The following is a 115,343-nucleotide window of genomic DNA, read 5'->3' on the forward strand; positions in this document are numbered from 1 at the left end:
AGAACGCAGATGCACTTATACAAACTAGAGCCAGGAGAGCCAGTGGCAGTTGGACGGGGTTCTGGAATTAGCTCACCGCACTTTTAATCACACCCGTCGAAAGCTGAATCATTGAGATTTCGGTATACCAAGGCTGGTTCTATCGATCATTTCTAACCACTAAGGGATAACGGCATTAAACAATGAGGACACAATGCTAGATGACCCCTTTCCTGCTGGATAAATAAGATCTGAGCGCTCTTTACCGCGATTCGCTTTGATGAACTCTGTCGCAGCATGCTTAGCACTTCGAGTTGCCACAACAAAGTAGTCAGAATCCTGCGCTAAGCCTTTCAGCTTATCTGAACCACCACAGTCACTTGACACCCGCACATCTGCAGAAGGGAACAACTTCTCAATCACAGCTTTCGCACGCGCACCTGCTGATTCAGTCAGCGTATAGATTGCAATAAACTTGCCGGAGAGATCTATACCCGGGGCATCTGGCGTCACCTCCTGTAGGTCAGGACTAATCGCCTGATAATCTGAAGCGAACCCTAGGTCATCCGAAAGCAGACGGAACATCTCCCACTGATCTACACGAACCTTTCGACTATATACTGTAATTCGAGATAAAACAGCACTGTAGAAACTGCTTAATGCTTCAGCATCTAGAACTGAGTGCATCGCAAGCAAATCAAGTGTATCTAGAGCCCAGTCGAGTTTAGAAACACTCCCCTGACTGCTCCAGAGTTCGTCCAGATATTCAAACAGTTCACCATACTGTGCCTTGCTCAAACCCGCCTCTAAGGATGCCGAGAGAAGTGTCTCTACTGTATTCCAATCTTCACAACTAAAAGAATCCCCGAGAACTAGCACTTCTACGAGTGACGAATATATTGGCAGAAACTCACGAGCACCCACACCATCCTTCAGGAAAAAAGAAACCAAATGGGGCAATGACAATTGTAGCACATGCTGAGCCTCTGAACTGCAAGCAGAGAGCGCAGTGGCTAACTCACGGACTACCTCTGGTGAGTTCAAGTATACCGCAGCATCCCACTCGACCGATTCTCGCGCAAGCTTCAGCAAGGAATCATCTCCAAAACTACCTGCATTAAGAGCCTCAAACCATGCCCTCCAATTTGATGGCAGTTCCTCTGCACCTTCGCGAGTTAGTGTTTCAACACGTTCCCATAAATTTCGATAACGCTTAGTCTTAAATACGAGATCTTGAGATTGCGGATCTAATGCTTCGAATCGCTGTTGAACAATCAATGCAGTCTCCGAGCTTTCCAATTCCTCGAAGCATTCAAGCATAAGTCTCAAACTTTCAATTGAAACTTCAACCGACAACAACTGCTGCCACGCGGTATCAAAGTCATTTCTATCAAACGTCTGCGCTGCGCGCTCTACGGGCGACAGTGGAATCTCTTCTTTAGGAGCCTCAGGCAATTTCACCTGCGCGGCCAATTCCTGTGCGAACTCGAAGTATTGACTACCGTCAAGTAGCCCCAACAACTTTGGAATCTGCGCAACACGAGGATGCTCATCCCCAACAGCTGCGAGCAGAAAAGTTATGAGAACCGAGTCGTTCAATGATCTTCCGGGTGTCTTCAATAAGCTGCGATAACGCACGCCGAAATCAGTCCTGTAATAATGTAAGGCGCCGTCAACATCACCAGTATCCGCATAACTCGAAAGTTCATCCTGCCACAACGCTTCCACCAGCAACTCTGTGACATGCCGCGGTCTTTGCATCGACTTCAAGTAAGTCAGCTGTGAGTGCTGAGCAATGGCACCCCACCGACCGAAAGCTGCAAGCATCTCAATTTCGAGAAATACTACATTCTCCGCACTCAAACGACCACTGCCCTTTAATTCATCAAGGATATTCCCTGAGCTTGCCTCACTTCCATTCGCCAAAGACAAGAAGAATTCACGAAGAAGTGCCTCCGTAGTTCGTAAGAGTGTGGACTTCAATTGTGGCTTCAACCTCCAAACTGACCGCAACCGTTCCAATGCTCGGCGAACTTCTTTATTTCGTGATCGATATACCGGCAAGCGATAGGCCCACTGTCCACCAATCCAATTGAGCAAAGCAGAATCCGCGCTATCGGAATCATCCAAGTGAAATCGTTGACCATCAAACTGAGTTCCAACAGAACCAACAAAGGCCATAAGGTCGCCACGTAATTGCTCCGCCTGCGCTTCATTAAAAGCGATCACATACCAGTAAATATGGTTTGATTCTGTAACACGCGGCAGAATCAAAGGGTTATCCCGTGGAGGTAAACTCGACTCAACCCAATCAGCGGCACTTCGAGCAGAAGTCGAAGATCGCCCCTCCATTTCCTGCATCGTCCAAGCACACCCGTCGGCATAGAATCTCTCTAATCCAAGCAAGTCCTCATCATTCCAATTTGCCAATTTCATACTTCGCCCTCCGCAAAATAGTTATGACTCATTTCAAAGAGGAATTTGGCAGCCCGCTTAGGATCAATTTCTAATTCAACTGTCTCCTCTAGCACTTCGATCCCATTATAGGTAAAGTTCATAGATCCCTTCAGTGAAAAGCTATCTCCAGCAAAGCCTTTAGTATGCAGCACCGATCGATTTGAATCGATTTTCAATCGCTCAGAGGTCCCGTCCAATCGCGCTAACTCTCGTAGGCGGTTACAAAATGATTTATTATGCTCATCGGGCCGCGTCACTACTTTCAATCGAGTCTCCGGACTACTCTTCAAACTGTAAGCCAGCAACTCTGAGAGTCTCAGGTAACTCTTAGGCCAAGCAGGTTCGATTCCAGAATATGCGCCCGCACGATTATCAAGTAACGGAAGGTCTGTAACCCATGGTGACACTAGCCAAATATCACGACTAGGAAATAATAACTCCGTGGCAATCAAGCTCTCCAACAAGTCTCGAACCTCATCACGACTCCCCTTCATCGTTTTCACAATTAGACGAGCCGAGGCTTTATCATCTTCATCAGTTCCTAGGTCAGTCGTGACCTCCCCAGGAGCGACTAATTCGAGTGTCACATTGACGTGCTCATTATCGCGTGTAACTGCACGGAAGCGTGGGTATAGAAGAAGCGTGCCTGTATCAACCGGATTACTAAGTAACTCCAGAAGGCTCAACCTGAAGTGCTCAATAGCCTCGACAGGGGCACTAAGCACTGAACGTCCGGCTTCAATTAAGGATGTGACTAAAGCCCGCTCCCATCGTTCAGAACCGTATAAGACTCCAACATCCTCAGTCGCAAGCGCATCGATCACAAGAAAACGCTCAGGACTCAATACCTCCGCATAAGGATTTCTAAGTTCTAGCGAATGATTTCTAGCTTGTGTGCCCCGTGCCCACAGGAGTCCTGCAATCGTCACAAAACGCCACTGTCGACGGTCTTGCCCGGGACCAAGAGGCAAGACACCTCCAAGAGCTTGATCTAATGAATCATCTGCGCTTAGTGCATATGCAAGAGCACGAGGTTCAATTTCGACACCTAGTCGAACCTCCTCATCGCACCATCGCTGCAGGACATCTCGAATCAAAGAATCTGTCGCGATATTACTCCCTGGGCGCAATAAGCGTGCTGACATCGTCGTAATAACTGAGTGAGTCGTCTGGAGACCTTTACGCTTCAAGGAAGAACGCAAATCCTCAAACGCTGCCGTCAAAGCATTCTGGGTCGAAGCACTACGTAACACAGAAACTAACTCCTGCAGTTCGCAATCATCTTCCAACCAAGATAGGAATCGCTTCAACTCGTCATCTACAATTTCAAAATCCGATCTTCCAAGGGATCCCTTTAATAGATCCAGAAATCGACGTGGCTCTTCTGCAAATTTAGGAAGTAACCGCTCAATGACGCCTCCACCACCAGGACTCGTTTCTGAGAGCCAAATCTCAGCAACATCCGAATCAGCATCGGAAATTGCACGACAAGAAATGCCTGAATCAAGATCCACGACTAAATCATCCACATCAACATCAGGGCAAAGCGCCTGAATCGTATCACGAAAGGCAGCACCAAAGGTCGCCAAGTATTTTTGACGAAGCCATGCTTCACTAGAAATCGAATCATCCGACCAAAGTAGCGGCACTAGCTCATTCAAGATCCCTCGAACCGCATCATCTTCTAACAATTCACGTAACTCAGCCTGTCTCGACTGTTCCAGTTGAGTCGCTTCATCATCAGGAGTGCCTTCATCGCAGGTGGAAACACTTTGAAAGATAACTTCCAATACAGAAGACAGCGAGAAGGCAGTTTCTCCTTGAAATGTCCCCCAAGCCTCTTCTAGCGATATCTCCTGTTCAATTGCGATTGAATTAATTGCACTCAATACGATCTCAGCAAACCATTGTCGCTGAAACGTATTAGCCATTCCGTCAAATCGTGGTTCATTCTGGACGCGCCATTTGAAATACGAACTCTTCAAACTCGGCATCTTTTGCTCAGAAATATTTGATCCAAACCAGTCATCAGGGAATTTTAACCGCACACGAATCGCGTCGGCGTCGAAAGCAAAACCTAGAGCTGCCGGACTGAGTTCATCATCCACATTTATCCCGAACTTACAGTTTATATCAAGATCCTCTCCAGATTTAAAACGTAAGTTCGCGGTAGAGCCTAAGGCAAACCGAGTCACCCGAATTGGTTGATGCAATCGGTGTGTAAAGAAACGCACGCCCTCAATAATAGGACTCCATTCTGATCGCGGTGGTAGATCTAATTCCAAACCTGCATCCTCCCCCTCTGGTGCCAAAATCTGGGAGCGCCAATCCAGCATCGCATTTGATGAATCTGAAATGGTATTGTCTGCATCATTACTCACATGCATTGCATAGGGGCGATAAACGGGGATTTCAGCAATCGCACCATGCTCATCTCGATACGGGAATACACCGATCTCAACGCGCTCCTCCGAGGAGCAAAACGAATCAATTGAAATACTCTGCTGTGCGTCACCTGCTGGATCAATGCCGATCCAATGCCGTGACAAACTATGCCAAACGCCATAGCGGTGCGAGATGCGTCCCGGAGCAAATTCCCGCAGTGCTTGAGTCGCGGGCAGATAGTTCACTTCTTCAGGCCCATGCAGTCTCTGGACAGCCCATATGGCTACCTCCGGTAAATTTAGATCACTAAACAAGCTTGCAGGAATAAACTCAGGAAGCGGATGGAAATTTGGATATCCAACATGATATTCCTGACCAACTTGATCTCCACTCATCCAATTCGTTTCAAAACGGCGTAACAACGTCGGAATCACCGATGTCATCAAAGCTCTAGGAGCCTCCCATAATAGCGAATTGATCTGCTCGGAGTCCTCTGATGCGTTTAAGTTTAGTGAATACTTAAGCCAATCACTTAATCGGTCCAACTCAGGACCACCGACAATGACGGATGATAAAATCTCCGCAGCCTTTTGCTGCCTCCTTTTAGGATTTGGATGCTCCGAAGGGCCACTCGCATCATTCCAAAAGTGCCCGGGGCCAGTATGAACCAACTCAGACGACAACCAGTCCATCATTGAATAGACTGCTTGCATCTTCAAGACATGACGATTCCCCAAGGGAAGCTCACGTGGAGTCAGTTCCGGATCGAAGAGCAAATCATACCCCTGATATGCGATACGGTCGCGACCATAATCAGATAGCACTACGACAGTCCAAGGCCTCATTTCACGACGTCTACCAGAACGTCCCTTTCGCTGTAAGAACGCTGCCGAATCTTGCGGAGCCTTATGCTGTAGAACTGCACCCACCTCAGGATCATTAAAACCGACCTCTAGAGACGCGGTAGCCGCAAGGATATCGGCTCCACCATCCACACCTGAGTCTTGCGATGACACACGAGCGACCCGCAAATGCTCATTCGAATCCAACACATGGCCGATACTCTCGCACAGGTCCCAAGACTGTCCATACAGGAAGCGTGCCCCGTGAGCATCTTGACTCGACGCTCTTAAGTTAGCAAGAGATCCCTTTTTATGCCGAATGAAATCTGGTTGCCCCTTGGCATTCAACCCCTCTGCGTCAAGCAAGTTGAAAAACAGACGATTGGTCACGTCCAGATTATCCGTAAACACGAACAGCTTCTTTCCATACACTCCGTTGGACTGGGCACGAATACGCGGGTCCAAGCAGCGTCGCATCAACATCGACGTTTGAATCGTCGTCGAAAGGAGGCTAGCCCCAGAAACAGGGTCGCCTTTAACTGCCACGGAATACTCCATGCCCTCTTCTATCATTTCACCATCTAAAGGTGAGACTTCCTCGACCAAGCGATCATAGATACCAACTAACTTCGCGAAAAACGAAGAGGCCTCTCTCAAGGTCGCCGATAGACCGACATAGTGCGGCTTACAATTAGCCCTATGCCTCCATCGACGAAGAAGATAAGCCACCTGCGCTCCGTGTGTTCCTGAGTAGGTATGCACTTCGTCCAAGAGCACTAGTTCAGGCTTCTGATTCGCCGGGGTTCCAATTCCAAACAGGTGGCATAACCGAGAATCAGTCATTCGCCGGTTCAACATTTCTGTCGTAGTGAAAAGAATATCCGGAGGACTCTGCTTCATTCGATCACGAGTGAGGACGATCTCATCTTCTTCGATCGAAGCACTACAGTTGCTACAACTGCATACTAGACGTTCTGTATTTGAGCTGATATCGGCATTCAACCAAAGCATCTCACCCGAGCACGCTTCATCGGGGCATTGGATAAAAGGACAGGCAAAGCCATCACCAACTCGTTTCCACTTAGGGTCATTACCTTGTAGTTTCTCTCGATTATCAAGAGTCGGACCAAAAAAGGCACCAATCGTAATCGCACGACGTCCAGCGGCCTTGAGAAAGGGGTTGACAGTCCGTGCCATTCGGCAGGTTTCAGTGAACTGATCCTTTAATAGTTCGTTCCTAGGGTAAAGAGCGAGCGCACGTGTCCATTTACTAGAATCTCTTTCGATCATCCCAACCAAATGAGTAAACGCCGGCAGATAGAATGCGAGGGTCTTACCACTACCCGTCCCAGCACAAACAACAGACCCAGTCGAATATTTCCCTTCTTCTGACACCGGGAGAGAGTGCTGAGCAGCTTGAAGAATTCGCATTATTGAACGAACCTGAAAACCAGCGAGCAACCATCCGTCACTCTCATCGGAGATATTAAGCATCCTGTTAAGCGTATCCTCTTGCAACGAGGACAAAGACAATTGTGCACTTCCAGTGCACAACTCAACCACTTCGCGGGCCACACAGTCTCGCTGAGGATACTTCCGAGCTCGTAGTAATAATCTAAAATCAGCCACAAGTGTGGAAGCAGTTTGCCAACCATTCACATCCCGCAAGTGCTTCGGGAATAACTGACGCAAACGAGCCAACAAGCGAAGAGTCTCTGCAAAACGAGTCCTGTAGCAGTAACTACCAGATTCATCCCACCGAAACAACAATCCTTGCGCTAAGAGCGCTTGGACGAGATCAAGTGGTTGACTAAAGAAATCCCACCCACCTTCTTCACAATCAAGAAAGATCTCTGCAAAATCCTCAAGCTCGGCCTCTTCCCAATGCCCATCAACGACACCCCATGATAAAAGTTGAGCTTCTTTACGTTCAAGCTCACCTAGAAATTTAGAGATCAGTTCTTCCATATTATAATCGGCGAGGCTCTTGCTATTTCACTTTAAAGTTTTTGAGCATATCTTTGCTCTTCAGCCATTCGAAGACTTCGACCTCCAGATCTGCCAGAGTAGCACCATTGAAACTTTTCACTCTTTTAATAAAAGATACCACGCCATCCGGGAGTTCACCTAGATCCAGAGCGGCTACCTGATCGCCGATCTCTTGACTCAACTGCTTCACCGTTTGGATACATACATCAATATCGGCATTAGGAAGCGTTTTCCCAAAATTAGTCAGTCGATCTTGCTTGGATTTCACTTCGCGAATCCCACGTGCACCGTCACCTAACTCAAGAAAGGGTTCCAAACTTTGAATGTCATGTGAAATACTCGAAATAAACCCCTGCCATGTCACTTTGAGGCTCTGTTCAAGCTCTCGAACTGTAGCCTGCAGACTGGCATCGCAGTTCGCCCATCGGTTATGCTTCAAGGCATCCTCTGGCTTATTATCTAATGCCTTACGCACAGGTTCAATTTTCTTGCGAACGGATGTGAATGAATAATCAACGACACTAAAATCAATCGCTGACTCCCGACTAAAATGCTTCGCGATTAAGCAAATTACTGTTAAGCGCTCTATCGATTTGTTCAGTCCATCTTCAATCGGTTGTATAGTCCGAATGACTTGCTCACGTGATGCACTTTCTGAAATATTCTCAATCTTACCGACCAATGACTTACTTGCGCTTACTAGATTCATAATTCACCTCCTTCTAATTGATTGAGAAAGCCATCGATCGTCTCAATAGCACTCAAACACTTGGTGGATATCGTATCGATAGATGGCGGTGCCGTCGCCAAGCGTTCGTCAGCTTTGGACGTAGTTTGTGTTAAGAATTCCTCATAAGCATCGAAAACCTTACGCGTTGTCAGTATAGTTTTATCATCGACTTTTGATACTGCGGATAGTTGCTGGCCAAAATCTGAAGATTCCGAAATTTTACGAATCAGCGAGACGCTCTCCTTTGTTTTACATTCAGATAAACTTCTAACTAAAGCTCGCAATTGCTCATATTGATAGTTCTTGCAATTATACACCTGTTGCTGATTCGCCTGCGTTAAAGTATTCAAAAACTCAGACTGCACCTGCTGTGAATCAAACTCTTCTCCGAGCCATTCTATAACGTCATCCATCCATAAGGATAAAAAACCTCCTCGCTCTTCAATGGATTTATCAAGTGTATTTTTAAGTGTGCGAACATGTTCACGCACTTGAGGCAGGTCCCGGAAGAGTGTGGTATCCAGATCATCTGGCAACTTCCACGTTTTTCTTGTCTCGCGAATGACTCCAATCAGAAACGAAGCATCCACTGCAAGCACCTTACTACCATCTCCTTGCCGAGCAGATGTATACTTCTTTAATACATCAATCAACGCAGGGCGAATATGTGAAATAGATGTGCATAGTTCCCCCCATTTCCCACTGACAGTATCAGATAAAGGTTCATTCAGTTTGTAAATTGAAGCGATATTATCGGAGTCAGTGTTCGTGGATGCACCATCCACATTTAGGATCCTTGAACCGATTAAAAGAGAATGGCACACCAGAGTTACCGCACTACGACTAAGGCCATGCGAACGCTTCATCAGTGAGACCTCCGCCTCTCTTGACATGCAGTCGATTAGGTTAAAATACGAACAATAATCATTCTCCGCGCCATCATAATCCCAAGACTTATGCTCATGATATCTTACGACTGCATTAATTGCTGCGAAAAATTGGTCATTTAACTCCGGAACATTTAAATCCTCATCGCGAGCGGCATACGCCAAGACATCATCTACCTTAGGGTTTCCGATAGTTACGTTTGGCAAAAAGATCTTAGTCTTATCGAGCGTTGGCTTTTCTATTAATAACGAATTCCAGTCTACATGCTCTCGGATTGCTTCAACGAGATAGCCACGTATTGCGGATGCATCTCCAGACTTTAAAATCTTATTTTCGCGCCAATTTACGATCTTTTGCGCCCAATCAGATTGTGGTGGCGGTGGTGGTCTTTCACCACATGCACCAAAATGTTTCTTGTTACACTTTGGACAAAGTGGCACTTCACACGGGCCATCGTGGTAACAATTACACTTCTTACAAAATGGTGGCGGTGCCACAGACCAATCTATAGCAGTCAAATTGAAGCAACTAAACAATCTGGGGTCAAGAGATGCTGCCTGCGCCACACCACGAGGATCATCCCCCCAAAAATAAACAAAAGCCTCTACTCGCTTCTTTTCATCAACGACGGCACGGCGACTAATTTCAGATGAAACGGTTAAGTCTAATTTGTTCCGGTTAAACTCTTGGAAGTTCTCAGGAGGAAATTGTCCCTGATCAAAGGCACGACGATGATCCACTAATGTATCCCGCAACACCCGGTTAATAAGCTTTCGAGGGTTAAATTCAAACTTATCACCCTTTTTGAAGTAATTCTGAACTAACTGACGAATGACCCCCTTGTTAAATGGAAATAATGAAACACCCGAATCTGAAGTGCCAAATGCCTGAATCAGGTCTACATCATCTTCAGATAATTCTTCCTTAATTTGCTGATAATAATCAGGCAACCACACGTCTGATTTATCAATGCTAGACAATCCACCATGACGCGTCTCGATCTCAGTCTTCCCCCATCGAGATGCATTCAAATATCCACCAACAAAATTAGAATAAACCTTAACCGCATCACTCTCACTGGAGAAAGGGAAATCTGAAATATGCCACACATATTGCGCACGCGTCATTACAGTTTCTTGACTCAACAAATTGCTGTAGCCTTCTGTCACAGCTAAAGCAGTCCGCATTGTGCATAAAACTTTTTTTCCATCACGAATACCTTCACGAATGATAGCATCTAGTAAGCTAAACTGGATGCCTGCCAAAGCCGCGAAGTCTTCAACCAAAAGCACAAGTTCAATATCATCGACAAGTAATTGCTCTCGTATTCTGACAAAAAGATCTGTTAGCGAACTCCCTCCGAAGTCAAGTAACTCACCAAGCGACTGATCGACTACTTCATTTAAGAAATAAATGGCATCAGAACGGTTCTTCCCATTTTGCTGTTTCAAGACATTCAGATATATCCTAACAGGCCCTGAGACTTCGCTCAGATTAACGTCATCTCCAAATTCAAGATCCTCCTCTCTAAACATATTCTGAGGTCCATCTACATCAGCAGAACCATTAATATACCGTGATGCAATGCGAGCCAGAACGCCTAATTCACCCGACTTATCGTAAGCCGCAAAGTGAGCCTTCAGAGTTGGATCTCCAAGAAGTGACGGAAGGCATTGCGGAGAACAGTGAGTCATCCGTTTCCGATCATTTTCTCGCTCATTACCACTAGCGATTCGCTCACGCGCCGCTCTAAAATTACGTTCAAGCGCAACGATTAGTTTCGACAGCAAACCGTAAGTCGCGTCGTCCAACTCCTTCGGCATACTTGCTGAAGATAATTCTTCATGCAGTTTCCGGTAAGTTCCTGACGTCTCAATTAAATCACAGAGAATCAAGTTGAGGACGGACTTTAAACTAGCACTCTTGGGGATACGAACAACATGACGTTTAACCCCATCTTGACGCCCTCGTAAATGAGCATCTAACCAGCGAATCATATGAGACTTACCCACACCTGAACTACCAACAATTGGTAGAAGCAGTGTCCCGGAAGGTAGATCATCAGACAGAAACGCTTCTAGCAAATCCTTCTCCTTTACATCTTTAGTATTGCTATTCGTAGCGCTAAACGTCGTTCGCGTTAACCGCATCGGTTGATGAACTGCTAAAAAGACGGCGTTAGACGCGGATTCAGCTTCTGTAGTCAGGCACTCCAAGCAATTTGCTGAAGAGGGCCATAAATCTATAAGAGATTTCGGCATAATCTTATATTTTGTTAGAAAGAAGAGTAAGGTGAGAGTAAGTTCCAACAATGGAACCGTTACGCCCAGTTAAAATCATGCGAACTGGAGCGTCTGATTTATTTTCACATTTTAGAATGCCTAAACTTTCGAGTCTCAAAATCGCACGACTTAGACTTGTAGATAGTTGCCCCGATGGTTGAGGATGCCACGCATGCTCACCTGTGGCAGTTTTAAGCCGCTCTTCCAAATCATCTCGATATTCGCCACCATCGACGACTGGTAAGCAATCAGCCAGTCCTGAGAGAAACTGATCCGCTTGAAGTGTTTTAATTTCACCGAAAACTTGAGGCAATGAATCACGAATTGCATTGGTGGGGTCGATAAGAAGTGAACCAGATACAGGAAAACGTCCGTTGGATGCAAAACCTAAATAAGTAACCCAATCCTTAAATCCACTCCAACGTGTATCATTTTGTGCAATCAGATTAGCATCCTCCCCCATTTGATGATGGATTCTTGGTTGTGCTTCGCTCCACGAATTACAATCAAATGTATATACGTCCTGTGCCAACAACCAAGCCGTTGCCCTACAGAAGTCAGATGCCTTAGAGTCTTCGACTTCCCACAATCGTTGGTTGTTTTCTGATCGAAGAACATGCTCACGCGCTTGCTTCGGCAAAAGATGGAGGCTACGATCCGCTTTCTTGATATCTTGATTAATTGAAACGCGGTCAGCATTCTTTGTCAGTAGTCCTAAATCACACCATGTATTTAAAGTCTGCCTAGTTTCTTTAGGATCAACAACCCCGTCAGGAGCACATAAACTGATAATCTTATCATAATCCGTAGGACCTTCTTGCAACAGAAGTTTATAAATTACAGTAAGAACGCTTCTGTTCCCATCACCTGGACGATTTAAAATACTCATAACTCTAATTGATTTCTAAATAAGGACAGCCTAACAACAGCAGGAGGTTGAACATCACCAATAAGTCTCCCAGGATGGCGTGAATCCTGCAGGCCTTCAGGCAGCAAAATAATATGCAATGGACGTTCCACTAAAAACAATTCCTCCGGAAAAATTGAACCTACAAAACTAGCGTCCAAAATAGTTAAACACGCCAAAGGCCAACCTCCCGCACCAATACGATCCTCTTCGCCTAAATCACGAATACATACAAAGCGCTCAGGTTGAGCCTTCTGATGCAACTGAACGAAAGCCTTCGTCCAAAAAACATCAGTCCGAAGTGCGGAAGGAACCACCACTTCACGTATGCCCTGACCGACTAAGCGGATCATCAGATCAACTAGTCTAGATTCTTCAATTCCAGGGGGATAAGTAACAAGCAATAGTTTTGTAGATCTAGTTTCAAAAATAGATTCCAAAGTTTGTGAAACTTTCCAGCCTAATCCCTTAGGAGGATAAACGGGGTATCCATTCTGCCCAACATCAACATCAATACCAACAGTAGCCACCTGATACAACTTACATAGAATCGCAGTGATTTCTTCGGTTCCCTTCAGGACTTGACTCATGCGAGTCCAGTTAATCCGTGCGTAGTCTAAAGTCTTTGTTCTAGAATTAGCGATAACAGTATTCCAAAAGTCAGGATCCAAGGTGTCATTGCGTTTAAGTCGAATTGGACAAGTCGACCAATACGTTTCTAAACCCGCTTCCGTCTTCTGCTTAAAACTTTCATCCGACTCACCGTCGACCTGTAGAAACTCAGGAACTGGACGACTTATAATTTCTAAGGCTCCAGATCTCTCCAGTAATAAAATCGTCTTAAGGTTCCATTCCTTATTCAGTTCAGAATCCCATGATTTCCCCGGACGTAATGAACGTAGATCTGCAAGGAAAACATCATCTTCTATCCATCGCTCAGGCTTACGGTCAAACAGACTTTTCCAGCGCTCTAATGCGAGTTCCTCAGTAATCACAGATGGCGTGGAGATTCCATGTGCCGTCTTACTATCTCTATCTGTCCACAATAACATTGATACAGTCGAATAACCATCACGTCCACCACGTCCGATCTCTTGATAAAAGCGATCAATCGTCTCCGGCACACAAGCGTGTATCACTAGGCGAATGTCCCCCTTGTCCATCCCTAATCCAAAGGCAGAAGTCGCAACCATGATATCAACTTCATTATCACGCCATTGCTGAATTGCTTGTTCACGCAATGGTCCTGTCGTATTTCCATGCACACGCGCAACTCGTTTATACCCTTCATCTTTCAATCGAGTATACCAACGATCGGCTAAGCTTCGTTCAGTCGTATACAAAATCACAGGTCTAGGTCCGTGCTTCAAAGTTTCAAGAACACGCTCAGTCTGCTCATTCAATGACATACAGTGCCTTAAGAAATATTGTGGTTCAGGTCGAAGGTGAACAGATGCAAGCACATCGATGTTTTCTCTTGGACCGTAAAAAGTCGCGATCGATTCAAATGCTTCATCCGTTAATGTCGCCGTCATCAAGACAGTCCTAAAACTCCGTCCTTCAGGGCAGATGCTACGTATCTGCCTCCACAATCCTGCCATGGATTGAAACTCAGGTCGGAAACCATTTCCCCATTGCGAAATCATATGAGCTTCATCTACAATAAATGCTCGTATAAGCCCACTCTGTGCTGCCACTGCAAGTGAGGTCGACAATGTGCCAACTACGCTCTCCGGAGAGGCATATAAGATGCGCTGCTGTCCCGAACGGATACGCTCTTTAATTGCTTTTTTATCCGCGGCACTAAGATTCGAGTGCCATGCATCTACGCACAAGCCATCGCAATGCTTCTTCGCCTCGTGCATTTGATCGTATGCTAAAGCAATCGTAGGAACAACAACAATAGAGACACCAAGATCTGGACCAAACAACGCCGCAGACAAACCAACTAAACTCTTCCCAGAACCAGTCGGCAACACGACGACATTGATCGAATCTTGCTTTGACAATGCAACAGCACGAATAACGTCCCGTTGCGCACAAGAAAGATACTCAGTGATGCCAAAGCGATCTGTCACTGCCGGATCACATGGCACCTTCTTCTCTAGCCTTACTGGCTTACCCTCTTCTACCAAATGAAAAGGGCTGGGATTGGGATGATCTAACCAACTTGGTGACCAATCATCTGCCTCAACAATTTGAAAGCCCATTTTAGGTGATGTCCCAATAGAACAACCATGGCTTTCCCAAATCCCCCGACTCGGCCACGGCAATTCAATAGGAACCCACAGACGAGCAATAACTCCTCGACTAACAGACTCACACCGTAGAACGAAGCGAATAAGCCCAGCCAAATCAACATCTCCGACTAGAGCAGACTCCTCTTGTAGTGCCTTTAATGCTATGCGCAGACGTTCACAGTGATGTCCTTCAAAAGCCTCAGAAGGAACCACTTGATCGGGCCAATTCCTTAAAATTTGACTGATTATTTCAAAACTCATTCCTCATTACCTGGGAAAGGGTATCCAGCGAGGAACACAACGCCTGCTGCATCCAAGCGTAAATTCGGTTGCTTCACACCACTCATCAAAGCACCTCGCATTTGCATCTCTTGCATCAATTCAGCCTCTGCATGAGTCAATTCGGCTTCTGTGTATGCCGATTCTCGAAGTGCATCGATACGACTCTGAAACTGCCCTTGAACAATCGTAGTTTGCTTTTTCAAACGATCAACGGAAGCTTGAATTAATTGCGGCAAATCTAACTCACGGATCATCACATCTTTGGCATGAGAACAGGCCGTCCTACATAATTCAGGCCAGCCTTCGGCATTGAAAAAAGGTTGCTTCTGGACAACATCCCAACGTTTCGGATTTATATTCTTATCAGCTCTCCCACTAGAATAAGCTGGGGCCAATTCTGACAATACCTCAGTCGTTACAACATCAAAGTCCTCGTTCAACCATATCGAGCGAGTAATCGGAGATAAAATCGAATCACCACGCCGCTTTAACTCAACCGCACCAAGTGAACCACTGTCCTTCGACAATTCCCCTCCTGCCTCATTGCCCAATTCGATGAGGAAATCAAAACGGAAATAAGTTTGGACGTCACCGACAGGGACACTCTCTGAATGACGCCAGAATGCAAAAGCGATTCCTCGATCGTCCCAGCGAAGATAGCGATGCAAGCAATCGACCAAACTGTTTCCGATACGTGCTAAACCTACATTCCTACAGCGAGAGGTCTCCCGATTATAAGACATTGGCCATGTTAAAGGCCCATGGAATTTCTCATGCTTAGCTTCTTTCTGAATACACGATTCAAACCAATTAACAAAATCACGCGTAGATACTAAGCTTGGCTTACGAGAATCGCTCGAAACGTAATAATAACGCACAACAGCACTATCGCGAGGTCCATCGTCACCAACTCGAATAAACTGTAGACGATTCACCAACCACGACTCTAATACACGCTGAAAATCATTCTGATCTTCAAAGTCCTCAATTTGTTGAGTCAAGTCAGGCCCATCCTCAAAAGAAAAGACCTCAATCGCATCTAAGGCATCTTGAGCTCGAATCTGACGCAACTCATTCATGAGAGTTCCACTCTCTCCTTTTAATTCTTCCGATGAATCAAGTATGCATTGGACACCTTCATTTAGTAGTAAACCCGACATCTTCGACACTGATTCACCCACCACATACTGCAATGCTGCAATAGACCTAGAAAAGACCTCATAAGCATCGTTAAGGCAACTGAACCATGCTGCATGATAAGGGCACTCTTGAGGGAGTAAAGACAGAGACTCCACAGGAAAACCAACACCAAATCGATCTAATCGTCCAATTCTCTGTTCGATTCGATTAGGTAGCATCGGCAAATCGCCATGAACGATACAGGTCCGACCGCCCTGTAAATTCAATCCTTCTTCTGCCTTATAATCACAAACTAGCACAGCAGGTATTTGATCACCTTTAAAAGCCTCCCAGTCACTCTCACTTGTATGATGACGATAGACAGGCTCTTTATGTAAGTCCTCAAGAAAAGCATATACTTCATCTGCATAACTTGGACTCGTTACAAAAACGACGACACGTTTCCCATCATCCAATTGCTCAGAAACAAGATCATCCAGAGCATCCAAACGCGGTTCATGGATATCATCATATCCGTTTAAGATTTCAAGAATCCCAAGCAACAACTCACGCTCCTCTGGAAAAGTATCAGTTATGCTAAGTAGCTTAAATTCGTCTAATCCGAGAAGAGGCCCCCACTCTCCAGATTGCGCTACCTCCAGCTTTAAACGCATAGAAATAAAACACTTCAGAGCATTTAAGTCACAGAGGACAAGCTCCAACAATACCCCGAACATTTGGTTCAAGCATTTCGACTGCGAAGACTCTTCTTCACCCCAAACATGAGCAGACGCACTCACACGCCAGGACTCAAGATGTCCTTCAACTAAACGATAAACATCGTCCTCATACTCAACTGTCCGAATACCATCTCTTCCGGGAAGAAGGCCTTCAAGTTCCTCAGATCTCCGATTACGAAGCAAACGTCGATGTAACCGATATGTCTCGCTGAGATGGACACGGACAGCACGAATGATAGCTCTTCTTTCCGGAGAGTTATCATCCACGTCAAATCCGAGGTATGGCCTCAACTGAACCAACAATGTTAGCAAACGTGAATCATTGGGAAACATGTCAGATAATTCATCAGCCATGCCCTCCAAAAAAAGTCCCATTTGATCTTCTGTAAATGCATGAAATTTATCAGCAAGATCCTGGCGTTTATCAACCTTCTGCCGAAATGCCTCTTTCTGACCAAGATCATAAACTGCTGGGTCTAAGAGGTGTAGAAGCGCAAGGAAGCCATCCTCATTACGACGAACCGGAGTTGCCGACAGCAATAACAATCGAGGCGTATGAACTGGATTCGAAAACCGGGATAATGCCAAGTAGCGCTCTCTCAATGGATCTCCTGCCTCAAGATCCCAGCCCATTACAGCTTGGTGCGCCTCATCAACAATAAGGAATCCCGCATCAATGCCATCTAACAGTGTCGGATCACCTGCCAAATCTTCCAAAGAGATGAAATCAACTTGATGCCCAAACTCGACACCGATCTGACAGCGATCTCTTAGTTCAACAATCCACTGATCAATCAATGCTTCTGGAACTACAATGACAGAATCATGTTTGTCAGGATGATCTAAGATATACTGCCGCAGTATTAGACCAGCTTCAATGGTCTTCCCCAGACCGACCTCATCAGCCAATAAATAGCGCTGAACAGGATCTTCGAGAACTCGTCGCACAACTTCAACTTGATGACGTTCCAATGAGACCGGGGCAGACAGCAAAGTAGACATCCCTGAACAAGCTGCACGCTGCTTTACAAGCGCAGCGAGTAAGTCAGATCTAGCACCATGAAAGTAAGGTGTTTCTGTCAATCGATAAGCCAGATGCTCACAAGGATCATCAATCGGCATATTCCATCGAGTCAGAACATCTTTCTCTGGCAGCTTAATTTTAACCTGATTCGGTAGAGCAATAAAACAATCTTCATCGATATGCCCATCAATACGTCCAATACGCCAGCAACCAGAGTTCTGGTCAAAAAAGTAAGCACGTGTTTGAGGGTCTAAGTGAACTCTACGCACGTCCGATTTATCCACCCATACTGTTTTACGGTCATCACAAGTTGGTGAGTCAAAATACTCAATTTCAACGAGTTCATCGCTACGAGACAGTAATTTCCCGATGCCAAAATCAGAATGAGTAGTGGAGAGAAGAAAACAGGACATTTGGGGTATAGTCTGATTCGATTTAACACTAACGTGACCAGCGAATCTCAGCGAAAGCGTTGTGATTATGAATACTCTCTTCATTCACAGAACGCACACGGAACCAGACAATTCTCTCGTCAGCCATTAACTCAGTAGCGACTCCTCGAACCAGGTCTTCAACAAAGACTGGTTTATCGTAGGCCTGCTCTGTCACAAATTTCTCGTCCGGGCGTTTGAGCAATGAATATAAAGGAGCCGAGGCAGAATGCTCCGCAACTCGAATCAATTCTTCAATCCAAACAAAATCCCAAGTGCCATCAGGCTTCTTGCGAGTGCGCACCTTAATCGCAACACGACTCCGCTGGTTATGCGCACCGTAACTACTGATCTCTTTACTACAGGGACAAAGACTCGTAACGGGCACAATGACTTCCAAGCTGAAGTCACTTCCGGTGCCGTTCATTTCACCAGAGAAACAACAATCATAGTCCACCAACCCCTCAGACTGAGTCACAGGCGCTTTCTTAATCAAAAAATATGGAAATGACACATCGATGTGCGTCTGCTCCGCTTCCAAACGCTCTTGCAACTCAGCAAGGATCACGGGAATGGTTCGCATTGTCATGTCACCATGATGACGATTGAGAACCTCTACAAAGCGACTCATATGCGTGCCCTTGAAGTGGTGAGGGAGGTCCACCGAAAGCGCAATATTAGCGACGGAGTGTTGCTCCTGATTCTCCTGATCAAGCACTACGATAGGATAACGGAGGTCTGACACGCCAACGCGATCAATTGGAATTCCACGTGTATCCTCTAAATTTTGAACATCTTTCATATATAACTAAAATCCTAACTTCTGATTGCCTCCTAGCGGAACGTTTGAGCGCGAACGAGAATCCAGTAAGTCTGCGTGATACAACTTATGCAGTTGATATCCCGGACGAAACGGAGAACCGTGCGCTTTCGCCCACTCAGTGATTGAACGAAGAATACTAGGGTCATCTCTCTGAGACCATTCGGGGTGAAGCCAGACATGTGTTGTAGTAATAAATTTGTGAATCGCCTGATTCCAACGGTCAATAGAATTATCACTCTCTACAATGATTTTAATCTCATCCGCACGACGAAGATTCTCCTCCAGTGGCATTTTCTGCCACTTCGGACTCACTGTCACCCAATCGAAGTCCCCTTGAAGTGGAAAAGCGCCACTCGTTTCAAGATGCACCTTCAAGCCGCGCTCATGCAAAGCTGTCGTCAGTGAGGTCAGATCATGAATTGCAGGCTCGCCCCCCGTGATCACCACACAGTCTGGATTATGCTTCACAGACATCTCAGCGAGTTCAATGGGTGATTGCCGCTCAATATCCTTCGGGATGTAATCCGGGTGCCACGTTCCAGCGGAATCGCACCACGGACATTTTACTGGGCACCCAAAAGTCCGAATAAAGAAGGCAGAACGTCCCATATGAACGCCCTCCCCTTGCCATGTAAAAAAGCTCTCATGGATGGGCAGTTGTTTCATATATTAGAGTTGAGGAATAAACTTCACTGTATTCTTACGGTCTTCAAAAATCTCAATCCCCGAAATCCAGACTCGTTCCCCTTCGTGCTCTCGAACAAGAGCCGAAAACACTTGATATAAATGCTTAGCCAGACCTTCACCTGAAGCACTCTTCACCCAATATGGCTGATAAACACCTGCAGGCGCGGAGTCAAGAATCTGCTTAGCTAAGGGATCTTCGTCCGAGAAAACGCAGGCATGATCCAGATTATCATCAATATACTTCTTTAAGTATTTCAGTTTGCCAAAATCAACCACAAATCCGTTGGAATCATACTCAGAGCAGGCGAAGTCTAATTTAATATCCCAGTTATGCCCATGAATCTGAGAGCAATGCCCCGAGTGCAGATGCTGTCGATGAGCAAATGGTATATCTGTATAAATTTTAGAACAAGTTATCATAGCTAGAGTTTAAGTATAGTTTACATTAAATTCGCCAGTCATTGGCGATCATTTCGTCAACTGTTGGTGCAGTATCAGCGTATGGAGTCGGGTCAATCACTCCAGCTAAATGAAAAGCTTCGCGACGCTCCACACATGTGCCACAACGACCACAATGAAGATCTAAGCCCTTATAGCAGGACCAAGTCTCGTCAAATGGAACTCCAAGCTCCGCACCGCGTTTTGCGACATCCGCCTTAGTCATGGCGACAAACGGACGATCAAGCTTAACCACCTGCCAATCTGCGAGTTGCATCACATGATCCATCCCTGCTGCAAACTCTTCACGACAATCAGGGTAGATCGCGTGGTCACCACTATGAGCGGCATAGGAGACAGTATCCGACTTGGTCGAAATCGCCCAACCAGTCGCCACAGCGAGCAGAATCATATTTCGATTCGGAACGACAGTGACCTTCATATTCCCCTCCGCATAGTGCCCATCGGGGACTTCTATGTCATCAGAAGTGAGACTGCTACCAGCAAGCAGAGGCGCCAAAGCCGTCAGATCAGCGATACGATGCTCCACTCCGAGTTTCTCGCAGACAGATTTAGCTAAATCCAACTCCTTCTTATGACGCTGACCATAGTCAATCGAGAGCGCTCGAACCTCAACACCAGCGTCAAGTAAATGATATAAAAGAACGGTAGAATCCATTCCACCAGAGTGTACGAGTATAGTCTTCATATTTAAGTAAAATGATTATTAGAATATTCAACTGACATCCAGCAGATATTACAAAAGTTAAGGGCCAATTTACAGCATGCCGTAGGCCATTAACAGTCCGAAAGGTGTTTTAATCGAAATGAGCAATTTCAAGCATCGCCCCCCCCCCAGTTTAAGAGCCTAATTCTAGATGGAGTCAGGGTCCCCATGCAGAGGAATTTATTCCAACTTGGATAAGAACTCTTTCCCTACAGCAATTAAAGCATCCAATTCCAAGATCTCACGCATGTCGACATCAGCCTCGCGATAGGTCTGGCCTTTTTCTTTTTGCGATAACTTGTGCCATGAGATCCAAGTGGTTCAGTATCGAAAGGATACGAGCCAAAAAATAATATTTGGATAATATGGTTCCATTACTATCCGAAAAAACGGTGGGAGTTTCAGCAAATAATCGCCAGTTGAATTAGAGACTTGGAAACATGTATCGTCATTAGGAAAAATCTTAAGGTGTAGGTCATGCTCAAGCAACTCGTGGCAAAGATTTTCATCACCATCAGCCCATTCCATTTTAAGAGTATGACGCTGAATATCAGACAAAGCATATTTCTGGCTCAAGTATTCAATATATTCCTCCTCCCCATCATGAATGTCATAATCAATCGAAGCTTCAAATAATATACGTATGCTAAGGCCAATATTGTATAGCTGCTTAAACATATTCTCGTGTAGCGCACGCAGTATTGTTGGACCATCATCAAAAAGAGTCTTACTTGAATCAATCGGAGCAATTGCTTTCAATAAGCGAACAGACGTCCCAATAGCTAGAGAAATTAGCTTTGCACCTTTCTACAATTCATCTGCCTCCTCGTCAGGGCCTGAAGCCATACGCTTCGTAAAATCTGCTGCTGACGGACAGTCACCGACATCGTCACCATCTGAAGTAAGTAGTTCGAGCAAGTATCCAGAATAATGTCGATAAGCACCAGCAGCGTCAATTTGGGCTATAAGTTCATGAAACGTAAGTTCTTTTATCGGCATGCCCGAAAACTACAACGATGCGATCCTCTACTCAGAATGAGTCTGGACTTCGAATACAGCATCCAACGATCCGCGAAACGGAAGCGCCTGACCATCACCGTCGAGCGCGACCGAACCGTCGTCGTCCATGCGCCCACGAGTGTGAGCGAAACCAAGATCGAAGAGATCCTGCTAGCCAAGCAGCGCTGGATACGGGACAAAATAAATCACACTCAAAAATATACAGCAGCGATCCATCCTCCCGGGAAAGAGATCGTGAATGGAGAGTCGGCCCTCTACCTAGGGCGTCATTATCAGATCGAGCTGATCCCCGAGAAAGAGAAGACCATCCGCTTCGAGCAGAAGTTTCTAATCCCCGCCTGGCTGGCCTCCGGACGGCGCACAGTGCTACGCTCATGGTATAAAGAACGGGCGGAAGAGAAGATCCTCCCCAAAGTCGAGAAATTCGCCCAGCAGCTAGGAGTCAACTATGGCAAGGCCCGTCTAATCGACGACCTCTATCGCTGGGGCTCCTGCACGCCCAACGACAACCTACATTTCAATTGGCGGCTGATTAAGGCCCCGGTCTATGTGATCGACTATGTGATCATCCACGAACTCGCCCACCTACGAGAGTCTAACCACACTCCTCGCTTCTGGAGCATCGTGCATTCCCAATGCCCAAAGATGGACAAGGCCAAACAGTGGCTCAAAGAGCACGGGCAAATTCTGGAGGAAGAAGTTTAAGCGCTACTACGCTGGCTGCGCCATGCGTCGCTCGACTAGTCCGCCATAGCTCGACTAGCGAAGGAGAAAGAGCGAGTCCCCAATCTTAGCCTTTTTGACCAAAATGAAGCCGTAACTTAATTCTAAAGTCGCGCCCCGCTTCGTTCTGCGAACTACGCAGGGCATGCTTCCATCTGTGTCGCTACTTTGGCTGCGCCATGCGTCGCTCGCAGGGCGAAGCATGGTGCGGGTAGACGGAATCGAACCGACGATTCGATTCTGGGGCTTTCAAATAAAGGGCACCGCCCGTTAACCCGCATAAACAATACAACTGTGATTTTAAAAACTTTAATGATTTACATGCAGGTATGTAAGTAGTATGTAAGAAAGTCGAAATGGCTTACTTACGAAAACTCCCAAATTGCAAAAATTGGATTGCTTGCTTTCTCGATAAAGATGGAAAGCTAAGGAACCGCAGCACGAAGATTCCCGACGCGGGAAGTTCAAAAGATCGAGCCGATGCAAAGCGACGCGCTCAAAAGATGGCTGAACTATTCGAGCGAGCTGCACGCGGGGAACTGCAACGGGAAGCCGAGATTAAAGAGACCTTCAATGAATTGCTAGTGCTTGGCGGTTCCGCTCCCGTGGAATCTTTGACCGCAAAAGCCTTTTTCGCTTCATGGATTGAGCGAGCCGAGAAGTCAGGGAAGCCCGAAACGACAATGCAACGCTACCGCCAAGTTTCCCGCGATTTCGTCAACAGCTTAGGCGACCGCTCAGAAGCACCATTTGAGCAAATCACAGCGGGAGACGCTCAGTCATATATCGACGGACTCGCCGCGAAAGGACTCGCCAAGAAAACAATCACCAACAGCTTGAAGATTCTAAGAATCCCATTCGCTGAACAATGCCGACTAGGAAAGCTTTCCTTCAATCCAGCCGCCGCCGCCAAGCCTTCCGAGACAGCACGCGGAAGCATGGAGAAAGCCCCCTTTGAACCCGAGCAAATAGGGGCACTGCTGAAAGCCTGCAAAAGCATAGAGCTGGGGAATGAGTGGATAACTGCTATCCACTTTGCCTATTACTGTGCTATGCGTCTTGCCGATGCTACCCGTATGACGTGGGAAGCAATCGACTTTCAAAAGAATACAATCAGCTTTGTGCCGCAGAAAACGCGCAAGAAAAATCCTGCACCGATCGAACTGCCATTGCACCCCGCGCTTCAAGACCACCTCTTAAAGCTGTCATTGCCAGATGATCCCGCCACTTGCATCACTCCCGAGTTGCACGCATGGAAGCCAGCCGACCGGAGCCGTTTCTTCTCATACAAGCTCATGCCACTTGCAGGAATTGACCAGAAGCGCACAGGGCCAGCATTAGACAAAGACTCTAAGGATAAAGGCCGAGGCGTTTCAAAGCTCAGTTTTCACAGCTTCAGGCACTCACTTGCAAGCCACCTTGCCGCCGCCGGAGTAGCTCCCGAGCTCCGCATGAAGATCACTTCACACAGCGACGAAAAAGTTCACAAAGGCTATTCACACTTAGAGACCGAGACTTTACGCGACGGACTAAGTAAACTGCCCTCAATTGAGTTCTAATGCCGAGAAAAATGACAGACCAAAACTCGGAAGGATGGCTTGAAGAGATTAGACGATTTGAGGAAATCTTCGGGCCTCGGATTTATTTAGATCAAAAAAGTTCCGTTACAGCCGAGAAAGGCACGCGATCCTTTTTCCAGCTTACAAAAGAAGAAAATGGCGTAGGTGTAAAAACAGTAAGCGACACCATACAGGGAGCGACGATGAAACCCTTTTTAATTTATGGCCTAATCCCATTGCTTGCCACTCGGAGCGTTAATTTCCGTAAGCTTTGGGCAGACATACCAAGCGCAATCAAAACGCGCTATCAAGTGCAAGGGCTTCCCTTTACAACACAAGTGAATGACCGCAACTTCTTTAGTGCCGCCCTATGGCCTGAAGAAGCTCTCGATCAGTCGAAATCCTTACTAGGTCATTGCATGGCTATCTCACCCGATTGGACACTTGCTTGCCTATCTGAAATTCGTGCCACCTACTCAAGACGCTTAGACTTTATGCCTGAACTTTTTATGATGGGATTCAGGCGTTCCGAGATGTTTTCTAATGATGAACTTGGGGAATTGCTTGGCAAAATGTATCCGTCTCGCTGGGCTTCTGTGGATGTTAGGGAGCGCAGGAAAGAGCTTCGAGCTAAACTTCAAAGAATAATAAAGGGGAAATAGGCAAAAAAAATCCCCTTTACGTTAGGTATACAAGAAAGAAGCACCATGCTTTATTAAGAGCATGGAAACAATACAAGACACCCAAACACCCACCGCGCCACGGTGGATTCGACTACCGCAGGCCGGTAAGACTTGCGAGCATACAGGGCTTAAGCGCGGGCAGTTGCTGAAGCTATCAAGCAACCGTGAGAACGGGATTCGCGTTTGCCATTTGAGGGAAGCGGGAGCCAAGCGGGGAACTAGATTGATAGAGCTAAACAGCTTATTCGCATTCATTGACGCACGCGCCGGATTCTCTGAATGAACCTGAAATGTCGCAGCTATGTCACGCCCCCCAAAGAAAACGGCCGTGCTGACTAGGCACGACCGTTAAAACTCTACTAATGGACTTACAAAATAATACAGAAAAGCCCGAAGGGGCAAGTAAAAACCGTATTCATAAATCAAATACACAATGGCGTGGAACTTCGCCAAACGCTGAAAGGCCATATTGCTGGGCGTCCGAGGTTGCACTCAGGCGAGTTGTCGAGGTCGCAGAACACCAAGGTTTAGCGGTTTACATTGCTTTATGCAGGTTAGAGACTCGCACACCTACGGATAAAAAGAGAATGTTCTATGCTTCACTGGCAGAAATTGGACAGCTTTCAGGGCTCTCATCAAGGCGAGTATCACGTTACATCGACGCCCTATGTCGAGCGCGGCTAATAGTCCAAATCAAGCCCACTGGAAAAGCTAAGGTTCTGCACCAAGCGTGCATGTATTCAATCCTTTCAAGACAGGACAAGGCGTCCACTTCAGAAGGGACAGTGCGTCCACTTCGGAGAGGACAAAAACCTATACAGAAAACGTCCATTAATAAAGAGTCTCATGCCCTAAAGGGGCATGAGGAATCTATTCCGCACTCCGGGCGGTCAGACTCTATCGAGTCTTCTGCCCAAAGCGGAACAGAGACGGAGGTTTCCACATGGTAACTAACAACCTAATTGACACGCTCTATTTTGATGAGGAAATCACATCACCGAGCACAATACTTTGGAGCAAGGTCGCAGTGATACGGGAGGCTTCCATAATCGACCACGGCGGAGAGGTAACATCGAAAGTCGAGGTTGAAAAAAATGATGGCTCAATGAGCAAGGGAATCCTTCGAGGTGAATTATCAAAAGGAGATCCAATCATAGTTTTGCCTAATGGCTCTGCGATACTTGGAACCGAGTTTTCATGGATAGCCCTCCGAGATGCTTTTGAAATTGCTTGCCCGATTGAAGAAGAGCTCGGTTTTTATGATACCTCTGGCACACCTCCAAGCCCCAAGGCTTACGAGACACTCATGGAGCTAGCTGACACCCTCCACACCCGTATTGAGCACCATACACCGCACCCAGCGGGCGCGTATCTGCACGGAGCGTCTTTCGGAGGCAAGACAACTGCCAAGTGGCATTTCATTTTAAGATGGACGACCAATTACGTTTCAATCGAATTGCTAAACAAAAGACCAATCGACAAGGCCGTAGTGATTTGGGTGGAGGCCGACGAATTCGCAGAAAAAGCGAAAAATAAGGCCAAATTTGGGCAATCAATGGACTGGCTCAATGAGTTGTCAGAGGTGCCAATTCTGGCAATTGACGATCTCGACAAGCTGCAAATTTCAGAGTCCGTAGAGGTCGCATTCTTCGGACTAATCAAGCGACGCATCGAAAGGAGGAAGTTTACAATTATTTCCTCAAATATGGAAGCCGCCCGATTCGTTAACCGATTCTCAATTGATAGGCGTCAACCGATTCTCAACCGGCTGCACAAATTCTATAAGCCGATCAAGTTTACACGGCAGACAAAGCAAGCAGAACCACAGCTCAGCACGGGAAAGCCGCCCCCCGCCCCGCTTTAAGGATTCTTTTTTTTACTCTCAAAATTCAAATCGAGTCGGGCACACCCAACTCCTTGTTCTCGAAAACCAAAATTTCAAAAATCGGCATTCCGCCGATCACTACCAACCAATAAAAGACAGCACATGAAAATACTACGCAGCAAAACCACTGAGCTTGCCGAGCTAGTCACGAAATACAACCAGCTTGCCGAAGTCGCGAACGTCGAACTTCCAAGCGCAGAAGACCATGCTCGCCAGCTCATAAAAGAGGAAGGGCTCAACCCAGCCGAGGCGATTCAGAAAGTCAAAGACCTAGCGGCAGGACACTTGCTTGCCGAGCTCGAATTGGAGCAAGTGCAAGAATCCATATTCGATCTTTGCATTGAATTGGAAACAGCCCTTTTGCCGATGCGGGAAAAACTGCACAAAACCGCCCAGGCCGCAACCGACGCCGCGTTGACTGAGTGGCATAAGCAATCATCGAAGTTGTTTGAGTCGGAACAAACCAGACTAAAGGTGTTCGCAGCTACAACGCTGTTCAGCAAGTCACTTACTGCTTGGAAAGCTTGGGCCAGCATCCCTACAGTTTCAACTAGCCGAGGTGTTATTCGGTGGCACGTGGGCAATGTTGAAAGCGAGGTAAATATCTTCTCTCCCGGGCACTCTGAACAGGTTCGTCCACTCGTTCGACACATGCCGCAATATGAGTTGCCTGCTTTGGTCAACACGCTGAAGGCGCTATGAGCAGCTTAATTGCAGAGATTGCGCTCAGCCTACTTGGCATGATGACCGCCATTCTGATATTACTCGCCCAACTCAGCACCAGCACCGAGTAGCTTTTTCGTCCGTTCGGCGGTCTCTCAGAAATGGGAGGCCGCTTTTTTTTGTTCCGTATGCAGGCCGATAGCAAAAGACCAGCGGGAGCAAGACGGGAACGCCCGCAGGCAAGCAGGCAGGCATAGTCTCAATGACAGCCAAATGCCACCGCAACCCGCACTAAAGCCGATGCAAAACGACTGCACTACTGTTCACATTATTGCCGACATAGGCATTCATAATCTTAATGACTAATAAGGCAGGTATGTAAGCAGTATGTAAGAAACAGCCATTCCAACCACCAATTCAGAGCATAAAAGAGCCTCAAGTGCTTGCACTTAAGGCTCTTATATCGAAATGGTGCGGGTAGACGGAATCGAACCGACGACCTCTGCGTGGAAGGCAGATGTTTTACCTCTAAACTATACCCGCGTGGATTGAAGGTTCGGAAGATGTCGATACTCATGCCTATGGGTCAAGTAGGAATTGATAGAATCTGGAAAAAAGTGCTTTTTTAAGAACGACCGTGACAAACACGATTGAAGACATAGGTTCTATGCTTTCAAATTAAAGTGATTAGGCATGCGCCTACATTGGAATGTGCCCAATCCCTCCCCAGTTATCATACATCTAATGAAAAAAATACGTCTAGGAACGATCGCCCTATTACTCTGCTTGACGCTCAGCTTGACCGCCGAGACCATCCAAATCCTTGGAGTGGGTAACAGCTTCACCGTAAACTCGCAGAAGTATCTGCCGCAAATTATTGCATCCGATCCGGAGGTGGATGCTGTCGTGGCCTGCGCATACATCGGAGGCTGTCCCTTGGATAAGCACATGAGCTTGGCAAAGGCCCATGAAGCGAATTCTGAGGAAGGTGCTAAATATACTTACAAAATCGACGGCAAAGATGCGGCTCGCAATGTCTCACTCAAGCATATGCTGCAGGACCGCGAATGGGACTATATCACCATCCAGCAAGTCAGCACCAAGAGCTATAAGATCGATAGTTATTACCCCCATGCGAAGGACTTGATCGACTATATCAAAAAATACGCACCTCAGGCAGAGATTATCGTGCATGAAACTTGGTCGCATAGTGTCGACAGTTATCGGGCAACTGACTGGGGCCTCGATCCACGTGAAATGTATGCCAAACTTCACGCGGCCTATAATCAAATCGCCGAGGAATATGGCCTACGCATCATCCCGGTGGGCACCGCCTTTGAAAATGCCCGCAAGACTGAAATGTGGCATTACGAGCCGACTAGCATCGATCTCAACAGCCTGAGCTATCCAGAAGACAAGGCGAATCTGCCTGACGAAAGCAAAAGTATGAACCGCATTTTCTATTGGAAAAAAGACAAAGAAGACAATTGGTCCGTCAAAACTGATGGCTTCCACGCGGGGCGTAATGGCGAATACCTGGGAGGCTTGATGTGGTATCAATTTTTCTTCGAAAAGGACCCACGTGAAATTACTTACAAGCCTGAGAAAATGACAGAGGCACAAGCCGCATCACTACGTCAGATTGCCCACGACACAATTCAATAAGGACGGCACCTGCCAGTCGCGGCGCCGGTGAAGTGTCCGTTAAATATGAATATAATCCCGAGCTTTAACGGAACACACTCTTGGAACTTCACCCGCCGCGGCGGCATTTTTCAAGTTCAGATCGATACAGTCGAAGACTTGCGTGCGCTGAGTACTCTTGATCCCAAACTCTGGGTCGCACTTAGCTGCCCTGTCAACGATCTCGAAATTGATCCACGCACATTGTCCTTAATCGACCACGATGCCGACAGTCGTGTCCGTATTGAGGAAATGCTCACTGCCGTGGATTGGACTTTAGCACGTCTGTCACACCCGGAGTCACTCTTCGCTGGTGGTGACTTGCCACTGGCGGCAATCAATTGTGAGGATGCTGAGGGGGAGAAACTACTGGCTTCCGCCAAGCGCATCTTAGCAAATATGGGCGCGCCGGAGGCCACATCGATTTCGGTCGAGCAAGCCGCAAATACCGAACAGATCTATGGCAAGTCTCGCCTGAATGGAGATGGTGTAATCGCCAAAGACGCCAGCGGCGACCCCGAACTACAGACATTGATCGGCGAGATCATGGACTGCTTGGGAGCGGAAATCGACCGCAGCGGCGAGCCCGGTATCACGAAGGCGAAACTCGATGCCTTTTTTGATCAAATGCAGCGCTACGAAAGTTGGTGGCGACAAGGTGAAATCGACACCACTCAGGGCGAAGATGTCTTTCCGCTCGGTGACGCCACGCCTGATGCTTTCAAACATTTCATCGCAGTCGAGCAGAAGATCGATGATTTTTTTGCGCGTTGCCAACTGGCCGCCTTCGACGCCCGCGCCGAGGCACCTCTCAATCCTGGAGTGGCTCTGTATTCTGAAATCGCCGACAGTGATTTTTCACAGCCTCGTAAAGATATCGAAGCTTTACCGCTCGCCAGGATTTCGCCGAGCTCAACCGTGCCCATTCTCGAGGGGATCAACCCAGAATGGCGCGCCCGCATGCTCAGCCTGTGTGAAAAAGTGATTCGCCCGCTCGGCATAGGCCCCGGCGATTCTTTAGAGATCGATGAGTGGCAAGCGGTTAAAGCACGCTTTGAAGCCTATCGGCTTTGGCGACAGTCGAAACCCTCTACCGGCATAGAAAAGCTAAAAATCAAACGAGTGCGCGCCCTACTCGCCTCGGACTTGCGGGACAAAATTAATGCCTTACTAGAGGAAGACGCACGCTTAGCCCCCGAAATGAAAGCAATCGATAGTGTAGAAAAATTGGCCCGCTATCACCGTGATTTAATTGTATTGCTACAAAATTTCGTTAATTTCAAACAGTTCTACGACGAGCAAGTGTCTGCAATTTTTCAAGCGGGCGAGCTTTATCTGGATGGGCGGGAGTGCCAGCTCTGTCTACGCGTTGGCGACCCGACTAAACACGCAGTGTTGGCGACGCTCTCGCGCGCTTTTGTCGCCTACTGTGAGTGTCGGCGTCAGGACTCACCGACCAAATTCTACATTGCCGCCGTCTTTTCTGCCGGTGACTCCTCGAACCTAATCGTAGGTCGCAATGGGGTCTTTCGCGATCGCAAGGGTCTCCTGTGGGACACGACGATAGTACGCCTGATCGAAAACCCGATCAGCATCCACGAAGCCTTCTTGATGCCCTATGTTCGCATCGGCCGCTTCATCGGAGAGAAAATTGAGAAATGGGCCGTAACTCGCGATAAGGCGATGCAGAAACAAATGGAAACCGGAGTGGATTCCGTAGGTGATCCTAAAGCGACTGAAACCAGTGCGAATGGCCCCGCAATCGGGGGACTTGCGGCCATGCTAGCAGCTGGCGGGATCGCGCTCGGCGCTGTTGGAGCCGGCCTGGCCTCCCTCTTTAATACCATGAAAGCGCTGACATGGTGGGAGCTGCCCTTGGTTGTTTTAGGCGTAATTTTAATGATCTCACTACCTTCGATGGTGATTGCGTGGCTAAAATTGCGCAAGCGCACCCTCGCCCCCTTGCTGGACGCATCTGGCTGGGCCGTCAATGGGCGCACCCTAATATCAGCTAAACTCGGACGTGTATTAACCAAACGAGCAAGCTTACCACTGAGTTCACATTGTAAATTTGATGAACGAAGTGGCGTGCGCAACGGTCTTTGGGCAGCTCTGGGGCTAACACTGCTAGCGACAATCGTCGTATGGCTCTACCTAATGTTCTAGGCTTGGCAACCAGATGTTACTTAGGTCTCGGGCAGATCCCATTTGCCCGTCTAAGGTTAAAAAAAATAGAGATTAAGCTAAAATGCGCGGCCTGTGCCTGACCAGTCACCAGATTCAAAGCATTCGCTCTTTAGCTTCGCGTCGTATGGTCTGCGGTGGCCGTCCAAGTAAACGTATGAAAGAACGGCGCATCCTTTCTAGGTCCATAAAACCCGAAACTTGAGCAATTTCCTCTAACGACTGCGAGTAATGATTTTCTATTAAAACTTGAGCCGATCGCACACGTAATAATTCGATCGCCTTAGCAGGCGTTTGACCTGTTTCTGCGCGAAATACACGCGCAAATTGACGGGGACTTAGAGAAGCCACTGTGGCCAAGGCTTCGACACTTAAGTCTTGGTCGAGATGTGCACGCGCGTAATTGATCACTAGGCTCATGCGTTCTGAGCGAGCTTGCGTCTGTAGCAATTCCGAATACTGAGACTGCCCCCCTGGGCGTCGTAGATAGACAACTAAATCTTGAGCGACTAAACGAGCAATGCTTTCGCCAAAGTCATCTTCCACCAGAGCCAGTGCCAAATCGATACCACTGGATATGCCTGCAGAGCTCCAAACCTGTCCGTCTCTCAGATAAATTCGTTCAGGATCGAGGATGACTTTAGGATATTGCTGTCGAAACGCCTCTACGAAGCGCCAATGAGTGGTCACTTTTCGCCCATCTAATAAACCTGCTGAAGCCAACAAGAAGGCACCCGTGCACACGCTCACGATACGATTCGCATCAACCGCTGCACCACGCAGCGCGTTCAAAGTATCTGAACAGTCGCACACGGCTGCCATTTCATCGCTACCGGTAACAATCAAGGTGTCCGTAGGACTTCCATTCATACGCTTGGAATCCAAGGACAGGCCATTGGAACAAGGAATTTGCCCACCTGACAATGAAACTGTTTCCAGTTCATAAGCACGCGCACCATGTTGTTGCGCGATCTCAAATACTGCGAGAGGCCCCGCGAGATCGAGCATTTGTATACCCGGAAAAATGAAAAATCGAACTTTGATAATTGAAGAAGCTCCTAAATGTGACGACTGCTTATCAAGCAGCGTTAGTGATGCCGTCATACTGCGTCAACCACCAAGGCGATCAACGTAGCGAGGCTGTTTCCAACTGCGTAAAACGGATCGCCTCCCCTGTGACGTGTTTTTTGTCCGATGAAAACAGTACGCCGAAATCACTACCGCCCCCGACACTAAAGTCAGGCGTCGAAGAGGAAGAGTAATCTTTGATGACGATCGCTTCAGCCCCCATCAATGCCGCCTGTTTCTTTAACGCAGTCAATGCCGCCTGGCTCGCATGCTCGGCCTTGCGCAAATACCCCTTCGGAGCAGATGCCTCTACGAGTCCTAAAGTCTCATAATGAAGAGGATAACTGGTCAAAAGCTTCACTTGCAGCGGATTTGTCGCCTCATATTGCTGCGTTCCCGTGCGTATGGCGCTGCTGGTCGAGCAAGCGCTCCCGATTAGGAGCCAGCTAATAGTGAGTAGGACTGAGGAGGTGATTATTCTAGATTTCATAGTATGTGTGAATGATGCTACACAGCATAGCAGATCCGCCTATTAACTCCATGTCACAGAAACCTCGAATCCTGCCATGCGCCACTCGATTCAGTCGCGCAGAGAGCAATCTCCGGCCCAGCGCCTCGCTCACGCCAAGGCTTGCTGTACCAAGCGCGTCGCATGCTCGGACAACGGCAACCGAAGCGCGGCGGCATGCCCGCGCTCACTCATTTTCGCCCAAGTTTTTTGTAAGATGCGGATGATTTTGTCTTCTTCCCACTGGCTCAGATACGACTCAAACTGTGTTTCAAGAAAGACCAAGCAGAGCGCATCTTCGATTTGTTGCACGTCCTGGTTCGACTTCAGGCCTTCTTTCAGGTTGATGGTAGTGACAGCCTGGACCGTGGCATCCTCATAGCCGTGAGCTCGTAGCAGTTCGGCGCTCTTTTGTGCATGCCATTTTTTTAAGTCGCTACGCCATCTCAGATAGCCTTTGCGGCCTTCGGGATAGTCACCGCGCGGCATTTCCCAACGACACAAGTGCTGACAGCGCGCCGCCAAATGTACTGCTTCGCTGGCATTTGGGTAAAGAGCGTCCACCCAGCGTGTCATTGCCAATGCATCGTGGAGCTCCTTTGGCATCGGCCCTCCCTCTGATGCGAGCACATCCGGATCCTGACTGTTAAGCGAATCAAATGCTGCGATGGTTTCTATAAAACGCGACTCTTCTTTAAAATGCATACCCCCAATTGACTGCAGCAGAGGCGGCGACAAGTCACACCTAAAAAACATTATCATGCATAGATATGGAACGAAAAATGCGACTCGTCGGTGAATATAACAGTTGAAAGATTCATATATCTGAATAAACGACCCAATCATATTCATGGGCAAACGCCCCTTCAATTCTACCAAACATGTCACCCCCAAGCCAGCAAATCACTCACAAACGCAGTCGTAAGGGCTCCCCGCTACCTTACCTGCTAGTGATCGCCAGCCTAATTATAGTGGCGGCGGTGGCGATCGACCTCTATCTGGAGCGTATCGACCTCGAAATCGCAGTTAATGATCAGCGCGAAGAATGCTTGCTAGAGGCCTCGATTTTAGCTTCTCGCATCCAGGCAGAAGCCATCTCCACCTTTTATTTAGTCGTGGGCCTGGCACGTGTGATCGAAATCAATGGCGGCATCACGGATACGCAATTTCAAGACATTTGCTCGCAACTGGTGCGCTCTCGCCCCGGATTACGTAATATCGCGGCGGCACCGGACATGGTTGTCAAATATGTCTATCCCCTCGAGGGTAATGAAGCGGCTGTGGGGCTTGATTATTCTAAGCACCCAACCCAACGGCATAGTGCCTTCAAAGTCAAAAAAACAGGTCAGCCGCTGATCGCAGGTCCCTTTATACTTGTCCAAGGCGGGGAAGCGGTCATTGGACGCTTCCCGGTCTATGTCCGTTCACCAGAAAGCAATGAACGAAGTTTTTGGGGCATTATCTCCACCCCATTAGACACGGGCATTCTATACAAAGAGGCAGGCTTGTTGGATCCCTCCTTGCCGATCGAAGTCAACATTCGTGGACTCGACGCATCCGGAGCGCGGGGCAAGTTTTTTTACGGTCACGAGAGCATTAGCCAGTCCAATCCAGTCCATTTCCCCATCGAGTTGCTTTCAGGCAGCTGGGAAATGGCTGCAGTGCCCAAAGGCGGTTGGCTGCAGGTAAGTCCCAATGCAACATACATACGTAGTATTACGGGTATTGTCACTATCTTGCTCTTACTCCTGATCACGATCTACTACCTTTTTTTACGGCGCGTTCAGCACAGCCAAAAAATGGAGCGTGAACTTGTAACTATGCGAGAGCGCTTTTATGCCAACATGAGCCATGAGTTGCGCACGCCACTGAATGGGATTTGTGGCATGTCCGAGCTCATAAAAATGTCATCACAAGATGCAGAAATTGTAGACAATGCAACCATCATACTACGATCTGCTCAGACCTTAACACGTTTATTGGACGACGTACTCGTGCTGAGCCAATCGCAAAATATACAAATTGATCATATTCAAGAAATTTCACTTGAAGACTTCCTCGCAGAATTAGTGCCACCACTGCAGCATCAAGCCGAAGCGAAAGGACTGATCCTATCCATCAAGAGCATTCCTTTAGAATGCAAACAGATCGAATGTGAACCTGCGATGCTGCGGCAAATACTTTGGAATCTGCTCTCCAACTCTGTCAAATTCACCCACACTGGGGAAGTCTCACTACAGGTGAGCGCTCAAAACAGAGAGCAAATTTGCTTTCACGTTCGCGACACGGGCATTGGTATTGATGCGAGTCAGCGAGAGCGTATATTTGAAGCCTTCGTGCAAGAAGACGCCAGCGATTCTCGAAAATTTGGAGGCGCGGGTATGGGGCTGGCCATCGTTCATCGATTTGTTCAGCAACTCGGCGGCAGCATTGAGGTCAGCAGCGATAAAGGGCGCGGCAGTGAATTTATCGTTACCCTCAATCGAATAAAAAAGTAAAGCAATCGTCGCCTCTCCCCGCTCCCACCGGGCTGACACAGCTGCTACTCGCCGACGTAAACGCGCACATAATCCACCAGTGCGCGTGACATCTCACGCATCTCTTCAGAATCCGAAACATAGGGCCCCGAGATGCGACCGTCGCCTTGGTTGGGGTCCCATGCGTTGACCTGAAATTCCATCGTCAGTAGCAACATCATATCGACCGGATCGCTGGGAATGTTCTCCGTAAAGCTGTAGTAAAGCTGTCCATCCACATAACACTTCATCGACTCAGTGGTCCACTCCAAGCCATAGACATGATAGTCACTGTCCATCACATTTACCAAAGAAAGCGCTGGAGGGTCGGACAGCGGGTTGAACTGCTTAGACTCGGAACCACCCGATTGTGACCAATGATTGGCGACATTAAAGCTGTGGTCCAAGTAGCTCTTCGCGCCTTTCGCGATTTCAATCACATCCACCTCCGTGCCATCGACAGGATTGTCGTTATAGGCGCGCGTCTGCGAAAAGAGCCAAAAGGCAAACCAAGTAGAATGCCCGACCACTTGATCCGTTCGCACGCGGGCTGAAATATACAGAGCCCCATCCTGCGGACTGAAGAACTTTCCATCCCACTTCACCTGTGTCGGCTCTGTCGAATCCCAGCGCTCGGGATAGCCAGTCATCAAATAGGCAGTTTTTACTTTGGCGCCATTGGCATTGGATTCAGTTTTATCACTGACTGCACGAATGACCAACTGCCCCTCTCCATTGAGCCAATGCTGCCCCTCGCGGACGCTATACATTTGAGCGGTATCCTCCGAGCGACCATTCCAGCGTAGGCCTTTTTCATCATTCTTGTTAAATTCCGTAGGCGTATAGCCTAGCATGGGATACCAATCCTTGAGCTCGCCATCGCCCGAAAACTCATCGGACCAATCCAAGTGCCAATCTCCTGCGGGCAACCACTCATCGTCAGCAATGGTCGAGTGCAAAGGGGCGATCAACATAAGAGCCAGTGACGGCATAGAGAGGTAGTGCGATATTTTCATGAATATTTACGGGTTGAGCCAAGGTGAGAGAAATATCTTCCCCGCAGTTCTACACGAGTCAACTGCTGCACTGATGCAAATAGACCGCCCATAGCGTCGGCAACTTGGACGAAAAATCGTAAAAAGCACAATTCGCAGCACCTAATTAAAATAAGGCAAACACCCTTGACTAACTACGTATTATTACGTATCGATTTTAGTAATATGCAATTTACACTTTTATTACAAGCCATCCCCAATTACACCCGCATGGCGCTGTTCGCAGCTGGAAGCTGCCTCATGATGGCACCAATCAGTCAAGCGAGCACATTGGATCTGCCCGTAGCGGATTTGCTCACAAAGTATAATATGGTGGCACTCGGCGATTATACAACAAACGCACACACTGAAGGCCGCTTTATCGTATACGGCTCCACCTATGGTGATGTTTCCGGTGCGCCTAACACATTGACTGTGACACCCCCCGATGAATCAGTCATCGTCGGCGGTTCCGTAAATGGCAATATGACCATCAACTCCGGCAACGTTCGCATCAGCACAAATGGCGTGAATGCAGGCGTCTTACTCACCAACGGTGGCAGCATGGCGACCTTCAGTAATGGTAAACGAATTCAAGTCAACTCTGGCGGCAAAGTGATCCTAGACCCCACGATGGATATCAACTCCAGCGCACAAGCGATGAAACAATTCGCGGTGAATGTCGGCAACCTGAACAACGACAGTGGCGCCTCGATTTATGTAAATAATCAAGGGGACTTAGTCGGAAACTTGGTGGATTCGAACAGCGATGGCTTAGTAGTCGTTAACATGGCCTTTAGTGAACTGACGGAGATCAGGAATAATAACGACAAGTCATTGTTGAATCAACTCGCAGCAGTCGACGGTGTCGTCATTAATGTGACAGGCACCCCAACTGGTACGTTCAAAAACGATGGTTGGAACGATACATTCGCCTCAAAAATGCTCTTCAATTTCGTCGACGCCACCGCAGCGGACACCATCAAGATTTCTGGCAGTGGTAAATTCTGGGGCAGTATTCTCGCTCCTGAAGCCAATATTAATAGCGTCAGCAATATTATCGAGGGAGTCGTCGTGGCTAACAACGTCGTCACCGGCGGACAAGAACTACACCTCCCCGCTCTAGATACAAACTTCACTGAGAAACTGGTATCTGCAGTGCCAGAACCTAGCACCTATGCACTAATTTTCGGATTGTCGGCATTCGTTTTGGTCGCCAGCAGACGAAGATAAATACCTGCCCTATTTGCATGACAAAAAAATGGTAGACTCGTAAGAATACCAAGGTGCGATCGGATCACGTTCGCATTGCATGAGTCCGTGTTAAAACTTGCACTCCTCACTAGAATGCAGGAATTTTGTATTTTTAACAAGATCGCCGATTCATGCGCCAAGATACAGCTTCAGCTACAGACAGTCATCCGATACCCATAGCAGCGAATCAATCGGTTCGCAAAGATGAGCCATCCACACCCCTAGAATTGCTACAACCTCTGCGGCTGATGGCTAACGCAGTCGAGGTTCCGGACAGCTTGTTCAATGGCTTACGTATTCGACAATCACCGACTCCGGACAACATCATAATCTTTGACCGCAGGGACCGGACCGCCTTTCGACCAGAGGGCGTGAGCCATAATTTCCACCATCGTTTCGAACTCGTTTGCGTGCTAGAAGGCAGCGGCTCGGTGCGTATTGGAGAGCAGAGCTTCCTACTTGAGCCGGGCGATTGTGCACTCATTCACCCAAACCAGTTTCACCATTATATGGATGTCGATGCTAAGCAACTTGACTGGCTCTTCATCACCTTCGAGATGAATGAAGCCGATAGCTTAGCGACTCTCAAAAGCTCGCCCCGACGACTGGACGCGACTGGTATTCTAGGGCTACAGAACACACTGCTGCACTACCATGCAAACGATGGAAAACAACCGAACGCACTGGAGACGGCCTACCACTTATCTCATTTCCTAAAGCACATGCGGCAGCTCCGCAATATCCCCGATCAACGCATCTATCAAAGCGTAGCCGAAGACGATAGTCGGGATGCAATTCTAGAGCAGATTAATAGCTACGTGCGCGACCACCTAAGCGATGCGCCTACAATCTCAGACCTAGCTGAAGGGATCGGCTACTCCGTCAGTCACATACGAGCGGTCTTTCGTGATCGCCTCGGCGTCAGCCTCGGTCGTTACATTCGCGAGTCGCGCTTATCGGAAGCCGCCAAATTATTGCAGGACAGTGACCTTAATGTAACCGAGGTGGCCAAGCGCACAGGGTTTGACTCACTATTCGCATTTTCGCGCGCCTTTAAAAATACCTATGGCATGCCCCCGAAGGCCTACAGCCTGAAAATCCGTAACGGCCCCAGCCAAGAGTAAGTCACCTCGCTAAACGAGAGAATCAATATTGTTGAAATTTATCATTGTCATTTTTGTTAATTAATTAAATTTAACCACAAAAACAATGAAACCATTAAAACCAACACTACTCGTTCTGGCAGCTGGCATGGGCAGCCGCTATGGAGGCTTAAAACAACTGGACGCCGTCGGCCCGAATGGCGAGACGATCCTCGACTACTCCGTGCATGACGCCATGGCAGCAGGCTTTGGCAAAGTGGTCTTTGTCATCCGTCGCGATTTTGAGACACAGTTCAAGCAGGTCGTAGGCGCACGCTATGAAGCGCTCATTCAGGTTGAATACGTCTTTCAAGAATTAACGACTGTCCCCCCAGGCTTCGAGGTGCCCGCAACCCGCAGCAAGCCCTGGGGCACCGGGCACGCCATCCTGATGGCCCAAGATGTCATCAACGAGCCTTTTGGAGTGATCAACGCGGACGACTTTTACGGCAGAGACGCCTATCAGCAGTTGGCACAATTCTTATCGGATTCGCATGGCGCACAAGAGCACGCCATGGTGGCCTACCCGCTGCGCAACACCTTGAGCGAGCACGGCACAGTTTCCCGAGGCGTATGCCGCACAGACGAGGCCAATCAGTTATTGAGTGTCGAAGAAGTCACCGCCATCTCCAAAACTGACACAGGTGCGCAGGCCGGCAAAATTAATTTTACCGGCGAAGAGCTCGTCTCCATGAATTTATGGGGCTTCCAATGCAGCATTTTTGACGCGCTCAATGCGCAATTTCGCGAGTTCTTATCCGCTCACGGCGAGGAGGCGAAATCTGAATTCTTTATCCCTTTTGTAGTGGACGAAGAAATTAAGAATGGCCGCAGTCAAGTCACAGTCCTTCGCACAAATAGCCAGTGGACAGGCGTCACTTACCGCGAAGACAAAGCAGCGGTTGAGGCATTTATCCAACAACTCATCACTGAGGGTGTTTACCCCAACAAGCTCCACGCATAAATCCATATCATGAAATTTGAACGCACACCCGTCTCCCAAGACCAACTGAAAAGTGTCACCCAGGCATTTGCACTTTATGGCGACTTCGTCAGCGGCGCTCCTTACGGATCGGGGCATATCAACGATACTTTTGCCATTCACGTGAATCAAGGTGGCAGCTTGTTGCGCTACATCTTCCAGCGCATCAATCACGGTATCTTTCAGAATCCCGCCGAATTGATGGACAACATTGCCCGCGTGTGCGCGCACAACCTTGCGGTTAGCGAGCGGGCCGAAATTGCCGACAGTTCTCGGCGCGTGATGAGCATCATCCCCGCTCGCAGCGGCGAACCCTATGTCCGCGACGCAGACGGCTACTACTGGCGCTGCTACGTCTTTATCGAACAAGCCAAAACCTACGATCAAATCGAGAGCCCGCAACAAGCCTTCGAGGCCGCCAAGGCCTTCGGCGACTTCCAGCAACTCTTGGCCGATATCGGCGGCGAACGCTTACACGAGACCATTCCCGACTTCCACAACACAGCCGCGCGTTATCAAAATCTAGTGCGTGCCATCGAAGCGGACCCTTGCAATCGAGCGGCGTCCGTGCGCGACGAGATTGCCTTCTTTACCCAACGTGAAAAAGACGCAAGTCGCCTGCTGCGAATGATGGAAGCAGGCCAACTGCCCGAGCGCGTCACACATAACGACTGTAAGCTCAATAACGTAATGATCGACGACGAGACTGGCGCCGGCATCTGCGTCATCGATCTAGACACCACCATGCCTGGCCTCGCACTCTACGACTTTGGCGACTTGGTGCGCACCGCGACCAGTCCAGCGCTAGAAGACGAGCCCGACACCAGTAAAGTTGTCATGCAAATGCCTATGTTTGAAGCCTTGGTTAAAGGCTACCTGCAAGGCACTGGCTCGATGCTAAATTCACACGAACTCGCAGAACTCCCCTTTGCCGGCAAACTAATCACATTAGAAACGGGTATGCGCTTCCTGGCCGACTATCTAGAGGGCGACCAATATTTCAAAATCAAACGCGAAGGCCACAACCTAGATCGCTGCCGCACACAAATTGCGCTTGTGCAATCCATCGAACAACAATTTGAAGCTATGAACGACATGGTCACTCACACCAATAAGGAGAACACACAATAATGCGTATTTTAATCACAGGAGGAGCTGGGTTCATCGGCAGTCACGTCGTCGAGCACTATCAAGGCAAAGCAGAGATCCGTGTTCTCGACAACTTGCGAACCGGTTATCGCAGTAATTTAGACGGTCTCGATTGCGAATTCATCGAAGCTAGTATACTCGACAAGGAGGCTTTGGCCCAAGCCATGGAAGGCGTCGATTACGTCTTCCACCTCGCCGCACTGATCAGTGTGCCCGAATCAATGGAGCGTCCACACGAGTGCGCGGAGCTCAACATCAATGGCCTGCTCAATGTCTTACAAGCCGCCCAAGCCGCCAAAGCAAAGAAACTCGTGCTGGCGAGCTCTGCTGCGATTTACGGGGACAACCCCAGCGTGCCAAAAGTTGAAAGTATGACACCCGAGCCACGCAGCCCCTACGCGATCACCAAGCTCGATGGCGAATACTACTGCGAACTCTGGCAACGCGAGAACTGGCTCCAGACCGCTTGCCTACGTTTCTTTAATGTATTTGGCCCACGTCAAGATCCCAACAGCGCCTATGCGGCCGCCGTGCCCATCTTTATCGACAAAGCTCGTAAGTCCGAGACAATTACGATCTTCGGCGATGGCGAACAAACCCGCGACTTCATTTATGTGAAAGATATTGCAGCCGGTCTCGCCTACGCGGCCGAGACCGAGAGCGTCACAGGTGCCTACAATATCGGCTATGGAGGCAGCATTCGCATTAACGATCTGGCACAACAAATTGTGGCACTAACAGGTTCCAGCTCGGAAATCACTCACGCGCCCACTCGCGCCGGCGATGTTAAACACTCCTCCGCCAGTGCCGACAAACTAGCCGCGACTGGCTGGCGTCCACAATTCGGCTTCGAACAAGGCTTGAACGAAACGCTCGCAGCAACGATTTAAAATAATAGGCACAAACAGTGCACCAAGGCTATGAGCTGCCTATCGCGGCACGCACGTAGCCTTGGTGTTGCTCGAGTTTGTGTTTGGCTGTGGCGAAATCGAGGCCAGTATGCGCCATCACAATGGCGGCCTTGATTTCGCCCTGCGCGCGCTCAAGTAATACGCCGGCTTCGTGCTCGCTGCTCAAGGCGCCGGCTTGATATACGATGCGACGAGCCCGGACCTTAAGCTTTTCGTTGGTCGCTTGCATATCGACCATATGGCCCGCATAGACCTTGCCCATGCGGATCATGACTGTGGTGCTTAGCATGTTGAGCACGATTTTTTGCGCGGTGCCTGCCTTCATACGGGTGGAGCCTGCAATCATCTCGCTGCCGGTCGCGACTTCGATCGGATACTCGGCCCACTGACTTAATGGGGCATCGCGATTGCAAGCGATCGAAACAGTGCGTGCACCCAAAGCACGGGCGGCTTGCAGGGCTCCGATGCAATAAGGAGTGCGCCCACTCGCCGCGATGGCGACCACCACATCATGCTGCGTCAAGGCTCGGTCACGCAAATCTTTGCCCGCTTGCGAGGCATCATCTTCGGCGCCTTCAGCGGGATAAATTAATGCGGACTCGCCACCAGCAATCACCCCTTGCACTTTTTCGTGCGACACACCGAAGGTCGGAGGACATTCCGACGCATCCAACACGCCTAAGCGCCCACTGGTTCCGGCACCCACATAGAAGAGCCGCCCACCAGCCGACAAACTGGCAAAGATGCCTTCCACTGCAGCTGCAATACTCTCAGCGACTGCCGAGACTGCGCTCACGGCTTCTTGATTCGTTTCTGCAATCAAACGCACGATCGCCAGCGAATCCAACATGTCGAGATCCCGCATCGCAGGGTCGCCACCTTCAGTCGCCAACGCGCCGAAATCCTCGCAACGCGTAGCTGTCGACGCGTCGGCTTCGAATGCTTCGCGACTTGTGCTGGCTTCACGCTCAGAGTCGAAACTCTTCGAGCTGATAAAGCGATTGAAGCCCTGCGTGAATTTAGCATCAAAGCTGGCTTCAGTGGCATGCCCCTGCATGCGTAGCAAATAGCGTGCACCACCAAAGACAGGCGGCAAACTGGGTCGTATCAAATTAATGGCTGCGGACAGCCCACAGTCTGAAAGACGCATCTCGAAGTTGTGTCTAAAGATTGCTGCCTCCCACAAGCCCCCAGCCAGCACCACGTCAACAGGCAAGCGGATATCAAAGCTTTGCTCTGCTTTTTTGACCGATTGAGCCAATAGCTCCGCTGCTGAAGATGTCACCTCTGAGATGATTTGCAACGCTACAGCATCTTGTTCACTGGCGGCGGCAATGACCCACGGTGCCAAGGCTGCAATCTGCTTTTTACCATCGCGATAGACTAGCGGAATTAAATCAAGCACGCAATCCACTGCGCAGGCGGCACAAATGCGATCGGTCAAAACTGTAGCTGGCCCCACGCCGTCGTGCGCAGCGGTGATCGCTTGCAAGGCACGCTGCCCTAGGTCGTAGCCTCCTCCGTTATCACCAATTAAGTAGCCCCAGCCCCCGACGCGAAATTCCTGTCCCTGCGCATCGATACCATAGCTCACCGTGCCCGTGCCCGCAATCAACACCAGCCCAGGTAGCTGATGAATGCCACTCCAGAGCGCAGCTACGGCGTCGTGCATCACCTGCACCCTAGCCTGAGCTCCAAAAGCTTGTGCGGTCTGCGCTTGGAAGTGCGCGTTAATCTCGGCATTGGAGCCACCGGCCAGTCCCACAAAAACAGCCTCCAATTCGGACAAAGAAGTCTGCGCACTCAAGCCAGCATAAATCCGTGCCAAGACCTGGGAAGTCTCCACATCAGAACCGTTGGGGTTCAGTGGCAGATCCAGTAAGACATGCGCCCGGACTTCTCCATTCGCCAGAAACGCCACAGCCTCGGTTTTACTGCCACCGCCATCAATGGAAACGTAGACCTCTTTTAGTTTAGCGACTGGCGTGCCCAGGACACTGCCCTCTGGATTCTTTGTATTCATTTTTTAAGGACTTTCGATTGCTCTATAAGATAGCTAGCAAGGACTCTCATTGAGCACCAGCTGTTTATTAGACATAAAAAAAGCTTCACGCACGATACGTGAAGCTCAGGAACATCGCGCGAGCGATGTTTAAAGTTTTGCAGCAATCGAAGGTGAGGCCTTGAAGGAAATCTTCTTTTTAGCTTTCACATTGACTGAAGAACCGTCGAGGGGGTTACGGCCCTTGCGAGGTGCCGATGCACCCAAGTAGAAATTACCAACGCCAGGAAGCGGAGCCACTACAGCAGGCTTTACGGATGCTTCGCCACGCTTCGGTTTCTTCACAGCCTTAGCCGCTTTTTTGAGAGCTTTTAAGTAAACGGCGCCCACAGCATCCAAGGTGCGTGTTGCCTCTGCTTTACTTTCCAGACCGAGCTCCTTTTGGAGCGCTTCAACGAGTTCAATCTTTGACATATATTTATTCTGTTTTGGGTTTAAGGTCACCACAGCGGCGGTAACAGCAGAACTCAAGATAAGCATATCTCATTAAAAAACCAAGCATTTATGACATTTCTGTGTCACTGCAGGTTTTTATCAAATGGTAGCTAGCACCCCACTACTATCCCCGAAGCGCTCCACTGGCTTGCCTGCTTTTTCCAGCATCGTACAATAAAGGTTACACATGGGCTCGTTCTTATAGCTCAAATGCCGACCACCAGGAATGGCGCCCCCCGCTAAAACCACCGGCAAATTGTCATGGTTGTGGCGATTACCATCCCCGATACCGCCGCCATACACCAGCATACAACTGTCAATCAAGTTGCGACCTTGTCCGTCTTGAGTTTTCGATAACTTATCTAAAAAGCGCGCAAAGGCTTGCAGATAAAACTCGTCGATACGTTTCAAGGATTCGATTTTTTGCGGATCTCCCTTGTGGTGCGACAATTGATGATGTCCGGAACGTATGTCCAACTCGGGAAAGGCACGCGCGGAACCGTCGTGCGCTTGCAGGAAAGTAATCACACGCGTGGAATCGGTGCGAAAAGCCAAGAGCATCAAATCATACATGGTGTCTAGGTATTCCCGATAGGACGCAGGAATCCCGCCCGGCAATTCAAAGTCGAGGGGCATCTCATTGGCTTCGAAGTGAGTGTTTTGCAAACGCCGCTCCACCGTGCGCAAGGAAGTGAAATACTCCTCCAATTGCTCACGATCTTCGGAGCTAATTTTACGGTTCAAACGTGCGGTATCCGCACGCAGGGTATCAAGTACGCTTTTCTGGCGCGTCATGCGCTGCTCCATCAATGCGAGTTCACGTGGATCACTCGCGCCATAGAGTTGCTTAAAAATTGCGCGCGGATTCACCTGCGGCGGCAGCGGCGTATGTGCATTTTGCCAGGAGAAGTTATATTGATAGGCGCAACTATAGCCGCTGTCACACACACCGCTGCGGCGATAGTGGCTCGCCGAAAATTCCAATGAGCGAAAACGACTGCCGGGGCTGAGATGGTCCGCGGCCACTTGATCAAACGAGCGACCTAAATAGATATCTGCCCCGCCGGTTTTCTTCGCCTGCGCGCCGGTCAAAAAAGTCGCGGTGGCCCGCGCATGATCCCCAGGACCATCACCGTTGCCATTGGCATTGCGATGCTCCAGGCCGCTAATCACATTTACGTAGCGTCGATAAGGGGACAATGGCTCCAGGGTTCGCGAAAGGGAGCCAGTTAGGCGTCCCACTGCGCCGGGGTTCCAGTTTTCCTGGATCACGCCATTGGGATGATAGATGAATGCCATGCGCGTGGGCGCGTGAGCGCCGGCAGTCGCCGCGGCTTGCAAGCGTGTCGGCACGAGTGATTGCAAAAACGGCAATGCCACTAAGGCACCGGCACCACGTAAAAAAGCACGACGTGAAAGAGAAGCTGGGCGATCGGGCGTATTCATAAAAAGATCAAGGGGCGTGATGACTAATTGAAAGCATATTCCTATTGGGGAGCGGTGCAAATTCTTTTACCACGGCTTGCACCAGTGCAGAAAACCGAAAGTCTTGCGCAGCAGTGGCGTCGGCAATACGTTGCAGAGCGGCGTCGTCTCGCCAATCGAGCCCACGGCCCGCGGCATAGATCGCGAGTTTACCAGCCACATTGCGCACGAAATCGCCGCTACGTTGCTGCTCAAAATACTGCGCCAGCTCGATTGGACTGGCGATGCGCGCACCATCGAAGAGCGTCTCCTCCGTCAGTTCTTTGCGCTCCTTCGGCGAGCGCAAGCGCCCGACTCCATCGAAATGCTCCAAGGCCAAACCGAAGGGGTCCATAATGTCGTGGCAAGAGGCGCAGTTCGGGTTCGCACGGTGCTGAGCTAAGCTGACACGCAGATCACTTGGATCGGGGCGCCCCTCAGTGTTGGGCAGAGAGGGAATGTTGTCTGGCGGTGGAGGAGGCGCAAGTCCGATCAAGTTTTCTAAGATCCACTGACCACGCAAGACTGGGCTGGTATGATTGGGATACGAGCTCACAGTCAACACGCCCCCCTGCGCCCAGACACCTCGCCGTGGCGTATCCGCCAAAGAGACCTTGCGGAAGTCAGCTCCGCGCACGCCAGAGATTCCGTAATGCTCCGCCAGCAATTGATTTGCAAAGGTATAGTCAGCATTGAGAAAATCCAATACGGGGCGGTCGTGTTCTAAGACATACATAAAAAACTGCTCCGTCTCTTCGCGCATGGCCTGCAATAATTTTCGGTTCGCATTTTTATAAATGCTTAGATCTGGCTGATGCACTTCCAAGTCTCGAATACGCCACCACTGCCCAGCAAAGTTCTGCGCGAGTGCAATCGCTTTCGGGTCCGCCAGCATGCGCGTCACTTCGCTCGCTAGGTTTTCGTGTAGCTGACGTCGCAGGGCGAGCTCAAAGAGTCGATCGTCGGGCATCGAACTCCACAGGAAATAAGAGAGCCAACTGGCCAACGCAAAGCTGTCCTCACGCATCGAATCGACCTGCCCTTCAAAGCGAAAGAGAAACGAGGGCGAGCTCAGTACGGCATCGATGACGGCGTAAAGCCCATTGCGCACATCTCTACTTTCGCGGTTGCCACCATCATTGGCTTGAAAGACGCGCCACAATGCGTCGACTTCTTCTAGTAGAGCCGGACGTCGGTAGGCTCGGCTGGCAAAGCGATGTATGCCATCGCGCATTTTTTGCCGACTCAGACGCTCGGGCTGTGAGCCAAAATGACGATCCAAAAAGAGGCTCTGCAAGTCCTCACTCGATTGCTCCGGCCCCAGCAGTCGGACATGGTGAAAAATTAAATTACGGTCCAGCTTCCCCGTGGCATCCTGCTGATAATAATCGTTTAAGAAACGTAATTCCAATAAATGCTCCCCCGCATGCTGGATTGAGATCGACTGCTCAAATACCTCAGGTGCATCGCCCTTAGCCGCACTCACTTCGTATTCAGCCACGGCTTGGCCGTCTAAATAAAATGCTGCTCGCGCCTTTTCCGAACCCGCCTGCTCGGCACTCAATGCAAATTGCAAGTCATAGCGGCCATTTGCAGGGAAGAAGACGCGTTGCTTCACGGCATGCCGCGCGCCATTGGCAACGATCACACGCGAGCTTCCACGGTTATGCCCGCCCGTCCACTCTCCTGCACCCAGTTGCCACTCTTGCTGGGGCCAGCGCTGCGGTACCGCCACCCCGGCCACGCTAGCCGCCACATCAAAATAGCGCTCCATTAAAAGCGGGGAAACCGTCAGCGCCGCCGCAATATTATCAAAGCCATAGCCGGCATCGTCCGCGGGTAAAGCACTCGCCCAGTCGCCCTCAATGAAAAAGAGATCGTTTAAGCTGTTATTGAACTCCACTCGATTTAAACGCCGTAGCGAAGCTGAGGTCGGCTGATAGTCCGCCGCCAGTAGCACCAGCTCACTCTCAATCTTACGCACGAGTTGCTGACGTGCTTCCTGAGGCATCTCTCTGCCATCCGGATGCGGCATATAGTGCGTACGCAACGCATGCGCCACCTCGGCCCAACGCTCCGGTTGCGCCACGAGGTCGGCTCGTGGGTCGATATTAATTAAGTCCAGCCCCGCATCGGTGGAAAAGCCACCGTGGCACTCATAGCAATACAGATTTAACGCTCGGTCGGTGGCCTCCCATGTCAGTAGTGCCTGCTCGGCCTTACAATCAATGGCTAACAGCCAAAGTAAACCGATGAGGAGATAGTTGGGGTGTAACATCTGAAGTAAAATAGCAGAGCTCCCCAACACAACGAAGTACAAAAAATGGTCTTACAGAGTGCAAAACTGAAAATAATAAGCATTTTTCATGCTAGATTCACAAATCCGCTTGCGGAAATTGAATTTTACGCATTTGATGCGCCGAGTGAGTCACATAAAACACATATTCAATGAGCTACACTTTAAACTCGTGCGAATCATCGCCGAGGGGGGCATGGGCATTGTTTATGAAGCAGAGCAAAAAGGCGCAGGCAAGTTTGTAAAGCGTGTGGCCGTTAAATTGATTCGCGAAGAGTATTCCAAGATCGAAGAGTTTCGCAGTAATTTTGTGGGCGAAGCGCGTCTAGTGGCAGACTTAATTCACACAAATATTGTACAGACCTATCATCTAGGCGAAATTAGTGGTCAGTATTTTATGACGATGGAGTATGTCGATGGCATTACGCTGGAAGACTTCATCATGCGCCATCGCGACACCAAGCAACTGGTGCCCACTGATCTGGCTGCATTTATTGTATCACGCATCTGCCGCGGGCTCTCCCATGCTCACCAGCGCTGTGACAAGTCAGGGCGCAACCTCGGCATCGTACACCGCGACGTCAACCCGCGCAACATCATGCTAGCGCGCGAGGGCGACGTCAAACTCACCGATTTCGGAATCGCGAAGGCCTTCGACTTGATGTATAACGAAGAAGGCGAAGTCATCGCGGGCAAAGATGAATACCTCTCGCCCGAACAAGCCCGCCGCGAAGTGACGGATGCACGTGCCGACCTGTTTAGCTGTGCGATCTTACTTTCCGAACTCTTGCTGGGCGAAAACATTTTCGAAGCCAATCGCGAGGAGGCGACTCGCAAGAACATACTGGAACTCAGCATTCCAGACTTCACAGATTTACGACCAGAGATTGACCCGCGCTTGGATGACATTCTCCAGCGCGCCTTCAAACGTAACCGCGACAAGCGCTATCAAAGCGCTCAAGCGATGCTTACCGCTCTAGAAATGTTTTTATATGGCGACGGCTACGGCCCCACAAACGAAAAGCTGGCCGCCTACATGCTGGACCTCTTCGAGGAGGGCGGCGAAAACGCAGCCGAAAGGTGGAACAAAGGTCTTACCCCCGGCCTAGAACAAAACGAATCTGATTAACGCAATCGAACGCTCTCACTATGAGTACACAGGGGTTTCAACAAGTACAGAAGCAGACACAATCACTCGTTTTAGCGCCACAATTGCGCAATTCGCTGAAGATTCTGCAGGCTCCGGCGGTTGAACTGCGCACCTCCATCCTAGAGGAATTGCAGGCCAACCCTTTGTTGGAAGAATTGCCCATCGATAGCATTAGTGTCGAGGAGCACAAAGAGTCGCCCAACGAAAACGAGCCCGAAGCCAACGTCGAACTCGACTTCAATGCGGAGGATTTCAGTGCGCTTGAAAAAATGAGCGATGAAATGCGCGAACATTACGCGCAAGAAAACACGGGGCAATCGCACACTTCAGAAGACGATGAACGTCGTGACTTTTTCTTAAATTCACTGACTGAAAACGTCTCACTCCAGCAGCACTTAATTGAACAAGCCGAACTCACTGATTGCAGTGAACAAGAGCTTGAGGCCCTACTCTACCTGATCGGTAGCTTAGATGACAGCGGCTACTTAACGGAAACCATTTCCAACGTCGCGCTAACTGCACGCATACCTTATGGTGTGGTCACTAGCGCAGCGGCCACACTCAAGACATTCGACCCTCCCGGCATCGGCACCGAGAACTTAGAAGATTGCTTAGCCACGCAACTGGAGCTGCGTGGCCGCGGCGACTCCCTTGCGGCCAAAATCTTGCGCGAACACTTTGACTTATTGGTACGTCGACGCGTGCCCGAACTCAAACGCAAGACAGGCGCCAGCCCTGAAGACATACAAGATGCGATCGAAGAAATTTCCACGCTAGAACCCGCACCGGGCAAACGCTTCAGCCCCGATAGTAATAGCGTGATCCAGCCCGACGTCAGTGTATTTCAGGATGAATATGACGAGTGGCAAGTGGTCCTCAACAGTGATTATATCCCCCGCCTACGCATCAGCAGCACCTACAAGGACATGCTAGCCAAAGGCACACTGAGCAAGCAGGAGAAAGAGTTTATGCTCGAGCGTATGCGCTCTGGCAAGTTCTTGATTAATTCGATCGAGCAACGCCAACAAACCATTGAGCGCATCACGCGTGAGATCCTAAAATTTCAAAATGAGTTCTTCGAAGTCGGTGTTTCCAAACTACGACCGCTCACAATGAATACCATCGCAGAAACCGTCGGCGTGCACGAGACGACAGTTAGTCGTGCGATTGCCAACAAGTACATCCGCACGCCGCATGGGGTCTTTGCTTTCAAGTATTTCTTCACACCAGGCTACAAAGCAGGCAATGGCGAGTCGGTCTCGAATAAAACGATTAAAGACATGATTGCTCAAATCATCGAAGAGGAGCCGCCCGCCAAACCATTGAGTGACCAGAAGATCGTCGAGCAGTTGAAGGCAAAAGATATTAAAATCGCCCGCCGCACGGTGGCAAAATACCGCGAAGAGTTAGGCATTTTACCCACGAATTTGCGTCGTCGCTACGATTAAGCTTCTGTAGTTTTCGCTTTAAGCAGAAGCCTGTTGCCGACACTTCCACCTATACTTCTAACAAGGCGCTCCCGATTGCATCACATACGAGGCGACCACGATGTGTGAGCGCATATTGACTTCCTTGCGACCGTAACAGCCCCTCACGTTCAAAGATTTTCAACTGCCCCTCCAGCTCTGCCCGATTACTGGCAGTTGGAAAGCGTTCGTTGATCGACTGCAGGTCGACACCACGATTCATACGTAGGCCAAATATAATAGAATCTGCCAGCAATAAGTCATGGTCCAAAGTGACACACTCCGTCTTCGGCGGCTGGCCCAATTCCATAGCAGTGCACCACTCATCTAAATTAGCCGGGCGCTGGTAGCGCTCACCAGTAAATTGACTGGCCGCAGAAGGGCCACAACCGATCCATTCCTGCATGCGCCATGTATTCATATTATGACGACATTCCGCATCGGGCTGCGCGAAATTCGAGATTTCGTATTGCGCGTAACCGAGCTCTGCCAGCAGCTCCCAACCACGCTCGTAGAAACGCAGTTCTTTGGCTTCATCAATCGACACCTTGCCCTGCGAGAGTTTGACGTAAAGTGCAGTGTCCTCCTCAAAAGTAAGGCAATACGTGGAAAGGTGCGTCGGCCCCAGTCGTGCCGCTTCACGTATGTCTGCCTCCCACTGCTCGATACTCTGGTTTGGAATCGCAAACATCAGATCAAGATTTGTCTGCGGAAAACCAGCCGCCTGCACCCGCTCCCAGGCGGTATAAATTTGCTTCGGATTGTGCAAGCGCCCGAGCGATTCAAGCAATTTGGGATCAAAACTTTGCACCCCCATGGAAATGCGCGTCACGCCCAGGTCGCGCAACACCGCGAGCTTGTCGGCCTTGACGGTGGACGGCGCCATTTCAATCGTCCACTCCTCAGGGGGCTGCGGTAAGCGCTTTAATAAAGAACGGCCAAGGCGCTCTAAATCCTTTGCCGCCAGCAAGCCTGGCGTGCCCCCACCCCAGAATACCGTGTCCACGACACGATCCTGCGGCAGCTGAGCAAACTCCAGATCCATCGCTGCCAAATAGCGATCCAAGTCCCCACGTCGTGGCTTCTCTTGATAAAAGGCACAAAAGTCGCAGGTCGAAGCGCAAAAAGGCACATGACAATAGATGCCAATGGGAGGGGCTGTGGTCGAAAGGGCCATATAGCAGCCAGTGATAGTTCATTTATCTGTGCGCGCAAGTCGAAGCTCGCGAGTTACAAAGCTTCCTCCCAACAGCACCTGCGAGGCAGTCATCAGCTAAGCCCGCATCCAAAACTTCAATGCCAGCAAAGAAAGCGCCGCTGTGGGAATCCACAAACTGACACCAAGCGCCAGCGGACGCCAGCCGACTTGCTTCAACATTGCAGGCACCATGCCCACGCCGATCAAGAACAAGGCGACCGTCAAAGCGCGCTGACTCCAGTGAAAGAGCTCGGCACCGAGTGGCTGCAATGCGGGCAGCAGCCAAACCAAGCCCGCCATCCCGATAAAGCCGAGAATAAACCATGGCAGAGGGAAACGCGCCTTCGTCTCAACAACCTGCCCTTGTGGTACGTTGCGACGTTCCGCTTGGTGGTAGTAGCTCGCTAAGCAAGCAACCGGAATGATCCAGAGCGAACGTGCTAACTTCACAGTCGTGGCAATCAATAAAGCGTCTGGGCCATAGGCCAAACCTGCGCCCACCACGGAGCTGGTATCATGAATCGCCAACGCAGCCCACCAGCCAAACATGCTTTCGCTCAGGTTTAAATAGTTGCCGACTAGCGGAAAGAGCAGCAAAGCCACCGCATTTAAAGCAAACACCACAGCTAGCGCGGTCGCGGTGTGTTGCGAGCGTGGACGCAACACGCCCGCTACCGCTGCGATCGCACTCCCCCCACAAATCGCCGTTCCGACACAAATCAACAAGCCCGCCTCCTTGGGCACTCGCAGCCAGTGGGCCAACCAGCCGCCAAATACCAAGATCAATGCAATGCTCACAAAAGTAATGCCAAATCCATCCATTCCTGCTTGCGCCACCAGCGGTAGATCAATCCCGGCTCCCAAGCCAATGATCGAGATTTGTAATAAGCGGTGCGCCCAGAGGCTCCAACGCTCCGGTTGAAGGTTCCAGCCCAACTGAGCCACTAAAATACCGAGCCCCAAGGCCACCGCACCGCTCGCGCCCCCAAACAGAATTGCCAACATTCCCAAAGGAATGCCCCAAGCCCCAATGCGCATACCATTTCGCTGATTCATTTGCATGCCGCTAGTATAGCCGAAATCATGCTACAGTGGTAATTGATAGATTCAATTTGCCATCAGCTTTTTCTATATCAAACTACAGGCATGAAAGCTAGTCTACCACGACTCGACCCCGAATGGTTATCCACCTTCCTGGCCATCGTGCAGCATGGTGGTGTATTGGCCGCATCGCGCGCTTTGCATCTATCACAACCAACGCTCTCCGCCCGCATTCAACGTCTGGAAGATGCGGTCGGGCAAAGTCTCTTTGATCGCTCCAGTCAAGGCATGACGCTCAACGACGCAGGCAAACGCCTACTTCCGATCGCACAACGCCTGCCTCACCTGCTTCGTGAGGCCTTCGAAGCGGTCGACCCGTACAGCACCCAGATACAGAGTGCCCCCATCCGTATTTCGGCGAGTTCCACGCTCTCTGATTTTGTATTTCCGAAATTATTAGCCGATTATCTACGAAATCACCACAATACAGGCATCGAGCTGCGCTCCGAAAATACCGACGAAGTGCTCGCCGCGGTGCGCAGCGGACGTGTCTCACTGGGGGCTGTGGAGGGTCTCACGCGTGCATCGGGACTGCACCTAGAGCCTTTCACCGTGGACGAAATTATACCGATCTACGCACCGGGCCAAGTGAGCAAAGCACTCAAGCAGCAGCTCGCACAACCCGTAAGCCTAGAGATGCTGCCACAGTTGCCGATACTATGGCGCGAGTCTGGCTCGGGCACACGACGCGTAATCGAAGAGCACTTTAGTAAACATGGGCTACGGATCCAGTCGCTTAAGCCCAATCTAGTATTTGGCAGCACCATGGCACTCAAGCATGCCACCCTAGCTGGCTTGGGCATCGCCTTCATGCCACGGCGCGTGCTACAACAAGAATTGGCTCTCAAGCGCCTGCGGCAAATTGACTCTCTCAAGCTTTCAATCGAGCGAACCTTCAGCTGGGTGATTCCAGCTGGCGAGCTCCCCCCTGAGCTAAAATCCTTCTACCGCTGGGTGAATGCGCATTTTCGCACATAAAGAAATCAAAAGCCTAGTTTGCATTTTTGATCATTCCCGTAAGAGTATGCGGCCATGAAGACATTCCATATACTAACATTCGCTCTCGCTTCACTTGTTTCAACCGCCTCGCTCAGCGCACACTGCCAGGTGCCCTGTGGCATCTACGGAGACGAAATGAAATTCGGGGAGTTAGAGCAACACATCGAAACGATTGCTAAAGCATCCAAGAGCATTCGCGAAATCGCAGCGAAGGACACGCTGACTGCGCAAGACCAACAACAGCTGATCCGCTGGACCAATAATAAAGAAAGTCACGCCCAAAAGATCATAGATGAAACCGCCAACTACTTCTTAGCCCAACGCATCAAGCCTGACGCGGATCATTATGCTGACAAATTAGAGGTGCTGCATCACATCATCGTCTATTCAATGAAGTCGAAGCAAAGTGTCGAAGACGAGCCCGTCGAAACACTCTCCAAGAAAGTCGCCGCATTTAAAGAGCTCTACCTAGACCACAGTCACGAGCATCACACACACTAAATTTGACTAGATCGGGCGTCGCGAATCAAGGAATCAAGTGTCGCGACGCCCACTCTAATGAGTAGATAAAAGCTGCTTCAACTCGTCGTATAACTTTTGCAGCTCGGGCATCTGCGCACCCAGAGCATGCCCACGACGTAGAGGCTCGCCCCAAATGGACTCGAGCTCCACTGGTTTGCGCGCTAAATAATCGATCAGCGAGGATGGCTTATAGGCCCCCATTTTTTCAGTCACGCTGAATTGGCCAGCAATAAATTTATCGGAAATGCGGTGACCGGCCAGCACTGCTACAGCACGCACTTCCTCCATCAAAACGCGAGCGCGCTGTATCAGATCGGGGTCCGCGAGTATTTTATCCGTGGTGATTCCGCCTGCAGCGATAGACAGGCCGTTAAAAGGCACATTCCAGCAAAGCTTGCGCCAGAGTGCAGCGTCGAGTTGCTCGGCATGGCTCGTCACGACGCCGGCGTGATTAAAGGCATCCACCACTGCTTGCGCAGCCTGAGGCCAGCGATCCCCAAGAGAACCCACTTCAACACGGCCAGGATGATAATTTTCAACGTAGCCCGGTGCGGTGCGGTTCACGCATACGAAACATAATCCGGACAGTATTGGGTTTTCGGGAAAATGCTTCGCAAAAAATTCGGCGTTGCCCATCCCGTTTTGCAGACAGAGCAGCACGGTATGCCCAGGCTCTACAATCGACTTGAGAGATTCGACGAGCGCTTCATTGACCGTCGATTTTGCGGCAATTATAACGCAATCGGTCGGAGCCATCGTATGCGCCTCGCGGGTGACGTATTCCAGAGGTGCTTCGATCGAATCTAAGATCTTAGCATTCTTAGGATTCACCATAGCGATACGGATCCCTTCGTTTGCCAGCGTATCTGCATCCGAGCGCGCTAGGACCGAAAGCTTACGAGTGGGCCCCGCGATACGCCCTCCATAATAAAGGCCAACCGCTCCCGGCCCCACTAAAGTCCAACGTCCTAGATCGTTTTCTTTCATCACTGTTTAACTACTGTAGTATCGACTGAGGTCTCAAGTTTGTTCGGATAATCCAGCGTATAGTGCAGGCCTCGACTCTCTTTACGCAGCAAAGCGCAATCAATGATCAAGCTAGCCACTAAAATCATATTGCGCAACTGTAACAGGCTCTCATCCACCTTAAAATTCCAATAATACTCGTTGATTTCGCGCTCTAAGTTTTGAATACGCGTACGAGCACGCTGCAAGCGTTTGGTGGTGCGCACGATGCCCACATAGTCCCACAGGGTGCGCTTTAATTCATCTAAATTATGTGAGAGTATCACACGCTCATCAGAATCACGTAGATCGCCATCCTTCCATTCGGGTAACTCAAAAGATTCTGACTCGGCCTCAGCCAGATACTGGATCAGCGCATCCGCACCACGCGTGGCCATCACAACCGCTTCGAGCAGAGAGTTACTCGCTAGACGATTGGCACCATGTAAGCCTGTGCAAGCGACTTCGCCACAAGCATAAAGCCCCTTGAGCGAAGTCTCACTGTTGAGATTGGTTTTGACGCCCCCGCATAAATAATGGGCAGCAGGCACCACCGGAATCATGTCTTTTTCCAAATGTATGCCCAGAGCCTCACAGTGCTCATAAATATTGGGAAAACGGTCACGGATGACCTCGGCCGACTCTCCGCGTACATCCAGCCACACGTGAGGGGCACCTGATTTTTTCATTTCGGAGTCGATCGCGCGGGCCACGATATCGCGCGGGGCTAAATCTTTACGCCGGTCATAGCGTTCCATAAAAGCTTCGCCTGCAAAGTTGCGCAAGATGGCACCCTCCCCGCGCACGGCCTCACTAATCAAAAAGCGATCGGAGTCGTTGGCATAGAGTGCTGTCGGATGAAACTGGATAAACTCCATATTACGCACCTCCACTCCCGCGCGATACGCCATCGCAATGCCATCGCCAGTCGCGATGGATGGATTGGTCGAGAATTGATACACTTGCCCGATGCCCCCGGTTGCCAGTAAGACTGCCGACGCGGCATAGGTCTCCACCTCATCGGTCTTGCTGTTGAGCGCATAGACGCCGAGCACCTTATCGCTCAATTTGCCCTCGCCCACTTCACGCACCTTACTGGCGGTGATCAACTCGATCGCAAAATGGTGCTCCAAGACCTCGATATTGTCGGAATTAGTGATGCCGTGGATCAACGCTTGCTCAATCGCTTTGCCAGTCACGTCTTTCACATGTAAAATGCGCCGCTTGGAGTGGCCGCCCTCCTTACCTAAGGACACGCGCCCATCATCAAGCTGGGTAAACGCGACGCCTCGCGCCGCCAGCTCCTCGATGCTGGCGGCGCCATCCTTTAGGATCTCACGCACCGCTTGCTCGTTACAAAGACCATCGCCCGCGTCCAATGTGTCGGCGACATGCATTTCAACATCATCCGTCTGCGAAGTCACCGCGGCGATACCGCCTTGCGCGTAGTTCGTATTGGAATCGGCCGAATTCTTCTTGGTAATGACGGCTACACGGTGCCCTGCTTCAGCGATCTTTAAAGCAAAGCTCAGCCCAGCAATTCCACTACCGATGACAATAGCATCGTAAAATTTAGACATGCGCTTAGAGTTGGATGTTATCAATCAGGCGAGTTTGTTCCGCCCATGCAGCCACACAAAGTAATTGTTTGCCAGGTAGAATCTCACGAGCCGGCTCCATGCTATCGCGATCGACGACCTGCACATAGATAACGCGCAGGCGGCGTGAGCCCATCAAGTGATGCGTGACTTCGGCCACGATACGATCCACACTTTTGGTGCCGCGAGCAACCATCTCTTGCGCCATCATCAGTGCTTTGGAAATGTTGCTCGCCTCTTCACGTTGCTGATCCGTCAAGTAAGAGTTACGTGAACTGGTCGCCATACCATCGGCATCACGTTGAGTCGGGCCAATCACGATCTCCGCGGGGATATTCAGATCCGCCACCATTTTCTTGATTACGGCACACTGCTGCGCGTCCTTCTGCCCAAAGACCGCGATGTCGGGTCGTGTGATATTAAATAGTTTCAGGCAGACCGTAGTGACCCCACGAAAATGGTGCGGACGGGTAATGCCGCAAAGCCCGGAACTAATACGCTCCTCATTGACATAGGTCGAATAGCCCTCCGGATACATTTCATCCACGGACGGATTAAACACGATATCGGCTCCACGTTCACGGCACTTCTCGATATCCGCCTCCAACATGCGAGGATATTTTGCGTAATCTTCGCTAGGTCCAAACTGGGTGGGGTTGACAAAAATGGAAACAATGACCTTATCGGCCTTTTCCTTGGCAATATCAATCAGAGACAGGTGCCCCTCATGTAGGCAGCCCATAGTAGGCACGAGCCCGATCAGGCGTCCGCTAGAGCGCAGGCCGATGGCGTGAGATTGCATTTCATTTACCGATTGAATTGTTTGCATAACAAGATTTTCGTAAAGATTAACTAGCTTGTGCCATTTTTCACAATCATAAATAGAACTTAACAACAACCAATCCAATAAAGAATATTATGAGCGACCCATACATCCAGGAACTCTTCGCCGAGCGCATCGGCGGTAATCAGTACGGCAAATCCACTGCCATCTACAAGTTTGAGAAGATCAAACGTGCCAAAAAGGCAGCCAAAGAGGCCAAGCCGGACGTTGCCCTGATCGACATGGGCGTCGGTGAGCCCGATGAGATGGCCTTCCCCATTGTCATTAAGACCCTACAAGAAGAAGCCGCCAAGCCCGAGAATCGTGGCTACGCCGACAACGGTGGCGACGACTTCAAGAAAGCTGCAGCGCAATACATGGCCGACGTATTCAAGGTGAACGACATCGACGCCAGCACAGAAGTCGTGCACTCGATCGGCTCTAAGACCGCACTATCTCTGATCCCGGCCTGCTTCATTAATCCGGGCGACTATGTGCTCATGACCGTGCCAGGCTATCCTGTGCTCGGCACCCACGCTAAATACCTAGGTGGTCAGGTATACAACATGGAGCTGCGCGAAGAAAACAACTTCCTCCCCGACTTAGACGCCGTGCCCGCAGAAGTCTGCGCCAAGGCAAAGATCATGGTACTCAACTACCCCAACAACCCCACAGGCGCTTCTGCCACATTGGAGTTTTTTGCCAAGGCAGTCGAGTTCGCCAAAGCCAACAATCTCATCATCCTACAAGATGCGGCCTACGCCTCGCTGATTTTCGAAGGTAAGCCCGTATCCATCTTCCAAGTGCCCGGCGCTAAGGATGTAGCCATCGAGCTACACTCCCTCTCCAAGAGCTACAACATGACAGGCTGGCGCATCGGCTTTGTAGTCGGCAACCCACTCATCGTGCAAGCATACGCGGACATGAAGGATAACTCCGATTCCGGTCAGTTCCTCGCCATTCAAAAGGCAGGTGCCGTCGCACTCGCCAACCCACAGATCACCGACGAAATCGCGGCCAAATACTCGCGCCGCATGGATCTATTAGTCGCGGCAATCAATCAAAACGGTTTCAACGCCAAAAAGCCAAAGGGCAGCTTCTTCCTCTATGTAGCAGCCCCCAAGTCGGCTACTGTCGACGGCGAAACCACCGAATTCGACTCAGGCGAAGCCTTTAGCCAATGGCTCATCACCAACGAGCTCATCAGCACCGTGCCTTGGGATGACTGCGGTCGTTTCGTGCGTTTCTCCGTAACCTTCGCCGCACAAGGCGAAGACAAGGAAAAAGAAATCGCTGACGAAATCGCTCAACGTCTCGCGAAATACCAATTCGCATTTTAAATAGTTTCCCGCAACCGACGCACGGCGCAAAGCCGTGCGTCGGTCCAGCGGCCCCCACAGCGAACCGCCTAGCGATTCGCTCAACACCAACGATTCGCTCAACAGCAGCGATTCGCCAAACACCGGCTATCGCCTGCGTTCTACACACAAAGCGAAAAGACGTAGCATGACGGCGGAAGCCGTTGTCCATAGCAGCCTCCTCGGACAAACTATTCAGTACGACTCACATTGACTCGGAGAAAACGTTTCACATTGGCGGCATTCACGGCTTCGGTATCACGATAAGTGACCGTTTCGGTGCCATCGAAATTATTAACCGCTTCACCGACTTGCACGGCGCTACCGAGCCAATCCCCGCTGAGCTCGGATTCGCTCTGGACTGTGTATTCTAGATCGAGCGAAGGCGCACGACGATTGAATGTGATCATTAAATAATCACTGCCCGCGAACTCTTGCACCGCGACTTGCGGCAGCGCATCTGTATCGGCCACTCGCGGGTCCGAACCGAAGGCAAATTCAGCTAAATTCCCATAGGCGTCGTGATCGGGGTTCGCAGTATCGCCGCTGACCATAGGATCCTGCAATTCCGCGAGAGTAAAGTGCTCCTCTTTCCATGCATTGAAGGCGGTCTCGATACTGACGACTGTTTGTTGACGCTCTCCGAGTAGAGCGCCTCCAATTTGGGGCACTCCCAAATTGAGGACAAAGCTCTCGGGCGTATCCGCAATCGCATCGCTATGGATGGGAATATGGATCGTTTGCGGGCTGCTGTCTCCATCGGCCCAAGTGAGGACGCCGTAACTATCCGTATAATCAAGGCCTGGCGTCGCATCGTCAGCAACAGTGGCATAGCCCAATGTAAGCGCTCCCAGGGAGCCTCCGATACGTTTCACGGTAATATTTGCTGTGGTGCCTTCGACCTCCGTGCTGGCATCACGACTCAACTCGATTACGCCTGGCAGCCCCGCTAAGCCTGATATAAATCGCCACAAGGGACGATTTGGCGTCGCTGCTTGAAAAGATGTATACACTCCCCCGAGTAATATATTCCCATCTGGCTGTAGAGCTAATTCATAAACACGCCCAGCATGCCCTCCTGCAGCTGCAAATGCGGCATCGACCGTGCCATCTGAGCTTAGCTTCGCAATACGAGCGACTGCTGTACCACTCACATCTGTAAAATTGCCTCCAATCAATATATTTCCATCCGGCAGTATCCGCAAGGTCTCGACCGAATCATTAGGACTCACAACAAAATCACGATCGACTGAGCCGTCCGAATGAAGACGAGCGACCCCAGCGCGAGCGACATCATTAAAAGCACTAAAACTGCCCGAGATAAGTATTTTTCCATCGATTTGCACAGAAATATCTTCAACCGTGCGCAATGAAGCCATATTCCCCTCAAGATGCGCCCCCTCCATTACGCCGTCGAAGCTAGCATCAAGCGCACCTGTCGCCTCTACGCGACAAAGCCCAGCCTGAAATGGTAGGCTTGATGATAGATAAAACACACCTCCAAGTAAAAATTTACCATCAGCTTGTAGGGCTATAGATTCAATGCGCCAACCGCTGGTGCCTATAAAATCAGGCCCAACGAAGTCCGTATCCAGCGCACCAGTGGAATCGAGTAAAGCCAAATACTCCCGATCTATGTCGCCGACATGAGTAAACATGCCGGCAATAAGCACATTGCCATTAGGCAACGACAACATCGCATAAATGCGGTCATCGACCCCCACACCAGGGTCGAAAGATGTATCCAAACTGCCATCACTCAACAATCGGGCGATGCGGTTACGAGGCACACCATCATACTCCGTGAAGCGCCCCATGATGAGAATCTTCCCATCGGGCAACAGTTGAACTTGATCTATCGAAGCATCTGCGCCTGCACCGGGATCAAAACTGGTATCAATGCTGCCATCCGAGTTTATCCGCGCGATGCGCCCATAACTGTAGATATCATAATTACTATCCTGCAAACTAGAGAAAGCTCCTGCGATCAACATCTGGCCATTCGCTAAGGGCGCGATCGAATAAACGGAATTATTAATATGATTCGCCGCAAAAGTTGTATCACGTGCGCCTGGGTCGGCGATCGTCACAGTAGCATCTGCCGGCGGCACGACCACTCCACCCGTGGCACCAGTGAGGCTGACAGTAAAGTTTTCTGTGCCTTCCACCTGCGCATCGGCGACGATTGGAATCGAAATCGTTTTGGCACTCATGTCCCCATCCGCCCAATTGAGCGTGCCGGAACTACTGGTATAGTCGGCGCCCGCTGTAGCCGTGCCCGCACTGGTGCTATAATTGACCGAGACCGCGCCCACCGACTGGTTACTGCGCGTGACAGTCAATTCAGCGACGGCACCTTGCTCGTTAATAATATAATCGGACTCGCCCCACTGTAAGCGTGGCAAAAAGTCGATACTGACATCAAGCCATTCATTGGCCCCGCTGCCGCCTTGAGCGAGATTGGTAATACGAATGCCTGCGGCACTATCGAAAAAAGTCGAACCGACCGCCAGCGGCGCATCATACGGATTGCTACCGGGCGTTGTAAGATCGAGTAAGTTCCCTTGCTGGAGGGAATTGTAGCCCCAGAGCACATAAGCCCCATTATCGGTCGCGTTGGAATCCAAAGCTCTGCGATAGCCGATCCAGTAATCACGGGTTGAATCACGCACCACTTTGACCGCACGCGTCAGATTCAGATCCGCCCCTGCCTCGTCGAAACGATACAGCCTGACTGTCGCATCACTCAGTATAGTGTCGACCGCCGCGTCGGGAATCCACTGCAATAAGCTCTTATTCCAATGGCTAAAATCGTTTTCCGCATAATCACCATCGCCCATCAGATCAAAGGGGTCCCCATATTCGGTGGAACTGCCTGCGAGGTCGACTGGATCACTACCGCTCACCTGCCAATAATTTGAGTGACGTAAGCCGTAGGTATGCCCGAGCTCATGGCCTACGACGCGAAAATCAAAGTAACCATTGATCCATAGATTACTGCCGATCACGTTGGCACGCCCCCCAAAAGTGAATTTAGACCCACTCAGTCCCGATAAATTACTAAAGACCACCGCGACACGATCATAATCCTCTACATCAAAGCCTGCACTCAGGGCCGCCGCACGTGCATGTGTATGCAGCAAGGTCGTGGCATCGGCCGCCGCATAGCTTTCCGCAGTATTGGGCATGCGCAAGACACCCGTCACATCTGAACTCGAATCGAAGACGAGGTCCGTTTTTCCAAAGCTGCTGTTTTGTAGAAAATTGCGCACCTCCCCACTGTCGTTGATCACTGAATCCAATAAGCTTGGCGTGATCTCAACCGTTCCATTTTTATTGATCGGCACCCCTGTCAAGTCCGAGAAGTCGACCAAGATGACCAGTAAAGACTTGCTGCCATGGGTCCATGATTGACTGGGCCGCCCAGTCACGCCCGACGAGCCACTGCCAGCATCATTAGAGCTCAGAACCGGGTTATACTCCGCAGCCTGAACTGTGTGGGCAAACTCAGCCAAGGACGTATCCTCAGGTAGCACATGCCACTCCCCCAGCGCTTCCACAGTGCGCTCTCCCGTATCTGCCCGAGGCGCTCCCTGCGGGCGCGGTTCCCCCTCCGCGACGACTCGTATCCGCGACTCCGCCACTGCCAGCGATTGATCCAGTGCAAAGCCATGCAGCGAGGTCTCTCGCAAGGAGGCATCGTGCAAGCGAGCCCCATATACATAGACACGGTATTCTTGGTCATTAATCACCGTCGCTCGATAGAGCTCATGGGTATGATCTGGCTCCACCCCATCGGGATGTAGGCAGCTTTGCATGACAGCCAACTCCGCTCGCGCCGACACCGGCTGCTCAAGAAATTGCAGCACCGAAGCCGGCAAATCGACCCGCTCCACACGAGTAACGGCCAAGGCGAGCGCCGACTCAGGATCGTTCTGAATCAAATCCAACATCACTGGGCGACGCAGCTTTGCCAGCTCAATGCCTCTGCTCAAGAGAGCGGCTCGTTGCGCCGGAGCACTCACGAGATAGTCATCGATCCAAGTGGCAAATTCCTCCATTACCGGCGCCACGGAACTTGCTTGTGGCAAGGAGCCAAACAGCCGAGGCGCCTCAATAACATCGGGCTCACGCGCAGGCGGTGGCATCGGTTTCACCCCACGGTGCGCCCCCACCCCTTCCGCTGGTCCCACCGCAACAGCTTGCTGAATCTGCTGTTTTCGAAAAAATCCTCCCGCGCAAAACAAGAAAAAGAGCGCCAGAATGAAAAGACGAGGTAGTTTAGACATAGTCCCAGAGTAGGCAAAACGACCGCCCTGACAAGCTCAACTAATCGCGCGCAGTAGACCTATTTATTCCGCAGCGATATTCTTAATAATTTGCTCGAAGGCGGAGATTGCATTTTCCATCAGCGATAAATCAAAGCTTTCGTCGGGAGCATGCAAGTTATCCACTGGCGTAAAGAGCCCGATCATCAGCGCGTCGAGTCCAGCCCGTTTCTTGAAGTCGGCGATCACAGGAATACTGCCGCCTTCGCGCAGATAGATGGGCGCTTTGCCAAACTGATCCGCAATCGCCGCATCGGCGGCCTTAAACGCACGCGCAAGTGACGCGGGCTGATCTGCCGGTGTATTGGGACGCTCCGGCGGCACCACGTAATAAGCTTCCGCAATCCCACCATCGCGGAAACTAAGCGTCACCCCCTTGGGGCAGCGCTCACGAATCGTTTGTAACAATTGCGCCTGAATCTTAACCGGATCTTGGTTGGCCACTAGCCGGCAAGTGATTTTAGCAAAGGCTTCACTCGGAATCACGGTCTTAGAGCCCTCACCTTGATACCCGCCACCGATACCATTAAACTCAAGTGTTGGCCCAAAACGCACGGCTTCAAGTGGGCTGAGGCCATTGGCGGGATAAAACGCAGGGACATCCAGCATCGCGCGATAGCTCTCCACGGTTTCAGGATAGCGCTTTAACTCTTCTCGCTCCCAATCAAAAACGGGCACGACATCGTCATAAAATCCGGGCACGTTCACACTGCCGTCGGGATTGTGTAAAGTGGCGCAAATTTCCATAAGTGCCTGCAACGGATTATAAACGGCGCCCCCGTGAATGCCGGAGTGCAAGTCACTTTTAGGTCCACGTAATTTGATTTCCATGTCAACTAGACCACGCAACGCGGTAGTGATCACAATCTGCTCGGTATTGGGACTGCCTGTATCAGAAACCAACATAAAGTCAGCCTGCGACAAACGTTCGGCATATTGATCGAAGAATTTAGGCATGCTCGGGCTACCAATCTCCTCTTCGCCCTCGATCACATAAGTAATGTTCAAGGGCAAATCAGGCTTCGCTTGTAATACGCGGGAGAGCGCTGCCATGTGCACAATCGTGGGGCCCTTATTGTCGGCGGTGCCACGACCATACAAGCGACCATTACGTACAGTCGGTTCAAAGGGTTCATCCGTCCATAGTTCAAATGGATCCGCAGGCTGCACATCGTAGTGCCCATAAATGACCACATGCGGCCAATCGGGGTTTCCGATACGCTCGGCCAATAAAATGGGGTGCAAGTCGGTGGGCACCACCTCGACTGTAAAACCGATTTCCTCGAGCAAACGGGTGGCGTATTCACGCGCACCTTGCATGCCTTCAGCATATGCGGGATCAGTCGAGACGGAGGGAAAACGAATATATTCTTTGAGAACCTCTATTGGGTTTTGCATAATCTGTATCTGTTAACGTGTTTTATAAATTTCGTAAGCTTTTGGCATTAACTCATTGAGTTTTTGAATACGAGTCGAACCGGCGGGGTGCGTGGACAAGAACTCAGGTGTGGAGCCCCCACTCTGCGCATCCATTCGTTCCCAAAATCCAATCGCAGCACGCGGATCATAGCCTGCTTTTGCAGCATAAATAAGTCCAATCTCATCCGCTTCGCTCTCATGATAGCGACTATACGGCAAAATAACCCCCAAGGTCGCCCCCGCACCGTAAGCAGCCATAATCATAGTGCGGTCGCTACTATCCATATCTTTGGTGCCGAATTGCAGAGCTAAGGCGCCCCCCGCAGCCAACAATTGTTGCGTCACGCGCTCATTGCCATGTCCCGCCGCAACGTGTGCGACCTCATGCCCCATTACAATTGCCAGGTCATCATCGGTCTGTGCCACTTTAAAAATACCCGTATATACGGCAACCTTGCCGCCCGGCATCGCAAAAGCATTGATTTGCTCTGGATCGTCGAAAACGACAAACTCCCACTGTGCATTGGGCATGTCCGGAGCGGCCACGTATGCGATGCGCTCCCCCACTCGCTGCACCATTGCATTGTAGTTAGGATCCCTGGAGATCGGAGTCTCTTGCTTGAGCTGACCAAACTGAGTCGATGCCATCGAAGCCAATTGATCTGCAGGCACCAGGTGCAAGGCAGAACGCCCCGTTTGAGGAACAGTATGACACCCCGCCCCCAAAAAAATAATGCTAGCGAGTAATGGAAGGATATAAAACTTAAAAGGCATACCACAAAATAGTGCAAATGCGCCTAGCAAAGCAACTTTGTTTGCGACTTAGTTCAATAAACACGATTCTGATCCGATGTATTAGCTACACATTATATTACAAAAAATAACTTAATCTAGATAATACACAAAAGGTTTCCCTTGTCATGCGGCATAAATACAGGTAAAGCTGCGCAGCCTGCATGGCTGATATAAATCAAACAAAAACGCAACTAGCTCACCTAAGTGACGCTTGGAAACCTCCATCGATTAAAAACATTGGGCGCATGGGACTATTCGCGTCCGCATTGTTGAGCACACACTTAAGCGCTCAAACCAAAGCGGAGCTGGCTGAGCAAGTGGTACGCCTCGAACAAGAGCTGGCGAGTGCTCGCATGGCACTGGCTGCTGCAGCTGAGCGAGAAAAACTGGCTCTGGTCCCAGCGAACCAGGCTGAAGCCCAACTGGCCGCAGAGCCGTCGAGTTCTGCGCCCGCCAAAATCCGCATTGGCGACCTGACGATCGGCGGCGCCATACGTGCCAATTACGTGATTGGGGATTATGATAATCCCAATCCAGCCAAGCCGAGCCGTGGTGGAGATGGTGGCAACTTCGAATTAGACGTCTTTCGCATCAACTTAGATTATGCGCACGGCCCCTACTCCGCTAAAGCGGAATACCGTTTTTACGATGGCTACAATTTCCTCCATACTGCTTGGTTCGGCTATACTTTTGATGACCAGAGCCAATTACAAGTCGGCGTGAATCGTGTACCATTTGGACCAGGCGCTTATGGTGTTTCGCAAAGCTGGTTCTTCGATCAGCACTATTATGTCGGTCTTTCTGATGACATGGATCTCGGCATCAAGTACACCCTACAGCCGGGTAATTGGACAATTGACCTCGGCTACTACTTAGCGGACGAGGGCCAATGGCGCGGCGCAAGCCACGATAGCGCTCGCTACTCTTACGACGTAGTCAACGAATCGGGTGACGGCTATGAAGAGCGCCATCAACTCAACCTACGTGCCATTTATCACACGCAATTCGGTGCGATCGATGCCGATTTAGGCAGCTCCTTCCAATATGGACAACTCGCCAGCCAAGGCACGCAATCAGACGGGCATCACTACGCGGCCTCACTACACGCAGTTTTTAAATGGCACGAATGGACGCTCGCACCTCAGCTCAGTTATTATAAATACGATGTGGATTCCCACTTAGTGCAGTCCGGCGTGATGAGCGACGAGTTAATCGATTTCGGGGCCTATGACTACGCTTGGCCCGTCGCCGCTGAAGCATGGATCCCTGCCCTCTCGCTGAGCCGCTACTACGAAACTTCACGCATCGCATGGCTCGACTCGATTACGCCCTACATTGAATACAGCAGTATTCTGAAGACGGCTGACGGCCAAAACGATAGCGAATTATTTATTCTTGGCGCAGCATGGGCTCGTGGCGGTTGGTATATCTATACCGACCTCGCGTTTTCCAATGGCAATTACTTCATCGGTGGAGACAGCTTCACGACCTTTGGAGAGAATCCGGACGACAGCTGGCAGTCGCGCTTCAACGTTAACTTCGGTTATTACTTTTGAAAAATATGACAAAGCATAGCACCCCCAAGCGCACCAAAGAGGCGACGCTCGCAGAAAAGCTAAAAAAGGCAGAAAAGATCGCACGTGAAAAAGCGATCAAAGAACGCGCCAAGTTCCGAGGGCTACAAATACGCCCCACTCCTGGCTTGTTCGACGAATCCGAAAAGCAAGAGCCCGGTGAAAACAACTGGAGTGGCTTTGGCTTCGACATCCATCCACATGTCACGGTCAGCGCAGTCATCATTCTAGCGGTCTTCATCATTGCTACATTAATGTTCCAAGAGCAGGCAGCGGCCCTGTCCTCAGACGTATTAGCCTGGGTCTCGCGTAGCTTCGGTTGGTTTTTCATTTTAGCGGCCAACATTTTTATCGGCTGCGCTTTGTATTTCGCATTCAGCCGTTTTGGACGGATTCGGATTGGCGGGGCCAAGGCCTTACCTGAATTTTCGACACCAGCCTGGTATGCCATGCTACTCAGTGCAGGCATGGGGATCGGCTTGATGTTTTGGAGCGTAGGCGAGCCTATGTTTCACTTCAGCAGTCCTTCACCCATGTTTATCGGTGTCGAAGGCGGCAGCCCGGCGGCCGCCCAAGCAGCGATGGGGCTCACCTATTTTCACTGGGGCTTACATCCATGGGCAATCTATTCCATCGTCGGCTTAGGTTTGGCATTTTTCGCTTACAACCGCGGCCTGCCGCTCACGATTCGTTCGATTTTCTACCCGATCCTTGGGAACCGTATTTATGGCCGCTGGGGGGACTTTATCGACGTGCTCTCAGTGCTCGCCACTCTGATGGGGTTGGCCACTTCGCTCGGCCTTGGCGTCTCGCAAATCAACGCGGGGCTCCATCATTTATTTGACGTGGATGTATCCACTCAAGTTCAAGTGCTCCTCATTGCGATCATTACGGCCATCGCCACTTTTTCAGTCATGTCGGGACTCGATGGTGGCGTGAAACGTTTGAGTGAGCTCAACATGGGGCTTGCCGGCCTCTTACTACTATTTGTTCTCATCGCCGGCCCGACGATATATATTCTAAGTGGCTTCACGCAGAACTTGGGCTTCTACATCGAGAACTTCGCTCAATTGAGCCTATGGACCGAAACCTTTCGCGACTCCAACTGGCAAGGTAGTTGGACGGTATTTTACTGGGCCTGGTGGATCTCCTGGTCACCTTTTGTCGGCATGTTCATCGCCCGTATCTCCAAAGGGCGCACAGTGCGTGAGTTTATATTAGGCGTCATGGTCGTGCCAACCTTACTCTCCTTCCTTTGGATGTCCGTATTTGGCGGTTCAGCTTTGTGGATGGAGTCCACGGGCGTCGCTAAAATTGCAGATGCAGTGAATGCAGACGTGGCTACGGCCATGTTCGCGATGTTTGAGCACTTGCCAATCAGCGGCATACTCTCCTTTGTCGGGATCGTACTTGTATCGGTGTTCTTCATCACATCTTCCGACTCAGGTTCACTGGTGGTCGACCATCTCACTTCGGGGGGCAAACTCGACTCTCCTGTGCCACAGCGCGTATTCTGGGCCATAATGGAAGGCGTAGTCGCGGCAGTGTTACTACTCGGAGGCGGACTGCATACGCTGCAAACCGCATCGATCGTCACAGGCTTACCCTTTACGGTAGTGCTCTTACTGATCTGTTACTCGCTCTATCTGGGCCTGACCCAGGAAGCCTATGTTGAAGATGCAGTCGAAGATAAATTACGCGATGTGCATGCCGATCATCGACTGGACGAAGCGATCAGCTCCGCGCACGAGGTTTTACTAGAGAAGACCAAGGCCGAGCTCAAAGATTGAAACAGCGAACGTGAAACGTCCTTCCCCGGTCTGAAGGGCTTCAAAGATTATAGCTGACGCGCGACAGGCGTTTACAACCTGTCGCGCGAATAGCACAAATAACACACACTTAGTCCACAAAGACTAGCTCAGCGAAATCAAGAACGCCCACTGATAAGCGCCGGGCTGGATGCGGTATTTCTCCAAAGCATCGGGGCCGCAACTTCCGCTACCGAGCCCACGTTGTAAGTGATCGATCGATACATAAGTCTCGGGACGTGCATTGAGTTCATAGGTATGCTTGGCCGCAAACCAATCGGCATCCGTATAGTGGCTGGCTTTAAATTCAAAAGGCTGCCCAAGCGCCTGCACGCGCAGGCTGGCTCCGCTCTCGGAGTTATGAAAAGCACACCAGCGCGTATCTGATCGGTTACCACACTCCTGCGGCATCACATAAGGCACATGCAGCTCATCTACACTGGTTTCGAACACGTCGGCCCATACGCCCGCTGCGCGATCTCGATAGTTTTCATAAGGTCCTAAGCCACAATAGCTGACCTGCTCAAAGCCAGCAGACAGTGCGAACTGATTGCCAACACGCGCCAGATCTGGCAGCTCCGCTAGACAGTTTAGCTCATTCTGAACCCAAAGCCCCCCCTCAGTGAGACGAATGCACTGGGTCCATTCCCCAGCATTAGGGTGTACTGGAGTGCTGAGTTTAAAGACCGATTGAACGCTACCATCTGCTAGAACTTCTTGGCTGATCAATGACTGCGTAGTTTCATGCAAGCCGGCGGCTTTCCAGCGCATCAGCGGCTTACGCTCTTGGCCATCCCACAATTTAATACCGTCGTTATCGGTGCCGGCACGCCACCAAGTAAATTGTAGTGGTTCCGCCAACACGTTCTCACCCGAGCCTTGTAGTGAGTGCAAATGTCCATCGACGCGTGATATCTCGGCGCGCAGCTTGCCCGCAGTGAGTGTAAGCAGGGAATCATGCTCCGCAGGCACCGCGATCGCAGGCACATCTGTCGGCGAAATCAAGGCCGCTTCTTGCAAAATAAAGTGTTCCCATGCCAACTCGTGATCAGCGGCCAAGAGCCCCTCATCAATAATTAACTTAAAAGAGAAGCGAAGACAGAGCATCTCCCCCTGAAAGTCACGCTGATGGGCTGCGACTTCTACCAGATCAAAGTCTTTGGAGGCTCCGGGCTCGATGCCTTCCAGCTGAAGACTGCCCGACGCGATGGGCTGCCCATCGCCCGAAAGTGTCCACTCCGCCGCCAGATAATCGAGGCTGCGAAAATCCTGCTTGGAGCGTATGCTAAAGACAGTCGAATCGGCTGACTGGCGCGTAACGGCGACGGGCTGCGCAAGTTTTTTGAATTCGAACAATGCCGGGTGCGGTTCACGGTCGGGCCAGACCAATCCGTCACAAACAAAATTGGCATCATTAGGCGTATCGCCGTAATCACCTCCATAAGCCCAGTATTCTTCGCCGTCTTCGGTAATTTCTTTAAGACCGTGATCGATCCACTCCCAGATAAAACCGCCTTGTAGGCCCTCATACTTTTCGAAAACTTCGAAGTATTCTTTCAAACTGCCATTACTGTTCCCCATCGCATGCGAATACTCACAAAGGATCACTGGTCGCGGATCTTTGACGGTTTCCACCCATTCAACCAGGCTATGCACATGCGCATACATGGGGTTGATGACATCTGTGGCCAAGTGCCCTTGATCCCATTCGGAGTGACTTTGCCCGCGGGAGATCGCGCCTTCGTAGTGCAACACACGACTGGAATCGTAATGGCGAATCCAGCCCGCCATCGCATCGTGATTCGCACCATAGCCGGACTCATTGCCGAGTGACCACATAATGATGCTAGGGTGATTCTTATCTCGCATCACCATCCGCATGCCACGCTCAACGAATGCATTGAGGTAGCGCTTGTCTCTGCAAATTTGATTATGGAAATCGTGTGTCTCCACATTAGCCTCATCCACGACGTAGAAACCATATTCATCACAAAGGTCATAGAACTTAGGATCATTTGGATAGTGCGCGGTGCGGATGGCATTTACGTTAAATGCTTTCATGACTTCGAGGTCTTTTCGCATCAGTTCCTCTGAGACGACCTTACCCTCGGTATCCGAATGGTCATGGCGGTTCACTCCCTTGATCAGGACTGCCTTGCCATTGATCAAAAGCTCACGATCCTTTATTTCAACTCGACGAAAGCCGATCCAGGTTGCCGTGCTTTCTACAACTTCCCCACTGGGCGACTTTAAGCAGACCACTAAGCGGTAACGATGAGGCTGCTCGGCAGACCAAGGCTGAATCGTAGCGAAACTGGCTTCTACCTTAGCCCCGACTCGTGGCCAGTATTCCAACTTCCCGCGCGCGGTTTCAACTGGCTGTGTCTGCATATCCCCGGAAATGGAAGCACCCTCAGCATCTAGTAACTGCCAATCTATAGTCCAGCCAGCCTCGGGCGTGGCGCCCATCTCCACGCGCACAGTCAAATCCAGATCTCCATCTCCCGTCGCAGGATTGTAATCAGTGCGTGCAAAAATGTCTTCCAAATAAATACGATCGGTTGAATACAGCGCAACTTCGCGGTGAATCCCGCCCAATCGCCATTGATCCTGATCTTCTACAAAGCTGGCATCGCTGTATTGAATGACGACTGCCTTCAGCGTATTGGGCTGGTCCCAAAGCACGTGCTCAGTGATATCATATTCGGAGGGCAAGCGAGAATCCTTATTCATGCCCAGGAACTTGCCATTCAGATAGACCTGTAGGACACCTTCGACACCACCGAAATGCAGCACCACTCGACGCCCCTGCCAGCTAGGCTCGACCTCGAAGCTGCGCGCGTACACGCCAGTGGGATTACGCTCCGGCGTGAAGGGAGGCTCTTCGCTGAAGGGCATCTTCACATTTGTGTAGTGCGGAAAGCTATAGCCATGAAAACTCCACATACCCGGCACCGGAATATCGCCCCAGTCTTCACCCTCAGTCGTGAGCGTTTCCACGGCCTCGGGCAATTGCTCCGGCGATTCGCGGTACAGAAAGCGCCAATCACCATCCAAAGAACGCCACCATGGGGAGGCCTCGCGAGGCTGAGAGAGCGCCTCTGCAGCGCTAGGGAAAGAGACCTGAGTGGCGCGCATCGGCACACGATTGATGCCAGTTAGTTCGGGCTGTTGAAAGGTCTTACCAAGAGTTGAATCAATTGAGGGTAAAGGCATGTTTCTAAAATAGCAATTATTGCGTCCGGCGGGAATAGCTTGCATGACTAAAGGCATGTCATTTTTGATTAGCTACAATGCAGCAATTCGAAAAATGGATGATACACGACACGATGTATCGTGGCAGCTCAGAGCAATCCTTCTCTCAGGGCTTGAGTTGTGGCTTTCTGGATAAGAGCGGCAAAACTGAGGATGTCAGCAATGAGCATTACGACCGGCTAGCCATGGTGTATGTGCTTCGAGGCAGTGGCGGCTACCAGGATAGCCAAGGCTATCAATGTGAGCTCCACGCAGGGGATGTGTTTTTCCGATTCCCGGATCGCTCACATAGCAGCCACATCGAAGCTGATAGCCAATGGCACGAGTGCTTTGTCTCTTTGCGATCTGAGTGGTACCACATCTTCCAAGAACTGGAGCTGATACGTCCCGACCAAGTACGGCTCCCGATGGGCATCGCAGAGGAGATCCCGACTCGCATCCATGGGCTCATGGACCTGATGCGCGCGGCGGACACTCCGACCGAAACCAGCTCGCTGGAATTCGAAATTGCCGCGCTGATACGTCGTGTGCTGGCCAGCGCCCAGGCCAATCGCTATGCCGACACGCCCCACGCCGACTTACTTAAACGCGCGCGTGAAATCATTCGCACGCAAGCCGCCTTAAAGTGCAGTATCGAAACACTGCTGGCCGAACTCGGGCTTAGTTACTCGCGCTTGCGCAGTCTTTTTCGTGCCGCCTACAACATCAGTCCAGGTGAATTCCGCATACAGGTACGAATCGAGAATGCTTGCTCACTACTCGAAACCACCGATCTTCCGATCAAAAAAATCGCAGACCAACTGGGCTATGCGGATGCCTTCAGCTTCTCCAAGCAATTCAAACAGAGGGTCGCACTCTCTCCGCAGCAGTTTCGCTCACGCTAAGGTGCACTCCAACGCTAGCTGTAAGTCGCAAGCCGCAAATCGCAAGCCGCCTCGTTTACTTCTTCATCCAACCGAGCTGAATCGGTTTGCCGGCCTTTTTCTTAGGCTTCTTAGGCAACTGCCCTTCGATCCAATTCATAATCGCACCCCGCCCGCGCTTGGTCTTGGCGCTGCATTTAAAAATTTGGTTAGGCTTGAGCCCATAATCTTCCAGCGCCCGCGTGAGTTGCACCTCGTGACTGATCACCTTGGTATCCGCACTGCGATCAGTCTTGGTAAAGATAATCGAATATGGAATCTCGCATTGCTGCATCCAGTCAATGAAGGCTAAATCGGTGTCCAATGGCTCCAACTGGGAGTCCAACAATGCGAAAACTTGCTTCAAATTCTCACGGCCAGTCAGGTACCCACTGACTTGTTCGTTGAACTTTTCTTGCTGTGTTTTGGAAACCTTCGCGAAGCCATAACCGGGCAAATCGACCAGTGTCCACTGATCGTTCATGCGAAAGAAATTAATCAACTTCGTTTTACCGGGCGTGCCCGAAGTCTTGGCCAGGCCCTTCACCTCTGCCAGCATGTTGACCAGCGAGGACTTGCCCACATTGGAGCGTCCCACAAAGGCAAACTCAGGCAGATTGGTGACGGGGCAGGCTTCGAGGTCGACTGCACATCCGATAAAACGAGCTGATGTAATTTTCATAGAGTGCTTTACTTAATCAAGCAGTGGCCCGTCATGGACTCAGGCTGCGGAAGGTTCATCAGCTTCAGCAATGTCGGGGCGATATCGCCCAGCGCGCCAGACTCCATGAGCTCGGCGTTCTTATATTGCTCGCTGTAAACAACGACTTCGACGGGGTTGAGCGTGTGCGCGGTGTGAGGACCGTTGCTCGCGTGATTCCAAAGTTGGTCGGAATTCCCGTGATCGGCAGTGATCACGGCAGAGCCACCCACTTCATCGATCGCGGCCAGTAGGTCGCCCACGCAACCGTCGACGATCTCGCAGGCTTGGATACAGGCATCCAAGACACCCGTGTGTCCGACCATGTCGGGATTGGCAAAATTGATCACAACCAGGCCGTATTTGCCGGATTTGATCGCTTCGACCGAAGCGTCGCGAATGCCGTAGGCCGACATTTCAGGCTTCTCATCATACGTGGCACAGTCTTTGCGGCTCGGAACCAACTCACGATCTTCCCCGGGGAAGGGCTCTTCGCGGTAGTCATTAAAGAAGAAAGTCACGTGTGGGAATTTTTCCGTCTCCGCGCAGCGGAATTGCCCAATCCCCTTGTCGGCCACATAGCTACCGAGGATGTCTTTCATCTTTTCAGGCTTCTGAAACACGATATTGGGGCAGAGGCCCTTTTGATATTCGCTCAGCGTCGCGAAGAAAACATCAAGCTTCTCGCCACGATCGAAGCCATCAAAGTCGTCTTGAATGAAGGCGCGGGTCAGCTCACGTGGACGGTCACCACGGAAGTTAAAGAAAATCACCGAATCGCCCTCTTGCACCGCGGCAATTGCTTGTCCGTCGGCGCCGACAATCGCAGTAGGTGGGCAGAACTCGTCTCCCTTAGTGCCTTCCGTTTCAGGCGAGTCGTATTGCAGCTGAATCGCCGCGTCTGCACTGGTCGCACTACGCTCGACCGTGCGACCGGTAATGCAATCGTAGGCGCGCTGCACGCGATCCCAGCGATTGTCACGGTCCATCGCCCAGTAACGACCTGCGATGCTCGCGATTTGTCCCACGCCGATCTCAGTCATTTGAGCTTCGACCTCGGCAATGAAGTTCTTACCAGAGAAAGGGCCCGTGTCGCGTCCATCGGTAAAAGCGTGCAAATAAACCCGCTCGATGCCCTCTTCTTTGGCGATCTTTAGTAAGCCGTAAAGGTGATCTAACATGGAGTGCACCCCCGCATCGGAGACCAAGCCCATAAAATGAAGTGCAGAGCCCTTGGCGCGCACATTATCGAAAGCAGCTTTAAGCGCTGGGCTTTCTTTCACCGAACCAGTCTCGATGCCCTTATTGATACGCACTAGCTCCTGGTCCACCACACGGCCCGCACCGATGTTTTGGTGCCCCACTTCGGAGTTCCCCATAATGCCAGCGGGCAAGCCAACTTCGAGACCACAGGCCGCGATCTCGGTGCGCGGATACTCTGCAGTCAAACGGTCAGCCACCGGCGTGTTTGCCAGCTTGACAGCGTTATAAGCATCGTAAGATGCATCATGATTAGCTCCCCAACCATCACGGATGATGAGGACGACAGGCTTTTGTTTTTCAGACATAGTAAATGAGTTGTTCGGTTTTCTGTGCTCGGTTTGCTCGGTTCTTGGCTCTCGGTTCTACGGATCACTAGAGAGCCGAAAACCAGTAAAGCTAAAATAGGTAGCCAAATTGTGAGAGTGCGGAAAGCGAAAGAATCCCGAAGTAAATAAAAAGCAAGGCCACACCTTCACGGCGCGACACGATATGACCACTCTTAAAGAACCATAGTAGTAGCCCTGAAAGCAAAACCAAAGCAGGAAACTCAACTAGCAAGAGCTCATAATGCACATTCATACCAGTGATTGCCGAAACACCACCACCGATCAGCAGTATATTAAACAGATTCGAGCCCACGATATTGCCCGCACACATATCGCCATGCCCCGCACGCACGGCAGCCACAGATGCAGCCAACTCCGGCAGACTCGTGCCAACGGCCACAATGGTGAGGCCGACAAACATCTCACTCGCCCCCATTCGCATGGCAAGCTCCACCGAGGCACCCACCAATACATCTGCGCCCAAGGCCAATAAAGCGGCACCTGCTAAAATAAATAGTAAGGCCGATTGAGTCGTTCGACGTGAATACTCCTCGGCCCCTTCGGTAAATTCCTGAATAGCGCCAGCCGAATCTTTGGACTTCGCACTGCGGACGACATAGATCAAATAAGCTGCCGTTAATGCCAGCAATATGCAGCCTTCCATGCGGTGAAAACCACCGCCCATTGCAAAAAGTCCGAAAATAACTGTAACAGCTATCAATATCGGCACTTCGCGGCGTATCATCCGCAGCTCAATTTTCAGTGGCGCGATGATCGCAGCGATCCCGAGAATCAGGCCGATATTCGCCACATTGCTGCCTAGAATGTTACCGAGCGCGATTTGTGGATTGTCTCGGGCTGCCATAAGCGAGGTCGCCATTTCTGGCATCGACGTAGCGATCGAGACCACGGTCAAGCCGACCACAATGGGATCGATTTTTAGATTCGTCGAAACGGCCGCCGCCCCCGTCGTCAAAATGTCGCCACCAAAAGTAAGCGCCACAAACCCGATAACTAGTAAAAGAAACAACCAGACGAGGTGTAAATCTGGGAAAGGCAGATTGATGAGTGCGAGAGACATAAGTAACGATAGATTGGCAGCAATAATATGGGCCGAAGAGCAAGGCAAGAAAGGCATTTAAAGAATGTGCGGCGAGAAAATTCTGAGTGCTTGACTTGAGGAAGCAAAAAACCACACTGCCGCGCTTTTCAACGGCCTTCGGTCAAATATTATGGCGCACGACCTCAAAGATACGCTCAACCTCCCTCAAACGAATTTCCCCATGCGGGGCAACTTAGTGGAGCGCGAACCTAAGCGAATAGATCACTGGAAGAAAATCGGTCTCTACGACCAGATCCAGGCTAAAAATAGTGGGGGTGAAAGTTTCATTCTGCACGATGGTCCGCCCTTTACCAATGGCGACCTCCACCTGGGGCACGCGCTCAACAAGACCTTGAAGGACACCATCTTACGCTACAAGTGGATGTCTGGCTACAACGCGCCCTACATCCCAGGCTGGGACAGTCATGGCTTGCCCATCGAGCACAAAGTCTCACGTGAGCTACAGGACTCCGGACGCACGGATTACACCGCGCTCGAGGTGCGCAAGGCTTGCGCTAAATTTGCGGACAAGTATCGCGTCATCCAAAGCGAGCAGTTCGAGCGCTTGGGTGTCACAGCCGATTGGGCCAATGAATATTGGACCATTCACCCCGAATATGAGGCGGCCGAATTAGAAACTTTCGCAAATTTTGTGGAACAAGGCCTCGTATATCGCAGCAAAAAACCAGTTTATTGGTCCATCCCCTGCGAGACTGCGCTCGCCGAAGCGGAGATCGAGTACAAGGACCACACCAGCATCTCAATCTTCGTCAAACTTCGCCTGAGTGACGAAGCACGTGCCAAGCTGGCCTTACCCGACGAAGATAGCTCAATATTGATCTGGACCACCACACCTTGGACACTGCCCGCTAACCTTGCAGTGTCAGTGCACCCAAATATCGAGTATTCCGCGATCAAGACCGCCTCCCATGGCACACTCATCGTGGCCACACCTTTGCTGGATTCTGTAATCGCTGAATGCAAGCTGGAAGGCGTCGAAACAATCGCTACCTACCTAGGCTCGCAGCTCGAAAAGCTCGAAGCGCGTCATCCCTTCATCGACCGTCCCTCCCCCATTCTGTTGGCTGAATATGTCACCACAGAGAGTGGCACAGGCTGTGTGCACACCGCTCCCGGACACGGTCTCGACGACTACATCACCGGTATCAACAATGGTATCGAAGTCTATTGCCCACTCGACGACAAGGGCTGTTATGTAGACGATGGCCAAGTGCCTGCCGATCTGGTGGGACTCTCCGTGCTTGAAACTGGCGATGGCAAACCATCCGACGCGAATCTCGGCGTGCTGCGCATCATCGCGACTAACGGCTCGCTGATCGCTAAAAAGAAAATCAAGCACAGCTACCCGCACTGCTGGCGCTCCAAGACGCCGGTCGTCTTCCGCGCCATGGACCAATGGTTCATCGCCTTGGACAAAAATGGCGACCGTGCACGCGCACTGGAGTCGCTCAACGACGTCAATTTCATCCCTAGCTGGGGCAAGAACCGCATCTGCGCGGCCGTCGAAAACCGTCCGGATTGGTGCATCAGCCGTCAACGCACTTGGGGGGTACCGATCCCGGCCTTCTACGACGAAGATGGCGGCGCTTATATCGACGCCAAGGTGATTCGTGCAATTTCACAAAAGGTCGCGCAATCAGGCACAAATATCTGGTTTGAGCAAACGGCCGCTGAAATCCTAGACGGCATTGAACTGCCGACGGACTGGCCCAGCACAGACAAACTCAAGTGTGGCACAGACACACTTGACGTCTGGATTGATTCCGGCTCCAGCCATCGCGCAGTGCTCCAAAAGCGTCCCAACCTGAAATGGCCTGCGGACCTCTATCTGGAAGGCTCCGACCAACACCGCGGCTGGTTCCAAAGCTCGCTGTGGACCTCGGTGATCGCCGACAAGGCGGCACCTTACAAGAATCTCCTCACCCACGGCTTCATCGTAAAGGAAGATGGCACCAAGCTCTCTAAGAGCGACGGCGCCGCGCGTCCGCTCAACGAATGGATTGGCGGCTATGGGGCCGACATCATACGCCTCTGGATCTGCTCACAAGACTATCGTGGCGACGTGCCGGTTTCCGACAAGATCGTCAAGAACGTGGCCAACAATTACCGCAACCTGCGCAACACACTGCGCTTCCAAATCGGTAACTTACACGACTTCGACCTGAGTAAAGATGCGGTGCCGCTCGACCAATTGAATGCCCTGGATAAGTGGGTGCTCAACGAACTCGGCCAGCTGGTACGTAAAGTATCTGAAGCCTACGAAGCCTATGAGTTCCACCGCGCATTCAAAGATTACATCGATCCCTTCGTCGCCAACACCTTGTCGGCCACCTATCACGATGTCATCAAGGATCGCCTCTACACACGTAGCCCCAACGATCCTCTGCGCCGCTCTTCACAAACTGCGATACAGATCATCTTCTCCGTATTCACTCGACTGATCGCACCTTTGGTACCTTTCACCGCAGATGAAGCCTGGAGCTACGCACAAAGCGATAGCGATTTCGGCGATCAGCCCATTGCGCTCGCCGACTGGCCTCAGGTAGATGTCGCATGGGACGATGCAGAAACTGCCTCGGACATTCGTGAGTTACGCAACTTCCTTTCAAATCAGCTCAATGACCGCCTCGAAGCTCTACGTCAGCAGAAAACGATCGGTCAAAGCCTCGACGCCAAGGCAGTCATCACTGGCAGCGCAAGCAATGCCGATTTTGCCCGCCTCAAAAAATATGAAGCCGATCTGCCGGAACTCTTCATTCTTTCGCAGGTCAGCTTGATCGAATCTCCCGAAGCCACCGAACTCCAGATCGAAGTCGCTCACGCAGACGGTGTCCGCTGCCCTCGCAGCTGGCGCTGGGTGCCTGAACTCGTCGAGACAGAAAAATGGGGTGCGGTTTCGCCACGTTGTGCCGAAGCGCTGAAATCAATCTAACCAATTAACCGTTAACATCACTTCAATCTCTTCTAAATATTTAAGCTATCATGCCTACCAATAAAAAGACTCCAGCAAATACTTTAAAAAAAGCGGTTGTTTCACGCGAGGGCGCGGCTGCCAACAAGAAATCGACACCCATCGTCTTTTCACTCGACGATGTCGAAGAATTGATGGCTGCCAAGAAGTCGCAAATTCCCGCACAAGAAGAAGCACCTAAAAAAGTCGCTGCAAAAGTACAACCTAGCAAGAAAGTCATCGTCGACGACAAGCCCGTTGAAAAACGTGTGCTCGGCGCCGCCTCGCTGGCCGACATTCTAGGCTTCAGCCCGACGGAAAAGAAAAAGAGCACCGAACTCGACGAAGACCAGATCCCGCAAAAGTGGAAAAAATACTACGACTTGCTGCTCGATCTACGTGCGCATGTTAGTGACGAAATTAATCTACATACTTCGGATACACTCAAGCACACATCAAACGATAACTCTGGCGACAATCACGCAGCTGAGTCGGGCACCGATGCGTTCGATCACGATTTCGCACTAAGTCTGGTTTCCAATGAACAGGATGCCCTGCACGAAATCGAAGCCGCCATTTTACGTATCAAAGACGGTAGCTACGGCATATGTGAAATCACCGAAAAACCAATTCCAGCAGCACGTTTGACAGCAGTGCCCTTCGCACGCTACTCAGTAGAAGGCCAAGCCGAACACGAAAAGAGCCAAATGCGCAAGAGCAACCGCATCGCCGCGGGCGGCATCTTCGGTGATGTGACCGATGCACCTAAGCTCGAGTCCAGCGACGACGACGAGGAATAATCCTCAGCCTCGAAACTGAGTTCAGATTTATTCAGCGCATTCGAGTATCACTCGAATGCGCTTTTTTAGGCCTGAATCTCTCGCTCATACTGCCTCACTCGCTGGCAATATGAGTGAGAACGAGACCTGACCCTGGCAATAGTCATTCAAAATCAGATCTCCCTCATGCGCACGCGCAATTTCACGCGCGAGACTCAAGCCCAAGCCCGAGCCCGCGGTCGTACGCGATTTCTCCACACGGTGGAAGCGCTTAAATAGCAAAGGGCAATCTTCTTCAGGGATCGGTGGCGCTGTATTCGTCAAGGTGAAACACAATTGAGTGCCTTGGCGTTCTAGACGAAAGCAGACCGCGCCCCCAGACACTGTGTATTTCGCCGCATTCGAAATCATATTACGAACCGCCTGGTTCAATAAGGCCAGATCGCCACACACGAAACTGGGCTCTATCAAAAAAATATCTACTTGAAGTGCGGGCGCCATCACTTCCAAGTCCTCTGCCGCCGAACGAATCAGCTCACTTAACTCGAGTCGCTGGCTATTCAACTTTAACCGCCCCTCATCCGCATGCGCGAGTAAGAGTAATTTTTGCACGACAGATTTCAAATGGCTTAGCTCTTCCATCAGCATGCCATAGCGCTGCTGCTCCTGCGAGCCTGCCTCCGCCGATTGAATCGCATTATCCAATTCGCCCTGAAGTATCGTGAGCGGCGTCTGTAACTCGTGTGCGGCATCGGCACTAAAGCGCACCGCCTGTTGGTAGCCCTTCTCTAAACGGTCCAGCATTTGATTAAATACAGAAACTAAGCGTTGTAGCTCAATATCTCGCCCCACCATAGGAATACGGCGATCCAGGCCCTTGGCCGTAATGCCTTCAGCTGTATCCGCTATAATCGAGACTGGACGCATGGCTCGATCCGCAAGAAACCAGCCAACAAAGGATAATAGGATCAAGCCGATCGGCACCGCTAAGAAGAAAACGGTTCGCAAACTATTCAAGTCGCGATAAAACACCTGCATATTCATTGCTAAGACTACCGTCTGGTGATCTGAAATAAAGAGCCCCACTCTCCAATTGCCCGACTGCGACTTGGAGTAGAGTGTTTTAAAGCCAGCTTCAACAATCACCGGAGGCTCACGTCGCCGCGGCGGCAGCCTCGCCTCAGCCAGTGGTGCCAGTTCCTCCGAATTAAGCCATCCGTCCTGATCCGAGTCTAGCAGCTCAAACTCAACCACGGGCCCATCGAATTCTTGTAGCGATATTACACCATCTTGATCCCGATCTAGTCGGCGTATAATTCCACTCCCGATGGGACGGACCATCTTCTCCTCGGACAACACTAGTGGCTGCTCCAGCACCCCTTCAGCCAATTTAATTAATTCAGCTGGCGCATTGTCCGACTGAAATGACACCTGCTGCGCCCCATTTACCACCAATAACGCCATCCGCCCGTCCGCATCATCTCCGTAGATAAATTGTAACGACTTCTCAAAATTCTGCCAAAAATTGTGCGGACGCGAACCTCGCAGAGACGATTCCGCGAGAGTCCGAATCTCCTGATCCATACCATCAATTCCGGTATGATATGCCGACGCAAAGAAGAGTCCACCAAACGACACCAACAAAGTTCCCGTAACCAGCAACGAGGTCAGCGCGATCTTAAATTTAAACGAGTGCCTCATGCTTCATCCCGCAAACGATAACCCACCCCACGAATGGTCTCTATCATCGAGGCCTCGCCCGCGACATCAATTTTACCACGTACGCGTCGCACATACACGTCTACCACGTTGGTCTGCGGATCGAAATCGTAGCCCCAGACATTCTCGAGCAGTTGCGTGCGCGAATACACCCGCCCTGGCGAACGCATCAAAAGCTCAAGCATGTTAAACTCACGACTGGTCAAATCGATACTTTCCTCTCCGCGATGCACCTCCCGGGTGATTAAGTTCAGGCTTAGCGCCCCTTGCTGGATCACATTTAGCGGCTCTCCGCTGGCACGACGACTGACCGCGAGTATACGCGCAATCAGTTCTTCCATGAAGAAGGGCTTCGCCAGATAATCATCTGCTCCGAGGTTTAAGCCCTCCACACGTTCATCCAAACCGCTTCGCGCCGTAAGTAAAATGACTGGCACTGTATTTTTCTGCTCTCGCAAGCTGCGCAAGATACTCAAACCATCACGGCCAGGCAGCATAATATCCAACAGAATCACGTCATAAGATTCGGATACCGCCAAATCGTAACCGGCATCGCCATCATTACAAACGTCGATCACATAGCCTTGCTCCTTCAGTCCTCTCTGGACAAAAGAAGCAATCTTGGGGTCATCTTCCACTATCAGGATTTTCATACGCGAAGAAGCTAGCACAGTCGTATATATTTCAGCGATAGCTTTCTGATTACAAAACTGTAATTTTTATACGCTGGCCATAGTCAAAAAGCTCTGCTTAATTTCGAGACTCGGAGCGTTATGCATGTTTGGATGCGAGCCGCCGACAACAACTTTTTTAATGTCTGGCACAGACAATAACTACTACACCACACACACACACACACACACACCGCCAATGGCTCCGCCCCCGATGACTGGGCGGGGCTATTGGTGGAACTTGTGCAATTGAAGCCGATCCGCCTTACGGTCCGTCAATAGTTCCAGGACGCGTAGGCCCGGCTCCGATGACTTAGTCAACGCATTCACCAGTTGTGACCAATCATTAACGACTTGATGAGGCACACGATACGCGGCACATAATTGCCCCGGATCTACATTCTGCGGCGTGCTAAAATATTGCTCAAAAGGTGGATCCATCTGGGCCACAGGCAAGTGCTCAAAGATGCCACCACCGTTGTTATTAATCAATACTACGGTTAAACTGCCCCGCAGCTGACTGGATGCTAACAGTCCATTGCTATCGTGCAAAAAAGCCAAATCACCCGTCAATAAAAAGGCAGGTCGTCCCCCGTGAGCCACCCCCAAAGCGGTGCTCAAAGTCCCGTCGATTCCATTCGCACCTCGATTGCAAAAGACCGCACAAGCGCGACTACCAGCCGACCAAAAATACTCGGCGTAACGCACACTCATACTGCTCGCCAAGAAGACACTGCTACCAACTGGCAAATGTCGAGACAGTAACCAAGCGACTTTACCTTCAAACAATGTATCAAGATTTTCCATACACTCATCAATCGCTTGCGACTGGCGAGCTTCCAGCGTCGTCCATTTGGATGCCCAGTCGGAGTCCACACGTTGATGTTGCAAATGCTCCGCAAGACTAAGCACATCGCCATATAGTGGAGTTGCGACACGATGCAAAGGGTCGGTGTTGATCGGAGAGGCACTCAGTAAAAATGAGACCGCATTTAACTGCCCCAACCAAGCGCGTAAGACCTTGCTAGTCGGCAAAGATCCGATCTGTAAGATCGCGGTCGGTTGCAGCGAAGCTTGCTCGCCAGATTCACGCAAAAATGTATCATAGCGGGTAATCACCCTCCTATCTTCGCTAGCATAATTTCGGAGTGGATTCAGCACATCCGCCAGGACCGGCCACCCAAGCTTCTTAGAGATCATTGAAACTGCATTCGCAAAAGCCTCATCGCCACAGCGCGGATTTTCAGTGCCCACGATAATCAGTCCTCGACTGTGACTGCTAAGGCGCTCCAAAGCCACCAGATCCAGACCACCCGCTTGCAACACCGCCTCGCACGGACGGGTCGACACAGTCGCCGCCTCCTCCAGCACTGCCGCCTCCACGACAGGCTGTGATGCGTCCAAGCTCGGCGGCAAGGGATCACGGAATGGGAAATTCAAATGCACAGGCCCCGCATTCGCACTCAAAGACAAGTGCACCGCATGCACCAAGCTTTGCCGCAAATAGGCCAGCATCTCAGGCGAGCACTCGGGTAAAGCCAATTCTTTAAATTGCCGCACACTGTCGCCATAGAGCTTGAGCTGATCGATCGTTTGGCCCGAACTGCAATCACGCAACTCTGCTGGACGGTCCGCAGTCATAATGATCAGCGGCGTGCCACTCATCGAGGCCTCCAACACAGCCGGCCAATAATTCACCGCGGCCGAGCCCGAAGTGCACACTAGTGCGACCGGTCGCCGAGTCCGCTTGGCCAAGCCTAAGGCATAAAACGCAGCCGATCGCTCATCCAAAATCGAGAGTGCCTCCACCCGCGCATTGCGCGCCGCGGCAATCGTCAGCGGCGTCGAACGCGATCCCGGCGAGGTCACCACCGTATTCACGCCCAAACGAGCCAAAACCTCCATAGTCAATGCCCCCCAAGCGGAATTCACATTGGAGCGAGCGATGGCATCAAAAGGTTCAGTTACAGACAGCGACATTCTATCATTTATTCGAGCTATGATTCAGATGTCAACGATCTCACAAAGGCTTGCCGACCGAAAACTGAGGGACAAAATATATTCTCTGGCGTGTTGCCATAATAGCCTCACCCCCATAAAATTGCGCCATCTACTTACAACCTCCCCCCTATCCTATACCACGCCTGGGCTAACTGTCACCACTGAGCAGCTATGAAATCCTCCCCTAGACGCTACCTACTGATTCCGCTCTGCGCGGCTTGGCTGCTCGCGATGTTCTTTATCTACATAGAATTAAGACATTCGGGACTCCGCACGCTCCGCGACCTATGGAGCATATTGATACAAGTTTCGGGCGTCACTTTTCCACTGCTTTTCGTCAGCATCTACCTCTCAAATAAACGCTTACAGAAACGCTTCGACAATCTATCCAGTTCCATCGCTCAAGCAAAAGAGGAAGAACTGTCTCGAAATCGTAGCATTATTGAAGGCACCGAAGTCGGCACTTGGGACTGGAATTTGAAAACAGGCGAACTCGTACTCAATGAACGCTGGGCGGGGATTCTTGGCTACACGCTCGAAGAGCTCAAACCCATCGGTATCAGCACCTGGGAGCGAACCGTCCACCCCGACGACATGCAGTCCGCCGAAATCATGCGCCACCAGCACCTCCGTGGAGAAAAAAAATACTATGATGCTCAATTTCGCCAACGCCACAAAAACGGCGAATGGCGCTGGATCAACGCCCGTGGCAAACTGGTCGAATGGACCCCCACGGGCGAACCACTACGCATGAGTGGCACCCACATGGACATCACGGAGCAAAAAGAAGCTGAGCTCGCACTTAGTGAGTCGAAACGAATGTTGCGCCGCGTGCTCAATACCATTCCAGCCCGTGTTTTTTGGAAAGATACCCACTCCGTGTTTCTAGGCTGTAATCAATTACTCGCACAGGATTTAGGCCAAGAAACCCCCTATGACCTCATCGACAAAACCGACTACGATTTCTTTAGCAAAGAAGAGGCTGAGCGCTTTCGACAAGACGATCAAGAAGTCATGCGCACGGGGAAGGCTAAAATTGCCTACGAAGAAGCCCTCAAACGTCCTGATGGAGGCTTAATTTGGTTGCTCACTTCAAAAGTTCCCCTGCGTGATCAGGACGACAAGATCATCGGCGTATTGGGCACTTATGAAGACATTAGCCTGCGCAAACAAACAGAGTTCGAACTCATCCAAGCCAAAGAAGCCGCCGAAGCTGCCAGCAAGGCGAAAAGCGAATTCCTCGCGGTCATGAGCCATGAAATGCGCACCCCGCTCAACCCGATATTGGGTTTCGCCGACATTTTACTAGAGAGCTGCACGGAAGAGCCCGAAGTCAGCTATATTAACACCATCATCAGCTCTGGCCAACGTCAGCTCGCCCTCATCGACGACATTTTGCACTACATGCGCATCATCAGCGAACGTGTCGAGCCCAACAATCAGCAGTTTAACTTAGTCAAATTTTGCCAAAGCCTAATCGAAGAACTCCAACCGAGCGCAGGCGAGCTCACACTCCACTTTCAGAATGGCAAACTCGGCGCCCCAGTCCCCGTCGACCTATGCGTCGAGACCGATCAGCACATGTTGCGGCGCATCTTGGAAAACCTGCTCAATAATTCGATCAAATACACCCACAGCGGCAGCGTTAACCTGCAACTGTCAATGAAAGCCAGCCCCAGCCCACGCTTTCAATTCACCGTGCAAGACACCGGCATCGGAATCGAAGCATCCCAACAAAAACAACTCTTTGATCCCTTTAGCCAAGTCGACGCATCCTACACCCGCAAGCACGAAGGCATTGGCCTCGGCTTAGCCATTTGTCAAAAGCTCACCCATCTATTAGACGGAAAAATCGGACTCCAAAGCACACTCGGGCAAGGCTCCACTTTTACAGTAGATCTGCCCCTCCAAGTTGTCACTGAAAGCCCAGCAAGTATCACCACAGACAGGCCAACGCCCCGCAAAGAAAAATTCGCACGCCCCTACAAAATACTCATTGTCGATGACAAGCCCGACAATATCCTGATAGCCAAGGCACTCGTCGAATCCCACCAAGGTCAGGCCCACACAGCCAACAACGGTAAAGAAGCGATCGCCAGCTGCCAAAAAGAGACATTTGACCTAATTTTAATGGACTTATCGATGCCGCTCATGAACGGCATTCAAGCCAGTAACTGGATACGCAGCCACTCCAGCGAGAATCAGCATACCCCGATTATCGCCATGACTGCAAACGTCGACAAAGAAGCTCAAAACGCCTGCCACGAAGCCGGCATGGCCGCCTTCATCAGCAAGCCCATCCAATCCCAAGACTTCTTCCAAACGCTCAACGCCCTACTCAAGTAGCCCCCAGCAAGAGAGCTTATTTTGGCCGCAGAACAATCTTTCATACAGCCGAAGCCAGCTGCGTGAATAGATGGCACAGGGACGGGGTCTAAAGAGCCCCGCTACTTTTGATTCTGTAGCCGAGTTCTTTAGACTCGGTTATGGAATGCTAGTGAACGCCTATTATGCGGCAGAACCGTCGCTTATTAGAACTGAGTAGCTAACAATCATAAAAACTCACCCTAATTCCGCAATTCACTACACTATCAACTGACTTGCATTGCTCTCACGACCCAATCCTTTAGACAGTTGACACGACAAAAATCTAACGTTTTATATGAATGGTATGAAATTCTGTTCTGGTTTATCCCTAGGTTGTGTTTTAACCGCCTGCCTTGTCGGCTTACTGGGCGCTAAGTGGAATCAACGCCAAATAGAACAGATCGAATCACAATTATTGGAACTGCAGCAACCAAACCAAAGCTATCAAATATATAGTCATTTAGACCATTCAATCGAGCTAAGAGAGCGTATCTTGGTAACCGAACAATCTTTTATGCAGCAGTTCATACCAGAGGATCAACAGAAATGCTATTTGACCTATTTTACCCGTGGTCTGGATTCGAGCGGGGGTGTCGTGGCAGCAAAGAACCGCTGGGATCCCACACTGGAACTAGCGTATCAACGCGGATTCAAGATGAAGCAGCTCTTTTCAGACGGCTTTCGAGCGGGTCTGTGGAAAAGCCAATCTTTACTAGGGTTCACGCAACAACCCGCAGCCGAAGCTTCGGAATGATCGTCTGACATTCTGTTTAAATTCTCTTTAAACATCCCCTCCCCAACATGAAAACATTTCTAATCATATTCTGCACCCTCTATTGGGTCGCTTGTTCTCAAGAAAAATCCAAGACCTCACACACAGAAAACGAGGTCGAGCATCACCCGATATTTGTATCCGAAAATCGTCAAATCGAAGCTTGGATCTACGAAAAAGGCTACGATGCAGACAAGCCATGGAAGTCTCGCTACGTAACTAAACTTCAAGGCCACGGTGAACTGACGCTGAGCGGCTTTGTGGGGCAGCCCGGCACAGAATATCAGGTTCGAATCATGTCACCGGGACGTGCGCGCTACTCTCTATATTTTAAAGAGAGCGAAACAGAACGTTCCTATAGCCTCTGGGGGCTCCCTCAAAAGGAAGCCCTGCCTCGAGAGATTCCAATGCAAGATGAGAAAATTGCGATTTTAGAAGGCCGTGTGAACACCAAGGGCGAGCCCGATCTGGTCGGGCCCAATACGGAGTATTTTCGATATGCAATCGCCCACGGAGGCATCCCGCAATGGATCGGTGTGGACTACCAAGGTCGTCAAAGCGAACCGGGCACAAATTGGATCATTGGAGACAAACTATATCTCGACTGCTTTCGACGAGCCAAAGACATTGGCATCGTCAAAATTCCCGATGCATCCTTTCACTCCAAACGGATCGACGACGACATGGATTGGAAAAATGTCAGCATCGAATTAAAAGCCGGCGACAGCTACTTTTTTAAGACTCATTTCGGAAAATACATGGGAGTGTTTCGTGTTGTATCGGTTGATTATTTTACCGATGAAAAAATCCAGATCTTCCGCACTCACAAAAGAAACTAGTGAAGAATTAGTCGGTTCGAAGACAAGAGCCGCGTCAAGTTTTCATTGGCTGGCCTTTCTAAGGATACTTTATACTTCTGTTGGCCAAGTGCAGGAGCACTCCATAGACGCACTATATTCAGCCCACGCATCCGTGTGAGTGCCCGCACTGGAACGGGGTCTAAAGAGCCCCGCTACTTTTGATTCTGTAGCCGAGTTCTTTAGGCTCGGTTTTAAGGAATCGACCGTTCCTCTGTTACGCGGCGTCACTTGCCGACGGCCCCGATCTGGAGGATCGAGGATACCTTACCTGGCGGCTTAACGGACTCGCCGGGAGAGCCGTTTTTAGCAGCAAAAGCTTTTAACTCGGACTAAGTTTTATCTAAATGTCGCAACATGAGTGAATATCAAGCCTACTACTTTGCACGCGCGGAACGCCCGCTCTCAGGCAGCGAGCTTGAAGCCGTCGAGGCGCTGTCCTCTCACATCACGGTGAATGCCCATAGTGCCTTTGTCGATTACCACTATGGGGACTTTAAACACAATCCGCAGCAAGTCCTCGAAGAGCGGTTTGATGTGCTGGTCTATTATGCAAACTGGGGCGCACAAATCGTCGCGTTTCGTTTCGATCAAGCTGCTGTCGATCTCGAACGCCTCCAACGCTATGGATTAGATGAAAGCTTGACGGTGTATACGACAGATAAGGATGTCATTTTTTGGGCGGAGTTTAACGATGACTATGGCAACGGCGAAGATTACGACCTAGAATATGAAGGTGACGCAATTGTTAAACTTTATAGAGCCGTAATCCAAGGAGATGATCGTCCACTTTTTCTGCTATGGCTGGCTGCAATGTGCGACAATGGTTACGATGAGGATCGCATGCCCATACCTGCCGGACTCCAGGACCTAAACTCAGAACTCAAGGACTTGGTCGACTTCATTCATATCGATCAAGCACAGATCGCAGTGGCGGCCCAACAGAACAACGCCCCCGCAGCGAAACATGTCTCTGCCCGCAAGATTAATTACGCACAGTATTTGGACCAACTATCACAGGATCAAAAGACCCATTACCTCAAGCAATTACTCACGGGCGATCCACATATCGTGCGAGCAGACCTGATCAAAGAACTGCATCCACATATCCCGAAGCCTAAGACAGCAAGCAAGACGGACTCTGAGCCAGCACTGACTTTCCTTGAATTGGAAAACTTGGCAGAGAAATGGCGTGAATTGAAACGACAAGAACACGAAGCACAGCGCGTTGCAGAGCGTCGCGCCTATTTCGAAAGGCTGGAAGCCGAAGTCCAAAAACTGTGGCAGAAAGCACGTAAACTGATCGAACTCAAACAACCAAAAACTTACGAACAAGCCACGGAAATCCTTTACGCCCTGAAGTGTCTCGCGATTGAAAAAAATGATCTGGCAGCCTACACCACTCGAGTCGAAAAACTGACCACTGCGTATCCTCGTCTAAGCAGTTTGCGTCCGCGTCTAGAAGCCGCGGGTCTATTGACATTCGACGAAAGTGAAAAAGGTGTTCGATTCGGGAACAGTCAAAGCTCCTGGCAAGAAGCCCACCCAGCAGACTGGCTTTTCAACTTCAATTATTAAGAAAGCACGAACGCCTCGGCAACGGCGTCCTTAGCGGTGACACAAATCCCCTGCCTACCTTGCAGAAAGCTCATAGCTCTGTAGGCTGCGGGTATGAGCGAATCCAATAGCTATGAAATCCACTTAAAGTCCCGTCCTGATGGCATGCCCACGCAAGCGAATTTCGAATGCGTGGCGGTTCCAATACCCGAAGCTGGTGAAGGCGAGTTTCTGGTGAAAAACGAATGGATGTCGGTCGATCCCTACATGCGCGGACGCATGAAAGATGCGGATAGCTATGTGCCCCCCTTTGCCCTCGGTGAGGTGATGGAAGGTGGCTGCGTGGGGCGCATCCTTCACTCCAATCACAGTGATTTTTCTGAGGGCGACTATGTGCTGAGCAACCAAGGCTGGCGCGACCACTGGGTCGGCAACGGTCAAGGCGTGCTGAAAGTGGACATCGACCAGGCCCCCGCTAGCAGCTACCTCAGCGTTCTCGGAATGACGGGTATGACCGCCTACGTCGGCCTACTGGAAATCGGCGCGCTCAAAGCCGGCGAGACTGTGTTCGTCTCCGCAGCATCGGGTGCGGTGGGTTCGATCGTGTGCCAGATCGCTAAAATTAAGGGCTGCCGTGTGATCGCAAGTAGTGGCTCCAAGTCCAAAATCGAATGGCTGAAGCAGAAAGCGGGCGTGGACGAGGCAATCAACTATCGCGAAGTCGACGATCTATCTGCCAAGCTGAGAGAGCTCTGCCCCGACGGAATCGATGTCTATTTCGACAATGTAGGTGGCGATCATTTAGAAGCGGCCATTGATCAGATGAACGAGTTTGGTAGGATCGCCTGCTGCGGCGCAATCTCTGGCTACAATGACACCAATCCAAGCCCAGGCCCTAGCAATCTCTTTAAGATAATCGGCAAGCGCCTACGCGTGCAGGGCTTCATTGTCCGTGACCACCAAGCACTACAGCCCCAATTTGCAAAAGACATGAGCGAATGGATACAATCCGGCAAAATCACCTGGGAAGAGACCGTAAGCGAAGGCATCGAAAATGCCCCTCAAGCTTTTATATCGCTCTTCGAAGGTGATAAAATGGGTAAAGCGCTGGTGAAACTGTAGGATGTATCCGTCGTCGCTAATCGAAAATGCGGAGGCATTTACGGGCAAAGCATTCATCATCAGATATTCTCGGTCAATTTCTGTGGGAGTGATCCAAACGTTCCCCTACTCGAATCGAACAGAAATGTTACCGCTAGAGATAGTGGTCATGTAACGACGGTAGATAGGAGCCATCGTCAGCTCAATTTGCTCACCGGGGTGCAGCGAATCAAAATTCGTGGTATTCAGTAGTTGGGCTTACTAAGTCAATACATTGAGTGAATCTAGCATTAATGACTAGACTGTCGGAATTGAGAGAAGCAAGAGGCAGGTGCTTCTGTGGGCAGAGTGGCCACCCAGCTCTGAATTTTATCTGAGAGCAAGTCTACTAGCTCTGGGTGCTCGGCTGCGACGTCATGCGCTTCTGCCCAGTCAGTTTCGATATTGTAGAGTTCCGCTTTGCCTAGTTTCTCGTTGAGTAAGAGCTTCCACTTACCGTAGCGAATACCATGATTCGGCCAAACAATTGGGTGCTCACGAGCAGGTGCCCATTCCCAATAAATGGGCTTCGAACGCTTAAAAGCTTTGCCCTGCAATGCCGTTCGGATATCCACGCCATCACCTTGGTAGCCTGCTGGAGCGTCGACTCCTGCGAGGGCCAAAAAGGTCGGCAATAGATCCACAGCCGTGATCACTGAGTCACGGTCCACTGCTCCGGCGGGGATCACTCCTGGCCAGCGCGCGATAAAGGGTACACGAACCCCACCGGCATAGAGCGAGCGCTTCTGTCCTTTTAAGCCTCCGGTCTCACCAACGGAAAAATAAGTGCCAAGCCCTGGCCCCGTCGAAGCATCGTCCGATTCACGTGTCTTTCCTGTCCACTCAGGACCATTGTCAGAGGAAAAAATCACCAGGGTATTTTCATCCAAGCCGAGCTCCTGTAAAGTATCTAATATTAATCCGACGCCGGCATCGCCCTCAGCGATCACCGCCGCATATACCTGCTGTTGTTCATCTAAGCTTTCAAACTGCTCCAGATACTTGGATAATGGATAATGCGGTGTGTGTGTTTCGTGCAGCCAGAGGTTAATAAAAAAGGGCTGATGCTGGTGGCGACGAATAAAATCCACTGCACGTGGGCATGTCGCAGATGTGGCCATTTGCTCCTCGGCATTACTCGGTAGATTAAAAGCGCCGTATTCATCATAGCCATACGCGAGTGGCAAGGGGGCATCCGGGACCTGATCGTTCGATAAATGCCATTTACCGAAATGAGCCGTCGCATAACCTGCAGCTTGCAACATACGCGGCAACATCGGCGCCTCTGGATTCAACCAATCTGGCATGCCCGCTCGTTGGTGGTGCTCAATTGTTGAAAAGTGTTGATGCACACTGTTGCGGGCGGGGAATTGGCCCGTCATCACCGCCGTGCGACTCGGCGAGCAGACCGAGTGATTCACTGTGAAATTTTGAAAGTCGATCCCCTCGCCTGCCATGGCATCGAGGCGTGGTGTCTCGCAAAACGTGCTGCCGTGAATGCCCAGATCCCCATAGCCCCAGTCGTCCGCAAAGATGAATATGATATTTGGCTGACGCGAGCGCGCAGTCGTGCTTGCACAAATGCTATGCAAAAGCCCAAATAGAAATAAACATATGTAAGTTAAATATGCGTATCGTTGAACCGTCATGGGGCATGGAATTTAAATTAGATGAGCGTATGAGACTTCTCAACCTCCGTCCAGGAAACTACTGTTGCATCAGCATAAACTTGCGCTCCCGAACCCCCTCAGGGAAGACTAAGGATAGGACTGCAGTCCAACTTTGTGTGCTGGGATCGTAGTTGACTTGTGGATCTTTTTCGACGGTGAAACGTGCGCCCAATGCGAGTGCCCCACCTTCAAACTGCTCCGCAATTTGCCAGCTTCCGGGCTGTCCTAATCCGGTGATGCGAACCGTGTCCATCGAAGATAGACTCTCGACGGTGAACGACTGCGAACTCCCAGCGGACTGCACGGCATAGGTGGCTGGAAAGACTTGGGCTTGGCCGTTGATTTTGATTTGTTGTTGCTTGGCCTCATAGGCGGTTAGCTGCCAACTATCGGCGGACGCGCTGAGACGTTCGCGCAAGCCGGCATTGGATCCGTAGTAAGAATCCGCGGTGAGTGGAAAGACGTCGAGTTCGACGGTGAACTCGATGCGGTCGCCGGCCTTGAATTGCATTAGCTCGGGATCGAGTGTGAGCTCCGCATTGAGAAATGTCATAGTGCGCTCGGACTGCAACCACGGCTGCGTGAGTGTTTGCCCGGACAGGCTGGCGTTGAAAGCACGCACCACCATACCGCGATTGCCTCGCCCACGGCGTTTTGTATTGGGATCATTGTCGAAGAGACTCACCCAGGGCTGCGCATCTGATAAGCGCTGGGGCTCCATGACGCGCCCCCATTCAGCGGCAGGCGGGCTGGCGATTTCACTCAGCCCGGATTGGTCCCCCCAAGCGATCTGGCGCGATTCGACTTCGTTGTAGTAATCGCTGCCGAGTTGGAATAACGCGAGTTCACTGAAGGCAACATCTGCGAGCACATCGAGCTTCACCTTAAAATAGGAGCGATTGATTGAGTTGCTGCGTGGCAAATAAGTATCAATCTGCAAGCGCATCCGTTCATCTGCAGAACGTTCACGCACGCGCACATGTGAGAGGTTAGGCCCGATCATTTCAAACTCACGCACGGTTCCTTCCCATGTTATGAGTTTGCCTTCAGAATCTACTATCTTGGCAATATCGCCGCCGCCGACGTTAGTGGTCCAATCGTATTTCAGGTCTTTATTGGACAGCATCTCGAAGGGACGCACATCAGTGATGAATGCGCGTCGCATACTGCGTCCGGGCTGCAGGCACAAAGTTTCTCCCCAAGAGCCGAGCGCCATCTGAGTCCAAAAGCCGTTGTAGCCCCAACCGACAAGACTGAGCTGCGCTGCAGAGGATGCCGGCACGCCCTGCCACAGTGCATGCACGATGGCATATTGTAGCTCGACTTCAGCATACGGCGCTAATGTTAGACGCGCGGTTTGATTGATCCATGTGCCCTCGTAGGGATAGGGCTTGTTAGGCAACGAATGCCAATTCTTACTGTTTTGAATCGGGATGCCAGTTTGTCGTCCATCCGTATCCAAAAGCATCGGCACGTAGCCCGCGATCGGATGATAATCGTGAATGAAGCGCAGCGAGATTTCTTGCGGCTGATCGGTCGGGTTTTCTAATTTAAGATCAAAGCGTGAGATACGGTCCAAATAAGCTTCGTTAAAGGCAGCACCGGTACCATTCTTCCAGTCTTGCTTGGGAATTGTCACTTCCCAAGCATCTGAAAGCTCGGAATAAGCAACAGTCGGGTCGCTGGGCGTATATTCATTGCGAGCGACTACAGCGATCTGCACCGGTGCCGGCGTAGGGATCGGTGCCACTGCCTTATTATCCATTGACAATGCCAATACTGCGTGGGCACCTGACACTTGTATACTTTGATTCACATCCAGAGCGTCCGCACGGAGCTGAATGGATAGCTCTGGCTGCGCGGGGACTTCCGCTTCCACAAACCATTCAAAGGTGCTACGGTCGCCCCAGGCACGAATTTCCAACCAGCTCTTAGCCGGCAGTTTGGATCCGTCGGCCGCGACGAGTTCCAAATCGTAAATCGCAACATGTTGAAACCACGGCCCACTCTCCACTATGTGAACCGGTGAAGTGTTGCCTGTTTTGGCGGACTCAGGTAGCGCGCCTCCGACAGCGCGGTAATGATGCCCATCGACTTCGGCTTCCAGCTTCAGCTCGCTGGTCGACCAGCGCGACGCCATGCCGCTGTAATCCAAGGTATCGGCGATCGGATCGTCGGCATGTGACAGCGTGAATTGCTCGATTGTCAAACCGCGTGGATCCAGCAACATGCCCCACTGTTGACTGCGAAAGGCCAATCGCGTTGAGTCTTCCCGATAGCCCTCAAGATGAATGTCCATCGGGCGAAAAACCTGCATCTGCGGCGGAAGCTCAATCCAAGAAAGATGAACCTCCTCGGCAACGGACGGCATTTGCCAAGCCTGTGCGTCAGAGAGCGCGGAACCCGCCTCGGATTGTGAACTGCACGCCGAAGCGAAAGCTCCTAACGCGATGATTGCCGCGACCACGGCGCCCCGCTTAATGGCACTGAGTCGACTCGAGACTTGCTGAGTGTCTTTGATCATGGGTATCGCTAATTAACTTCAACCTCAACTTCAACCAATTGCCCGCTCTGCATGAGCCAACGATTCGTCTGAGGTTGATTTGCTTTGAGCGTCACATCAACAGAACTATCTGAATTTGGCAAATATAAGCGAACGGTTTGATCGCGATGCGAGCGCAAGCTTGCGACCAATAGAAAAGGCTCTGCTTGCCACTCCAAGTCCACATCGACTGCGGCACGTGTGCGCATGCCAAAGACCTTGCCCGAGGCTAATTGCTCTGGCAAGGCAGGCAGCAATTTAATGAAATCGGGGCCGGACTGAACCAGCATCTCATACACGGCAGCTGTCAGCCCCATATTGGCATCGATTTGAAAAGGCGTCGAGCGACCGAAATACCAATCCACTGAAATGCCTGAACCACGGTAATCATTGTGATAGGTAAATAAGTTCTTACCGACACAAGTCTGGACGATCGTCTCTAAACAGTCGAAAGCACTAGCACCGTCGCCCATGCGTGCGCGGATGTTGGCCATGTGAGCCAACGACCAACCAGTCTGATCCTTCAGGCCTACCGTGCCCCGCATATCCACCGCTTTTTCAAAGGCAGGGAACAACATGGGATGCGATTCCTTAGTGACTTCATAACCGGGAAAGACTGGATAGATCTGCGATAAGTGGCGGTGCTCGTAGTTGTCTGAATAACGATGATCCAACCATTCCCGGATGGCACCATCTTCGTTAATTTCATACTCTGGCAAGCCGTCGAGCATGCACTCCCACTGCTCCCAGTGTTCACTGAACAAATCGCAGGTACGCGCACCTTTGAGCAAGTTACCCAGGAGTTCACGCGCGATGGCGACATCCATTGTAGCATTGACTGTTAAGCGTGGATGAATCGCTGTCGGCGACTCAATGGCACAGGATTCTTTGGGCCAATTTTCCGGCGATGTCGAGGGCGCGATGATCACCTTACCAGCAGCATCGTAGGTAAAGTAGTCTTCATAAAACAGCGCGACTTCACGCATAAACGGCAACAAGCGCTCTTTTAAAAAGTGCGCGTCGTTAGTGAACAAATAGTAGTCGTAAAACAACTGACAGAGCCAGCCAGCCCCCGATATCCAGTTCACGATCCAAGAGCCACCATGAGTCGAAAGGCCCGTCTCCGGAGAAGTCAGCGCGGGAATAAAAATACCGCGACAGCCATACAGCTTACGCGCATTTTCGCGATAATCTTCTAGGTTCGACTCGTAGAAATTAAAGACGCCAAGGGCCTCCTCATTCATGCCGCCGGGCAAGGCCTGCCAATAGTTCATCAGCAAGTTCTCGTTGATCATGAAAAAGCAATCCCAGGGCGGTGCATAATCACCATTCCAAATGCCTTGCAGGTTAGACGGCACGGACGATTCATCGGAGCTATTGATCAACAAATAGCGCCCGTAATCAGTCATCTTCTGTAGTAACTCCACCGGCATCGCGCCACTGTATGCATCCAAGAGCAAGCGCTCATTGGTCGCGTCGGTAGAGCCAGCGTTGAACTCAACGCGGCAAGATTCAAAACGTGGACGATGCAACGCTACGTGCGCCTGTAACAGCGCGTCGTAATCGTCCCCGAGTTCAGTGATTTCCTGCTGCAAACGCGCAATCGCAGGCTCTGCAGCTTCGTAAACGTAGACCTTTGCAAGGATCAAAACACGCTGGGCCGACGAGACCACCAGCCCCTGCCCGGACTCTGCCACCGCGAGTTCGCCATCGGTCTGCACCCGTGCCACCACGCCGTATTCCGCGCCGTCGTAATTTGGATCGGTGTAGCGACCCTGGGCGACGATCCAATCGCCATCTACTGTGACAGTGAAATCAATCTCCGGCGTGAAAGCTTCCCCGTCAAAGCGAATCGCATCCAGCATCTCATGCATCTCCAGCTTCAGCTCCCATGGGTTGAAAGCCAGACCTGAGCCTTGTTGTTCGACAACGATGCAATCATCCGCACGCGACACAAAACTGCGCCGTATCTGCGGCTGCTCAAGCCACTCCCAATATGTCATAGATTCCCCAGCTGCTAAATCTAAATAGCGCTGGTAATTCTTAAAGCGCGCCTGAGAAATACTACTAAAGCAAATATCTGCCGCCGGATGATAGACCGCACAACGCCCCTCTTTCCCCTCTTTCTTTAGCGCATCCCAATACAATTCATTAGCGGCCAAATCTTCACCTGCTGCCATCAAACGACGACATTCCGCCAGCAAGCCTGAAAGGTCCGGCAGCTCAGGAACAATACCGCCATACCAGAGGCGCTCATGATTGATTAAAATGCGCTCTTCGCACAAGCGACCATAAGGCATCGCACCGAGATGCCCATTGCCCAGCGGAAAGGCGTCGCGCCACCAGCCGGCAGGTTGAGCCATAGTTAAGAGCGACTTACGCGCCTGCCATTCGTTGTTAATTTTGTTTAAAGCCATCGCAGAGAGATAATAGTAACATTTTTTTAAATTAGAAAATCAGTGTCAGTGTCAATTCCGGAGGCGTCTAGGTCGATTCTTCTAGGAAGTCGCCCTCGTCCACATCATCTGCGCAGTCATTACGCGCACGAATCACAGTCAACATAATGCAGACCGCGCCCAAGACTAAGAGCCCCAAACCAAGCAGCGGTGATCCCAAGAGTAATTTACCCACGCCCACCAACAATGCGATCACCCCGACCAATGCAATAGCCCAGGAAACAAGCGTGCGTCCAATCGGCTCCTGTTCCACATAAACAACCTCCATTTGGCTGATCACAGGACGCCAGCCAAAGGCAAAGGGGCGTGCCCGCATCGCAAAGCGCTTCAATTGATCCATGTCCTCCGGCTTAGTCATCAAGGAAGCAATCACAGCGGTCAACCCCACCGTAGCGACCATCAAGAACATGCGCGCACCCACCAAATTCGGATCATTACTGAAATGATACAAGGCTTCCCCTGTCGCCGGATCCAAGAGTCCCGTGCCAAAAAGCGAATCGGTCAATGAGTTATCAAAGGCCTTCACAAAGACCAGTAGGATCGTCATCACCCACCCCATAGCCAACGCCGCGAGTTCAGCTTTCCCCGTCGAACGCCACCAGAGCCAACGCAATACGCCCGGCACCACCCCCGCGGAGCCCAACACGTAAGCCAGCGTAAGTAGCTGTTGAATATTCTCCGCCTTGTAAGAGATATAAGCACCCGCGACCGCCATGAACACCGTCGCAAAACGAGCAATCGTAACATAATTTTTCTCAGTCGCATTGGGGTTCAAGAAGCGACGATATATATCGTTCACCAAATAGGACGAGCCCCAGTTAAACAGCGTACTGATGGTCGAGATAAATGCCGCTAGCAATGCCGCCACTAACAACCCACGCAGACCGATCGGAAGAATCATCACAATCATACGCGGGTAAGCTGCACTTTGATCGGCCACATTGAGCTCCGGTAATAGAATAAGTGAGCAGAGTGCGACCAAAATCCATGGCCACGCCATCAACGAAAAATAAACCACCGTATGTAAGAGCTGCGCATAGGTAGCGTGAGCCGAGTTCTTACTGGCAAGCAAACGCTGTGCTTGGTAGCCCCCGCACAGCCCGACTCCAATCCAAAGAAAGCCAAAATAACCGATCGCATTCCAAGTCGACATCTGCCCTGCCCCCTCCCCAATCTGCGGCGCAATACTGAGCTCATTGCCCCCCCAGGTTTCCATGGCTTTCAACTGCTCCACCATCGAATCCAGACCGCCGACTGCTTTCACCGACAAAACAGCCAACAAAATGGTGCCGAGCGTCGCCAAGATAAACTGAATGAAATCGGTATACACCACACCGAACAGGCCAGAAAGTCCGCACATTAAAATTGCCATAGTGACCACCGCAATCGTCACCGCTAATTGTGATTCCGGTGGCAGGCCCACCGCTTCGCGGCCAATGGTTTCCATCGCTTTAATCACCCAAGCCGAAATTAAGGGACAAATAATAATCGCCCCCCACGCGCCGGACCAACCACGCAAAGTCTTAGCCGGCGCTCCCTCGTAGCGAGCCTCCAGAAACTCAATATCCGTAACAAAGGCCATGCGACGCCATTTGCGCCCGAAATAAACCGCCGCTAAAGTACCGCCGATCAAAGGTGCCCAAAACTGCCAAATGTAGTGCACTCCGTGACTCCGCACCAGCGCACTCACCCACAGAGGCGTGTCCGCAGCGAAACTCGTCGCAATCATCGACGTGCCCCCGATATACCAAGGCAAGGAGCGACCGGAAACAAAGAAAGAATCCATGTCCTCGCCCCCCTTCTTAGTGAAATACAAACCGACACCGATCAAAGAAAGCATGATCGCGCCAATTACAAGATAGTCTAGGAATTCAAGGGAATACATAATATTGAGGTATTAATGTTAATACTAAACATAAGGACTATGATCGATACAAATCGCAAGAAATTATTGGCAAACAATAGAGGCAGCGCTCCACATATAAAAAAAAGGCCGCATCCCCCACGATGCGACCTTAACCATGATACTAGAACCCTTCGTATAACATGGAAGCCACACTTTATAGACAAAATGAACTTTACGTCAACCACAAAGTGTTAATACTATCATTTAAGGCAAATTTGCTCCACACTTTTTAATACTGCGCAAGAAATGACACGTCCCAACATAATACACATCTTAGTCGACGACCTAGGTTACGGGGACTTCGGCTGCTTTAACAACGGTCTTAGCGAAACCCCTTTCCTCGACCAGTTTATTCAAGAGAGCACCTGTTTATCGCAGCACTACACTAGCTCTCCCGTCTGCAATCCTTCGCGCGCCTCCTTGCTCACCGGCCGCTATCCACAGCGCACCGGATCCATTGACACCTTGGAATGGCGCGGTTTAGAACGCCTCGACCTCAATGAAGTCACCATCGCGGACATCCTGCAAGGCGCCGGCTATCGCACTGGACTGATCGGCAAGTGGCACCTCGGTGCCTTCGACCCACGCTACAAACCAGAAAACCGTGGCTTCAGCGAGGCGATCTGCTTCCGCGGTGGCATGCACGATTACTACGACTGGCGCCTAGAGTCCAGCGACCGCGTGTATCGCGCCGACGGCCGCTACCTCACTGATTATTGGACCGATGAAGCCATCGATTTCCTAAAGCGCAGCCCTAAAGATCCCTTCTACCTACACCTCACCTACAACGCACCACACACACCCTTACAAGCGCCTGAAGAAGACCTGGCCGTTTTCCGCGACCGCAACGATTTAAGCGCGGCTGTCAAGACGCTCTACGCAATGATTCGGCGACTGGATCGTAATGTCGGGCGACTGCTAGAACAGGTCGAAAAACTGGGTTTACATGAAAACACCCTGATTGTTTTCTCCAGTGACAATGGCCCTCAATTCGGTGGCAAGGGCGACGATTGCCTCGACCGTTTCAACTGCCAACTTCACGGCTCCAAAGGTTCCACCTACGAAGGCGGCATACGCGTGCCCGCGATCGTGCGTTGGCCCGCTGGCCTGCAGCAAAGTAAAGCCGGCGATAGCACCTTTTTTCACATGTGCGACTGGCTGCCCACGCTGCTGAGCATGGCTGGCATCGAAGCTCCCGCCCACCTCAAGTTCGACGGGGTCGACCAAAGCCGTGCCTTACGCGGCGAATTCAGCGACTACACCCCCCAGCGCTGCTGGCAATGGAATCGCTATGATCCGCTGATCGAATACAACGCCGCCATCCGCGACGGCGACTGGAAGCTAGTGCGCCCCTTCGTGCCCGAAGCCTTCGAAGTGCCCGACATCAAATGGCTCGACGTCTCTATGTATAATCCCGAGCACTTTATCGAAAACGGCATCATCACCGATCCCGCTCCCGAAGTGGCCATGCCCCAACCTCCGCCTGTCGAGCTCTACAATCTGAAAGAAGATCCGCTCGAGCAGAACAACCTAGCCTTTTATCGCCCCCAACGCGTAAAGAAAATGGAAAGCGAACTACAAGCCTGGTTCGAAGACGTCTGCGAAGATCTGGCCAAAACCAGGCGCGATTAATCAGTTCACTCCGGGCAGGAAGTGCCTTCGACGAACTTTGGTTTCAATAAGATCGTCTTCGGCTTTGGACGACGCTTCCAAGGACCTTTTTCGATGCGATCGACTAGTAGTTGGGCCGCGTTTTGCCCGACTTTATAGGGCTCTTGATCGAACGACGACAAGGCAACCCGCGGATCTCGCAGATTCAAAGCACCAAATCCGATAACTTTCACCTGTTGCGGAATCTTTAAATTTAGCTGCTGGCAACTGTGCCAAGCGCTAATCGCCAAGCGATCGGCAATACCGAAAACAGCATCGAACTGTCCATTAATCTTAGATAACTCCCGATCGATAAACTCCGCATTGTGCGTAAAATTGGGCGCTATAATTTCTTCTACCAAGTTTACATTAAACGCTTCAAGCCCCTCTCGGAATCCCTTCGAACGCAAACGACTGGTGCTTACAAAACCTCCAGTCGAAATCAATACGGCTTGCTTACAGCCATTATCTGCAAGAATGCGCGCCGCCTCATAACCGCCGGCGTAGTCATCGGTACCAACGAAATCCGCAACGAAGTGCGTAGTATTACGGTCGACCAAAACAATCGGAATCTTGCGATCAATCATCTCCTGGAAAAACATCGGACTCGCTTCTTCATTGACAGGCAACAAGATGACACCGTCGACGCGGCTCTCCAGTAATCGATTAATCACCTTACTTTGCTCGGCAAAAGCACGATCTCCCACATTTCCATGCACGATATCGAGCGCCATGATCATGTCCTTGTCGTGTAAAAAGTCATACGCGCCTTCAAGAATCTGAGGGGCGACCGCATGCCCGGAAGGAACCACCACACTAACGATTCCGCTGCGTCCGCTCTGCATCCCGCGCACCAAACGGTTGGGCTTATAGCCCAAACGATCTGCAATGGCTCGTATACTCGCCTCAGTTGTCGGAGCCACATTACCTTCATTGCGCAGCACTCGAGACACAGTCATCATCGAGACGCCCGCTTCCGCTGCAATTTGCTTCATACTCACTGAGGCTTTTTTCATGTTAGCTAACATGTGAACTTCAAATGTTAATACGCAACAATTAAAAATATAAAATTAGAGCACCATAGAACTCATAAAGCGCTACCAGGCATGCACCTTCCGCAAGCGAATGTCTTGCAGGGAACTACCGACACACAAATGCCATGCATCCGTAGGGAGCACTGCCCCGCCTGCGCTGGAGTCAAAGCTCTTAAAATCATCTAGCTCGATATAGATTCGCGCCTGCTGAGTGTCGCCAACCGCTACAGCAACTTTATCAAAGCCTTTAAGTTGACGTGCAGGTTGCTCCGCAAGTGCCTCGACTGGCTCAAGGTAGAGCTGCACCACTTCAGCGGCATCCATGGAACCGACATTACATACATCGACCGTCACTTCCCAAGTGGACGCATTGATGGGCTGAACTCGCAAGTCACGGTATTCAAATTGCGAATACGACAACCCGTGTCCAAAGCAATATCTAGGCTGAATCTGCTGCTGCGCATACCAGCGATAGCCAACAAAGACGCCCTCCTTATAATGAATCTGATGCGGCCACTCGCCAGTGAAGTGCTCTGGTTTGTCCAATCCGGGGAGTTGCAGGTTATTGCGCTGATCGCTGACATTTAGGCCTTTAGGCACATAGTCCGGATCTGGAGAATCGGCGAAGTGACGCTCGATGCTGTAGGGCAATTTGCCCGAGGGCGATACTGTTCCCCATATCAAGTCCGCCAGCGCGGCGGGGCCACGCTGCCCACAAAAGCCTGCTTGAAAGATAGCCGCCGTCTGATCATGCCAATCCATACGCACAGCCCCTCCAGTGCAAATCACGACGATCACCCGTCGATTGAGCGCAACGAGTTGCTGAATCTGTGCCTCCACTGGCTTTGGCAATTCAAAGGGCCGGTCCTTACCTTCACCCTCATGCTCATAGCCAACGCAAACAATAACCGCATTGGCAGAGCTGACCTCTCCCTCGTTGGGGTGCAAACGGTATTGGACCGTGTGGTCGCCTGCCTTGCGCGCAAATGCATCCACAAAGGACTCTGGATTATAACCTTCGATGCGCCCAGAACCCCAGCCTGCCAAGGGAGTGCGACTGGCGTAGTTGCCAGTGACTAGAATGGTCTCCTCGGAATTTTCTGCCAGCGGCAGGATCGATGCTTCGTTTCTAAGCAAAACAATGCCCTCCAGCGCGGTCTGATAAGCGACTTCTTCATGCTCGCTCAAGCGCTCGACTAACTCAGGCACTATTTGTGGGCGATCATGGAAGCCCATCATGATACAGGTGCGCAACACTCTCAGCGCCATGCGATCAATTGCTTCCGAGCCTAACAGCTGACCTTTGGCTTCAGTCAGCTTTGCGCCACTGGGCATTTCAAGGTCTTGCCCACTGCTCGCAATTTTATTTCCGTCGGTTACGGAATTCCAATCAGTCATCACCAGATGCTCAAACCCAAGTTGCTCACGTAGCAGCTTCTGAATCACATAGTAGCTCTGGCCGCAGTATTCACCGTTGAGTAAATTATAGCCCGTCATCACCGATAAAACGCCGGCCTCAATCCCTGCCTTGAAAGCAGGCAAATAGATCTCGTTCAAAGCACGCTCGCCAATACGGGAGTCCGAGTGCTTGCGACTGAACTCGACGTTGTTACAGGCAAAATGCTTCAAAGTGGCCATCACGCCCTCATTTTGAACCGCCGTCACATAGATGCGAGTGAGCTCTGCAGTCAAATAGGGGTCCTCTCCCATATACTCCCAATTACGGCCACATTGAGACGAACGATAAATATTCACACCAGGCGCCAGTAAGACGTGAATGCCTCCTGCTCGACACTCTTCGGCGATCGCTTTGGCATATTGCCCCGTCAAGCGACGGTTCCACGTTGCCGCAAGCTGTTGGGTGCAGGGAAAAGAAACCGTTTTCTCTAAAACACCATTATCACACCATGGCCGCAAATTCACCCCCTGCCCGCCATCATACATAATAATCTCTGGAATCTGCAAACGCTCACAAGCACGTATCGTAAAACCACCTCCGCAGACGAGATTAAAGCGTTCCTCGGCCGACATCTGCGATAGTAGTTCTTTTGCGCGAAGCTCGGCCTCGCCTTGTGATTGCTCCGACTTGAAAGGCAGCAATGCTGCTTGATCGTAACTAAACTGTGTTTTAAGGCTCACTGGATTCATAAGGATAAGTAGTCAAATCTATTAAATAATGCGAAGCATGCAAGACCCGTCAGCGAGCGACACTGGCATCCACACTGCCAACCACCTACCAGGCCAAGGCAGCAAATTGTGTTTTTAAGTTGCTCTCTCTCGTGACATAGTCAAGGGTTTCATTTTTTTATATCAGTCCACAGCCACTGGCAGATGCCCCACAAAGCTCCTGCGACAAAAACCCGACACCCAAAAATGACAACAGATTGCTTTCCAAAGATTACCAGCCTCCAAGCCGAACAGGTAATCATCTCGAAGTCCGCATGCGAAGAAATCCAGCCTGGGCTGGTGGAACATCAAATCGACATCGAGCTGGCAAGGGTCACCACGCCAAGCCCGGTCGCCATCGAATGGTGCATCCCTCTAATCGATATTTCAGGCAAGTGGCACCCGCTGATCAAAAGTGACCGCTCCCTAACATCGGGCTGGTGTGAATACGTCGACTCCTATGCCACTAAAGGCGCTCCAGTCTTTAGTTTGTTTTCAGAATCTGGAGAAAACCGCCAAACCTTTGCACTCTCCGATGCCATCAATCCGATTCAAATGCGCGTGCAGGTTGAAGAAGATACTGCTAAGGTAAAGTGTGAGGTTATTTTATTTGAAGCTCCCACCGAGCCACTCGAGCACTACAGCTTAACGATCTTAATAGATACGCGCGCAATCCCCCACTACGAAGCGCTAGCCCAGGTCTCGCAATGGTGGGAAGCAATGCCACTCTACAAGCCGGCTCCCGTGCCAGCCCAGGCTTACGCCCCAGTCTACTCGACCTGGTATAGCTTCCACCAAGAACTGACAGAAAACGCGATTGAAACCTGCTGTAAGTGGTCGCAAGCCATGGGCTGCCAAACAGTAATCGTCGACGATGGTTGGCAAACCGATGACAGCAACAAGGGCTATCAATTCTGCGGCGACTGGGAAATTGCCCGCACAAAATTCCCAAACTTCAGCGCTCACGTAAAGCGCGTGCAAGCACTAGATATGCGCTACATGCTCTGGTTTTCAGTGCCCTATGCCGGGCTTGCAAGTCAGGCATGGAAAACCTTTGAGGATCGCACACTGCCCAAGCCTTTCGACAATGCGGCCTGCCTCGATCCCCGCTACCCACAGGTGCGTGCATACTTGATCGAGTTTTACCGCCGCGCGATTCAAGAGTGGCAATTGGATGGACTTAAGCTCGATTTCGTAGACCAGTTCACGGCCGAAGTGTGCACTACAAGCGATCAAGAGATCGCCGACATGCGTTCAGTGCCCGCAGCAGCAGACCGTCTACTGTCGGATATGATGACACAACTACAAGTCCTCAACCCCGAGGTACTGATTGAATTTCGCCAAAATTATATCGGCCCAGCCATGCGCAAGTATGGCAATATTCTGCGCGCCAATGACTGCCCCAATGATGCACTCAGCAATCGTGTACGCACAATAGACTTACGCCTATTGGCAGGCTCCACTGCAGTGCACTCCGACATGATTATGTGGAATCGAAATGAAAGCCCTGAGCGCGCAGCCCTCCAACTCTGGGCCACGCTCTTTTCTGTGCCTCAAATTTCAGTCAAGCCCGAAGACATTAGCAAGCAACAGAATCAAATGCTCCGCTTTTACCTGAAGTTCTGGAACTCGCATCGCGAACTACTGATGCACGGCGATTTCAAGCCCAGTCAGCCGCAATATCTCTACCCTGTCGTAAAGGTCGAGAGCGCCGACGCCACGCTGATCGCGCTGTATCAAAACAACCATATCGTGGACGTCAGCAAGCTACGAACCCGTAAGCTTACAGTAGTCAATGCCACCGAAAGTCGACGCGTCGTGATCGATCTTGGCGAACAAGCGCAAAGCTACCAAGTCAAGGCATACGACTGCATGGGCCAGCCTACCGCGAATACTCAAATAATAAAACAGCAAACGGGCCTATATTCAATCAGCATGCCAGCCTCAGGCGTTGCCGATCTGAGCCCGATTGACACTCACAGCTGATCCAGAAGACGCAGCATACCCAATCCCTGTTCCCAATGTTGATCTCTACATCCAAACGCCCAGCCGCTAATCATGGTTTTGCACTCGTCATCGCGCTCTCGCTGATGGCCTTCGTCTTGCTGCTATTGTTAAGTATTACGACCTTGGTCCAAGTAGAAACGACCAGTGCCACGACCTTGAAATCCCAAACTCTAGCACGTCAAAATGCACGCCTAGGCTTAATCATGGCCATAGGTGAGCTACAAAAGCAAATGGGGCCCGATCAGCGGATCTCGGCACGTGCGGCAATTTTTGAACCTGGCAGCGACGGAACGACAACCGGGATCGAGATTTACTCGCCCCAGTGGGTCGGCGCTTGGAACACACAGACCACTGGATGGCTTGGACTGGATCATGACGAAAGACTCACACGAGGGAACTGGCTCGTCAGCGGCAACACTGGCTTGGCCCCGACCGACCCCAATTACATCACACCTTCGACCAACCTAGACGCATACCCCAGCAATCAAGTCGCGACGGTCCAACGGGACACATCTGTTTCTCCCACAACAGAAATCAAGGTCCTGAAAGAGTCTCTGCCTGACAATGAAAGTCATCATTTCGCGTATTGGATTTCAGATGAAAACACCAAAGCACGTGTCGACCTCATTGATCCCGATGCCGACAGCACCAGCCACGCAAAGCTCACAACGGCCTTGGCCACCACGCGCAGGTCCGGCATCGAACGCTTAGACCAACTCGATGCCTATCCGGCCAATGACTCTTTGGTTTCAAAAATAGTCGATCTCGCCAGCACGGTCTTCATCTCCAAGAGCAGCTCCGCCAGCAGCACCAGCGAAGTCATTGAAGATCACTACTTTAATTCACTCACTCCTTGGTCGCAAGGGCTGCTAGTGGACGTCAAAAACGGCGGCTTGAAGCGAGACCTCACTCAAGCCTTTGAGTATCGTAAAATTTTCGATAAAAATTTTGTCGTGTCGCCTGAAGACGGATCCGATCAAGAAGCCTTACACTTCATCGACGATGATCTTATGATTGCAGATGGCATCGATGGCGTGGATGCCAGCGGGCCCAATTGGAGCATTTTACGCTCATATTACCGTCAGTACATTCCAGGTTCAGGATCCCCACAATATGGTTGGATCCGAGAGGACGCAGACGGCGCAGAGCTCAAATCAGCACTCCGAGTCGACATTGAAGAGTATAGAGAGTTTGAGCTAGAAGTGCCTGACTACGTCGCTCCCTTCTGGTCTTACGCAAGAGACTACGGAAAAGACAACTATCGCATGAACAAGTATTTAGGCTGGCAACACAACCTACCTAATTATTCGTTCTCGCCGCATGCGAGCACTGGACTCCCCTACCAGACGCCTCCTTCATATCAAGGTAAAGAAAATGGCAACGACGACCGCTTATTTTTCCCGATGTCGGACAACTACCAACTACAAAGTTGGGTCACTCCACTGATTGCCCGTTTGCAGTTCAGCTACGCACTTAGAGAAGGTGATGAAGGACTAGAGATGGTCGTGACCCCAGTGATCGGCATCTACAACCCCTACAATACCGAAATTTACCTCAATCGATTGGTTCTTGGCTGGGCCCCCAATCTGGTCACAACTATTACGGTCGACGGCGAAGATCCTGTAAATTTTGGTATTCGAGAGCTCATGCCCGATGCCGCCGATGGACGTGTTTCCCTATTCATACATGATAAGGACACTGGCAAAGAACTCCGCTTCAGACCGGGCGAGACACGCTATTTTGGTATCGATAAAAATTATTCTAAATACGATCCGATTCGCCAGTCTGAAAATGGCATCGCCATGTTCTGGAGAAAGTCCTCCGGCTCCCCTGAAATCGAAATTAGCGAGAACGAGAGTAGGCCCGTTTACCTAACCAACTATGTCGCAGGCGCGGGTGGCATGGTCATCCCACTGAAATTACGCATGGAATTCATGCAGAATAACAGCTATGGAATCAGCGAAGCCAGTCAGGAGGGAGTCACCCCCATTATTCGCTACCAAGATGGCAGCTATAGCCCCAATCGTCCCACCAAACAAAAAACTTGGGGCTTCACTCAATCTGAAATGGATCGCTTGGCAAAGTTGGAGCTACTCGAAACAGACAGCGGACTGTATCCAGGCTTCAACTTCGAAATCAAACTCGAGGAAGATATCGGCTCGGGCATGACACTGGGTTATGGCTACTCGGGCAGCGTGCTCAGTATCGGAAAGATTTTCGCCGACGCGAAGGGCAGCGATGCGATCTCTGTCTCGCGCTATTACAATTCAGTAGCCTCCGCCAATCTACAAGACGAGCTACTTTCAATCGGGTATTGGCTCAAAACCACCGAAGAGTATAATGCCCCTTGGCGTAATTTGATCGACTCCAACGTACGCGCAATCGCCAGCAATGTGGAATGGGACGGCTTTACCGACTCAACAGGTTACAAGGTGCTCAGCACCTACACCACGCAGGATCCTAATGGCAGTCGTGGCGTATTGACCAGTGGCGCATCGGACATCCATCTCGCTGACAAAGATCGAGCCACCGGCTATTGGGGGACGAGCATCGAGCCCGGCGGCTCGTCCGAAGTCATTCTATTTGATCGTCCCCGAACAGCCCTCCTCTCCTTGGGCAATTTACAACATGCCAATCTAGGCCGCTACAATTTCGATCCCAGCTATATGCTGGGTAACTCCTTTGCCAACGTGCGCATCGAGCTCGATCAGACAGAATCGAGCGCACATAGTGCTTGGATTTACTACTCCGACCTCGGCAAAGACCCCGACTACGAAAATTTCAAACTTTTCGACAGCTCATACTTAGTGAATGAAAAAGTCTGGGATCGCTACTACTTCTCAGGCATAACCAGCACCATAACTGAGGATGAAGTGGAGGACTTCCTGAGTGGCGACAGCTCCTTCGCAAATACACGTTACACTTACGATCCAGATACAGCAGTCATCACTCAAGACCTCTTAGATGCCCGAGGCGAGGACGACAGCTTGTTTCACAAAATGGCGGCATCCCTGCGCGTCGAAGGCGCCTTCAACGTCAACTCCACCTCAGTGGATGCGTGGAAAGCTGTCTTAGGTGGCTTGATGCAAGCACGCTTGCCCACATACGATTATAGCTCAGGAGAAGACTCCGAAGACGGCGGCTTACTCATCTCACGCTTCTCATGGCCCTATCATGGCAAGGTGAACTTGGACCTCTCGACTGGCAGCGACAATTTTTGGAAAGGTGTGCGCGAGATTAGCGCCGACGAGTTGAACGATCTAGCACAAGCAATTGTCGATCAGGTCAAATTGCGCGGTCCCTTCTTATCGTTGGCCGACTTCGTGAATCGCTCCCTCAAAAATGATGACACCGGCAAGATGGGCGCGCTACAAGCGGCGCTCGATGATCCCAAACGAGGGCTCAATACAAATGCCAAGCTATCCAGCTATGGAGACACTGGGCCCACAGCGATTGGCACTGGATTCAGTGATCCTTTTAGCGATACGAATTCTCAGGCAGCCGGCATGCCAGGCTACGTGCTGCAAGCCGATCTGCTGCAGCGCATAGGGCCCATCCTAACAGCTCGCGGGGACACTTTCCTGATCCGTGCCTACGGAGAATACACAGATCCCATATCCGGTCAGACTATGAGCGAAGCATGGTGCGAAGCCATCGTGCAACGCACGCCACTCCCCGTAGATGTGAACATCACCGCGTCCCCTGAAGAACTCATTCAACCATCCGGCGAACTGGGACGAGGCTACGAAATCGTCAGCTTCCGCTGGCTCAACGAATCCGAAATTTAAACACCTATGCACCACAGCTTAAAATTCCTACTCCTCGCCAGCCTACTGATAAGCGGCATCACTGCACAGGCTCAAACAGATGCGCCCGTCAAAACGAGCTTCAGTGCACTTAGCTGGAATCAATCGATACGAGGCATCCACTATTTTGTCGGCTCACAACGTATCGATCTATCGATCCCCAATGGAGCCCCTACGCCCGCTTACGAATGCTGGGCTGACAGTAAGCTGACTTTCTATAAAGACGGCCCCGCAGACGCAAGCGGAGAGCCCACCTCCATCCCGATAGCAAGCACGACGATCGCCTCCAATGCTCCCGATCCACTACTGCTCTTCATTGATCAAGGCAATCAAACAGATCAATACAGGATCGCACATATCCAACTTCGGTTAAAAGCCAACGGTCAAGACCTGTATCGCATCTTCAACCTTTCTGAGTTCAACTTGATGACTCAGTTCGACGAAAAGCGACTCGCACTCGATGCGGGCAAGGACCTCACGCTCACACTCCCTGGTATCAACGGTCCTAACTTTGGAGTTATGATCGCATTACAAATGCCAAGTGAAACACCCCAAGAGTGGCAATTGGCCTATAACACATTCTGGCCCTATCGCGCAGGCCGTAGTGGTCTTATTTTCATCAGCGACCGTCCCAATCGCCCTGGAAAAATCGACGTGCGCCGCTATTATATTCCTACCCAAACGGCACCTGAGCCAGACAGCCAGTAAGTGGTCGCCCTTAGCTTACGGATGCAACCGAGCACAAGCCGTCGCACTTGTCCGCCGTAGCTTTGCGAAGGAGGAAGCGACGACGCCACGAAGCAGTGCTACTGCACGTCCGCGCGCACTGTAATCGGAACCGAGAAGCCGTTCTTAAAGCGCACTAGGATGGTCGCCTCGTTATCTTCGCCCGCTTCCAACTGCCCGCTCTGTAAACTAAAGCTGAGTGATTGTGTGCTGTGGGCACTTAAGCTGCCTTTTGCGGGAGTGACTTGAAGCCAATCCACGGTGTGATTCATGCGCACCTCATACTCGAGTGACGTTTCCAGATCACCAGCGCTCAGCACCACCTCAACGGGGCTAGATGCACCGTCCGCACTTCCCTTTAATTTCACGACATACTTGTCTGCGCTCACAGCAATCGGACGAATCGGAAACAAGGAGCTGCTGCCAAATTCAATCGCGCCTTGGTCCGGAGCACTGCCACGAAATTGATCCGCAAAGTTCAATAAAGCGATGCCGTCATCAATGCCCGAGGAGTCACTGGCTAAGCGAAAGTCCCCTGCCTCTGCGTTGATAAAAGTGGGCGCTGCATCCAAAATGCCGTTTGGCTCTTGCCCTGCTGCGTAGTTCACTGTCGCACTCGCCTGCCCCACAGTGGACAGATTATCATAGTCGAAACTATTCCACGCGTTGGCACCCGGATCGGAAATCGTGCGGCTATAGTCGGGGTGGGAATTCGTGGTTTGTATGATGTTATTTCGGCTCTGCGCTAGAAACATCGCGCGATTGCTATCGCGACCATAGCCAACCCCGGTCAGGCCGTTGCCTTTACCGATGATTGTATTATTAAAGAAGTAGCTCTTGCCCTTGGAATAGGTATCGCCGCCGCCCAGCTTCACCATCGAGAAGCAGGCATTACGATCATCTCCCAAATCGAAAATCAGGTTTTGATACACGTAGGACGGCCCCACGACACAGGGGGTTAAACTCAAACCGACAAAGCAGTTCTCAATACGGTTGCCGAAGAAACGGGTGTTCATTTGACCGCCGTCCATCTCGGTGGAGTCATCATTTGCGAAGGCCAGCATGTTGCCATAAATGTCGCTATCTCGGTAAAAGGAGCCGCGCGCATTCTCATTGTTCTCTCCTTCGATCACATCATTCCAGCGAAGGTCATCACTGCCGATTAGATCATTATAACGCACCACGAAGTTACCTTTCATGAGCTTGGTTTGGGTGTCGGCAATATTGCGCACATAGATGGCACTCGGCCCCGCGGGGTGACTGTAGCCGCCCCAATTATTGGCTCCGCTGCGCGGATCGTGCATATAACAGCGCTCCACGGTAACGCGTGAACTCGCATCCAGATAGACGCCCGCATCCTTATTGATCGCGCGGTTCATGCCGCGTTTCATATCCGCCTCAGTCTCATAAGCAAACTTGCCATCAGTAAAGTTGGGCTTGCGCGCCCAACCGGACATTTCGCAATCAACGATGCGGATTTGGTCGGACATTTGCACCTGCACGGCATGGCGTCGTCCGCCCTGAATGCCGATGTTTTCAAAAATCAGATAACTGCTATTTACGATTTTCAGTGCAGCCTCGTCGTCATAGCCACCGTCAATATCCGCAGTGCCGGTTCCAGTGATTTTGATCCAGGCATCCGGCTCACCGTGCATACTCTCAATCAGCAACTGGCCCCCCTCATAGAGACTCGCCACAGTAATCGTCTGCCCAATCGGCGGTGAGTCCTCCCATGTGCTCACCGTCGCGCCCGCTTCGTCGAGCTTGACGCCATCCGCTTCCAGCACCACCTGCACCTCGTAATCGCGGCCCTCATTGAGGCCCACGATACTGCTGCGATACTCGCCACGCTCCGCATCGAACTCAGGGGCAAAGGACTCATACCACTGCGTGCTCCCCGCCTCGCGGTAATACACATGTGCCTGTTCGTTGGCCACCTGACTGGCACGGCTAACATAGACACTGATCGACTCATAAGTGGAGACCAGCCGCACCGGCAGGTTGGACAATTCATAGAGGTGCACTTCGTCGAGCAAGAGTTTCGCGTCGCGGTTCCCCTTAGGAAAGGCCACACCGATGCCGACAAAGGCGGCCTCTTCAGGTGCGAGCTGATACGGACTTGAAAATTCGCGATACGGTGCCGTGCCGCGCAGATCGATCAAGGTGCTGGATTCGCCCAGACGGGTGCTACCGTCGGCGGCATAGAAAGTAAACGAAACCGTCGGACTGATCGAAATATTATCGGCCGCCGCTTGCAGCGACAACTTATAATAAGTCCCGCCCGAAATCGGGATTAACTTGTGCGAATATTTCAGAAAGAAATGCACGCCGTTCAATCTCAGCGCCTGATCCCCTGCTGCCACCAGTTCCGTTTCCGCTTTAACGTTTCCCTTCCAGTCCGAAACGCCCTGCTCCATCCCCGCATCGGGCGTTAAACTGGTGAGCTCCTGAGCAATCAACTGAGGCGAAAGAAATTCTGGAGTGACTGCGACTGCCGTTGTTAGTGCCTCTGCGCGCTGCACAAGCTCAGGAGTCGCGACGTTTTCACGATCTGCGCCCTCTTTGCTGTTTTCTGGGGAGCATGCGACGAAGGAGAGACTCAGACAGCACAGAATAGCACATGTCAGTCGACGGTTCTTTTTATAAATCATAATTACACGGATGGGAGACAATAGGCCACAGAGACCACCTAAGGCACTAGCAAGAAGCTCGACGTGACTATGTCAAGAAGAAGCATTACTCACACGGTATTGATATCCCATGCCACGCATAGGATGTCCCCCATTAACTTAAAAGCCGCGCAGACGTGAATGTCTACGCGGCTTCGTGTCACTCAGATCGCCCCCTCAACTGGGCTACTGAACTTCTGCACGCACCGTAATCGGCACAGAAAATCCGTCATCGAAGCGCACTAAGATCGTGGCCTCTAAACTGTCGCCAGTGCTCAGCCCAGCGGTCTGCAAACTGAAGCTTAAAGTCTGTGTGCTGTTGGCACTCAAGCTGCCGGTTGCCGGCGTCACTTGCAGCCAATCCACCGTATTGTTCATGCGCAGTTCATACCCAAGCGAAGTCTGCAGTGCACCGGTCGACAGCACCACATCCACAGGTGTGGATGCACCTCCAGCGATTCCCGTCAATGTGACTACATATTGGTCAGCACTCACCGCGATCGGACGGATGGGGAACAATGAACTATCGCCATGTTCGATGGCCCCTTGGTCGGGAGCGGCTCCGAGGAACTGGTCCGCAAGGTTTAACAAACCCAGGCCGTCATCAATGCCGGACGAGCCACTAGCGAGGCGGAAGTCCCCGACTGCGGCGTTCACAAAAGTAGGCGCATCATCAAGGATACCGTTGGCCTCTTGCCCCGCGGCATAGTTTACAGTCGCGGTGCTCTGCCCGACTGTCGACAAGTTGTCGTAATCGAAGCTGTTCCAGGCATTGGTTTCCGGATCCGAGATCGTGCGACTATAATCAGGGTGCGAGTTCGTGGTTTGAATAATGTTATTTCGACTCTGCAGCAAGAACATCGAACGATTGCTATCACTACCATAGCCGACTCCGGTCAAACCGTTGCCCTTGCCGATGATCGTATTATTAAAGAAGAAGCTCTTTCCTTTGGAATACGTATCCCCGCCACCGAGTTTCACAATGGAATAACAT

Annotated in this window: 74 protein-coding genes, 1 tRNA gene and 2 pseudogenes (1 of these 77 running past the window's edge); 32 read left to right on the forward strand and 45 right to left on the reverse strand. The window is 50.9% G+C overall.

Going from position 1 to position 115,343, the window contains the following annotated elements; all coding sequences use genetic code 11:
* Positions 1-159: 159 nt before the first annotated feature.
* From dpdD to QEH52_RS04080, 12 genes are all read right to left on the reverse strand, one after another.
* Positions 160-2,415, reverse strand: a complete 2,256-nt coding sequence (gene dpdD, locus QEH52_RS04025; protein ID WP_308948771.1) for a protein DpdD — start codon at positions 2,413-2,415, stop codon at positions 160-162.
* Positions 2,412-7,631: a protein DpdJ gene (dpdJ, locus tag QEH52_RS04030; protein WP_308948772.1), complete on the reverse strand. Its 5,220-nt coding sequence runs from the start codon at positions 7,629-7,631 to the stop codon at positions 2,412-2,414. The genes dpdD and dpdJ overlap by 4 nt, the downstream gene beginning before the upstream one ends.
* 22 nt (positions 7,632-7,653) lie before the next feature.
* Positions 7,654-8,361 carry a hypothetical protein gene (locus QEH52_RS04035; protein ID WP_308948773.1) on the reverse strand — a complete coding sequence of 236 codons (708 nt, stop codon included), beginning with the start codon at positions 8,359-8,361 and terminating at the stop codon, positions 7,654-7,656.
* On the reverse strand, positions 8,358-11,531 hold the full coding sequence (gene dpdH, locus QEH52_RS04040; protein ID WP_308948774.1) for a protein DpdH: 3,174 nt from the start codon (positions 11,529-11,531) through the stop codon (positions 8,358-8,360). Before dpdH ends, QEH52_RS04035 begins: the two co-directional genes overlap by 4 nt.
* Positions 11,532-11,535: 4 nt before the next feature.
* Positions 11,536-12,441 carry a protein DpdG gene (gene dpdG, locus QEH52_RS04045; RefSeq protein ID WP_308948775.1) on the reverse strand — a complete coding sequence of 302 codons (906 nt, stop codon included), beginning with the start codon at positions 12,439-12,441 and terminating at the stop codon, positions 11,536-11,538.
* A complete protein-coding gene (dpdF, locus tag QEH52_RS04050) occupies positions 12,438-14,960 on the reverse strand; it encodes a protein DpdF (RefSeq protein ID WP_308948776.1) in 2,523 nt (840 codons plus the stop codon). Before dpdF ends, dpdG begins: the two co-directional genes overlap by 4 nt.
* Complete coding sequence (gene dpdE, locus QEH52_RS04055; protein ID WP_308948777.1) at positions 14,957-18,277, reverse strand: protein DpdE; 3,321 nt, start codon at positions 18,275-18,277, stop codon at positions 14,957-14,959. Before dpdE ends, dpdF begins: the two co-directional genes overlap by 4 nt.
* Before the next feature lie 28 nt (positions 18,278-18,305).
* Complete coding sequence (folE2, locus tag QEH52_RS04060; protein ID WP_308948778.1) at positions 18,306-19,097, reverse strand: GTP cyclohydrolase FolE2; 792 nt, start codon at positions 19,095-19,097, stop codon at positions 18,306-18,308.
* A 6-nt stretch (positions 19,098-19,103) separates the two neighbouring features.
* On the reverse strand, positions 19,104-19,784 hold the full coding sequence (locus tag QEH52_RS04065; RefSeq protein ID WP_308948779.1) for a 7-carboxy-7-deazaguanine synthase QueE: 681 nt from the start codon (positions 19,782-19,784) through the stop codon (positions 19,104-19,106).
* A gap of 3 nt (positions 19,785-19,787) precedes the next feature.
* Complete coding sequence (locus QEH52_RS04070) at positions 19,788-20,225, reverse strand: 6-pyruvoyl trahydropterin synthase family protein (protein ID WP_308948780.1); 438 nt, start codon at positions 20,223-20,225, stop codon at positions 19,788-19,790.
* A gap of 25 nt (positions 20,226-20,250) precedes the next feature.
* Positions 20,251-20,952 (reverse strand): 7-cyano-7-deazaguanine synthase QueC, encoded by a 702-nt coding sequence (gene queC / locus QEH52_RS04075; protein ID WP_308948781.1) that lies wholly within the window; start codon positions 20,950-20,952, stop codon positions 20,251-20,253.
* Positions 20,953-21,291: 339 nt separating this feature from the next.
* Positions 21,292-21,729 carry a hypothetical protein gene (locus tag QEH52_RS04080; protein WP_308948783.1) on the reverse strand — a complete coding sequence of 146 codons (438 nt, stop codon included), beginning with the start codon at positions 21,727-21,729 and terminating at the stop codon, positions 21,292-21,294.
* 213 nt (positions 21,730-21,942) lie between these two features.
* On the opposite strand from QEH52_RS04080, the gene QEH52_RS04085 reads away from it, so the two are divergent.
* From QEH52_RS04085 to QEH52_RS04105, 5 genes are all read left to right on the forward strand, one after another.
* Positions 21,943-22,695 carry a M48 family metallopeptidase gene (locus QEH52_RS04085; protein ID WP_308948784.1) on the forward strand — a complete coding sequence of 251 codons (753 nt, stop codon included), beginning with the start codon at positions 21,943-21,945 and terminating at the stop codon, positions 22,693-22,695.
* Between the two features lie 521 nt (positions 22,696-23,216).
* Positions 23,217-24,272, forward strand: coding sequence for a tyrosine-type recombinase/integrase (locus tag QEH52_RS04090; protein ID WP_308948785.1), 1,056 nt, complete (start codon positions 23,217-23,219; stop codon positions 24,270-24,272).
* A gap of 11 nt (positions 24,273-24,283) precedes the next feature.
* Positions 24,284-24,934, forward strand: a complete 651-nt coding sequence (locus QEH52_RS04095) for a hypothetical protein (RefSeq protein ID WP_308948786.1) — start codon at positions 24,284-24,286, stop codon at positions 24,932-24,934.
* Between the two features lie 964 nt (positions 24,935-25,898).
* A complete protein-coding gene (locus tag QEH52_RS04100) occupies positions 25,899-26,819 on the forward strand; it encodes a DnaA ATPase domain-containing protein (RefSeq protein WP_308948787.1) in 921 nt (306 codons plus the stop codon).
* 123 nt (positions 26,820-26,942) lie between these two features.
* Positions 26,943-27,542, forward strand: coding sequence for a hypothetical protein (locus tag QEH52_RS04105; protein ID WP_308948788.1), 600 nt, complete (start codon positions 26,943-26,945; stop codon positions 27,540-27,542).
* A 430-nt stretch (positions 27,543-27,972) separates the two neighbouring features.
* Here the strand turns inward: QEH52_RS04105 and QEH52_RS04110 are convergent.
* Positions 27,973-28,046 (reverse strand) — tRNA-Gly (locus tag QEH52_RS04110).
* Between the two features lie 201 nt (positions 28,047-28,247).
* Here QEH52_RS04110 and QEH52_RS04115 point away from each other — a divergent pair.
* On the forward strand, positions 28,248-29,168 hold the full coding sequence (locus QEH52_RS04115; RefSeq protein ID WP_308948789.1) for a DUF4886 domain-containing protein: 921 nt from the start codon (positions 28,248-28,250) through the stop codon (positions 29,166-29,168).
* A gap of 45 nt (positions 29,169-29,213) precedes the next feature.
* Positions 29,214-31,352, forward strand: a complete 2,139-nt coding sequence (locus QEH52_RS04120; protein WP_308948790.1) for a hypothetical protein — start codon at positions 29,214-29,216, stop codon at positions 31,350-31,352.
* A gap of 114 nt (positions 31,353-31,466) precedes the next feature.
* Here QEH52_RS04120 and QEH52_RS04125 read toward each other — a convergent pair whose 3' ends face one another.
* From QEH52_RS04125 to QEH52_RS04135, 3 genes are all read right to left on the reverse strand, one after another.
* Complete coding sequence (locus QEH52_RS04125) at positions 31,467-32,474, reverse strand: GlxA family transcriptional regulator (protein WP_308948791.1); 1,008 nt, start codon at positions 32,472-32,474, stop codon at positions 31,467-31,469.
* Between the two features lie 22 nt (positions 32,475-32,496).
* The gene (locus QEH52_RS04130; RefSeq protein WP_308948792.1) at positions 32,497-32,928 is read right to left on the reverse strand and encodes a hypothetical protein; all 432 of its coding nucleotides are present in this window, start codon (positions 32,926-32,928) and stop codon (positions 32,497-32,499) included.
* Between the two features lie 129 nt (positions 32,929-33,057).
* Entirely contained in the window at positions 33,058-33,651 is a 594-nt protein-coding gene (locus tag QEH52_RS04135) for a DUF4202 domain-containing protein (RefSeq protein WP_308948793.1), read from the reverse strand.
* Between the two features lie 176 nt (positions 33,652-33,827).
* On the opposite strand from QEH52_RS04135, the gene QEH52_RS04140 reads away from it, so the two are divergent.
* The gene (locus QEH52_RS04140) at positions 33,828-35,444 is read left to right on the forward strand and encodes an ATP-binding protein (protein ID WP_308948794.1); all 1,617 of its coding nucleotides are present in this window, start codon (positions 33,828-33,830) and stop codon (positions 35,442-35,444) included.
* A 44-nt stretch (positions 35,445-35,488) separates the two neighbouring features.
* On the opposite strand, the gene QEH52_RS04145 is transcribed toward QEH52_RS04140, so the two are convergent.
* Positions 35,489-36,478 (reverse strand): glycoside hydrolase family 16 protein, encoded by a 990-nt coding sequence (locus tag QEH52_RS04145; protein WP_308948795.1) that lies wholly within the window; start codon positions 36,476-36,478, stop codon positions 35,489-35,491.
* A 204-nt stretch (positions 36,479-36,682) separates the two neighbouring features.
* Between QEH52_RS04145 and QEH52_RS04150 the strand changes: the two genes are divergently transcribed.
* From QEH52_RS04150 to QEH52_RS04170, 5 genes are all read left to right on the forward strand, one after another.
* Positions 36,683-37,729, forward strand: a complete 1,047-nt coding sequence (locus QEH52_RS04150; protein ID WP_308948796.1) for a collagen-binding domain-containing protein — start codon at positions 36,683-36,685, stop codon at positions 37,727-37,729.
* Positions 37,730-37,881: 152 nt separating this feature from the next.
* Positions 37,882-38,874, forward strand: coding sequence for a helix-turn-helix transcriptional regulator (locus QEH52_RS04155; RefSeq protein ID WP_308948797.1), 993 nt, complete (start codon positions 37,882-37,884; stop codon positions 38,872-38,874).
* Between the two features lie 85 nt (positions 38,875-38,959).
* Positions 38,960-39,856 carry a nucleotidyltransferase family protein gene (locus QEH52_RS04160; RefSeq protein ID WP_308948798.1) on the forward strand — a complete coding sequence of 299 codons (897 nt, stop codon included), beginning with the start codon at positions 38,960-38,962 and terminating at the stop codon, positions 39,854-39,856.
* A 9-nt stretch (positions 39,857-39,865) separates the two neighbouring features.
* Positions 39,866-41,005: a phosphotransferase enzyme family protein gene (locus QEH52_RS04165; protein WP_308948799.1), complete on the forward strand. Its 1,140-nt coding sequence runs from the start codon at positions 39,866-39,868 to the stop codon at positions 41,003-41,005.
* Complete coding sequence (locus tag QEH52_RS04170; protein WP_308948801.1) at positions 41,005-41,913, forward strand: NAD-dependent epimerase/dehydratase family protein; 909 nt, start codon at positions 41,005-41,007, stop codon at positions 41,911-41,913. Before QEH52_RS04165 ends, QEH52_RS04170 begins: the two co-directional genes overlap by 1 nt.
* Before the next feature lie 28 nt (positions 41,914-41,941).
* Here QEH52_RS04170 and murQ read toward each other — a convergent pair.
* From murQ to QEH52_RS04190, 5 genes and pseudogenes are all read right to left on the reverse strand, one after another.
* Positions 41,942-42,838 (reverse strand): annotated as a pseudogene (murQ, locus tag QEH52_RS20500) (N-acetylmuramic acid 6-phosphate etherase); the annotation flags it as partial.
* A 204-nt stretch (positions 42,839-43,042) separates the two neighbouring features.
* A pseudogene (locus QEH52_RS20505) lies at positions 43,043-43,957 on the reverse strand (N-acetylglucosamine kinase); the annotation flags it as partial.
* A 129-nt stretch (positions 43,958-44,086) separates the two neighbouring features.
* A complete protein-coding gene (locus QEH52_RS04180; RefSeq protein ID WP_308948803.1) occupies positions 44,087-44,476 on the reverse strand; it encodes an HU family DNA-binding protein in 390 nt (129 codons plus the stop codon).
* A 54-nt stretch (positions 44,477-44,530) separates the two neighbouring features.
* Positions 44,531-45,877, reverse strand: a complete 1,347-nt coding sequence (locus QEH52_RS04185) for a DUF1552 domain-containing protein (protein ID WP_308948804.1) — start codon at positions 45,875-45,877, stop codon at positions 44,531-44,533.
* 7 nt (positions 45,878-45,884) lie between these two features.
* Positions 45,885-48,173, reverse strand: a complete 2,289-nt coding sequence (locus tag QEH52_RS04190; RefSeq protein ID WP_308948805.1) for a DUF1592 domain-containing protein — start codon at positions 48,171-48,173, stop codon at positions 45,885-45,887.
* A gap of 190 nt (positions 48,174-48,363) precedes the next feature.
* Here QEH52_RS04190 and QEH52_RS04195 point away from each other — a divergent pair, with 190 nt between their 5' ends.
* Both QEH52_RS04195 and rpoN read left to right on the forward strand, forming a co-directional pair.
* Positions 48,364-49,320 carry a serine/threonine protein kinase gene (locus QEH52_RS04195; protein ID WP_308948806.1) on the forward strand — a complete coding sequence of 319 codons (957 nt, stop codon included), beginning with the start codon at positions 48,364-48,366 and terminating at the stop codon, positions 49,318-49,320.
* 20 nt (positions 49,321-49,340) lie between these two features.
* Positions 49,341-50,789 carry an RNA polymerase factor sigma-54 gene (gene rpoN / locus QEH52_RS04200; RefSeq protein ID WP_308948807.1) on the forward strand — a complete coding sequence of 483 codons (1,449 nt, stop codon included), beginning with the start codon at positions 49,341-49,343 and terminating at the stop codon, positions 50,787-50,789.
* Positions 50,790-50,838: 49 nt separating this feature from the next.
* Here rpoN and hemW read toward each other — a convergent pair whose 3' ends face one another.
* Positions 50,839-51,984 carry a radical SAM family heme chaperone HemW gene (hemW, locus tag QEH52_RS04205; RefSeq protein ID WP_308948808.1) on the reverse strand — a complete coding sequence of 382 codons (1,146 nt, stop codon included), beginning with the start codon at positions 51,982-51,984 and terminating at the stop codon, positions 50,839-50,841.
* A gap of 96 nt (positions 51,985-52,080) precedes the next feature.
* Complete coding sequence (locus tag QEH52_RS04210) at positions 52,081-53,061, reverse strand: YeiH family protein (protein WP_308948809.1); 981 nt, start codon at positions 53,059-53,061, stop codon at positions 52,081-52,083.
* Positions 53,062-53,151: 90 nt separating this feature from the next.
* Here QEH52_RS04210 and QEH52_RS04215 point away from each other — a divergent pair, with 90 nt between their 5' ends.
* The gene (locus tag QEH52_RS04215) at positions 53,152-54,084 is read left to right on the forward strand and encodes a LysR family transcriptional regulator (protein WP_308948810.1); all 933 of its coding nucleotides are present in this window, start codon (positions 53,152-53,154) and stop codon (positions 54,082-54,084) included.
* A 54-nt stretch (positions 54,085-54,138) separates the two neighbouring features.
* Positions 54,139-54,606 carry a superoxide dismutase [Ni] gene (locus tag QEH52_RS04220; RefSeq protein ID WP_308948811.1) on the forward strand — a complete coding sequence of 156 codons (468 nt, stop codon included), beginning with the start codon at positions 54,139-54,141 and terminating at the stop codon, positions 54,604-54,606.
* A gap of 54 nt (positions 54,607-54,660) precedes the next feature.
* Here the strand turns inward: QEH52_RS04220 and QEH52_RS04225 are convergent, their stop codons facing one another.
* From QEH52_RS04225 to panC, 3 genes are read right to left on the reverse strand one after another with little or no spacing between them, the layout of a single operon-like run.
* Complete coding sequence (locus tag QEH52_RS04225; RefSeq protein WP_308948812.1) at positions 54,661-55,614, reverse strand: ketopantoate reductase family protein; 954 nt, start codon at positions 55,612-55,614, stop codon at positions 54,661-54,663.
* The gene (gene nadB, locus QEH52_RS04230; RefSeq protein ID WP_308948814.1) at positions 55,614-57,212 is read right to left on the reverse strand and encodes an L-aspartate oxidase; all 1,599 of its coding nucleotides are present in this window, start codon (positions 57,210-57,212) and stop codon (positions 55,614-55,616) included. The genes QEH52_RS04225 and nadB overlap by 1 nt, the downstream gene beginning before the upstream one ends.
* 4 nt (positions 57,213-57,216) lie before the next feature.
* Positions 57,217-58,059 carry a pantoate--beta-alanine ligase gene (panC, locus tag QEH52_RS04235; protein WP_308948815.1) on the reverse strand — a complete coding sequence of 281 codons (843 nt, stop codon included), beginning with the start codon at positions 58,057-58,059 and terminating at the stop codon, positions 57,217-57,219.
* A gap of 89 nt (positions 58,060-58,148) precedes the next feature.
* Here panC and QEH52_RS04240 point away from each other — a divergent pair, with 89 nt between their 5' ends.
* Positions 58,149-59,393 carry an LL-diaminopimelate aminotransferase gene (locus QEH52_RS04240; RefSeq protein ID WP_308948816.1) on the forward strand — a complete coding sequence of 415 codons (1,245 nt, stop codon included), beginning with the start codon at positions 58,149-58,151 and terminating at the stop codon, positions 59,391-59,393.
* Positions 59,394-59,602: 209 nt separating this feature from the next.
* Here the strand turns inward: QEH52_RS04240 and QEH52_RS04245 are convergent, their stop codons facing one another.
* The 3 genes from QEH52_RS04245 to QEH52_RS04255 form a co-directional block, all read right to left on the reverse strand.
* A complete protein-coding gene (locus QEH52_RS04245) occupies positions 59,603-63,700 on the reverse strand; it encodes a Calx-beta domain-containing protein (protein ID WP_308948817.1) in 4,098 nt (1,365 codons plus the stop codon).
* Positions 63,701-63,763: 63 nt separating this feature from the next.
* Positions 63,764-65,137 (reverse strand): M20/M25/M40 family metallo-hydrolase, encoded by a 1,374-nt coding sequence (locus tag QEH52_RS04250; RefSeq protein ID WP_308948818.1) that lies wholly within the window; start codon positions 65,135-65,137, stop codon positions 63,764-63,766.
* Between the two features lie 12 nt (positions 65,138-65,149).
* Positions 65,150-65,932 (reverse strand): M48 family metallopeptidase, encoded by a 783-nt coding sequence (locus tag QEH52_RS04255; protein ID WP_308948819.1) that lies wholly within the window; start codon positions 65,930-65,932, stop codon positions 65,150-65,152.
* 266 nt (positions 65,933-66,198) lie between these two features.
* On the opposite strand from QEH52_RS04255, the gene QEH52_RS04260 reads away from it, so the two are divergent.
* Both QEH52_RS04260 and QEH52_RS04265 read left to right on the forward strand, forming a co-directional pair.
* Positions 66,199-67,509: a porin gene (locus tag QEH52_RS04260; protein WP_308948820.1), complete on the forward strand. Its 1,311-nt coding sequence runs from the start codon at positions 66,199-66,201 to the stop codon at positions 67,507-67,509.
* A gap of 5 nt (positions 67,510-67,514) precedes the next feature.
* Positions 67,515-69,317, forward strand: coding sequence for a BCCT family transporter (locus QEH52_RS04265; protein ID WP_308948821.1), 1,803 nt, complete (start codon positions 67,515-67,517; stop codon positions 69,315-69,317).
* 123 nt (positions 69,318-69,440) lie between these two features.
* Here the strand turns inward: QEH52_RS04265 and QEH52_RS04270 are convergent, their stop codons facing one another.
* Positions 69,441-72,551: a glycoside hydrolase family 2 TIM barrel-domain containing protein gene (locus QEH52_RS04270; RefSeq protein ID WP_308948823.1), complete on the reverse strand. Its 3,111-nt coding sequence runs from the start codon at positions 72,549-72,551 to the stop codon at positions 69,441-69,443.
* 77 nt (positions 72,552-72,628) lie between these two features.
* Here QEH52_RS04270 and QEH52_RS04275 point away from each other — a divergent pair, with 77 nt between their 5' ends.
* Positions 72,629-73,474, forward strand: coding sequence for a helix-turn-helix domain-containing protein (locus tag QEH52_RS04275; protein WP_308948824.1), 846 nt, complete (start codon positions 72,629-72,631; stop codon positions 73,472-73,474).
* A 55-nt stretch (positions 73,475-73,529) separates the two neighbouring features.
* Here QEH52_RS04275 and yihA read toward each other — a convergent pair whose 3' ends face one another.
* The 3 genes from yihA to QEH52_RS04290 form a co-directional block, all read right to left on the reverse strand.
* Positions 73,530-74,174 (reverse strand): ribosome biogenesis GTP-binding protein YihA/YsxC, encoded by a 645-nt coding sequence (gene yihA / locus QEH52_RS04280; protein WP_308948825.1) that lies wholly within the window; start codon positions 74,172-74,174, stop codon positions 73,530-73,532.
* Positions 74,175-74,182: 8 nt separating this feature from the next.
* A complete protein-coding gene (gene gpmI / locus QEH52_RS04285) occupies positions 74,183-75,760 on the reverse strand; it encodes a 2,3-bisphosphoglycerate-independent phosphoglycerate mutase (RefSeq protein WP_308948827.1) in 1,578 nt (525 codons plus the stop codon).
* Positions 75,761-75,851: 91 nt separating this feature from the next.
* Positions 75,852-76,862 carry a calcium/sodium antiporter gene (locus tag QEH52_RS04290; RefSeq protein WP_308948828.1) on the reverse strand — a complete coding sequence of 337 codons (1,011 nt, stop codon included), beginning with the start codon at positions 76,860-76,862 and terminating at the stop codon, positions 75,852-75,854.
* Positions 76,863-77,013: 151 nt separating this feature from the next.
* Here QEH52_RS04290 and ileS point away from each other — a divergent pair, with 151 nt between their 5' ends.
* Positions 77,014-79,836, forward strand: a complete 2,823-nt coding sequence (ileS, locus tag QEH52_RS04295; protein WP_308948829.1) for an isoleucine--tRNA ligase — start codon at positions 77,014-77,016, stop codon at positions 79,834-79,836.
* 50 nt (positions 79,837-79,886) lie between these two features.
* Positions 79,887-80,654, forward strand: a complete 768-nt coding sequence (locus QEH52_RS04300; protein ID WP_308948830.1) for a TraR/DksA family transcriptional regulator — start codon at positions 79,887-79,889, stop codon at positions 80,652-80,654.
* Positions 80,655-80,738: 84 nt separating this feature from the next.
* On the opposite strand, the gene QEH52_RS04305 is transcribed toward QEH52_RS04300, so the two are convergent.
* The 3 genes from QEH52_RS04305 to menD all read right to left on the reverse strand — a co-directional run bounded on the left by QEH52_RS04305 (position 80,739) and on the right by menD (position 85,003).
* A complete protein-coding gene (locus QEH52_RS04305; protein ID WP_308948831.1) occupies positions 80,739-82,334 on the reverse strand; it encodes an ATP-binding protein in 1,596 nt (531 codons plus the stop codon).
* A complete protein-coding gene (locus QEH52_RS04310) occupies positions 82,331-83,005 on the reverse strand; it encodes a response regulator transcription factor (RefSeq protein WP_308948832.1) in 675 nt (224 codons plus the stop codon). Before QEH52_RS04310 ends, QEH52_RS04305 begins: the two co-directional genes overlap by 4 nt.
* Before the next feature lie 246 nt (positions 83,006-83,251).
* Positions 83,252-85,003, reverse strand: a complete 1,752-nt coding sequence (menD, locus tag QEH52_RS04315; RefSeq protein WP_308948833.1) for a 2-succinyl-5-enolpyruvyl-6-hydroxy-3-cyclohexene-1-carboxylic-acid synthase — start codon at positions 85,001-85,003, stop codon at positions 83,252-83,254.
* A 192-nt stretch (positions 85,004-85,195) separates the two neighbouring features.
* Between menD and QEH52_RS04320 the strand changes: the two genes are divergently transcribed.
* The 5 genes from QEH52_RS04320 to QEH52_RS04340 all read left to right on the forward strand — a co-directional run bounded on the left by QEH52_RS04320 (position 85,196) and on the right by QEH52_RS04340 (position 91,699).
* A complete protein-coding gene (locus QEH52_RS04320; RefSeq protein WP_308948834.1) occupies positions 85,196-87,370 on the forward strand; it encodes a PAS domain-containing hybrid sensor histidine kinase/response regulator in 2,175 nt (724 codons plus the stop codon).
* A 325-nt stretch (positions 87,371-87,695) separates the two neighbouring features.
* The gene (locus QEH52_RS04325; protein WP_308948835.1) at positions 87,696-88,145 is read left to right on the forward strand and encodes a hypothetical protein; all 450 of its coding nucleotides are present in this window, start codon (positions 87,696-87,698) and stop codon (positions 88,143-88,145) included.
* A 47-nt stretch (positions 88,146-88,192) separates the two neighbouring features.
* Positions 88,193-89,002, forward strand: coding sequence for a hypothetical protein (locus QEH52_RS04330; RefSeq protein ID WP_308948836.1), 810 nt, complete (start codon positions 88,193-88,195; stop codon positions 89,000-89,002).
* A gap of 375 nt (positions 89,003-89,377) precedes the next feature.
* The gene (locus tag QEH52_RS04335) at positions 89,378-90,598 is read left to right on the forward strand and encodes a hypothetical protein (protein WP_308948838.1); all 1,221 of its coding nucleotides are present in this window, start codon (positions 89,378-89,380) and stop codon (positions 90,596-90,598) included.
* A gap of 93 nt (positions 90,599-90,691) precedes the next feature.
* On the forward strand, positions 90,692-91,699 hold the full coding sequence (locus QEH52_RS04340) for an NADP-dependent oxidoreductase (protein ID WP_308948839.1): 1,008 nt from the start codon (positions 90,692-90,694) through the stop codon (positions 91,697-91,699).
* A 269-nt stretch (positions 91,700-91,968) separates the two neighbouring features.
* On the opposite strand, the gene QEH52_RS04345 is transcribed toward QEH52_RS04340, so the two are convergent.
* The 4 genes from QEH52_RS04345 to QEH52_RS04360 form a co-directional block, all read right to left on the reverse strand.
* The gene (locus QEH52_RS04345) at positions 91,969-93,309 is read right to left on the reverse strand and encodes a sulfatase-like hydrolase/transferase (RefSeq protein ID WP_308948840.1); all 1,341 of its coding nucleotides are present in this window, start codon (positions 93,307-93,309) and stop codon (positions 91,969-91,971) included.
* Positions 93,310-93,424: 115 nt separating this feature from the next.
* A complete protein-coding gene (locus tag QEH52_RS04350) occupies positions 93,425-95,911 on the reverse strand; it encodes a hypothetical protein (RefSeq protein ID WP_308948841.1) in 2,487 nt (828 codons plus the stop codon).
* 8 nt (positions 95,912-95,919) lie between these two features.
* Positions 95,920-98,346, reverse strand: a complete 2,427-nt coding sequence (locus QEH52_RS04355; protein WP_308948842.1) for a glycosyl hydrolase family 95 catalytic domain-containing protein — start codon at positions 98,344-98,346, stop codon at positions 95,920-95,922.
* A 67-nt stretch (positions 98,347-98,413) separates the two neighbouring features.
* Positions 98,414-100,270, reverse strand: a complete 1,857-nt coding sequence (locus tag QEH52_RS04360) for a sodium:solute symporter family transporter (RefSeq protein WP_308948843.1) — start codon at positions 100,268-100,270, stop codon at positions 98,414-98,416.
* A 267-nt stretch (positions 100,271-100,537) separates the two neighbouring features.
* Between QEH52_RS04360 and QEH52_RS04365 the strand changes: the two genes are divergently transcribed.
* The gene (locus QEH52_RS04365) at positions 100,538-101,923 is read left to right on the forward strand and encodes a sulfatase-like hydrolase/transferase (RefSeq protein WP_308948844.1); all 1,386 of its coding nucleotides are present in this window, start codon (positions 100,538-100,540) and stop codon (positions 101,921-101,923) included.
* Positions 101,924-101,928: 5 nt separating this feature from the next.
* Here QEH52_RS04365 and QEH52_RS04370 read toward each other — a convergent pair whose 3' ends face one another.
* Together QEH52_RS04370 and QEH52_RS04375 are read right to left on the reverse strand one after the other, a co-directional pair.
* Positions 101,929-102,957 carry a LacI family DNA-binding transcriptional regulator gene (locus QEH52_RS04370; protein ID WP_308948845.1) on the reverse strand — a complete coding sequence of 343 codons (1,029 nt, stop codon included), beginning with the start codon at positions 102,955-102,957 and terminating at the stop codon, positions 101,929-101,931.
* Between the two features lie 81 nt (positions 102,958-103,038).
* The gene (locus tag QEH52_RS04375) at positions 103,039-105,123 is read right to left on the reverse strand and encodes a beta-glucosidase (protein WP_308948846.1); all 2,085 of its coding nucleotides are present in this window, start codon (positions 105,121-105,123) and stop codon (positions 103,039-103,041) included.
* 225 nt (positions 105,124-105,348) lie between these two features.
* On the opposite strand from QEH52_RS04375, the gene QEH52_RS04380 reads away from it, so the two are divergent.
* Genes QEH52_RS04380 through QEH52_RS04390 form a run of 3 tightly spaced genes read left to right on the forward strand, consistent with a single transcriptional unit; the run spans position 105,349 to position 111,662 of the window.
* Positions 105,349-107,127 (forward strand): glycoside hydrolase family 36 protein, encoded by a 1,779-nt coding sequence (locus tag QEH52_RS04380; protein WP_308948847.1) that lies wholly within the window; start codon positions 105,349-105,351, stop codon positions 107,125-107,127.
* Positions 107,128-107,162: 35 nt separating this feature from the next.
* Positions 107,163-110,936, forward strand: coding sequence for a hypothetical protein (locus QEH52_RS04385; RefSeq protein ID WP_308948848.1), 3,774 nt, complete (start codon positions 107,163-107,165; stop codon positions 110,934-110,936).
* Positions 110,937-110,942: 6 nt separating this feature from the next.
* Positions 110,943-111,662: a hypothetical protein gene (locus QEH52_RS04390; protein WP_308948849.1), complete on the forward strand. Its 720-nt coding sequence runs from the start codon at positions 110,943-110,945 to the stop codon at positions 111,660-111,662.
* Positions 111,663-111,760: 98 nt separating this feature from the next.
* Here the strand turns inward: QEH52_RS04390 and QEH52_RS04395 are convergent, their stop codons facing one another.
* Both QEH52_RS04395 and QEH52_RS04400 read right to left on the reverse strand, forming a co-directional pair.
* On the reverse strand, positions 111,761-114,331 hold the full coding sequence (locus tag QEH52_RS04395) for a hypothetical protein (protein ID WP_308948850.1): 2,571 nt from the start codon (positions 114,329-114,331) through the stop codon (positions 111,761-111,763).
* Between the two features lie 204 nt (positions 114,332-114,535).
* On the reverse strand, positions 114,536-115,343 hold the 3' portion of the coding sequence (locus QEH52_RS04400; RefSeq protein ID WP_308948851.1) for a hypothetical protein. 2,528 nt of this gene lie beyond the right edge of the window; only the last 808 of its 3,336 coding nucleotides appear in the window; its start codon lies off the right edge, out of view; the stop codon is at positions 114,536-114,538.

It is taken from the genome of Thalassobacterium maritimum (genome assembly GCF_031127805.1).
Taxonomy (GTDB): domain Bacteria; phylum Verrucomicrobiota; class Verrucomicrobiia; order Opitutales; family Coraliomargaritaceae; genus Thalassobacterium; species Thalassobacterium maritimum.

Bases quoted from the DNA above. Each gene is read 5' to 3' on its own strand.
- dpdD (WP_308948771.1), bottom strand. From the start codon at position 2,415: ATGAAATTGGCAAATTGGAATGATGAGGACTTGCTTGGATTAGAGAGA.
- dpdJ (WP_308948772.1), bottom strand. From the start codon at position 7,631: ATGGAAGAACTGATCTCTAAATTTCTAGGTGAGCTTGAACGTAAAGAA.
- QEH52_RS04035 (WP_308948773.1), bottom strand. From the start codon at position 8,361: ATGAATCTAGTAAGCGCAAGTAAGTCATTGGTCGGTAAGATTGAGAAT.
- dpdH (WP_308948774.1), bottom strand. From the start codon at position 11,531: ATGCCGAAATCTCTTATAGATTTATGGCCCTCTTCAGCAAATTGCTTG.
- dpdG (WP_308948775.1), bottom strand. From the start codon at position 12,441: ATGAGTATTTTAAATCGTCCAGGTGATGGGAACAGAAGCGTTCTTACT.
- dpdF (WP_308948776.1), bottom strand. From the start codon at position 14,960: ATGAGTTTTGAAATAATCAGTCAAATTTTAAGGAATTGGCCCGATCAA.
- dpdE (WP_308948777.1), bottom strand. From the start codon at position 18,277: ATGTCCTGTTTTCTTCTCTCCACTACTCATTCTGATTTTGGCATCGGG.
- folE2 (WP_308948778.1), bottom strand. From the start codon at position 19,097: ATGAAAGATGTTCAAAATTTAGAGGATACACGTGGAATTCCAATTGAT.
- QEH52_RS04065 (WP_308948779.1), bottom strand. From the start codon at position 19,784: ATGAAACAACTGCCCATCCATGAGAGCTTTTTTACATGGCAAGGGGAG.
- QEH52_RS04070 (WP_308948780.1), bottom strand. From the start codon at position 20,225: ATGATAACTTGTTCTAAAATTTATACAGATATACCATTTGCTCATCGA.
- queC (WP_308948781.1), bottom strand. From the start codon at position 20,952: ATGAAGACTATACTCGTACACTCTGGTGGAATGGATTCTACCGTTCTT.
- QEH52_RS04085 (WP_308948784.1), top strand. From the start codon at position 21,943: ATGAAACGTAAGTTCTTTTATCGGCATGCCCGAAAACTACAACGATGC.
- QEH52_RS04090 (WP_308948785.1), top strand. From the start codon at position 23,217: ATGGCTGAACTATTCGAGCGAGCTGCACGCGGGGAACTGCAACGGGAA.
- QEH52_RS04095 (WP_308948786.1), top strand. From the start codon at position 24,284: ATGACAGACCAAAACTCGGAAGGATGGCTTGAAGAGATTAGACGATTT.
- QEH52_RS04100 (WP_308948787.1), top strand. From the start codon at position 25,899: ATGGTAACTAACAACCTAATTGACACGCTCTATTTTGATGAGGAAATC.
- QEH52_RS04105 (WP_308948788.1), top strand. From the start codon at position 26,943: ATGAAAATACTACGCAGCAAAACCACTGAGCTTGCCGAGCTAGTCACG.
- QEH52_RS04115 (WP_308948789.1), top strand. From the start codon at position 28,248: ATGAAAAAAATACGTCTAGGAACGATCGCCCTATTACTCTGCTTGACG.
- QEH52_RS04120 (WP_308948790.1), top strand. From the start codon at position 29,214: ATGAATATAATCCCGAGCTTTAACGGAACACACTCTTGGAACTTCACC.
- QEH52_RS04125 (WP_308948791.1), bottom strand. From the start codon at position 32,474: ATGACGGCATCACTAACGCTGCTTGATAAGCAGTCGTCACATTTAGGA.
- QEH52_RS04130 (WP_308948792.1), bottom strand. From the start codon at position 32,928: ATGAAATCTAGAATAATCACCTCCTCAGTCCTACTCACTATTAGCTGG.
- QEH52_RS04135 (WP_308948793.1), bottom strand. From the start codon at position 33,651: ATGCATTTTAAAGAAGAGTCGCGTTTTATAGAAACCATCGCAGCATTT.
- QEH52_RS04140 (WP_308948794.1), top strand. From the start codon at position 33,828: ATGTCACCCCCAAGCCAGCAAATCACTCACAAACGCAGTCGTAAGGGC.
- QEH52_RS04145 (WP_308948795.1), bottom strand. From the start codon at position 36,478: ATGAAAATATCGCACTACCTCTCTATGCCGTCACTGGCTCTTATGTTG.
- QEH52_RS04150 (WP_308948796.1), top strand. From the start codon at position 36,683: ATGCAATTTACACTTTTATTACAAGCCATCCCCAATTACACCCGCATG.
- QEH52_RS04155 (WP_308948797.1), top strand. From the start codon at position 37,882: ATGCGCCAAGATACAGCTTCAGCTACAGACAGTCATCCGATACCCATA.
- QEH52_RS04160 (WP_308948798.1), top strand. From the start codon at position 38,960: ATGAAACCATTAAAACCAACACTACTCGTTCTGGCAGCTGGCATGGGC.
- QEH52_RS04165 (WP_308948799.1), top strand. From the start codon at position 39,866: ATGAAATTTGAACGCACACCCGTCTCCCAAGACCAACTGAAAAGTGTC.
- QEH52_RS04170 (WP_308948801.1), top strand. From the start codon at position 41,005: ATGCGTATTTTAATCACAGGAGGAGCTGGGTTCATCGGCAGTCACGTC.
- QEH52_RS04180 (WP_308948803.1), bottom strand. From the start codon at position 44,476: ATGCTTATCTTGAGTTCTGCTGTTACCGCCGCTGTGGTGACCTTAAAC.
- QEH52_RS04185 (WP_308948804.1), bottom strand. From the start codon at position 45,877: ATGAATACGCCCGATCGCCCAGCTTCTCTTTCACGTCGTGCTTTTTTA.
- QEH52_RS04190 (WP_308948805.1), bottom strand. From the start codon at position 48,173: ATGTTACACCCCAACTATCTCCTCATCGGTTTACTTTGGCTGTTAGCC.
- rpoN (WP_308948807.1), top strand. From the start codon at position 49,341: ATGAGTACACAGGGGTTTCAACAAGTACAGAAGCAGACACAATCACTC.
- hemW (WP_308948808.1), bottom strand. From the start codon at position 51,984: ATGGCCCTTTCGACCACAGCCCCTCCCATTGGCATCTATTGTCATGTG.
- QEH52_RS04210 (WP_308948809.1), bottom strand. From the start codon at position 53,061: ATGAATCAGCGAAATGGTATGCGCATTGGGGCTTGGGGCATTCCTTTG.
- QEH52_RS04215 (WP_308948810.1), top strand. From the start codon at position 53,152: ATGAAAGCTAGTCTACCACGACTCGACCCCGAATGGTTATCCACCTTC.
- QEH52_RS04220 (WP_308948811.1), top strand. From the start codon at position 54,139: ATGAAGACATTCCATATACTAACATTCGCTCTCGCTTCACTTGTTTCA.
- QEH52_RS04225 (WP_308948812.1), bottom strand. From the start codon at position 55,614: ATGAAAGAAAACGATCTAGGACGTTGGACTTTAGTGGGGCCGGGAGCG.
- nadB (WP_308948814.1), bottom strand. From the start codon at position 57,212: ATGTCTAAATTTTACGATGCTATTGTCATCGGTAGTGGAATTGCTGGG.
- panC (WP_308948815.1), bottom strand. From the start codon at position 58,059: ATGCAAACAATTCAATCGGTAAATGAAATGCAATCTCACGCCATCGGC.
- QEH52_RS04240 (WP_308948816.1), top strand. From the start codon at position 58,149: ATGAGCGACCCATACATCCAGGAACTCTTCGCCGAGCGCATCGGCGGT.
- QEH52_RS04245 (WP_308948817.1), bottom strand. From the start codon at position 63,700: ATGTCTAAACTACCTCGTCTTTTCATTCTGGCGCTCTTTTTCTTGTTT.
- QEH52_RS04250 (WP_308948818.1), bottom strand. From the start codon at position 65,137: ATGCAAAACCCAATAGAGGTTCTCAAAGAATATATTCGTTTTCCCTCC.
- QEH52_RS04255 (WP_308948819.1), bottom strand. From the start codon at position 65,932: ATGCCTTTTAAGTTTTATATCCTTCCATTACTCGCTAGCATTATTTTT.
- QEH52_RS04260 (WP_308948820.1), top strand. From the start codon at position 66,199: ATGGGACTATTCGCGTCCGCATTGTTGAGCACACACTTAAGCGCTCAA.
- QEH52_RS04265 (WP_308948821.1), top strand. From the start codon at position 67,515: ATGACAAAGCATAGCACCCCCAAGCGCACCAAAGAGGCGACGCTCGCA.
- QEH52_RS04270 (WP_308948823.1), bottom strand. From the start codon at position 72,551: ATGCCTTTACCCTCAATTGATTCAACTCTTGGTAAGACCTTTCAACAG.
- QEH52_RS04275 (WP_308948824.1), top strand. From the start codon at position 72,629: ATGCAGCAATTCGAAAAATGGATGATACACGACACGATGTATCGTGGC.
- yihA (WP_308948825.1), bottom strand. From the start codon at position 74,174: ATGAAAATTACATCAGCTCGTTTTATCGGATGTGCAGTCGACCTCGAA.
- gpmI (WP_308948827.1), bottom strand. From the start codon at position 75,760: ATGTCTGAAAAACAAAAGCCTGTCGTCCTCATCATCCGTGATGGTTGG.
- QEH52_RS04290 (WP_308948828.1), bottom strand. From the start codon at position 76,862: ATGTCTCTCGCACTCATCAATCTGCCTTTCCCAGATTTACACCTCGTC.
- ileS (WP_308948829.1), top strand. From the start codon at position 77,014: ATGGCGCACGACCTCAAAGATACGCTCAACCTCCCTCAAACGAATTTC.
- QEH52_RS04300 (WP_308948830.1), top strand. From the start codon at position 79,887: ATGCCTACCAATAAAAAGACTCCAGCAAATACTTTAAAAAAAGCGGTT.
- QEH52_RS04305 (WP_308948831.1), bottom strand. From the start codon at position 82,334: ATGAGGCACTCGTTTAAATTTAAGATCGCGCTGACCTCGTTGCTGGTT.
- QEH52_RS04310 (WP_308948832.1), bottom strand. From the start codon at position 83,005: ATGAAAATCCTGATAGTGGAAGATGACCCCAAGATTGCTTCTTTTGTC.
- menD (WP_308948833.1), bottom strand. From the start codon at position 85,003: ATGTCGCTGTCTGTAACTGAACCTTTTGATGCCATCGCTCGCTCCAAT.
- QEH52_RS04320 (WP_308948834.1), top strand. From the start codon at position 85,196: ATGAAATCCTCCCCTAGACGCTACCTACTGATTCCGCTCTGCGCGGCT.
- QEH52_RS04325 (WP_308948835.1), top strand. From the start codon at position 87,696: ATGAAATTCTGTTCTGGTTTATCCCTAGGTTGTGTTTTAACCGCCTGC.
- QEH52_RS04330 (WP_308948836.1), top strand. From the start codon at position 88,193: ATGAAAACATTTCTAATCATATTCTGCACCCTCTATTGGGTCGCTTGT.
- QEH52_RS04335 (WP_308948838.1), top strand. From the start codon at position 89,378: ATGAGTGAATATCAAGCCTACTACTTTGCACGCGCGGAACGCCCGCTC.
- QEH52_RS04340 (WP_308948839.1), top strand. From the start codon at position 90,692: ATGAGCGAATCCAATAGCTATGAAATCCACTTAAAGTCCCGTCCTGAT.
- QEH52_RS04350 (WP_308948841.1), bottom strand. From the start codon at position 95,911: ATGATCAAAGACACTCAGCAAGTCTCGAGTCGACTCAGTGCCATTAAG.
- QEH52_RS04355 (WP_308948842.1), bottom strand. From the start codon at position 98,346: ATGGCTTTAAACAAAATTAACAACGAATGGCAGGCGCGTAAGTCGCTC.
- QEH52_RS04360 (WP_308948843.1), bottom strand. From the start codon at position 100,270: ATGTATTCCCTTGAATTCCTAGACTATCTTGTAATTGGCGCGATCATG.
- QEH52_RS04365 (WP_308948844.1), top strand. From the start codon at position 100,538: ATGACACGTCCCAACATAATACACATCTTAGTCGACGACCTAGGTTAC.
- QEH52_RS04370 (WP_308948845.1), bottom strand. From the start codon at position 102,957: ATGAAAAAAGCCTCAGTGAGTATGAAGCAAATTGCAGCGGAAGCGGGC.
- QEH52_RS04375 (WP_308948846.1), bottom strand. From the start codon at position 105,123: ATGAATCCAGTGAGCCTTAAAACACAGTTTAGTTACGATCAAGCAGCA.
- QEH52_RS04380 (WP_308948847.1), top strand. From the start codon at position 105,349: ATGACAACAGATTGCTTTCCAAAGATTACCAGCCTCCAAGCCGAACAG.
- QEH52_RS04385 (WP_308948848.1), top strand. From the start codon at position 107,163: ATGTTGATCTCTACATCCAAACGCCCAGCCGCTAATCATGGTTTTGCA.
- QEH52_RS04390 (WP_308948849.1), top strand. From the start codon at position 110,943: ATGCACCACAGCTTAAAATTCCTACTCCTCGCCAGCCTACTGATAAGC.
- QEH52_RS04395 (WP_308948850.1), bottom strand. From the start codon at position 114,331: ATGATTTATAAAAAGAACCGTCGACTGACATGTGCTATTCTGTGCTGT.